Origin of the sequence: Butyricicoccus sp. OF27-2pH9A (assembly GCF_027693185.1) — a bacterium.
GTDB lineage: Bacteria > Bacillota > Clostridia > Oscillospirales > Butyricicoccaceae > Agathobaculum > Agathobaculum butyriciproducens.
This window is the reverse complement of sequence record NZ_JAQEXK010000006.1, coordinates 1-115343: the sequence shown is the minus strand read 5'-3', so window position 1 is coordinate 115343 and position 115343 is coordinate 1. Positions and strand designations below refer to the sequence as shown.

Annotated in this window: 87 protein-coding genes and 3 tRNA genes (1 of these 90 running past the window's edge); 33 read left to right on the top strand and 57 right to left on the bottom strand. The window is 55.4% G+C overall.

The features are described 5' to 3' along the window. Positions 1-9, top strand: the 3' end of a protein-coding gene (locus PG722_RS06755) for a hypothetical protein (protein WP_270384608.1). 765 nt of this gene lie to the left of the window's left edge; 9 of the gene's 774 nt are visible here — the last part of the coding sequence; the start codon falls outside the window, past its left edge; its stop codon occupies positions 7-9. 195 nt (positions 10-204) lie between these two features. Here the strand turns inward: PG722_RS06755 and ybaK are convergent, their stop codons facing one another. The 6 genes from ybaK to PG722_RS06725 all read right to left on the bottom strand — a co-directional run bounded on the left by ybaK (position 205) and on the right by PG722_RS06725 (position 8988). After that, entirely contained in the window at positions 205-684 is a 480-nt protein-coding gene (gene ybaK / locus PG722_RS06750) for a Cys-tRNA(Pro) deacylase (protein WP_188886622.1), read from the bottom strand. Positions 685-1035: 351 nt separating this feature from the next. Then, on the bottom strand, positions 1036-4146 hold the full coding sequence (locus tag PG722_RS06745; protein ID WP_270580044.1) for an efflux RND transporter permease subunit: 3111 nt from the start codon (positions 4144-4146) through the stop codon (positions 1036-1038). 6 nt (positions 4147-4152) lie between these two features. Further along, positions 4153-5331, bottom strand: coding sequence for an efflux RND transporter periplasmic adaptor subunit (locus PG722_RS06740; RefSeq protein WP_270580043.1), 1179 nt, complete (start codon positions 5329-5331; stop codon positions 4153-4155). A 56-nt stretch (positions 5332-5387) separates the two neighbouring features. Next, complete coding sequence (locus PG722_RS06735) at positions 5388-6656, bottom strand: TolC family protein (protein WP_270580042.1); 1269 nt, start codon at positions 6654-6656, stop codon at positions 5388-5390. Between the two features lie 18 nt (positions 6657-6674). Further along, on the bottom strand, positions 6675-7952 hold the full coding sequence (locus PG722_RS06730; RefSeq protein ID WP_270580041.1) for a TolC family protein: 1278 nt from the start codon (positions 7950-7952) through the stop codon (positions 6675-6677). A gap of 13 nt (positions 7953-7965) precedes the next feature. Then, a complete protein-coding gene (locus PG722_RS06725; protein ID WP_270580040.1) occupies positions 7966-8988 on the bottom strand; it encodes a LacI family DNA-binding transcriptional regulator in 1023 nt (340 codons plus the stop codon). Positions 8989-9333: 345 nt separating this feature from the next. Here PG722_RS06725 and iolG point away from each other — a divergent pair, with 345 nt between their 5' ends. Continuing rightward, on the top strand, positions 9334-10353 hold the full coding sequence (gene iolG / locus PG722_RS06720; RefSeq protein ID WP_270555187.1) for an inositol 2-dehydrogenase: 1020 nt from the start codon (positions 9334-9336) through the stop codon (positions 10351-10353). 467 nt (positions 10354-10820) lie between these two features. On the opposite strand, the gene PG722_RS06715 is transcribed toward iolG, so the two are convergent. The 4 genes from PG722_RS06715 to PG722_RS06700 all read right to left on the bottom strand — a co-directional run bounded on the left by PG722_RS06715 (position 10821) and on the right by PG722_RS06700 (position 16940). Further along, complete coding sequence (locus PG722_RS06715; protein WP_270580039.1) at positions 10821-12155, bottom strand: MATE family efflux transporter; 1335 nt, start codon at positions 12153-12155, stop codon at positions 10821-10823. Continuing rightward, positions 12142-12579: a MarR family transcriptional regulator gene (locus PG722_RS06710; protein ID WP_158574682.1), complete on the bottom strand. Its 438-nt coding sequence runs from the start codon at positions 12577-12579 to the stop codon at positions 12142-12144. Before PG722_RS06710 ends, PG722_RS06715 begins: the two co-directional genes overlap by 14 nt. Before the next feature lie 103 nt (positions 12580-12682). Then, positions 12683-13378 (bottom strand): DUF554 domain-containing protein, encoded by a 696-nt coding sequence (locus PG722_RS06705; protein WP_270580038.1) that lies wholly within the window; start codon positions 13376-13378, stop codon positions 12683-12685. A gap of 121 nt (positions 13379-13499) precedes the next feature. Continuing rightward, entirely contained in the window at positions 13500-16940 is a 3441-nt protein-coding gene (locus PG722_RS06700; RefSeq protein WP_270580037.1) for an S-layer homology domain-containing protein, read from the bottom strand. 415 nt (positions 16941-17355) lie between these two features. On the opposite strand from PG722_RS06700, the gene PG722_RS06695 reads away from it, so the two are divergent. Next, positions 17356-17733 (top strand): hypothetical protein, encoded by a 378-nt coding sequence (locus tag PG722_RS06695; protein WP_270384599.1) that lies wholly within the window; start codon positions 17356-17358, stop codon positions 17731-17733. A 74-nt stretch (positions 17734-17807) separates the two neighbouring features. On the opposite strand, the gene PG722_RS06690 is transcribed toward PG722_RS06695, so the two are convergent. Then, positions 17808-18785, bottom strand: coding sequence for a D-2-hydroxyacid dehydrogenase (locus PG722_RS06690; RefSeq protein WP_270580036.1), 978 nt, complete (start codon positions 18783-18785; stop codon positions 17808-17810). Positions 18786-18899: 114 nt separating this feature from the next. Continuing rightward, positions 18900-19202, bottom strand: coding sequence for a helix-turn-helix domain-containing protein (locus PG722_RS06685; protein WP_330426318.1), 303 nt, complete (start codon positions 19200-19202; stop codon positions 18900-18902). Between the two features lie 119 nt (positions 19203-19321). Between PG722_RS06685 and PG722_RS06680 the strand changes: the two genes are divergently transcribed. Next, positions 19322-20188 (top strand): hypothetical protein, encoded by an 867-nt coding sequence (locus PG722_RS06680; protein WP_270580033.1) that lies wholly within the window; start codon positions 19322-19324, stop codon positions 20186-20188. Between the two features lie 49 nt (positions 20189-20237). Here PG722_RS06680 and uraA read toward each other — a convergent pair whose 3' ends face one another. The 7 genes from uraA to rpmG form a co-directional block, all read right to left on the bottom strand. Next, complete coding sequence (uraA, locus tag PG722_RS06675) at positions 20238-21500, bottom strand: uracil permease (RefSeq protein ID WP_270580032.1); 1263 nt, start codon at positions 21498-21500, stop codon at positions 20238-20240. Positions 21501-21545: 45 nt separating this feature from the next. Then, a complete protein-coding gene (locus PG722_RS06670; RefSeq protein ID WP_270580031.1) occupies positions 21546-22388 on the bottom strand; it encodes a patatin-like phospholipase family protein in 843 nt (280 codons plus the stop codon). 179 nt (positions 22389-22567) lie between these two features. Beyond that, positions 22568-23263 (bottom strand): 50S ribosomal protein L1, encoded by a 696-nt coding sequence (gene rplA, locus PG722_RS06665; RefSeq protein WP_118360867.1) that lies wholly within the window; start codon positions 23261-23263, stop codon positions 22568-22570. Positions 23264-23361: 98 nt separating this feature from the next. Next, entirely contained in the window at positions 23362-23787 is a 426-nt protein-coding gene (gene rplK / locus PG722_RS06660; protein WP_270580029.1) for a 50S ribosomal protein L11, read from the bottom strand. A 104-nt stretch (positions 23788-23891) separates the two neighbouring features. Further along, a complete protein-coding gene (gene nusG / locus PG722_RS06655) occupies positions 23892-24428 on the bottom strand; it encodes a transcription termination/antitermination protein NusG (protein ID WP_110435833.1) in 537 nt (178 codons plus the stop codon). A gap of 17 nt (positions 24429-24445) precedes the next feature. Continuing rightward, positions 24446-24676: a preprotein translocase subunit SecE gene (secE, locus tag PG722_RS06650; RefSeq protein ID WP_110435832.1), complete on the bottom strand. Its 231-nt coding sequence runs from the start codon at positions 24674-24676 to the stop codon at positions 24446-24448. Between the two features lie 18 nt (positions 24677-24694). After that, positions 24695-24844, bottom strand: coding sequence for a 50S ribosomal protein L33 (rpmG, locus tag PG722_RS06645; RefSeq protein ID WP_110435831.1), 150 nt, complete (start codon positions 24842-24844; stop codon positions 24695-24697). 294 nt (positions 24845-25138) lie between these two features. Here rpmG and ruvX point away from each other — a divergent pair, with 294 nt between their 5' ends. Together ruvX and PG722_RS06635 are read left to right on the top strand one after the other, a co-directional pair. Next, on the top strand, positions 25139-25555 hold the full coding sequence (ruvX, locus tag PG722_RS06640; RefSeq protein ID WP_188886717.1) for a Holliday junction resolvase RuvX: 417 nt from the start codon (positions 25139-25141) through the stop codon (positions 25553-25555). Between the two features lie 201 nt (positions 25556-25756). Continuing rightward, positions 25757-27097: a Na+/H+ antiporter family protein gene (locus tag PG722_RS06635; RefSeq protein ID WP_270580028.1), complete on the top strand. Its 1341-nt coding sequence runs from the start codon at positions 25757-25759 to the stop codon at positions 27095-27097. Between the two features lie 382 nt (positions 27098-27479). On the opposite strand, the gene PG722_RS06630 is transcribed toward PG722_RS06635, so the two are convergent. Then, the gene (locus PG722_RS06630) at positions 27480-27848 is read right to left on the bottom strand and encodes a hypothetical protein (protein WP_116705445.1); all 369 of its coding nucleotides are present in this window, start codon (positions 27846-27848) and stop codon (positions 27480-27482) included. 175 nt (positions 27849-28023) lie between these two features. Here PG722_RS06630 and PG722_RS06625 point away from each other — a divergent pair, with 175 nt between their 5' ends. After that, positions 28024-29322 carry a sedoheptulokinase gene (locus PG722_RS06625; protein ID WP_270580027.1) on the top strand — a complete coding sequence of 433 codons (1299 nt, stop codon included), beginning with the start codon at positions 28024-28026 and terminating at the stop codon, positions 29320-29322. 136 nt (positions 29323-29458) lie between these two features. Further along, complete coding sequence (locus tag PG722_RS06620; protein ID WP_118360870.1) at positions 29459-30103, top strand: CatA-like O-acetyltransferase; 645 nt, start codon at positions 29459-29461, stop codon at positions 30101-30103. Between the two features lie 45 nt (positions 30104-30148). Here the strand turns inward: PG722_RS06620 and PG722_RS06615 are convergent, their stop codons facing one another. The 3 genes from PG722_RS06615 to PG722_RS06605 form a co-directional block, all read right to left on the bottom strand. After that, entirely contained in the window at positions 30149-30583 is a 435-nt protein-coding gene (locus PG722_RS06615; RefSeq protein ID WP_118360871.1) for a hypothetical protein, read from the bottom strand. A gap of 17 nt (positions 30584-30600) precedes the next feature. Continuing rightward, entirely contained in the window at positions 30601-31683 is a 1083-nt protein-coding gene (locus tag PG722_RS06610; RefSeq protein WP_270580026.1) for a GGDEF domain-containing protein, read from the bottom strand. Between the two features lie 204 nt (positions 31684-31887). After that, positions 31888-33393, bottom strand: coding sequence for a Y-family DNA polymerase (locus PG722_RS06605; RefSeq protein ID WP_270580025.1), 1506 nt, complete (start codon positions 33391-33393; stop codon positions 31888-31890). A 379-nt stretch (positions 33394-33772) separates the two neighbouring features. On the opposite strand from PG722_RS06605, the gene yedF reads away from it, so the two are divergent. The 9 genes from yedF (at position 33773) to PG722_RS06560 (ending at position 42363) form a co-directional block, all read left to right on the top strand. Then, complete coding sequence (gene yedF, locus PG722_RS06600) at positions 33773-34384, top strand: sulfurtransferase-like selenium metabolism protein YedF (RefSeq protein ID WP_270580024.1); 612 nt, start codon at positions 33773-33775, stop codon at positions 34382-34384. Then, positions 34384-34626, top strand: a complete 243-nt coding sequence (locus PG722_RS06595; RefSeq protein WP_118286080.1) for a DUF3343 domain-containing protein — start codon at positions 34384-34386, stop codon at positions 34624-34626. Before yedF ends, PG722_RS06595 begins: the two co-directional genes overlap by 1 nt. A gap of 11 nt (positions 34627-34637) precedes the next feature. After that, on the top strand, positions 34638-35771 hold the full coding sequence (locus PG722_RS06590; protein WP_270580023.1) for an aminotransferase class V-fold PLP-dependent enzyme: 1134 nt from the start codon (positions 34638-34640) through the stop codon (positions 35769-35771). Positions 35772-35801: 30 nt separating this feature from the next. Beyond that, complete coding sequence (locus PG722_RS06585; protein ID WP_270580022.1) at positions 35802-36362, top strand: alpha/beta hydrolase; 561 nt, start codon at positions 35802-35804, stop codon at positions 36360-36362. 69 nt (positions 36363-36431) lie between these two features. After that, positions 36432-37952 carry an amino acid adenylation domain-containing protein gene (locus PG722_RS06580; protein ID WP_270580021.1) on the top strand — a complete coding sequence of 507 codons (1521 nt, stop codon included), beginning with the start codon at positions 36432-36434 and terminating at the stop codon, positions 37950-37952. After that, positions 37939-38715, top strand: coding sequence for a GNAT family N-acetyltransferase (locus tag PG722_RS06575; RefSeq protein WP_270580020.1), 777 nt, complete (start codon positions 37939-37941; stop codon positions 38713-38715). Before PG722_RS06580 ends, PG722_RS06575 begins: the two co-directional genes overlap by 14 nt. Before the next feature lie 14 nt (positions 38716-38729). Then, positions 38730-38957 (top strand): acyl carrier protein, encoded by a 228-nt coding sequence (locus PG722_RS06570; protein WP_110435814.1) that lies wholly within the window; start codon positions 38730-38732, stop codon positions 38955-38957. Further along, positions 38957-40498 (top strand): MBOAT family O-acyltransferase, encoded by a 1542-nt coding sequence (locus PG722_RS06565; RefSeq protein ID WP_270580019.1) that lies wholly within the window; start codon positions 38957-38959, stop codon positions 40496-40498. The genes PG722_RS06570 and PG722_RS06565 overlap by 1 nt, the downstream gene beginning before the upstream one ends. Before the next feature lie 11 nt (positions 40499-40509). Continuing rightward, positions 40510-42363 carry a polysaccharide deacetylase family protein gene (locus PG722_RS06560; RefSeq protein ID WP_270580018.1) on the top strand — a complete coding sequence of 618 codons (1854 nt, stop codon included), beginning with the start codon at positions 40510-40512 and terminating at the stop codon, positions 42361-42363. 299 nt (positions 42364-42662) lie between these two features. Here the strand turns inward: PG722_RS06560 and aguB are convergent, their stop codons facing one another. Continuing rightward, on the bottom strand, positions 42663-43535 hold the full coding sequence (aguB, locus tag PG722_RS06555; protein ID WP_270580017.1) for an N-carbamoylputrescine amidase: 873 nt from the start codon (positions 43533-43535) through the stop codon (positions 42663-42665). Between the two features lie 183 nt (positions 43536-43718). Beyond that, entirely contained in the window at positions 43719-45989 is a 2271-nt protein-coding gene (gene rnr, locus PG722_RS06550; RefSeq protein WP_270580016.1) for a ribonuclease R, read from the bottom strand. A gap of 213 nt (positions 45990-46202) precedes the next feature. Between rnr and PG722_RS06545 the strand changes: the two genes are divergently transcribed. Genes PG722_RS06545 through PG722_RS06535 form a run of 3 tightly spaced genes read left to right on the top strand, consistent with a single transcriptional unit; the run spans position 46203 to position 49263 of the window. Beyond that, a complete protein-coding gene (locus tag PG722_RS06545; protein WP_117751914.1) occupies positions 46203-46958 on the top strand; it encodes an SDR family NAD(P)-dependent oxidoreductase in 756 nt (251 codons plus the stop codon). Beyond that, positions 46955-47755 (top strand): tRNA lysidine(34) synthetase, encoded by an 801-nt coding sequence (locus PG722_RS06540; protein WP_270580015.1) that lies wholly within the window; start codon positions 46955-46957, stop codon positions 47753-47755. Before PG722_RS06545 ends, PG722_RS06540 begins: the two co-directional genes overlap by 4 nt. A gap of 14 nt (positions 47756-47769) precedes the next feature. Continuing rightward, positions 47770-49263, top strand: a complete 1494-nt coding sequence (locus PG722_RS06535) for an AAA family ATPase (protein WP_270580014.1) — start codon at positions 47770-47772, stop codon at positions 49261-49263. 247 nt (positions 49264-49510) lie between these two features. Here the strand turns inward: PG722_RS06535 and PG722_RS06530 are convergent, their stop codons facing one another. The 7 genes from PG722_RS06530 to PG722_RS06500 all read right to left on the bottom strand — a co-directional run bounded on the left by PG722_RS06530 (position 49511) and on the right by PG722_RS06500 (position 58179). Beyond that, a complete protein-coding gene (locus PG722_RS06530) occupies positions 49511-50488 on the bottom strand; it encodes a TraX family protein (RefSeq protein ID WP_270580012.1) in 978 nt (325 codons plus the stop codon). 195 nt (positions 50489-50683) lie between these two features. Further along, a complete protein-coding gene (locus PG722_RS06525; RefSeq protein ID WP_270580011.1) occupies positions 50684-52117 on the bottom strand; it encodes a hypothetical protein in 1434 nt (477 codons plus the stop codon). 1 nt (position 52118) lies between these two features. Beyond that, positions 52119-52937 (bottom strand): sensor histidine kinase, encoded by an 819-nt coding sequence (locus PG722_RS06520; RefSeq protein ID WP_118360885.1) that lies wholly within the window; start codon positions 52935-52937, stop codon positions 52119-52121. Between the two features lie 9 nt (positions 52938-52946). Further along, positions 52947-54530 (bottom strand): response regulator transcription factor, encoded by a 1584-nt coding sequence (locus PG722_RS06515; protein WP_270580010.1) that lies wholly within the window; start codon positions 54528-54530, stop codon positions 52947-52949. 137 nt (positions 54531-54667) lie between these two features. Continuing rightward, complete coding sequence (locus tag PG722_RS06510) at positions 54668-55633, bottom strand: sugar ABC transporter substrate-binding protein (protein ID WP_270418742.1); 966 nt, start codon at positions 55631-55633, stop codon at positions 54668-54670. Positions 55634-55725: 92 nt separating this feature from the next. Continuing rightward, positions 55726-56670, bottom strand: coding sequence for an ABC transporter permease (locus PG722_RS06505; RefSeq protein ID WP_118360888.1), 945 nt, complete (start codon positions 56668-56670; stop codon positions 55726-55728). Positions 56671-56685: 15 nt separating this feature from the next. Beyond that, positions 56686-58179: a sugar ABC transporter ATP-binding protein gene (locus tag PG722_RS06500; protein WP_270384564.1), complete on the bottom strand. Its 1494-nt coding sequence runs from the start codon at positions 58177-58179 to the stop codon at positions 56686-56688. Positions 58180-58611: 432 nt separating this feature from the next. Between PG722_RS06500 and PG722_RS06495 the strand changes: the two genes are divergently transcribed. Further along, on the top strand, positions 58612-59247 hold the full coding sequence (locus tag PG722_RS06495) for a hypothetical protein (RefSeq protein WP_270580008.1): 636 nt from the start codon (positions 58612-58614) through the stop codon (positions 59245-59247). A gap of 124 nt (positions 59248-59371) precedes the next feature. On the opposite strand, the gene PG722_RS06490 is transcribed toward PG722_RS06495, so the two are convergent. The 3 genes from PG722_RS06490 to PG722_RS06480 are packed head-to-tail and all read right to left on the bottom strand — an operon-like array spanning position 59372 to position 63683. Further along, positions 59372-61288, bottom strand: coding sequence for a sensor histidine kinase (locus tag PG722_RS06490; protein WP_270580007.1), 1917 nt, complete (start codon positions 61286-61288; stop codon positions 59372-59374). Continuing rightward, positions 61285-62964 carry a hypothetical protein gene (locus tag PG722_RS06485; protein WP_270580006.1) on the bottom strand — a complete coding sequence of 560 codons (1680 nt, stop codon included), beginning with the start codon at positions 62962-62964 and terminating at the stop codon, positions 61285-61287. Before PG722_RS06485 ends, PG722_RS06490 begins: the two co-directional genes overlap by 4 nt. After that, positions 62961-63683, bottom strand: a complete 723-nt coding sequence (locus tag PG722_RS06480) for a LytR/AlgR family response regulator transcription factor (RefSeq protein WP_270477537.1) — start codon at positions 63681-63683, stop codon at positions 62961-62963. Before PG722_RS06480 ends, PG722_RS06485 begins: the two co-directional genes overlap by 4 nt. 237 nt (positions 63684-63920) lie before the next feature. On the opposite strand from PG722_RS06480, the gene PG722_RS06475 reads away from it, so the two are divergent. From PG722_RS06475 to PG722_RS06430, 10 genes are all read left to right on the top strand, one after another. Continuing rightward, entirely contained in the window at positions 63921-64274 is a 354-nt protein-coding gene (locus PG722_RS06475; RefSeq protein ID WP_118360898.1) for a response regulator transcription factor, read from the top strand. Next, positions 64271-64669: a hypothetical protein gene (locus PG722_RS06470; RefSeq protein ID WP_270580005.1), complete on the top strand. Its 399-nt coding sequence runs from the start codon at positions 64271-64273 to the stop codon at positions 64667-64669. The genes PG722_RS06475 and PG722_RS06470 overlap by 4 nt, the downstream gene beginning before the upstream one ends. Further along, a complete protein-coding gene (locus PG722_RS06465; RefSeq protein WP_270580004.1) occupies positions 64666-74010 on the top strand; it encodes an InlB B-repeat-containing protein in 9345 nt (3114 codons plus the stop codon). The genes PG722_RS06470 and PG722_RS06465 overlap by 4 nt, the downstream gene beginning before the upstream one ends. A gap of 238 nt (positions 74011-74248) precedes the next feature. Then, positions 74249-74950, top strand: a complete 702-nt coding sequence (locus tag PG722_RS06460; protein ID WP_270580003.1) for a LytTR family transcriptional regulator DNA-binding domain-containing protein — start codon at positions 74249-74251, stop codon at positions 74948-74950. A 46-nt stretch (positions 74951-74996) separates the two neighbouring features. Next, positions 74997-78713, top strand: a complete 3717-nt coding sequence (locus tag PG722_RS06455; RefSeq protein WP_270580002.1) for a fibronectin type III domain-containing protein — start codon at positions 74997-74999, stop codon at positions 78711-78713. Positions 78714-78931: 218 nt separating this feature from the next. Then, positions 78932-83836, top strand: a complete 4905-nt coding sequence (locus PG722_RS06450; protein WP_270580001.1) for an Ig-like domain-containing protein — start codon at positions 78932-78934, stop codon at positions 83834-83836. Beyond that, entirely contained in the window at positions 83833-85206 is a 1374-nt protein-coding gene (locus PG722_RS06445; protein ID WP_270580000.1) for an S-layer homology domain-containing protein, read from the top strand. The genes PG722_RS06450 and PG722_RS06445 overlap by 4 nt, the downstream gene beginning before the upstream one ends. A 303-nt stretch (positions 85207-85509) precedes the next feature. After that, positions 85510-87957 (top strand): GH39 family glycosyl hydrolase, encoded by a 2448-nt coding sequence (locus PG722_RS06440; protein ID WP_270579999.1) that lies wholly within the window; start codon positions 85510-85512, stop codon positions 87955-87957. Between the two features lie 215 nt (positions 87958-88172). After that, entirely contained in the window at positions 88173-89543 is a 1371-nt protein-coding gene (locus PG722_RS06435) for an MFS transporter (protein ID WP_118761833.1), read from the top strand. A gap of 17 nt (positions 89544-89560) precedes the next feature. Next, complete coding sequence (locus tag PG722_RS06430; protein WP_270579996.1) at positions 89561-91330, top strand: alpha/beta hydrolase-fold protein; 1770 nt, start codon at positions 89561-89563, stop codon at positions 91328-91330. Between the two features lie 282 nt (positions 91331-91612). On the opposite strand, the gene prmC is transcribed toward PG722_RS06430, so the two are convergent. From prmC to PG722_RS06390, 8 genes are all read right to left on the bottom strand, one after another. Continuing rightward, positions 91613-92500: a peptide chain release factor N(5)-glutamine methyltransferase gene (gene prmC, locus PG722_RS06425; protein WP_270579994.1), complete on the bottom strand. Its 888-nt coding sequence runs from the start codon at positions 92498-92500 to the stop codon at positions 91613-91615. 20 nt (positions 92501-92520) lie between these two features. Continuing rightward, entirely contained in the window at positions 92521-93486 is a 966-nt protein-coding gene (locus PG722_RS06420) for a tRNA dihydrouridine synthase (protein ID WP_270579993.1), read from the bottom strand. Positions 93487-93491: 5 nt separating this feature from the next. Then, entirely contained in the window at positions 93492-94427 is a 936-nt protein-coding gene (locus PG722_RS06415; protein WP_119190345.1) for a DUF1385 domain-containing protein, read from the bottom strand. Beyond that, positions 94424-95974, bottom strand: coding sequence for an ATP-binding protein (locus tag PG722_RS06410; protein ID WP_270576826.1), 1551 nt, complete (start codon positions 95972-95974; stop codon positions 94424-94426). The genes PG722_RS06415 and PG722_RS06410 overlap by 4 nt, the downstream gene beginning before the upstream one ends. 570 nt (positions 95975-96544) lie before the next feature. After that, complete coding sequence (locus PG722_RS06405; RefSeq protein ID WP_110435794.1) at positions 96545-97234, bottom strand: response regulator transcription factor; 690 nt, start codon at positions 97232-97234, stop codon at positions 96545-96547. A gap of 67 nt (positions 97235-97301) precedes the next feature. Next, positions 97302-98636: a hypothetical protein gene (locus PG722_RS06400; RefSeq protein ID WP_270579992.1), complete on the bottom strand. Its 1335-nt coding sequence runs from the start codon at positions 98634-98636 to the stop codon at positions 97302-97304. A gap of 708 nt (positions 98637-99344) precedes the next feature. After that, positions 99345-100079 carry a hypothetical protein gene (locus PG722_RS06395; RefSeq protein WP_270579991.1) on the bottom strand — a complete coding sequence of 245 codons (735 nt, stop codon included), beginning with the start codon at positions 100077-100079 and terminating at the stop codon, positions 99345-99347. Positions 100080-100098: 19 nt separating this feature from the next. Further along, entirely contained in the window at positions 100099-100617 is a 519-nt protein-coding gene (locus PG722_RS06390; RefSeq protein ID WP_110435791.1) for a peptidylprolyl isomerase, read from the bottom strand. A 1332-nt stretch (positions 100618-101949) separates the two neighbouring features. On the opposite strand from PG722_RS06390, the gene PG722_RS06385 reads away from it, so the two are divergent. Next, positions 101950-102648 (top strand): ClpP family protease, encoded by a 699-nt coding sequence (locus PG722_RS06385; RefSeq protein ID WP_270579990.1) that lies wholly within the window; start codon positions 101950-101952, stop codon positions 102646-102648. A gap of 314 nt (positions 102649-102962) precedes the next feature. Here PG722_RS06385 and PG722_RS06380 read toward each other — a convergent pair whose 3' ends face one another. The 10 genes from PG722_RS06380 to PG722_RS06335 all read right to left on the bottom strand — a co-directional run bounded on the left by PG722_RS06380 (position 102963) and on the right by PG722_RS06335 (position 110015). Further along, entirely contained in the window at positions 102963-103865 is a 903-nt protein-coding gene (locus PG722_RS06380; protein WP_270579989.1) for a DMT family transporter, read from the bottom strand. Positions 103866-103932: 67 nt separating this feature from the next. Further along, positions 103933-104008 (bottom strand) — tRNA-Thr (locus PG722_RS06375). A gap of 2 nt (positions 104009-104010) precedes the next feature. After that, positions 104011-104086: transfer RNA gene (locus PG722_RS06370), tRNA-Trp, on the bottom strand. A gap of 6 nt (positions 104087-104092) precedes the next feature. Then, a tRNA-Asn gene (locus tag PG722_RS06365) sits at positions 104093-104168 on the bottom strand. Between the two features lie 166 nt (positions 104169-104334). Further along, positions 104335-105600, bottom strand: a complete 1266-nt coding sequence (locus tag PG722_RS06360; protein ID WP_270579988.1) for a dihydroorotase — start codon at positions 105598-105600, stop codon at positions 104335-104337. A 24-nt stretch (positions 105601-105624) separates the two neighbouring features. Then, positions 105625-107019: an aminopeptidase gene (locus tag PG722_RS06355; RefSeq protein ID WP_270579987.1), complete on the bottom strand. Its 1395-nt coding sequence runs from the start codon at positions 107017-107019 to the stop codon at positions 105625-105627. 25 nt (positions 107020-107044) lie between these two features. Next, positions 107045-107629 carry a dephospho-CoA kinase gene (coaE, locus tag PG722_RS06350; protein ID WP_118761845.1) on the bottom strand — a complete coding sequence of 195 codons (585 nt, stop codon included), beginning with the start codon at positions 107627-107629 and terminating at the stop codon, positions 107045-107047. A gap of 37 nt (positions 107630-107666) precedes the next feature. Next, positions 107667-108524, bottom strand: a complete 858-nt coding sequence (locus PG722_RS06345) for a GIY-YIG nuclease family protein (protein ID WP_270579986.1) — start codon at positions 108522-108524, stop codon at positions 107667-107669. 3 nt (positions 108525-108527) lie between these two features. Beyond that, positions 108528-109553: an L-threonylcarbamoyladenylate synthase gene (locus tag PG722_RS06340; RefSeq protein ID WP_270579985.1), complete on the bottom strand. Its 1026-nt coding sequence runs from the start codon at positions 109551-109553 to the stop codon at positions 108528-108530. Positions 109554-109577: 24 nt separating this feature from the next. Next, a complete protein-coding gene (locus PG722_RS06335) occupies positions 109578-110015 on the bottom strand; it encodes a hypothetical protein (RefSeq protein ID WP_270579984.1) in 438 nt (145 codons plus the stop codon). 111 nt (positions 110016-110126) lie between these two features. On the opposite strand from PG722_RS06335, the gene PG722_RS06330 reads away from it, so the two are divergent. Next, complete coding sequence (locus PG722_RS06330) at positions 110127-110519, top strand: HIRAN domain-containing protein (RefSeq protein WP_270579983.1); 393 nt, start codon at positions 110127-110129, stop codon at positions 110517-110519. A gap of 167 nt (positions 110520-110686) precedes the next feature. Here the strand turns inward: PG722_RS06330 and prfA are convergent, their stop codons facing one another. From prfA to PG722_RS06310, 4 genes are all read right to left on the bottom strand, one after another. Next, positions 110687-111751: a peptide chain release factor 1 gene (gene prfA / locus PG722_RS06325; protein ID WP_118729990.1), complete on the bottom strand. Its 1065-nt coding sequence runs from the start codon at positions 111749-111751 to the stop codon at positions 110687-110689. 49 nt (positions 111752-111800) lie between these two features. After that, complete coding sequence (locus tag PG722_RS06320; RefSeq protein WP_270579982.1) at positions 111801-112556, bottom strand: YdcF family protein; 756 nt, start codon at positions 112554-112556, stop codon at positions 111801-111803. Beyond that, positions 112553-114481, bottom strand: coding sequence for a ribosomal protection-like ABC-F family protein (gene abc-f / locus PG722_RS06315; protein ID WP_270579981.1), 1929 nt, complete (start codon positions 114479-114481; stop codon positions 112553-112555). Before abc-f ends, PG722_RS06320 begins: the two co-directional genes overlap by 4 nt. A gap of 159 nt (positions 114482-114640) precedes the next feature. Continuing rightward, positions 114641-115285: an HAD family hydrolase gene (locus PG722_RS06310; protein WP_188886715.1), complete on the bottom strand. Its 645-nt coding sequence runs from the start codon at positions 115283-115285 to the stop codon at positions 114641-114643. Between the last annotated feature and the right edge of the window lie 58 nt (positions 115286-115343).

Here is a 115343-nt window from a genome sequence, read left to right as displayed (position 1 = left end):
CAGGCGTAAGGCAACACTGCACAATTAAGACTGCGGCGCTTTGCGGAAATTTTGTGCCCTGACTTTATAGCGGTCCCTTGCGCAGGCTCCGGTCGCGCTGCCGCTGATTCTACGGTAATACATCAAGTATTACCGCAAAACCGCGCCTCGTCAGTGCACAAAATCCACTCACAAATCGCTCTTGTTTAATCATGCAGTATTGCCTTAATCCGTCGTAATATGCGCGGTCGTGGCGCGTACCAGCTTGATGAGATCCGCCGGTGCACATTCGATCTGGAAACCGATCTTGCCCGCAGAGACCATCACGGTCGGGACATTGTTCACGCTCTCGTCAAACACGGTCGGGAACGCCTTTTTCATGCCGACCGGTGAGCAGCCGCCGCGTACATAGCCGGTAAGGCCCAACAGTTCCTTGACATGCACCATCTCGACCGACTTTTCGCCTGCCGCCTTGGCTGCTTTTTTCAGGTCAAGCTCCTTTGCGACCGGAATAACGAATACATGAAAGCCGCCCGATTTGCCTCGTGCGACCAGCGTCTTGAATACCTGATCGGGGTTCTGGCCGAGCAGTTCCGCAACCGAAACACCGTCTACTGCGTCCTTGCCGTGCGGGTATTCGTGCGGCTTATAGGTGATCTTGTGCTGCTCGAGCACACGCATTACATTTGTTTTATCCGAAGCCATATTGTTCGCTCCTATCTGCAATTTATACAAATATTATAGACTTCACTTGTGCGATATGCAAGGGAATATCGGAATTGAAAATTGAGAATGAAGAATGGAAAATTATTGCGGCGGTTGAATCAATACGTCGTTTGTAAATTCATTTGCACACGCATACCCGCAGGGGCGAACAGTGTTCGCCCCTGCCATCGTTAAATGGGTGCGGGAGCACACTGTGCTCCCCTACGGGGTAGACTGTACAGACATTGGACAACTGCGGTACCCATTTTGCCCGCCATTCATTCTCCATCCTCCATCCTCCATTATCCATTCTCAATTCAAAAAGGGAACCGAAATCGGTTCCCTTTTTGCTTACTGCTGCGGATTTTTCTTATGGAAGTTAAACTTCGGCAGCTTGATTTTCTTAAACAGGCCGGAAAGGCGGGCAGCGACGCTGTCGGTCAGCGAATAGTAAACCGGAGTGATAAACAGCGTTGCGATGGTGGAGATAACCATACCGGTCATCATAACAACACCCATCGGCTTCATCATCTCGGAGCCTTCGCCGCTCGAGCATACCATCGGCACAAGGCCGAGGATAGTGGTCATAGCGGTCATCAGCACCGGACGGACACGGCGCGGACATGCGTTCAGGATAGCCGTATTCTTATCCTCACCGCGCTGACGGCGCTGCAGGGTATAGTCGATCAGCACGATGGACGAGTTGACGACTGTACCGGCCAGAATGATAACACCGAGCAGTGCGACCATGGAAACATGATTTCCGGTCGGCCACAGCAGGATCATCGAGCCGAGCAGGCCGATCGGCAGGATCAGCATGATTGCAATCGGCAGCGAGAACGAGTTGAACTGTGTTGCCAGAATGAAGTATACCAGCACAATTGCCACCGCAAGGGCCAGCATCAGCGTACCGGTAGTCTCCGCGATCTGCGAAGCAGCGGTATCGCCTTCGCCGACCTCTACGCCGTCCGGCAGCTCGTACTTGGCAACAATGTCGTCAACGGCTGCCTTAATGGCATTGCTGTCACCGGATTCGCTTTCACCGGTGATGGTAACGGTCTCCTTCTGGTTCTTGCGCGCGATGGACTGCGGGCTGAGCTCGGTGTAGACATCCGCCACCATGGACAGCGGTACGGTGCCGCCGGTCATGGTCGGAATCTGCATGGAGCGCAGTGCGTCCAGACTGGTTGCTACATCCTCGTCGCCGGCAACGGTAACGTCGTATTCCTCACCGTTCATGCGGAGCGTGGTCGCGGTCGAGCCGGTCAGCTCACCGCGGACAAGGCCGCCGATGGTGGCCGCGTTCAGGCCGAAGCGCGAGGCGTTCTCGCGGTTGATCTTAACGGCAACACGCGGGGTCTGCTCGCCTGCCGAGGACTCAACATTGATGGCATCCGGCAGAGCGCTGATCTGGTTTGCCAGATCGTCTGCCGTCTCAGCCAGCCGGTCGTAGTCATCGCCGGTCAGCTCAACGCTGATGTCCGAATCCGTGGACATCGACATGGTGCTGCTGGTCGAAACCGTCAGTTCACAGCCTGCAATATCCTGCAGGTCATGGCGCAGCTGCTTGGCGATATCCGCTGACGAGCGGTCACGCTGATCGAGATCTACCAGCGAAATGGTAATGCTTGCGCCCGAGGACGAGGACATGATCGAGGTCGAAGAACCGGTCGAGTAGTAAATCTGCTCCATCTCCGGGATGGTATCAACTGCGATGGCCGCAATGCGGTCCTCGATGGCGGCAGTGTCCTCCATAGTCGAACCGTTCGGCATGGAAACCGTAACACTCACCTGACCCTCATCCATCTCCGGGATGAGCTCCATGCCCGCCTGACTGACGCTGAGCACGCTGACAATACAGATGACAACGGTCAGCGCGACGCCTGCCCAGCGGTGGGTGATCAGAAAATTCAGCGAACTGCGGTATGCACGCGACAGCGGCTTTTCGGTGATCGGCGTTGCGCCCGAGCCCTGCGGCTTGACACTCTTCTGCTTGGTGCTGCCGAGCAGGAAGTAGCACAGCAGCGGCACGAGCGTGACAGAAATGATCAGCGAGCTGAGCAGCAGCGCTACGATGGTGATGCAGAATTCCTTGAACATCATGCCGGCCATGCCGCCGGACAGTGCAATCGGCAGGAATACGGCAACCGTGGTCAGCGTGGAAGCGATAACCGCACCGATGACCTCGCCGGTGCCCTTGGTGCAGGCATCCATACGGTCGTAGCCGTCCGCTCGATAGGTGAATATGTTCTCCAGAACAACGATGGAGTTATCCACGATCATACCTACGCCGAGCGTGATACCGCCGAGCGACATCATGTTCAGCGTAATGCCCAGCACGTTCATAATCAGGAACGTAAACAGGATACAGCACGGCATTGCAATCGTAACGGCCAGCGTTGCACCGAGGTCGCGCAGGAAAAGGAACAGCACGATCGCGGCGAACAGCACGCCCATCCAGATGTTCTGAATAGCGTTATCAACCGTCATGTTGATATAGTCGGACTGATCCATAACGATATTCCACTGCAGGGAATCGTTGCTCTTAAGCAGGGAGTCAAACTCAGCCTTTGCCAGCTCGGCAATCTGCGCCGTATTGGAGCCGGACTGCTTGTTGACCGACAGGATGATACATTCCTCACCGTCAACCTTGGAGATGGCGTCCTGATCCTTCGGCTGCATGGAAACATCCGCAATCTGGCTTAGACGGACCACGCCGCCTGCCGGAAGCGAGATCAGAGCGTTCTTTACATCATCAATGGACGAATACTCGCCGTCCGTGCGGACAGCCAGCGTCTGCGAACCGTTATCCAGATCGCCGCCCGGAATGGCGATGTTGTCCGCGCCGAGCTGCTGACCGATGGACGAAATGGTCAGGTTGTAGCCCTTCAGGCGGGAGGCGTCCGTGTGGACTGCGATCTCCTGCTCGTAGCCGCCCGAAATATCAACAGACGCTACGCCGTCCAGACGCTCGAGCGCCGGCTGAATCTCGTCCTCGGCGATGGACTGCAGAGAGGCCAGGTCGTTGCCGCGCAGCGCGACCTGTACGACCGGCATGGAGTCAATATCAATCGACATAACGGTCGGGTCGGATGCGTCATCCGGCAGCTGGCTCTTTACCTGTGCAACCTTGTCGCGCAGGTCGGTCATTGCCTGATCCATATCGGTATCATTCGTAAACCGGATGACCAGCATAGCCATATTCTCGGACGAGGTGGACTGGAGCGTATCCAGACCGGACAGACCCGCTACCGCACCCTCGAGTTTTTTGGTTACCTGCTGCTCGATATCCTCCGGACCGGCACCCGGGTAAGTAGCGTAAACAACCGCTGCCGGAACCTCCATGGACGGCATGAGCGCCAGCGGCAGGTTCTGGAAGCTGTAAAAACCAAACACAACGACCAGTATGTACAGCAGGATGGTCATTACATGGTGTTTGATAAAGGTTTGTGCGAATTTCATGCGCGCTTAACCCTCCCCGCCGTCTGCGGCGTCCGAGGTGACGACATGCACGGCTGCACCGTCCGACAGATAGGACTGACCCTTGGTAACAACCCGGTCGCCCGCCTTGAGGCCGGAAACGATCTCGGTCGAATCCTTGGTAACCAGTCCGGTAGTGACGGTAACGCGGGTTGCGGCAGTGCCATCCGCATTTACGGTGAACACATACTGCTCGTTGTTGTTGCCGGTCAGGATGGACTCGGTCGGCACGGAAATCGTGCTTGCGCGGCGGTCGGTATAGAAGGTGACGGTAGCAAACGCGCCGATCGGCGGCTTGGTGCCGGACGGCAGAGAAACCGAAACGTCATACAGATTGGTCTGTGCATTGGCAGCCGCCGGCAGCGTGCTGACCGTACCGTTCATCGACTCCTTGGAGACAGCGGAAACCGTAACGCCTGCGGTATCGCCGACCTTGATGCCGGTGAATACGTCCTCAGCGACAGAAACCTGCACCTCAACCGCACCGTTCTCGGCAATAACCACGCTCGGCTGCGCCGAGGATGCCATGCCGCCGCGGTCTACGTTTACAGCCGTAACCGTACCCGAGCACGGAGCGGTTACCGTGCCAAGGCTTGCCTGCTTGTTGATCTGGTCCATAGACGCCTGAATCTGCGCCAGAGACGCGGACTGCTGGGCCTCAGCCTGCGCGACACCTGCTTGCGCCTGCGTCAGTGCCTGCTTAGCCTTGGTCAGATCCTGCTCGGCAGCCGCACCGGCTTCGAGCAGTGCTTCCGTGTTGCTGACCGCCAGTTCCGCCTGCTCCACACCGACCTTTGCCGATTCAATCGCACGGTCGGTCGCGGTCTTTGTGGCGCTGTAGGATTGCTGCAGCGAGCTCATCGTCGAGGTAACCGTCGAGGTATCCACCGTAAACAGGGTCTGACCCTTGGATACGGTGTCGCCTTCGCTGACGTTCAGCGTCTGCACCTGACCTGCCAGCAGCGGGAACACCTGCACCTCATTGACGGCGGCAATCTTGCCATTCAGCGTGTACTCCGAGCTCATCGCACCCGAGGTAACATCGGTTACCTCAACCGCAGTGCTGTTTGAGCTTTCCTCCTCGGTTTCCTCTTCCTTGCCGCAGCCTGCACACAGTACCATCGCACCGGCCAGCAGCGCCGCAAGGATTCGTTTGCTATTGCTCATCGGGGTCCTCCAATTCATTATACATATCTGCTATATTCGCAAAAACGGTCAGCTTATCAAGTTGTTGCCGTAATTACACCGCGTTTTGCCCACTGATAGGTGTTGTAGGCGGTCAGCAGATCAATACGCGCTGCAACCTCGGTCTCCTGTGCGGTGGTGAAGGTATCAAGCGCATCCGTGTACGCCATCTTGGAGATCATGCCGCGCGTGTACTGCACCTGGCTTACCGTAAATGTCTTTTTCGCCTGTGCGAGATCGGCATCCGCCGCAGCAAGTGCGGTCTGCTTCTCCTGCAGGTCGGTATACAGCTTGCGGAAGGAAGCGGTCGTGCTCTCCTTCTGTGCGTCGCGGTCGATCTTGGCTGCCTGATAAGCATACAGCGTGTTGGTCTTGTTGTTCTCGTAATCGTCGGATGCGGTCTGCATTGCGTACTCCTTGGAGTAGATCGCGTAGCTGTTCTTGAGCGCCTCGGCAAGATCCTTGTTATAATCAATGGAGGTGACCTGCTCGGCGGTTACGACCGGAAGATCGCTCGTTTCGATCTGTGTACCGGTGGTATAGCCGCACTGGATAGCGAGCGTGTTGGTCAACGCCTCTACCTGCGTGGTCAGCGATGCCTTGCCGGCAACGGCGCTCTCACGCTGTGCCTGCAGGCTCTTGAGCGTATTTACACCGGTCATACCCAGCTTTACCTGCTTCTGCACAGTCGCAATGTTGCGGTCGAGCTGCTGAATGCTGCGGTTTGTCTGGTTGAGCGTATACTTCATGCCGCGCAGAGAAATGTAGGTGTTTTCCGCACTCAGGCAGATCTCATCGGCTGCATTCTGCATCTGACGGCGGGTGTGATCGACCGTTTTCTCCTGATCTTCCTCTGCGTCGTCCTCGTCGTCGTCGAGGTTCCTGTACGAAGCCTCAGCGGCTGCCAGATTGCGCTGCAGGATGGAAATCTGGCTCTCAAGCGTCTTGCGCAGACCGGCGTTTTCCTTTTTGCTGGCATCCAGACTGTTCAGCGTTTTCTGCAGCTCCTTGATCTGCTTCTGGTAGGACGAAATCTGCTCAGAAAGCTGGAAATAGCTTTCGATGTACTGGTCACTTACATCGGTCTTTTCCGCGCTGAGCACGGTGTTGTTGTTCGCCTTGATGGTGACGTTGTTCTGGCGGACGGTCTCCTCCAGCTTGTCAAACGTCAGCTTGACCGGCGCCGTCGGCTGGGTCTGGGTGGTGCCGGTGGTGTTCGTCGCGGTCTTGGTATCGGCGGCAAACGCCGGTACGACCATGCCGCACAGCAGAGCAGCAGAAAGACCGGCTGCAATAGTTCGTTTCATATTGTTTTCTCCCTTCTGTTATGCGGCTGCGGTGGTGATAAGTACGCCTTCCTTGGCCCATTCGTACTGGTTATATGCGGTATACAGCGACAGATACGCGCTTTCTACATTCAGCTTTGCGGTCGTTACGGCATCCTGCGCCTGCTGATACGCCAGCTTGGAAATGATGCCCTTCCTGTACTTCACGGTCGCGGTTTTCAGGTCAAGCTCCGCCTGTGACTGTGCGGTTCGCTTGGCTGCCAGAGTCGTCCGGCAGTCCTTGACGGTCTTGTAGGTGCTGTCGAATGCAGCCACTACCGACTCCTTGGCCGCCGCCAGTGCGTCCTCAGCGGACTTGACCGCCTCAGCGGTACCGCTGATGTTCTTGTCGTACGAGTTATACGCGCTGCGCACAGCGTCCTGCTTCTGCCAGATGAGGAAGCTGTTCTTCTGCGCCTGCTCCAAATCCTTATTATAAGACATCTTATCCAGATTGCCCTCGTACAGCGTCTCAAAGTCGGCCGGCATCACGATGGTGTTCGCGTCCAGGCCGCACATCAGCGCAACGCTCGAACCGAGGTTTTCGCGGGTGGTCTCCAGGGTGTCGATGGACTGCGCCAGCTTGTCGCGCTGATTCTGCACCGTGTCAAGCTGCAGCTGCCCAATCATGCCGAGTTTTCTCTGCGTTTTCAGCACAGCCAGATTGCGGTCCAGCTGTGTGAGCGTTACCTGCAGGTTTTCCTTGGTGTAGCCCAGATTTTTAATGGTAATCAGCATGGTCTGTGCACCGAGCGCCAGCTGACCGGAGACGTTTTTCGCCTGCTTGCGCAGCGTGTACGCCGCGTCATCCAGCTGGGACAGCATGGCCATTGCCTGCTGCATGCCGCTGACGGCGTTCTGGTTCAGGCTGGTCTGGTAATCCTCTAATACCTTTAACTGTGCCGCATAGGTCTTATAAAGATCACTGGTCTTATCCAGTCCGTCCATGGCCTTTTTCATATCCTCAATCAGTGCAGCGTAGATTGCTATCTCGCTCTCGCCGGTCGCACCGGACGCCGAACCCGACATATACGAGCTGCTGTCCAGCGAAGCTGCCGTTTTGTTCAGCATTTTCACCGTGTTATTGTCGCTCTCTACGGTGCGCTTGACGCCCAGCAGGCCCATTTTCTTGACGGTATAAGCCGCCGGTTTGCTCTGCGTGGTGCTCATCCCGGTCTGCGACGCTGCCGGTTGTCCGGTGCTTACCGCGCCTGCAGGCCATACAAATCCGGCGCACAACACCAGAGACAGCAGTGTGCGCTTCCAGTTTGCTTTCATATAGGCTCCTTTCTCACAACAATTCCCGTGTGATAATGCTGGTGTGAATGTATTCGATGTTCTGCCGCGGCGACTCTCCGGTACGCAGTGTATGCGCCAGCACTTCGATCGCCCGCGTCGTCTGCGCCGAAAAATCCTGATCGACGATGAAATCCAGCCGTCCGTCCTCCAAATACTGGCGCGCATGCGGCGTCAGATCGTGACAGACAACATGAATGCGCCGATTGGGCTTTGCGCGCTCGAGCGCGTCCATACAGCCGCGCACGGACTCATTTGCCATATAAATACCGCGCAGACGCGGGTTCTGCCGCACCTGCTGCAGTACGCCGTCGTAGGTCAGCTCATACTGCTCGACGCTCTCGATGACGTTGACGTTTACATTATCGTCAAAAATCTCATGCAGACGGTCAAGGAAGCCGCGCACACGCAGTCCGTGTGCCGTGAATTCACGGTTGCCGGTGACGACGAGCACATCCTGTCCCTCAACGTACGGTGCAAGCAGTCCGGCGGCAATCCGGCCGGATTTGACCATGTTCTGTCCGATATGATACAGGCGGCGGCTCTGCCGCACATCCGAGTCGCAGGTAACGACCGGAATGCCGATTGCGACCAGCCGGTCGATCTCCTCACTCATCGCTACCGTGTCCGGCGCGGTGACAATGAGACCGTCAATGCCGCGCTCCTCCATGCGTCCGATGGCCTCGAAATACGCACGGTGCGAGCGGTTTTTCAGCTCCTCCACCAGCACATTTACATCATTTAATCCGCGGTTGTGTACAGCCACGCGAATGCCCTCACGCATCCGGCGGATGAAAAACGCATCCCAGCTCGGCAGAATCACGCCGATGTGGAATGCGCCGTGTCCCACACGGGCGGCCTGCCGCTGCGACGGCGTTTTGTAGCCGTATTCGCTGATTATTTTCTGCACGCGCTCCCGCACCTCCGGCGCTACATTCGGTCGGCCGTTTACAACTCGGTCCACTGTTCCACGCGATACGCCGCACTGCTCTGCGATCCACTGTGCAGTTACCTTCATAAGATATTCTCCTTTTCAGGCATCCATGTATCCTCTTTTATCCCTAAAAGACACATTTTTGCCACAATACGTTCATATTTTATCATAGTGCAGTAAAGCGCACAAGCGTTTCACCGCATTTTAGACACCAACGTGCAATGTGTTGCATTTTCCTGTGCATTTTCTATTTTAGCACAATGCACGGATATTTTGCACGATTTTTTTGCGCTCCGCTTTGCTATTTTTCACCAAACAGAAGCCTCAAAATTGGGCGGTGCGCTGAAAAATACGCTGCACCCTTGAAGCACACCCGCAAGTGGTTTATAATAGAATCACCTTATATAAAAGGAGAGAATTCCAATGGGCATTTTGAAAATTGGCGTTGTAGGCTGCGGCCGAATCGGCAAGCTGCACATTAACAACCTGATCAACTCCGTACCGGGCGTTCAGGTAGTAGCTGCTGCTGACCCGATGCTTGATAAGTCCGGCGCACGCGAGTGGCTGGCAGAGCGCAAGATCACGGGCGTATCCACCGACTTTATGGACGTTATCAACAATCCTGAGGTAGACGTAGTATTCGTTTGCTCCTCCACTGATACGCACTGCGATGTTTCCATGGCAGCAGTTCAGGCTGGCAAGCACGTATTCTGCGAGAAGCCGATCGACTATGATATCGACAAGATCAAGAAGCTGCTCGCACTCGTTGAGGAGAAGGGCGTTAAGTTCCAGGTAGGCTTCAACCGCCGCTTCGACCACAACCACAAGGCAGTTGCAGACGCAGTTAAGGACGGCACGATCGGCGATCCGCATATCGTTATCGTTTCCTCCCGTGACCCGGAGCCGCCTCCGGCTTCCTACGTTGCAGTTTCCGGCGGTATCTTCTACGATATGATGATCCACGACTTCGATATGGTTCGCTACGTAACCGGTTCCGAGGCTGTTGAGATCTCCGCTGTTGGTTCCTGCCTCGTTAACCCGAACCTGCAGGAAGAGTCCGGCATTCCGGATGTTGACACCGCTGTTGTTACCATGAAGATGGCTAACGGCTGCATCGCTGTTATCAACAACTCCCGTCAGGCAGTTTACGGCTACGACCAGCGCGTTGAGGCGTTCGGCTCTAAGGGCATGGCTTCCGATGCCAACGACCTGCTGAACACCACCACCGTACTGACCAAGGACGGCGCTCACTCCGAGAAGCCGCTGTGGTTCTTCCTCGAGCGTTACAACCAGGCATTCATCAACCAGGTTATCTCCTTCGTTGATGCAATCAACAACGATACCCAGACTGCTGTCGGCGCTATCGATGGCCTGCGTCCGGTTCTCATGGCTAAGGCTGCTACCGAGTCCTGCCAGGCCGGCGGCGTGTTCGTCAAGGTCGGCGAATAACTCTTCTTAGCATTTCTTTCTTCTTTCTATATTTCAAATTAGAAAAGCAGCTCCAAATGCTTTTCATTCCCTCAAATACAACAGCAAGGCATTTTTTGAAGTGACCTCTAAAAGTCAGACAAAAATTGTTCAAGCGACTGAAAGGGCTTGCTGCCTGTGAATTACAGGCGGCAGGTCCTTTCGCTTTGCCTTGATTCTGCGGTTGCTGCAGTAGTCCTGACACTCCATCCGTTCCTGCTTGAAGTATTCTGATGTCAGACTTTACCGCAGGGTTTGCCAACCTTAGCGCACCGAATCTAACGCAAACCGCCTTGTAAACAACTCCGAATACCATCTAAATATATCTGTAGGGTGTCCCGCCGTTTGCAGGCTTTTTCTTTACTCTACATCTTCATTCTATATACCATTCGTTATATTTTATCTATATATAACAAAAGAGTGCTGTTCCCCAAACAGCACTCTTTTCCTTAATACTGATACTTTTTCCGTCCCTTGACGAGAAAAAACACCGAAACCATCACACCAAGCGCCTCTGCTACCGGAACAGCCAGCCAGATGCCGGTTTCCTGCCAAATCAGCGGCAGGAACAGCAGCATCGCCACGAGGAACACAAGCGTGCGCGAAAACGAGATGATCGCAGACACAAGACCATCCGAGAGCGCGGTAAACAGCGAGGACGCGAAAATACTCGTGCCCATGAGCAGGAAGCTGACCGCATAAATCGGAAAGCCGTGCATGGCAATCTCGTACACACTGCTGCCGCGCGGCGTAAACAGGGTCAGCGCCGGCTCGAGCGTCAGCCACGAGAGCAAATATGTGCCGAGCGAGCACGCCAGCACAAACGTTATGCAGATGCGGAAGATATGCCTCAGCTGCGGGATATTTTTCTCGCCGAATTTGTAACTGATAACCGGCGCGACGCCCATCGAAAAGCCGAAATACACCGCCGTAAACACAAACTGGAAGTACATTGCAATCGTGATGGCGGCTACGCCGTCCTCACCGCGGTAGCGCATGAACAGCGTATTGAACACGAACGTGGTGATGGCGTTCGCAATATTGCTGACCATCTCAGATGAGCCGTTGCCGCACGCGGCGGCCAGTGTTGCGCCGTCAAATTTGAAGGGCACAAAGTACAAACTTCCGGTGCGGTTTTTGGTGAAATACACCAGACCAACGATGGACGGCACGCAGTAGCCGAGGCAGGTGGCGATCGCCGCACCGGCAACGCCCATGTTCATCGGGCCCATGAACAGCCAGTCAAGCACCACGTTTGTAATGCCGCCGCCCACCGAGGTCAGCAGACCCAAGCCCGGCTTGCCTGCGGTGACGAACAATGTCTGGAAGGCAGTCTGCAGAAACAGCATGGGTGCAAACACCAGCTGAATGCGTGTGTAAATACGGCAGTCTGCCCACTGCAGCTCACTCGTGCCAAGCAGACGCAGGACGGGGTTCAGAAACAGATTTCCAAACACGGTGAAAATCAGGCCGATGCCCAACGCAACCGCAATCAGCATGGTGAAGTTGCGGCGCGCCTCGTCTGTGCGTCCCTCTCCCTGCCGGCGGGCGATAATAGCGCTGCCGCCCGTGCCGAGCATAATGCCGGTAGCCATCTGCAGGCAGTTGAGCGGAAACGACATATTGATTGCGGAAAGCGCGGTTGTGCCGGCAAACCGCGAAATAAACATGCCGTCCACGATGGTGTACATCGACAGCAGCATCATCATTGCAATGTTCGGCAGTGCGAATCGGAGCAGCGATGCGGCGTTGAATTTGCGCGCAAGCGCGTTATTCTGCTCCATTGCGAATCTCCTTTTCAAAAGAATCGGTAAATTTTCGGGTCATTTCCACCATCATGGCGAACTGCTCAGTGCCCATGGCAGCGGCGGCGCGTTCCTCTGCGCGATACAGACCGCCCAGCTTATCCGCTGTGTAGCGTTTGCCGGATTCGGTCAGGCGCAGCGGCTTTTCCTTGCGGCCGGATACGCTCACCTTTTCCAGATAACCGGCCTGCTCCAGCTCCTGCACCACTGTATGAATTGTCTGCTTGGGCAGCAGGCACATCTGCGCGATTCCTCCTTGTGTCATCTCCGAAAACTGATCTAACATATACAGCACCGTTACTGTACTGGGTTTCATGCCGCTGTGCTTCGCCCAGATATCGTACAGCTCATCCTGTCGAAAAATATATGCGCACAAGTCGTTCATTTGTCTGCGAAAATCCATAATGCACCTCAATAGTCCTAAATCGTACCACGTCATTATAGTATGATTTAGGACTATTGTCAAGTAAAAGAAAAGCAGACCCGTAAAAGAGTCTGCTTCAAATTTATCCCATCAGCATGGTCCAGAGTGCGCTGAACGGCATAACGAGTATCAGCGCGGGCATGAGATCGACCAGCGGCACGGATTTGATCTTGGAGACACGAAAACCGGCCGACATAGTCAGCACGCCGCCGCACGCGGACAAATCCGCGAACATTTCCGGTGTGAGCACACCGGACAGCAGCCGTCCTGCGATAAACACGCACAGGAGAATCACGCACTGCGGCAGCGGGATAGCGCAGATGGCCTTGCCGAGCGTGGACGCAAAGATCATTGCAGTGAACAAGTCCAGCACGGACTTTGCAAACAGCAGGTTCGGATCGCCCGCGATGCCCTCAGTCAGCGTGCTGTACCACCCGAAGCCCGAGCAGCAGAACAGTGCGACCGCCGTGATGTAGAACTCCATATCAATATTATCCCCGCCGAGGTGCATGGTTTTGACCAGTCGATGAAAAAACCGGCTTGTCCAATCCTCAAGGTGCAGCAGGTGCCCGATGGTAAACCCCACCAGAATCGCCAGCACGACCGCTGTCATGCTGACCGCCTTGATGATGGAATTGATACCGATAGCGATCGAACACATGCCGAACAGCGTCGGCAGGTGCTCTTTCAGGCTGTTCGGCAGGACGTGTCCCAGTGCGGAACCGATCACGCCGCCGGCCAGCACCGAGATACAGTTGACAATTACTCCGATTGGCATAGGATTTCCTTCTTTCTCTTTCCCCTTCTCCTCTATTTCCCATTTTACCGTAGAAAAGCGTCTTTGGCAAGCAAAAGAAAACCGCACAGCCGAAGCTGTGCGGTTTTTGTTGCATTTTCGCTTACTTTTCCACGTTTTCGCAGAAACGCATGAGCATTGCCGCTACTTCCGCGCGGGTCGCGTAGCCCTTCGGGTCCAGCTTGCTGCCGGACTTGCCGTTAACAACGCCAGCCGCATTCGCCCACTGGAGCGCCGGAACAGCATAGCTGCTTACGCTCTGCGCGTCCGTATAGCCGTCGAGGCTCTTCGCGCCGGAAACGTCATACTTCTTGTTCTGTGCGTAACGGTACAGCATAGCTGCCAGCTGCTCGCGGGTGATGTTCACCTGCGGGTTGGTGCCGTCGGATACGCCGTTCGCCTTAGCCCAGTTCATACCCTTTTCGTACCAGACAGAGCCGCCGGTGGTGTCCTCGCCGGCATGGCGTGCCAGAACCGTCATCAGCATGCCGCGGGTGGTATTAGCCTTCGGAGAGAAGGTATTCGCTGCGGTGCCGTTCATCATGCCCTTGCCGGTTACATAATCAACCGCGGAAGCGAACCAGTCGTTCGCGGAAACGTCGTTAAACTTGGTCTCGGACGGGGTTTCGGTGGCCTTAACATAGCTTACGCCAACCTTCACTGCGGAAGCAGGCATGGTGAAGGTGTAAACCGTGTCGCTCTTCTTAACGGTGGAAACGGACTTGCCGGAGCCGTCGGTAACGGTCAGCTTATCCAGCTTGTAGCCCTTGTCCGGGGACAGGGTAATGGTAATGGTAGCGCCCTTTTCCGCGTTGGACGGAGAAGCATTTACGCCGCCGTTGTTGACCGCCGAGGTGGTTACCTTGTAGGTCGTCTTGCCGGAGGAGCTGCCGCCGGAGGAGCTGGAGGACGGCTTGGTGTAGGTAACAACAATCGTGTCGTTCTTAACTTCCTTGGTGCAGTTGCTGCCAACCGTTACATTAGCTTCATCAAAAGTCTTGCCATTGCGATTGATAGTCAGGCTCTTGCCTGCAACCGTAACCTTTTCAGTGCAATCCTTCTGCAGAACGATAGTAGCACCCGTCTGTGCTGCATCGATAGCATTCTGCAGGGTAGTGTACTTATTATTGCCGATTACAGCAACAGACTGCGTGGTCTTGGTAATCGTAAAATCAGAGAAACCGTCAGGATTGTTAAACTTTGCAGTGTAAATATTCTTATCTACGCCATCTACCTTTACGGTATTCACCGAAACATCTGCATTGTACTCGTGACCCTTATGCTGTACATACAAACTATCAGTGTTAGTTACAAAACCATCCGGGAGCTGAACCGATACCGGAGTTTCGTTGGAAACCGGCAGCGTATCACCAGTAAACTTCTGTTCCTGATTGTCAGTACCTACGACAACAATATCATACTTCGGAGTAATATTGAGCTTATAGGAATCCGCACTGTACTCCTTAGGCGTTACTTCCAGATATGCGCGAACTTCAACTCGATCTGCCTTTGTGATATTTGTTGCCTTCTCTGTATACTGCTTAGCATCAACTTTGTCTGCAACAACAGCCGCTGCTTCGCTAATCTTCGGTGCTGCAACTACCTTAGCAGCTGCATCAACCTTTGCAACATCAGCTTCATTAACAACGCCTGCTGCGCTTTTAGCCTCTGCTGCACCAACATTCGGAATTACCTCAACATTTTCGTCGAGAATTTCCTTTACCTCAAAAAGGTACGGAGACGCATGCTTTACAGCTGCATATTTATAACTATCCTTGACGCTATCCGCAAGGTACTTAGACGGATTCTCAGTGTAGAGACCACCAGAAATTTTGAGCGATACTGCTGCATTTGTTGCAATACTGCCTGCAAACTTACCATTAGTAACGGTCAGATTACCCGCATTATAATTGCTGTTGTACTTCCAGTTTTCCAGTGCATGATAACCGTCTGCATCAAAAGTACCGCCATTGATGGTTGCAATATTATTATTCTGTACAACAGCCTGCGTAACATTGCTGAACTCGCCGTTATTAATGGTAAGTGTTGCGTTATCATCATTCTTGATGGTGTTGATACCGCCGGAGAATTTACCGTCATTGATAGTTAGTTCCGGTGCAGCATGTCCTACACCCTCAATATAAGCAGTTCTGTCGCCCTTTTGCGTATCAGAATAATTGTAGTAGCCATTTGCTACCAAGCTGGAGAAATGACCGGAAGAGTATACTTCTACACCCTCATTGATGGTCATAACACCATGGTTCAGAATGTTATAATAGCTGTTGCCGCCCGAGCTGGAAGTAGTATTCGCCGCTTCTGCGCTACGAGTGTACTTGCCGCCATTCAGAGTGGTAATACCATTATTGTAAACAGGAGCTTTCGCATTAGTAACATTATCAACAATGCCCTTGCCCTGCACCGTCAGAGTTGCACCCTTGGTAACAGTAATGGTATCGCTCTGAACATTGGTCAGCTTCTTGCCATTCAGGTCGAGAGTAATGGTCTTGTCAGCCGGAATAACAACATCTTCCGTAGTATCCTGTACGAGTTCAATGGTATTGCCATTCGTTGCCTCTTCAACAGCATTTGTTACCGTAGAATAGTAGGTATTACCATTCTTTGCAGCTGCGTTAATCGTGCCAGAAACACTACCACCCTCAGCCAGAGTTACCTTACTCGGGCCAGAAGTAATATAGCTGGCAGAACCCAAGTTGTAGCTAAAATCGTTAACTACGCGCATCTTACCCTTGATTTCTGCGTTAATCGTAATGTCGCTGCCTGCGCCGGAGTTAATATTACCCGTATAACTACCGCCATTTACAGTGACTATCTGCTTTGCAGTAGACTTATCTGCGCGACCAGAAGAAACAGCGTAAGAACTACCAGAAATTGTACAATCATTCAGAGAAGTGTTAGAATCATAGCTTTGCTTGCTATCTGCCCAGCTTGCAGCCATTACAGCCGTACCAGATTTAATCGAACAATTATTTGCCGTAGCAGTACCCCAGTTCTGCAAACCAGATGGTGCCTGATTATTGCCATATACATCCGGTGCAGTCAAAGTGCAGTCATTCATGATAAGCGTTGCAGTTTCTTCATTCTTAACTACAATGTAATTACCTTGTACCTGTACATTGTTCAATTCCATCTGACCGTAGTTGCGGACAGTCGAATTGGAACCCTTTACATCGTCTGCACGTTTAATCGTACCATTTTTGACAATCAACTTGCCCGTGGTTGCACCATTACCATTTTCATTAGACAGTGCATAATCGCTATCAGAACCAGTCAAAGTATAATTGTTCAAATCCAGCGTTACAGTCATACTCTGACCGCTGAACTTTGCACGACTTGATACAGTAATATTGTCAGTCAACTTAATAACTGTGCCATCCGTGGCCTCCGTCAGCGCAGACTGCAAATCAGTAGCAGTGCTTACTTCCACAGTCGAAGAAACTTCGCTACCATCCGCCGCAAATGCCACCGGTGCCATGGTCAGCACCATCATCACAGCGAGAAAAGCCGATAACAATCTTCTTTTCATGTTTATCCTCCTCGAAATTGTTTTTTCCGGCATAATCGGTGCCGTTTAGCCTTTCCTTTGCAAAATTTGTACTTAGGAAGGTTTTGTGTCTGAGGGCGAGTACCTCAGACACAAGGGTACCCTTGTGCCGCTTTATTGCCTACATCATACCACCGTTTTACATTTTTTGCAATGCCATTTATCACAAAACTTTGTCGATTTTGCGTCGTTTTGGCATAATTATAACTTTTTCATTGCTTTTGCACAATTAAAATTGCCAGCATTTATACATTTTTACCACCGCCGCTTGTATTTTGCGCCCGGTTATGCTATGGTAAACGCAGTAATTTGGAACATTTGTGTTCAACCGCTTCTGAGTCCGTTTTATCGGACACCCGATATGCGATACTCAAAGCATGAAAAGGAGGCATGGCATATGAAAAAAGACGATTACGGCTTCTACGGCAAGGGACTTGACGGCTATGTGCACTACCGGCAGGGCATGCAGGAAGCGGCGCGCAATGCACCGAATGCGTCCGGCGGCCGCCGGCCTGTCTCCGCGGAGCAGAAAACAACCGAGCCTGCACCGAAATCCGACGAATCCGGTCAGATCAGCAAGTGGATCCTGCAGCATCCGCTGCATACGGCGTGCATGATCAGCTGGTTTATTGCGCTGACCTGCGTGATTATTGAAAGCCTGGGCGAACCGTCCATCCAGTTTATGGCGGCAACGGCTGTCATCTGCGTGGTTGCCCTGATTTTCCTCGGCATAGAGGTTATCAACTTTATCATCTGGTTTTTCAAAAACTGCTGAGCACCAAAAAACGAGCCGACAGCATGGCTTTCGGCTCGTTCTCTCTTTGTTGCTATACCTGCGGGAAACGCATATCAGTATCCCTCCGACCGGTTTACGACATTTTTCAGCGGGTTTCCGGTCAAATACCGCTCCAGATTGTCCATGCAGATATGCCATATCGTGTCCTGCACGTCCGCGTTGCCGCCGAAGCTCGGGCCTGCGATATGCGGCGTGAGCAGCACGTTCTCCATGCCCCACAGCGGGCAGTCCGCCGGAAGCGGTTCGGTCTCGAACACATCGAGTGCGGCGCCGCCAAGGTGGCCGTCCTGCAGGGCCGACACCAGATCGTCCGTCCCCGCCAGACTGCCGCGTCCGACATTGACCAGCACCGCGCCTGCTTTCATCGCGTGCAGACGCTCCGCAGTCAGCAGACCCGCGGTCTCGCGCGTGTTCGGAAGGCAGCCGATGACGATGTCCGCCCGCGGGAGCAGAGCGTCTAACGCATCGAGTGTATGCGCTTCCTCGAAGTCTGCCGGTACAGCCGAAACCGCTGTGCGCTTCACGCCGAGCACAGCTGCGCCAAAGACTTTCAATCGGCGGGCCACATTCGCGCCGATGTCGCCCATGCCGAGTACAAGCGCGGTCTTTCCGGAAATCGTCTCCGCATGGTCGTATTTTTGCCAGATATGCGCCTGTTTATTGCTCCAGTATCGTCCAAACGAGCGGTACAGCGCCACCAGACTGCCAATCGCGTACTCCGCGATGATCGTGCCGAACGCGCCGGATGCATTCGCCAGCACCACGCTCCGCGGCAGGTTTTCCATGCGCGTGTACTTGTCCGCGCCCGCCCAGGTCAACTGCAGCAGACGCAGGTTTTCGGTCTGCGCCAGCTGGGCTTCACTCGGTTCGCCGAAAATAACCGCAGCCGCGCGAAGCTGCTCTGCGGTCGGGTGTTCGCCGTTCTCCGCGAACGTGAACGCGCACCGCGTACCGAATCGGGTATTTAACGTCTCACGCATGGTCAAATCGCACTGTGCGAGCACCAAAACGGATGTTTTTTCGTTCTGCATTGTGTTTTCTCCGTTATCTGTCAGAATATTTACAATTATATAGTACGGATTTCCGGTTTTCAACAATGGGATAATAAAAAGCATCTGCATGAGCAGACACTTTTCAAATTATTTTTATAATTTCATTTCGCGGTTCTTTCTGCGCAGATGGGTCGCCAGCGCATACAGAACGGCGATATCCTCCTCGTCCAGACCTGTTAAATCCAGCGTCTGCGTTTTTGCAACACACAGCAGATAGTCTGTCGATACCTTGAAAATCTCGGATAATTCGATAATATACTGCGTACTCGGTACATTCAGGCCCAATTCCCACGCATTTACGCTCGACCGTGTGATGCCCAGCCGCTTTGCCAGCGCGGCCTGTGAGATGTTGTGGCTCTCCCGCAGCATTTTAATTCGTTCCCCTATAATCAGCATGCTATCACCTTATTATAGGGTATGCTAATCACGATGATATTACGATATCATTATGATATTTTTAATTGACATACATATTTCTTCCAGCTATACTAAAGAAGATAATAGGAGGACTGTACATGGTAATCTTACTAACGCTCTTAGTATGTCTGATCATAGCTCTCATACTCCGGGGAATCTATGCTGCCCTTCGTTCCATACTATCCAACAAGTGGCTTCATGACGAGGCACGACAGGATGTTGTACATCTGTTTAATCGAGACTTACCTAAATGGTTAGAAGCAGCTTATACCGCCTTATACCAACATTTGCAGACACAGGGCAGCAAATGTGACTGGAGCATAGAAATTACATGCCCCTCCCATGCTGTTATTGATCGATGCCGTATCAATTTTTCCGGTTCGCAAGGTATTATTCTGGACAGTGCCAATCAGCAATTACTCTATTATAAAACAAAGGATTTGCCGGAATTACATGCCCTTCAATGCACAAATGCCCACCCGTTAGAAGCATTTGAGTGTTTTTCTCTCCCCTACTCCGATATTCTCCAGGCACAGCTTATTACTTCCGCGCACGACTATACGCAGAGGAAAACGAAAGGCGGCATTTCTCAAGGCACCGCCGAACAGCATGCCGCCGGGCAAACGGTCTATGACAAATTAGCAATCGTTATTCAAATCAAGAATCCCAATCATCCATATATAGAATTAGACTTTTCTAATCATACCGCGGTATCTGAACTGTGGAAAAACCTTCAGACCTCCGGCATATTAGGAAATATCTTTGAAACCGAGACTAAATTCAGCATTTCATATGCAGGCTGTGATACCGATATCAAGATTCAAAAGCGTTTCTCTGCTATTCCATCGCTTCCATTTGCTCTGACGTCGATCGGACCGGCACAGTTAAATATGTTAAATCAAACCCTGCTCCATCTGGAAGCGATTGCACAAGCTGATCCGTCCGATTCCGCACCTGTTTCATGATTTTCATAATAAAAAAGCGTCTGCTCACGCAGACGCTTTTTCGATTCATTTACGCATCATTCGACAGATGGAACTTATCGAACGCATAGAACACAAGGCTCATGATCATGCCAACGATAGCGGCGAGTGTCATGCCGGAGAGCGATACATCGCCCAGCGCCAGCGTCACGCCGGACAGGCCGGTAACAAAGATAACCGAGGTCAGGATCATGTTGCGGTTCTTGCTGTAATCCACATGATTATCAACCAGAATACGCAGACCGGAGGTGCCGATCATGCCGTACAGCAGGAACGAGATACCGCCGATGACCGGACCCGGAATGGTCTGGATAAGCGCCGCCAGCGGACCAACGAACGAACAGATGATACTCAGCACAGCCGCGCCGCCGATCACGCGCACGGAGTACACCTTGGTGATTGCCATAACGCCGATGTTCTCGCCGTAGGTGGTGGTCGGCACCGAGCCGATAAAGCCGGAGATCATGGTCGAGAAGTTATCCGCGAACAGCGAACGGTGCAGACCGGGATCTTTCAGCAGATCGCGGCCGATGACCTTGCCGGTGACGAGCTGATGGCCGATATGCTCGTTTGCGATAACCAGAATGACCGGAAGAATGATAAGGATGGCGTTGATGTCAAACTTCGGGGTCTGGAAGTTCGGGATGGAGATAAAGCTGGTGTGCAGCGCATCAATGATGGTCTGGGTTTTGATAACACCGGTGAGCACACCCGCAATATAGCCGCAGATAATGGCGATCAGAATCGGGATAGTCGAGAAGAAGCCGCGGAACAGCACGCTGCCGAATACCGCAACGGCCAGCGTTACGAGGAACGTGATGACCGTGCCTCTCGTTACGCCACTACCGATAATACAGCCGGTTTCAGCCGCTGAGCCTGCCAACTCCAGGCCGATCAGCGCAACGACCGGGCCCATGGCTGCGGGCGGCAGAACGACGTTGATCCAGTCCGTACCGCACTTATAGATAATGAATGCGAGCACACAGCCGCACGCACCCACGACAACAAAGCCGCCAAGCGCGTACTGATAGCCCCAGTTGTTGATAACGATGGTCGCCGGAGCGATAAATGCGAACGACGAGCCGAGATACGCGGGTGCCTTGCCCTTGGTGATGAGGATGAACAGCAGCGTGCCGATACCGTTCATGAACAGCACGATCGCTGGGTTCATCTTGAAGATGAACGGCACGAGCACGGACGCGCCGAACATCGCAAACATATGCTGGATGGACAGCGGCACGAGCAGGCGCGGCGGCACCTTTTCCTCTACCTGAATGATTCTGTTGCTTTGCATCGTTTTTTCATTCCCCCTAAAATATTTCTCTTTTACCAAAACCCGTCAGCGGAACAGATTTTTGATCTGCTCCATCCGGGCACACGTCATATTATACCCCATTTCATAGCCCCATTCCAGCTTTTTCACGTCTTTTTCAAAGCTGTTCAGCGATTTTTCGGGCTGAAGGAGCACGATGTCCTGCGGTTTGTTCTCCGCAAGTCGGTGACAGAAGCAGACTGTCTCGTTGTAGTGCTTGGCACGCTCAAGCAGCACCTTGGGCATTGCCGGATATTTGCGCTCCAGCCACTTTGCGGTCAGCTCCACGCCGCGCGTCAGCGTCTTGCGGTAGCTTTCCGGCTGCGTAAGCACAATCAGATTGCGCTCGTTGCCGTCGTGCAGGCTGCGCAGAATCGGGATCGGGTCGGCCAGACCGCCGTCGTAATACGTCTCGCCGTCCATCTGCACCGGTGGGAAGTAGATCGGGATGGCGCAGGTCGCTCGCAGCATCGTGCACGGACGGTCCATGCGCATGCCGTCGAGGTATTCGGCTTTGCCTGTCTTTGCATTGGTGACACCGACCAGATATTTTCCCTGATAGCTGTGAAATGTGTCCCAGTCAAACGGCACAAGCTGGTTCGGGATGGTATCGAACACGAAATCTGTGCCGAAAATGGAGTGGTCGTGCAGCAGGTTGCGCGCGCCGAAATAGCGCTTGTCGCCACGATACTGCCGCAGTATGTTAATGTTGCGCTCACGCTGCCGCGAGAGATACGACGCCGCATAGGTAATGCCGGCGGACACGCCGATGACGTAATCGAACATGATGCCGTTGTCGAGCAGCGCATCCATCACGCCGCAGGAGAATACCGGGCGGAAGGTTCCGCCTTCTAAGACTAAACCGGGCATAATTAACCTGCCTTTCTTACTATTTTTCTGAAATCAAGAGAGTTTTCGTATTTTTCGGCACACGCTGTCTGGTGCAGTAAAAATCTACGCTATTTTACAAAAAGACAGACCAACAATCGAAATCATCGGTCTGTCTTTCTGACGCTCAGCGGAAAACCGCCGAGTAAAATGCTATTGAATTAGCCGATCATCTTTGCGGTGCTTACCTTGATGCCGGGGCCCATGGTAGAAGCAACAACGCAGGAACGAACGTACTGACCCTTTGCAGCAGCCGGCTTAGCCTTGATGATAGCACCCATCAGAGCGTCGAAGTTGTCCTGCAGCTTCTCAGCGCCGAAGGAAGCCTTGCCGATCGGGCAGTGGATGATGTTGGTCTTGTCGAGACGGTACTCGATCTTACCAGCCTTGGACTCCTGAACAGCCTTGGTAACGTCCATAGATACGGTACCAGCCTTCGGGTTCGGCATCAGGCCCTTAGGACCAAGCACGCGGCCCAGACGGCCTACAACGCCCATCATGTCCGGGGTAGCGATAACTACGTCGAACTCAAAGAAGTTCTCCTTCTGGATGCGCTCCATCAGGTCCTCTGCACCAACGATGTCTGCGCCTGCAGCCAGAGCCTCGTCAGCCTTTGCGCCCTTAGCGAATACAGCAACGCGAACCTGCTTGCCGGTGCCGTGGGGCAGAACGATAGCGCCGCGAACCTGCTGGTCAGCGTGACGGGAGTCAACGCCCAGCTTTACGTGCAGCTCGATGGTCTCATCGAACTTAGCCTTCGCGGTGGAAACAACGGTGGAAAGCGCTTCAGCCGGATCGTACTGCTTGGTGCGGTCGATCGTCTTTGCGCTGTCTACATACTTTTTACCTTTATGCACAATAAATCCTCCTTAAGTGGTTAAGCGGGAACTTGAATAACCCTCCCACTGTATGCGGCAGATAGCCGCAGCTTCGTACAACAAATAAAAACCGGAGATTACTCCTCGACGGTGATACCCATCGAACGGGCGGTGCCCGCGATCATGCTCATAGCAGCTTCCATGGAAGCAGCGTTCAGGTCGGGCATCTTGGTCTCTGCGATCTTCTGGCAGTCAGCCTTGGACAGCTTTGCAACCTTGGTCTTGTTCGGTACAGCAGAACCGGACTCGATGCCGCAAGCCTTCTTGATCAGAACCGGCGCCGGAGGCGTCTTGGTAACGAAGCTGAACGAACGGTCAGCATAAACCGTAATGATAACCGGAATGATCATGCCGGCATCGTTCTTGGTGCGCTCGTTGAATTCCTTGGTGAAAGACATGATGTTTACACCGTGCTGGCCGAGAGCCGGACCTACCGGGGGAGCCGGGGTTGCCTTGCCTGCGGGAATCTGGAGCTTAATATAACCTACTACTTTCTGTGCCATGTTGAAAGGTTCCTCCTTCAAAAAATGTGGTGGCTGGCGAGTTCCTAATTGGCACGGAACTCTCCCACTTGCCGTAAATGCGGAAATCTATCTTCCGCTCATTGTCACTCGTCGAGAGTTTCAACCTGATCGAGCTCAAGCTCGACAGGGGTTTCGCGGCCGAACATGGAAACGGTTACGTTTACCTTGTTCTTATCCGGCTCAACCGACGATACAACGCCGATAAAGCCTGCCAGCGCGCCGTCGATAACGCGAACACTGTCGCCTGCGGCGTAGTTTACCTCGATCTCGCGCTTTTCCACGCCCATTGCGATGATTTCTTCCTCAGTCAGCGGAATCGGCTTGGAGCCGCCGGACTTGTCCTGACCCAGAAAACCGGTGCAGCCGCGCGTATTGCGAACCAGATACCAGGTTTCATCGGTCATGATCATCTTAACGAGCACGTAGCCCGGGTACAGCTTGCGCTCTACCTCGCGGCTTTTGCCGTCCTTTACCTCAACGACCTTCTCGGTCGGGATGTTGACGGCTTGGATCAGGTCATGCAGCTTGCGGTTTTCGACCGCTTTTTCGATCGAAGAGGCTACCTTGTTTTCGTAGCCGGAGTACGTATGAACAACGTACCATTTTGCAGCGTCTGACATTGTTGCCTCCTTTTAAGTTAGGCGGCGAAATGTTTAAGCAGCGTCTGGACACCAAGACCGAATACGATGTCAAGCACCCAGATGAAAATACCGATGATGACTACGCAGGCGATAACGACCAGCGTGTTGTTCGTCGTCTGCTCACGGGTGGGCCAGACGATCTTACGGCATTCGCTCTTCAATTCGCGGAACCACTTGCCGATACGAGCAAAGAGACCGGGCTTTTTCGCTTTGGTTTCTTCAGCCATTAAGCTACTTCCTTTCCCTTACTTCGTTTCGCGGTGAAGCGTGTGCTTCCGGCAGAAACGGCAGTACTTGTTCATTTCCAGACGATCCGGATCATTCTTCTTGTTCTTCATTGTGTCATAGTTTCTCTGCTTGCACTCGGTGCAGGCCAGCGTGATCTTTACGCGCATAGATAACGGCACCTCCTTTTAATATCTCGCTTCGTTTCCGTATCCCTGTGACACGGCTTGAAGCTAATTGCCTCCCTCTGTCAGCGTTCCGACGTCAACTTTTCAGACACACGAAAAATAGGCGCAAAAAAAGAACCTGCATAGGTGTTTTTAGTATAGCATGTGAGGGATTTGCGGTCAAGCATTTTTTCTGAAAAAGTGCTGATTATTTTCGTTTTTTATGGTATACTCAGGGTAATCACACGGGCAGAAAACACCGATTTGAAAAACTGCCCAAGAAACAGGAGTATGACTATGCGTATTTTGGGCATTGATTACGGAGACGCCCGCACCGGCCTTTCGATCTCCGATCCTTCCGGCTTTCTGGCCGGCTCGCCGAGCGTGATCCACGAGTGGAATTACGCCAAGCTGGTGGACAAGCTGGCGGCGTTCATTCAGGAAAACAAGATTGAGGAGATCGTCCTCGGCCACCCGAAGAACATGGACGGCACAGTTGGCCCTCGTGCCGAGAAGTGCGAGACTCTGGCGAAGGAGCTGGAGGAGCGCACCGGACTGCACGTTGTGCTGTGGGACGAGCGCCGCACGACGGTCGCCGCACACGAAATCCTGCACCGCAGCGGCAAAAAGGAAAAAAAGCACCGCCAGAGCGTCGATGCCGTTGCAGCAACGCTTATCCTGCAGGGCTATCTGGATTTTAAGCGCCGCCAGTGATTTCCGGTATATCTATTTATATATAGTATCCTTTTTCGGCACCTGTTTCCCGCAGGTGCCGTTTGCTTTTCCAATAACTTCTTTCGATAAGAAACATTTCTTGACGGTTTGGCTTTTTTCTGCTACAATAAGAAAAACTTCAATACTTTACCGTGTGCAAGTCCCGCTGCATGCGGTTTTTGTTTCTAAGGAGAATGATACATGTCTATTCTTTTCAGCCTGCTCACAAACCCGGTCACGATATCCGTACTGGTGCTCTGTGTTCTGTGCCTGACCGGTTTGAATGTGCTGCTGTCCATGCTCATCGCGTGCATCATCGGCGGCATGGCCGGCGGTATCCCGCTGCTGAACGCGCCCGAGGGCACGCAAACCGTTATGCAGCTGCTGACCGGCGGCTTTGCCAGCAACGCTACGACTGCGCTGGCGTACATCCTGCTCGGCACGTTTGCCACCTGCATCGCCACGACCGGTCTGGCCGATATTCTGTCGAAAAAGCTGTCACGCCTGCTCGGCGGACACAAGCTGGCGCTCATCGGTGTGCTGACGCTCGTTGCCTGCCTGTCGCAGAACCTCATTCCGGTGCATATCGCGTATATCCCGATTCTCGTGCCGCCGCTGCTCGGCATGATGAACCGTATGCGGCTTGACCGGCGTGCTGTTGCGTGTGCACTGGCGTTCGGCCATAAAGCGCCGTATATCACCATTCCGTTTGGTTTCGGATTGATTTTCCAGCGCGTTATCGCGGATAATCTGAGTGAAAACGGTCTTTCTGTAACGGTCAAGGACGTTACCGCCGCCAACTGGAGTATTGGCGTTGCCATGCTGATTGGTCTGTTCATCGCCGTGTTTGTCCTGTACCGCAAGCCGCGTGACTACCACGACATTGAAGCAGACACCTCCGCTGCCGAGGTAATTTCGGAAAAGCTCGAGTATCGCCATTATGTCATGCTTGCCGCCGCGATTGTTGTCGCAGTCGTGCAGGTTATCAGTCAGGATCTGGCGCTTTCCGCGCTGTGCGGCCTGATCATCATCATCGTGTTCCGCGCTATCAAATGGAGTGACATTGACGAGCAGATCGAGGGCGGTATCCGTCTGATGGGTCAGATTGCCATCATTATGCTGGTGGCAGGCGGCTACGCCTCGGTCATCAAGGCCACCGGCGGCATTGACGCGCTCGTAAACGCCGGTATTTCCGCCGTAGGCGGCAGCAAGGTTGTCGCTGCGGTTGTCATTACACTCATCGGTCTGCTGGTGACGATGGGTATCGGCACCTCGTTCGGCACTGTGCCTGTGCTGGCTGTGCTGTTCGTGCCGATGTGCAGCTCGCTTGGGTTCTCCACTCCGGCTACTATTCTGCTCATCTCAGCCGCCGCTGCCCTCGGTGATGCAGGCTCGCCCGCGTCCGATACCACGCTCGGCCCAACCTCCGGTCTCAACGCCGACGGTCAGCACGACCATATCCGCGATACCTGTATCCCAACGTTTATCGCGTTTAATATTCCGATTATGATCTGCGCGATTTTGATGTCGCAGGTGCTGTAAAATACCCCCTCCCATGACGATAAAAACGCTCGAGATTACTCGAGCGTTTCAGTCTGTCGATAAAGTCAATCTATCGTTTTTACTTTTCGTGCGGCAGCACGCATAAAATAGAATTTGCACAGCAAATTCATAATTCCCGGGGGCGTGGTCCAGACCACCCTCTCTTGCCGCTATGCGGCAATTCACCTTGTGTACCTCGGGAATTATACAAGGGACGAAAAATTGGGCCCGTAGGGCGCGGCTTTTCGTCAAGATTCGATTGAAAGCGTGGTTTCAATCGAGAGGCTGCTCGAAAAACGGAGTTTTTCGACAGCCTCAAACGCTCGAGATTACTCGAGCGTTTTTATTTTATCCACAGCAATGTGGATAACTCAGCGGAAAGCTACTCCGTCTTTCCATCCAGAATTTCCGCAATATCGTCAACCAGCTGTTCCCAGTCATCCTCGGTGCCCTCGGTCTGCAGGAAACCGGTACCCATATCGTTGACAAAGGCGTGTCCGATGTCGATATAGCTGTCGTAATCCGGCTCATGATAGCCGTATTCCGTGCCGAGCAGCACGATTTCGTCGCATTCATCGCCCTGCAGATGCGCCATCGCTACATTGAGAAAGCCGTTTTCCGCCATGCTGTCGTCATCGTCCGGCGCCGCCCATGCACGCTCCCAGTATTCATCCTCATCCTCGTTGAACAGACCATCCTTGTAATAGTCCAGCTCACGCCGAATGCTCTGCTTGAGAAAATTTCGGTCCATGTTGTTCGCTCCCCTTTTCTCTGTTTTGCGACTTTATTATAGCATGTGCAACTCGTTTTTCAAGTCGGTAAATTATCCACAAACTTGTGGACAAATTTGTGCGCAATTTCTTTTCATACACGCTCCGCTGTGCTATACTGCTGACAGAACCATCAGTCGAACCGAGGAACCCAGCATGAAAACATTAGGCATTGACATCGGCACCACAACAATCAGCGCGGCTGTGCTCGAGGACGAGCAGTTCCTCGCCAGCGAAACGCGGGCAAACGGTGCCTTTATTCCGTCTGCACTGGCGTGCGCACGCGAGCAGGACGTGGAAAAGATCACGCAAACCGCACTTTCTGTTATCGAAACGCTATTTGAACGCTATCCGGATATTCATTCCATTGGCGTGACCGGGCAAATGCACGGCATTCTGTATGTGGACGCGGACGGCAATGCCGTCAGTCCGCTGTACACCTGGCAGGACGCACGCGGCAGCCTGCCGCACAGCAAAACCGAAAGCTGGGTGCAGTATCTCACGTGCGTGACCGGATACCTTGCCGCGGCAGGCTATGGTCTGGTAACGCACGCGTACAACCTTGCCGCCGGACTTGTGCCGCCCGCCGCCGTCACCTGCTGCACCATCGGTGACTACCTTGCCATGCGGCTGTGCGGATTGGCTGCGCCGCGCATGGATGCCAGCAATGCCGCAAGCATCGGCTTTTTCGACGCGGAACGTTGCGCTTTCGACCAAAACGCTCTGCAAAAAGCCGGTATCGACCCGAACTTTGTCCCGCAGCTTGCCGCTGAACCGGTAATCGGGCACTTCCAAAATGCGGCTGTCTGTGCCGCCATCGGTGACAATCAAGCCAGCTTTCTGCGCTCGGTGCGCGACAAAACCGCCGAAATGCTTGTGAATGTCGGCACCGGCAGTCAGTTTTCCGTGTTTGCGCCGCACTATCTGCAGGCAGACGGCTTAGAGACCCGTCCCATGCCGGGCGGCGGTTATCTTCTGACCGGTGCTTCGCTGTGCGGCGGACGCGCTTACGCGCTGCTCGAGCAGTTTTTCCGCTCCACCGCGTCCATGCTCGGCACGGAAGTGCATAGCTGCTATAACGCAATGACGCGTCTGCTAAATGAAAATCCGCGTCCGGATGATGTGCCTGCCGTCTGCACCCTGTTTGAAGGCACGCGCACGGACAGCAGCCTGACCGGCAGTATTTCCGGTCTTACAACGCATAATTTCACGCCTTTACACCTGATTTACGGCGTGATGGACGGCATGGCCGACGAGCTGCACCGCATGTACACCGCATATCAGCAGGCCGGCGGTACGCTGAAAAGGCTGATCGGCTCGGGCAACGGTCTGCGGCAGAACCGGTATCTGCAGCAGCGCTTTGAGACAGCCTTCGGCTGTCCGCTCACGCTGTCCGATGGCCGTGAGGAAGCTGCCGCAGGCGCGGCACAGTTCGCCGCGGAGCAGCAGATTTGACAGCAGCAAGATTATTGAACAAGTCGTATCATCAATATTTTGAATTTCGTGCGTTAGTGCGCATGAATAGCGTTTGCTTTGCAAATGCCAAAAAGTCAGGGCGTGTACCTGCAGGATTCGGAAAGGATAGAACGCTATGCAAGCCTTCAAAAAAGTCGATATGGAAAGCTGGCCTCGCCGTGAGCACTACCGCTACTATACCGAGGCTCTCAAGGTTGAATTCAATATGACGGCGCCGGTGGATGTGCAAAACCTGCTCCGTTTCTGTCATGCACACGGCTATAAATTCTACGCAGCAGCGATTTACTGCGTCACCAAGGCGCTGGGCCGCATCGAGAACTTCCGCATGTTCAAAAACGCGGACAACGAACTCTGTGTCTGGGATAAAATCGTGCCGAATTTCACGTTCTTTCATCCGGATGACTGCACGTTTTCCGACTGTTGGACGGACTTTTCCGAGGATTTCCCCACGTTTTACAACGCCATTACCGCAGATATGGAGACCTATAAGGATGTCAAGGGCATCAAGACCAAGCCGAATCAGCCTGCGAATTTCTACTGCGTATCCTGTACGCCGTGGACGACGTTTACCGGCTGCGGCAGCCGCGTCGCGGACGGACAGCCTGCATACTTCCCCATCGTTGTCATGGGCAGATACGAAAAATGCGGCGAAAAGGTCAATATGCCGGTCAATATCACCATTGCACATGCGGTGGCAGATGGATACCACGCCGGTTTGTTCTTCCGGTATCTGCAGGAGGAACTGGATGCTCTGCACTGAATGTACAAAAATCCACGCTTTTCTTTGTGAAAAGCGTGGATTTTCTCATTCATCCTGTCCAAATATTGCCCCATCCAACATCAGCACATCCTCCATCGGAATCACCGTGCCGTCTGTCAGGGTCAGCCGCCGCGTAAACTCATCCGCCTTTTTGACCACACCGGAAACTGTGCGGTATGCACCGCCGGATTTGCGTTCATCCGGCACAAAATAGGTGATCTCCACCTCGGGTTCTGCATCGAGCACGGAAAGCAGCAGCCGATACCGCTCGTTAAGTGCGGTCAGCATGGTCTCGTCCAGCTCGATTTTGCGGTCGGTCAGCCGCGCTGTCTCACGGATAACACCGGCATACCCGGTCAGCGCCGCAAACGGCGAAAACTGCGCCGCACGGTCGCTCATGGGCATCTGCGGACGGGTTGGGGAGACATGATGCGGCAGATTCATAATCCCGGCGTATTTTCGATTGTCGATTGCGGACATACTTTACCTGCTTTCTTCTACTGCGTTTCGTCCAGAAAAATCCACAGCAGCTCATGGGCCTCTGCGGAACTCCGGTCGGCCATGGTGATTTTGAGATGTACCCGGCTGCCGTCCCGTATCTGATAGGTCATCTTCAGCGAACCATGCGCTGCAATCTGCTCCTCTATATAGCTGTAATCCAGCAGCTTTGCAAATTCGTCATAATACTCCGGATGAACCAGTTCGCGGCAGTACTCACGCACGGAAGACATAAACGCATGATGATTATTCTCCAGCATGGTCTTAAAATACGGCGGAACATAGATATACCGACAGGTATCCTGCTTGGCATTGACCATGTACACTCCCCTGTAAAGCGGCGCGATGGCCTGCAGAAAACGGGTAACATCCTGCTTTTTGATGAGCAGCTGCTCCAGCTTGTCATCGATGATGCGCATTTGACGGATACCGCCGTTATTGCGGTAAAACTCCATCTTGTCATGCCGCATGGCCGTTTCAGCCTGATTGACCGTCTCGTTCAGCGTCTGTCTGTCCGTGCTCTCAGACACGCCGACCGAGACCTCATACCCCATCTCACGGATTGTATCGCAGAACGCCGCAAGGCTTTCTGCAAGCTCCTCCGGCTGACGCGCCGGACACAGCAGGACAAACTCGTCACCGCCGATACGATACGCGCAGTCATCCGGGAAATACTTTCGAATCCCGTCCGCAATCGAGCACAGCATGTGGTCTCCGGCCTCATGTCCCAAGTGGTTGTTGATCTCATGCAGGCCGACGGCATCCATATAAATGCAGGTCAGCCGCGCATAATTCGCCAACTGAAAGACCTTGAGGTCGTGCTCGTACTTGCAGCGCGTGTACAAATGGGTCAGCACATCATGATTATAGTAGTCCTCGGAATGGTCGGCTGTATGGTGCGACAGCTGCAGTTCCTCTTCACCGAGCACGATGGGCTGACCGTTCTCACCGTTCTTGAGTGAAAGCGTGATTTCCATATTTTCATCCAGAATCATATCATCCGGATATCGTTTTTCCAAATATTCCGCTACCAGACGCAGGACATTTCCGGCGTGATAGCCTTTTTCGCAGATAATTTTCATTTGCCTTCTCCGTATGCAGCTGCCTTGCAGCTTCACAATCCTTCCAGAAAAGATATATTCTCCATATTATTGTGAATATATTATATTTCCTTTGATTGCCATATACAAGGATGACTGCCTGAAATGTCGAATTTTCGACATAGAACGTCAGTGGAGAGGCAGAATCATGCAATTCATTTACATTGCCTTAGCATGTTTTTCCGATTATGCGTTATGCCCGCCGATTTTTCCGTTTCGCTCAATGGCAGTCGCGCCTTTCTCGAGGTTCATGCCCTTGAGCAGCGCGTTTTTACCGTATTTTCCCTTGATGGCGAGCGCCGCCTGCTGCAGCTTTCGCTCCCGCTCGAGTGCAGCCTGCTCTGCCCTCCTGCGTTCCTGCTCAGCGGCATAGTCGGTGAACAGGTCAAGCTGCTCACACCGAGCCGGCTGGGGCGCGTCAGATTCCGGAATGACGTGATTTGCCACCAGATACATGCGCCGGATGAGCAGATTCGGGTCGATAATGCGGTCGAACAGCACGGTCGCTGCGTCCATGAGCTTTCGCGTAGACGAGGTCAGTTCTCCGAGGCTCTGCGTACCGTGTGCAGATTTTGGCAGCGTGCGCCCGTAGCGATCGGTCTCGGTCCTGCCGTGGTAGTTAATCCGCCGTGCCGGATCGTTCAGGTTATCAATATCGTACCCGACGGTCAGCACAAGCCGGTCGGTGACCAGGCCCTTGCTCACCAGATCGAGTACCAGCTGATCCGCCATTTCGCGGACAACCAGGCGTGCCTTGTCCGCTGTATACGGACACGCAAGCACCTGCCCGGTGCTGATGCTGTTGGTGCTCGGCTTGTAGGCTTTGATATCCGCGACCGTGCACGGCTCCCATCCCCACGCATGGTCGATGAGCAGCTCCGCATTTTTACCGAACAGCTTATACAGCAGATCCTCGTTTTTCTCCGAGCACAGCGCGATATCGCCCATGGTGCACATGCCGTACTGCTCGAGTTTTTTCGCGGTGCCTCGTCCCACGCGCCAGAAATCGGTGAGCGGCTGATATGACCACAGCTCGTGCCGGAATCTGCGCTCGTCCAGCTCGGCGATACGCACACCGTCGCGGTCGGCGGGAACGTGCTTGGCGACAATATCCATCGCCACCTTGCAAAGAAACAGGTTGGTGCCGATGCCTGCTGTGGCCGTGATGCCGGTGGTGTTCAGCACATCGAGAATGATTTTCCGCGCCAGCTCACGCGCGGTCAGGCCGTAGGTCTGCAGATAGCCGGTCACGTCCATGAACACCTCGTCAATGGAGTACACAACCATGTCCTCCGGCGCGACATATTTCATGTAAATGGCATAAATCCGGCTGCTGTACGCCATATAATGCGCCATATGCGGCGGTGCGATGATGAAATCCATCGCAAGAGACGGGTTTTCCCGCAGTTCCGCAGCAGAGTAAGACGCGCCGGTGAATGTGTGCCCGGGCGCACGGCGCTGCCGCTCGGCGTTGACCTGCTTGACGCGCTGACGTACCTCAAACAGCCGTCCGCGGCCGGAAATGCCGTAGCTTTTCAGCGACGGCGTGACTGCCAGACAGATGGTCTTGTCCGTGCGGGTCTCGTCCGCGACAACAAGGTGCGTGTCGAGCGGATCCAGCCTGCGCTCCCGGCACTCCACGGAGGCATAAAAGGATTTCAGGTCGATGGCAAGGTAGGTGTGGGATCGCATGCTTATGCCTCCTTTCGGCGTGTCAGTCAATCAGATAACGATTCTGTATCAGATATTGGATATTCGGGTTATCCATAGATAATGTTCCGGTAACACAGTTCAAATAAGCAAGTAATATCTGTAAATGTGTTCTATATAAGGTTACGGATAGATAATTATCATTTAAGGCAATACTGCATAATTGAACAAAAGCGATTTGCGAATAAAGTTTGCGTACTTTTGTAAAATACATTATAATTTTACCCTTTTCAAGAGAACACCGTCAAGAAAAACCGTCCTCTCCTCCCAGTATTCCGCAATCCTATGGATAAATTATGGTTTTCAGCGATTTATTGTGCTATACTATCCACAGAACATCCCCAAAAGGAGGAACTTTATTATGGTACAAGTGAATGCGCTCGGTGACACATGTCCAATTCCGGTCATCAAAACGCTGCACGCGCTGCAGGATTTGAAGGGCGCGGGCACGGTTCAAACGCTGGTAGATAATGAAATTGCAGTGCAGAACCTGACCCGCCTTGCGGAGAGCAAGGGCTGCTCGATCACGACCGAAAAACGCTCGGACAAGGAGTTCTGCGTGACAATCACGACTGAAAATTCCATCGGCAAGGCAGAAGCCGATGAGCAGATTGCCTGCACGGTACCGGCGGCGCAGAAAAAGACAGTCGTTGTCATTTCCGCCGACCACATGGGCGAGGGCGATGAGGAGCTGGGCCGCATTCTCATCAAAGGCTTTATTTTTGCGCTCACCCAGCAGGAGCACCTGCCGAGCACGATTCTGTTCTACAACGGCGGCGCACGCCTGACCTGCGAAGACTCGGCATCGCTCGAGGATCTGAAAAACCTTGCATCGCTCGGTGTGGAGATTCTGACCTGCGGTACCTGTCTCAACCACTATGGCCTGACCGACAAGCTGGCAGTTGGTGACGTGACCAACATGTACGTCATCACAGAGAAGCAGATGCAGGCCGACCTCATTCTGCGCCCGTGATGCGGCGCAAACGACCGTTTGCGGTCATCGCGTTCGTGTCCACCGAGCAGGCGCTCGCGGCAGAAGCCATGTTCACGCAGCGCGGTCTGCCCGGACGCATGATCCCGATTCCCTCTCAGGTGAGCGCAGGCTGCGGACTGGCATGGAAGGCCGAAACAAGCGAGGAACAGGTGCTCCTCGACGCTCTGCGTGAAACCGGCATCGGATTCGAGACACATGCTCTTGTCGAACTGTTCGACTGACGGAGGAAATCATGATTTATCTGGATAACGCAGCGACCACGCTGCACAAGCCGCCTGAAGTCGCAGAGGCGGTCAAAAACGCCATTCTTACCGCAGGAAATGCATCGCGCGGTGCACACGGCGTGTCGCTTTCTGCGTCACGTATGGTGTTCGAAACGCGGAGCAAGCTGGCGAAGCTGTTCGGCTGTCCGCGTGCGGACCATGTTGTGTTCACCGCGAACTCCACCGAGGCGCTGAATATTGCACTCTACGGTCTGTTTTCGTCCGGCGATCACGTCATTTCGACCGATCTGGAGCACAATTCCGTGCTCCGTCCGCTGTATGATTTGCAGATGCGCGGCGTATCGGTAGATTTTGTACCGGCGGACCGTCAGGGCAATATCCGCTATGAGGATATGGAAACGCTCTTTCGACCGGAAACCAAGGCCGTTGTCTGCACGCATGCATCCAATCTGACCGGAAACCTGCTCGATATCGCCAAAATCGGTGCAATGGCGCACGCACACGGTGCCCTTCTGGTTGTCGATGCATCGCAGACGGCAGGCGCGGTACCGATCGACATACAGCGCATGAACATTGACGTGCTCTGCTTCACCGGCCACAAGGGCCTGATGGGTCCGCAGGGAACCGGCGGCCTGTGCATCCGGCCGGGTGTAGAGCTTCGGCCGCTGCTCCGCGGCGGCACCGGCATTCACTCCTACGACCGCGAGCAGCCGCAGGCGTATCCCGCACGGCTCGAGGCGGGCACGCTCAATACGCACGGCATCGCCGGACTGCATGCCGCGCTGAAATTTATCGAAAAACAGACCGTGCAGGCCATCGGAGCACACGAACGCGCACTCATGCGGCGGTTTTACGACGGTGTGAAGGACATTGACGGCGTGACCGTCTACGGCGATTTCTCCCGACCGGAACGCGCGGCTGTCGTGGCACTTAACATCCGCGATTATGACTCCGCCGAGGTCGCGGACGCGCTGTTTGCCGATTATGACATCGCCACACGCGCCGGTGCACACTGTGCGCCGCGCATGCACGAGGCGCTCGGCACCGTGCAGCAGGGCGCGGTTCGCTTCAGCTTTTCGTATTTTAACACGGAAAATGAGGTCGATACCGCAATTGCCGCCGTACGGGAGTTGGCGGAGTAATCCTGCATTTTCCCCAAAGGAGCCTTACCTATGAGCAACCAGCTTGCCGTGCTGTTCCCCGGCATCGGCTACCATATCGACAAACCGCTGCTGTATTACAGCGCAAAACTTGCACGCGCACGCGGCTACGACCTGCTCGCGGTGCAGTATCCTGCTCTGCCGACCGGTTTGAGAGGTCACGCCGAAAAAATCGAACAGGCTGTGCAGGCCGCACTTTCTGCCGCAGAGGAACAGCTTGCCGCCATCGACTGGACCGCTTACGACCGCGTTTTCTTCCTCTCGAAGAGCATCGGCACCGCGATTGCAGCACGCTACGCCGTCCGTCAGGGCATTCATCCACGGCAGGTGTACTACACACCGATTGAACAGGCGCTGCCCTATCTCGACCCGACCGGCATCGCCTTTCACGGCACTGCCGATCCGTGGGCGGACACCGAGATGATCACGAACGGCTGCCGGAAAATCGGCATTCCGCTCTATCTGACCGAAAACGCCAACCACTCAATGGAAACCGGCGATACCTTGCACGATATTTTTATTCTGCACGATATTATGGATGAAACCGCGCACTGGATGGATTCTCCGGCGTGACCGCCGTTTTCCGTTTACTTTTTCCGCCCTCTATGATAAAATAGACTATCATAATGAGGAAGTATGTCTATGAGAAAAAATGTACTCGAATATTTGGAATCCTCTGCCCGAATGCACGCGGACAAGCCTGCGTTCTGCGATGAGAACCGCGTGTTCACCTTCGGCGAGCTGCTAAAGGCCGCACAGGGTCTGGGCACGCACCTTGCCAAGACCGTCGATACGCTGCACAAGCCGGTCGCGGTTTTGATCGGCCGCACGGCCGAAAGCGTTGCCGCAATGCAGGGCGTGCTGTATGCGGGCGGCTGCTACGTTCCGATCGACGACCACATGCCGGAAGCGCGTATCCGCCGTATTTTCGAGCAGGTGCATCCTGTTGCTATCGTCTACGCCGAGGGCAACCGCAAGCAGGCTGAGCCGCTTGCCGACTGTGCCCCGCTCATCTCGATGGACGAGGGCTTTGCAGCACCGGCTGACGCAGACCTGCTGCAGTCCATCCGTGAGAACGTGCTGGATATTGACCCGGTTTACCTGCTGTTCACCTCGGGTTCGACCGGTGCGCCGAAGGGAATCGTCATTCCGCACCGTGCGGTCATCGACTTCACCGACTGGATGAGCGAGTTCTGCGGCTACACTGAAAACGATGTTTTCGGCAATCAGGCACCGTTTTACTTTGATCTTTCATGCAAGGACCTGTACCAGACCCTTTCGCTCGGTGCAACCTGCCATATTTTCTCGAAAAAGCTGTTCACCTTCCCGATGCTGCTGCTCAAGGAGATGGAGCGTGTCGGCGTGACCGCCATCAACTGGGCGACCAGCGCATTTCACTTCGTGGCAAGCTCGGGTGCGCTGAGCAAATGTGCACCGCCCACGCTGTGCAAAGCCGCTCTCGGCGGTGAAGCGCTGCAGGCGCGCTATGTGAACGCGTGGAAGGCCGCGATTCCGGGTCTCGAGGTTGTCAATATGTACGGACCGACCGAGACCACCGTGGACTGCGCCGCATTCCATCTCACCCGCGACTACCGCGACGATGAAGCCATTCCAATCGGCAAAGCCTGCCGCAACATGCAGATTGTGCTGCTCGACAAGGACGGCAAGCCCGTTCCGGACGGCGAGGCCGGCGAGATCTGCGTGCGCGGCAGCGGACTGGCCAGCGGCTACTTCGGCAACTGGGAAAAGACGAACGAATGCTTCATCCAAAACCCGACAAACCCGTATTTCCGCGATATTCTGTACCGCACGGGCGATATTGCCGTCAAGAAGGACGACGGTCTGCTGTATTTCCTGTCGCGGCAGGACGGACAGATCAAGCACATGGGCTACCGCATCGAGCTTGGCGAGATCGAGACCGCGCTGCACAGCGTGGACGGCATCGCCGCTGCAGCCTGCCTGTTTGACCGCAGCCGCGACCGCATCCTCTGCATCTACGAGGGCGAACCGGATGCCGCGGCACTCGCGCGTGCCATGCGCAGACTGGTACCCAAGTATATGCTGCCCAACATCTACGAAAAACTGGACGCACTGCCGATGAATGCCAACGGCAAGATCGACCGCGTCAAGCTGAAGGAGCAATTTATCCATGCGGAAGATTGAGAATTTCGCACAGATTTCCGATCTGCTGAACGCACAGCTCAAGCGCGGTGTCCTCACCAACAACTTTCTGTGCGGTGAGGACTACACACGCGAAATCGCAAACGGACTGTACATCCACGAGGCAGACGGCGCACTTCTGCTGTTCCGCGAACGCGGCGACCACCTTGTGATGACGTTTTATCTGCACCCGAACGCGGTGCTTTCCCTGCCGGAGACGGACAGGCCGGTTGTGACCGAGCTGTCCTGCCGCGCCAAGGACGCGGAGGCGATGGCCAATGCCGCCGAGCAGTTCTGCGCTCTCGGTTTTCGTGAGGTGCTGCGCCGCACACGGCGTACCCGCAAACCGGAAGCATTTCCGTTGGAAACAACCGCAGTTCCTGCAAAGCCGGAGGATTTCAAGGATATTTCCCACTTTTTAAGTGAGCACTTCTCCGCTCTCACCGGCTGTCTGCCGACCGCGGACGATCTACGTGAAAACCTCGCAACCGGCCACACCGTTATCACCCGGGACGAACAGGGCGTTTCCGGCGTGCTGCATTTTGCGGTTTCCCGCGTCTCGACCGAGATTCGGCACCTTGCCGTGCGTGCGGACTGCCGCGGAAAAGGTCTTGCCGGCGAACTGCTCACTGCGTATCTTGCGGCAACGGACGGTGCAAAAAGTCAGGTATGGGCGCGGACCGGCAATGCTCCGGCCGAGCATTTTTACGAACAACACGGCTATCGGCCCGATGGATGGACTTCCGCCGTGCTGCAATATAATTAAAGGAGAAATCGACCATGAGAGAAAAAATTATCGAAATTCTGAATGAGATCTGCCCGGGCAACGACTTTGAGAACGAAACTGCCATCATCGACGACGGCATCATCGATTCCCTCGACATCGTAGCCGTTATTTCCGAGCTGATGGAGGAGTTTGATGTTCAGCTGGGTGTCAACGACCTGACGCCGGAGAACTTCAACTCGGTTGACGCCATCGTTGAACTGATCGAGAACGCGCAGGACTAATGGCTTTTACTTCCGCTTCGTTTATCATACTCACCATTGCGAGCGTGCTGCTCTACTACATCGTGCCGAAAAAGGCACAGTGGTGCATCCTGCTGCTGGCGAGTGCGGCGTTTTACATGGCCGGCTCGGTCAAGGCTTTTGCGTGGGTGGTTCTGATGGCCGGAATGACCTGGGTAACCGGACTCATTCTCGGACGCTATAACGCCATCAAGCCTGCCGACAAGGCGCAAAAGGCCCAAATACAGCACAAAAAGAGGCAGATCGCGGTAATTTGCGCGGTCTGCTGTTTTGGCTTGCTCTACGCGATGAAATACTGGAATTTCACGCTCGAGCTGCTGCCGTCCACGCTCGGCAATCACATTCCCCGATGGGATTTTGTCGTGCCGCTCGGTCTGTCGTTTTTCATTTTCCAGTCCATGAGCTACGTCATTGACGTGTACCGCGGCAAATATGCGCCTGAGCGCAATCCGCTGCGCTACGGTCTGTTCGTATCGTTCTTCCCGCAGATGGTGCAGGGACCGATCAGCCGTTTCGATCAGCTGGCGCCGCAGCTTACCGCAGAGCGCAAGCTGTGCTGGGACGACCTGCAGATCGGCATTCAGCTGGCGCTCTGGGGTTACTTCAAAAAAATCGTCATCGCCGACCGCGCGGCTGTTCTGGTAAACAACGTCATCATGGAGAACTGTCCGTACGGCGGTGCTGTCATTGCGCTCGGTATTCTGTTTTACTGCATTCAGCTGTACTGCGATTTTTCCGGCGGCATCGACATCACACGCGGCGTCGCGCGCATGTTCGGCATCGATATGACGCTCAACTTCCGCCGACCGCTGTTTTCCACCTCGCTCACCGACTACTGGCGCCGCTGGCACATCACACTCGGTGCGTGGATGCGCGACTATGTGTTCTATCCTCTGGCGTTTTCCAAGCCGTTCGGCAAGCTCGGCAAGTGGGCGCGCAAGCATTTCAAGGGCATGATGGGCAAGATCTGTGCCACCTCGACCGCTACGTTTATCGTGTATTTGATCATCGGCATCTGGCACGGCGCCAACTTCCGCTACATTGCGTTCGGCCTGTGGAACGGTATCCTCATTACCGCTTCCCTGCTGATGGAGCGCCGCTTCCTTTCGTGGAAGGAAAAGCTGCACATCAACGACAAATCGACCGGCTGGCGCATTTTTATGACCGTCCGCACGTTCGGACTGGTGTTTATCGGCCGTTATTTCACCCGCGCACCGCGTCTCAAGACTGTATTCACGCTGCTCGGAACGACCGTGCTGCACCCGCATTTCAGTGAGTTTACGTCGATTGTGCCGACGCTTGGACTGGGTATTTCCGACTTTATCATCATTTTTGTCGGCATTCTCATCGTCCACGGCGTGGAGTTCTTTGAAGAACGCGGCACCGATGTACAGGCGTGGCTCAACGAGCGCCCGGCGCTCATGCAGCTGACCGTGCTGACCGTTTCGCTCGTGGTCCTGCTGCTGTTCGGCATTTTCCGTGCCGGATACATCTCGTCCGAGTTCATCTACAAGCAATTTTAAGGAGGCAGAGCATGAACGCAAAAAAATGGGTGCTTTCTCTGCCCGTTATCGTGCTGATCCTGGCCGCACTGCTGGCCGGATTTAACTACGTCACCGACCCGTTCGGCGCGTTCGGCGACCGGTTTATGCAGTGGTTTTCGTATGACGAGACCAACAACCCGCGTGCGGCGAAAATCTCCTATCTCGAGCAGCACCATGACGAGTACGACTCGTATTTCCTCGGCTGCTCGTCCACCAGCTCGCTGCCGACCGAGTCGTTTAACGAGATGCTGAACGCCAGATTCTACAACATGATCATGTACGGCGCGGATATGAAGGACTGCGAAAAGATTGCAAACTACCTGATCGACAACTACACGGTCAAAAATCTGGTGCTGAATGTATATCTGGACAACGGACTGACCTACGATGATGAGTCCAACAAGCTGACCCACAGTCTGCACTACAAGACCGACCCGGATATGTCCGCGCTGTCGTATTACTCGCGGTTTCTGTTTGCGGACCCGCGGTACGGCTGGCAGAAGCTGGTGAACAAGAAGAAAGACACGCTCATGCCGCAGTCGTTCGACGTATTCGACGAGCAGACCGGCGCATATGACAAGCGCGTGCGTGATGTAGAGCCGATCGGCTCTACCGCGGATTATCTGAACGCCTATCCGGTATTCACCAATTATCCCAACCACGAGCCGCTGCACCTGTACAAGACCGAAGCCTGCATGCAGTCGGTAGCCGCAATCCGCAAGGTTTGCGAGGAAAACGGCGTCAATCTGATTGTGCTGACCGCTCCGGTGTACACCGACTATTACAAGAACTTTTACGAAGAGGATATCACGAATTTCTACGAATCTCTTGCCAAAGTGACCGATTACTGGGATTTTTCGTCCTCGTCTGTCAGCAGCGAGCCGCGCTTCTTCTACGACAGCACGCACTTCCGCAACAACATTGGCGAGATGATGGCAACCCGCATTGCCGAGAAGGAGTATCCTGACTTTACGCCTGCTATCACCGCAATTCCGTCGGATTTCGGCACTTATGTGACCTCTGACACGCCGCATGACTATTTCACGCAGCGTCCTGCACCGCGCACGGACAACGATACCGCCGTTAAGGTTCCGGTTCTGACGTGGCACCAGTTGACCGAGGAGGTCAGCGGCTCGGCTACCATTTCGCCGGAGGCGTTCCGCAAACAGATTCAGGCGCTTTCTGATGCCGGCTGGAACACGATTTCGCTCGAGCAGCTGCGCGATTACGTCTACAATGGTACACCGCTGCCCGCGAAACCCATCGTTCTCACGTTTGACGACGGCTATCTGAGCAACTACGCGGACGCATTCCCTGTTCTCAAGGAATACAACATGAAGGCGACCATTTTCGCCATCGGCGTTTCCATCGGCAAGGACACCTACAAGGATACCGACCACGCCATGACACCGCACTTCGGCGCGGCTGAGATGCAGGAAATGGTGGATTCCGGCCTGATTTCCATCCAGAGCCACACCTATGACATGCACCAGTGGCCGCCGTTCGAGGACGGAAACGACCGTGTTCGGGAAACACTCGCGCAGCTGCCCGGCGAAAGCGATGCGGACTATGAAGCCGCTGTCAGGGCTGATATCCAGCAGAGCCAGCAGGCCATCGAGCCGATCACCGGCGAAAAGGTCAACGCGCTGTCCTATCCGGAAGGCGCATACGGCACGCTGACGATGGATGCGCTGCGCAGCCAGGGCATCGAGCTGACGTTCACCACCCAGCCGGGCGTGAATGCGGTCGTGCAGGGTATGCCGCAGACGCTGTACAGCATGCACCGCATCACCATGACCGAGGATACGGATATGGAGAACTTTCTGGCAAAATTGGAGCAATAATCCTTTATACAGCAAAAACCCGATTGCGTACACGCAATCGGGTTTTCCAGTCTGTCAAAAAAGTATTATTTTAATTTTTACGCTTCGTGCGGCAGCACGCATTTAATAGAATTTGCGGAGCAAATTCATAAAAACCGGGGGCGTGTACCTCGGTTTTTATACTTTAAGAGGGAGAAAGTTTCCGAATGGGAACTTTCGGACGTCCGTGTTTTGCGAAGTCAAAACACAGATTGTCGGAAAAACGATAGTTTTTCGACAGTCTCACCCGATTGCGTACACGCAATCGGGTTTTCTTTTGCTTATTCTGCGCCGTAACCGCGCATTGCGCCATACATTTCCGGTCTCCGGTCGCGGTAGACACCCCACGAACGGCGCATCTCACGGATTTCATCCAGATCGAACGTATGCGTCAGCACGCCTGCGTTTTCGCGGTCAGCCTGCTCGACAAGCGCGCCGGTCTCATCCGCGATGAAGGACGAGCCGTAGAACGTCAGCGAGGACGACTGGTGCTGGTTATCCTCGGTCGGCTTGACGGTCTCGGTGCCGATGCGGTTTGCCGCGATCAGCGGCATAATGTTCGCCGCCGCGTGACCCTGCATACAGCGCCGCCAGTGCGGCATGGAATCGCAGTCGAGAATCGGCTCGGAACCGATGGCAGTCGGGTAGAACAGCAGTTCCGCGCCTTGCAGCGCCATGCAGCGCGCGGATTCCGGGAACCACTGATCCCAGCAGATACCGACGCCGATTTTCGCATAAGCCGTATCCCAGACCTTGAAGCCGGTATTTCCGGGCGTAAAATAGAACTTTTCCTGATAAAAATGGTCATCCGGAATGTGGGTCTTGCGGTACTGACCCATGATCGTGCCGTCCGCGTCAATGACAGCCACCGTGTTGAACGTGGTCTCACCGACCCGCTCGTAGTAGCTGACCGGAATGACGACCTTGAAATCACGGGCAATGGTCTGCATCTCGCGGACCGCCGGATTTTCCTCGAGCGTTGTCGCTAAATGGTAATTTTCATAGCTTTTTTCCTGGCAGAAATACCAGTTTTCAAACAGTTCGGGCAGCAAAATGATCTGCGCACCCTGAGATGCCGCTTCACGAACCTTCTCGCAGGCTTCATCCAGACCATAGGTCATCTGAATCGCAGCAACGGTTACTTTATTGGACATAAAAGATTCTCTCCTTTATAGCGGCAACACCACACAATTAAAGCTGCGGTGCTTTGCGGAAATTTTGTGCTCTGCTGTCGTTGCGATTTCATGGTAATACACAAAGTATTACCGCAAAACCACGCCTAAGCAGAACGCAAAATTTGCTCGCAAATCACTCTTGTTCAATTATGCGGTATTGCCTTATCTTCTCTTGCGCGTGGGCGGTTTTTTGCCCTTGCCAGGCTTGCCGCCGCGCCCCTTGCCGCTGTGGCGGCGGCGCTCTGCGCGATTGCCTCTCGGAGCACGGTCGGTGTCCTCACGGCGCAGACGATCCAGCTTTTCCGAAACCGGAAGCGAGCCGTCTGCCGGTGCAAAGTCGATCTGACCGGTGGTGTCGCTTGCAGCAAGCAGCTTAACACGCATCGGCGTGCCGATCGTAAACCGCTTGCCGGTGTGGCGGCCGACCATCGCCATGTGCTCCTCGTCATACTGGTAGAAGTCGCCGGTCATCAGCTCGGCTCGAATCAGACCCTCACAGCCGTTTTCCAGCGCAACGAACACGCCGAACGACTGCACGCCGGAAACCTCCGCGTCAAATTCCTCACCGATAAACTGCTGCATGTAGGACGCGATATACAGCTTGTCGATGTCGCGTTCGCAGTTGTCGGCAGCCTGCTCACGATTGGTGGACTGGTCCGCGGCTTCCTCGCACATAGTTTCGTCTGCCGCGGTAAATTCTTCACCGAGCAGCGCCTTCTGCAGCATGCGGTGTGCCACCAGATCGGGATAACGGCGGATTGGCGAGGTAAAGTGCAGGTAGAACTTTGCCTTCAGGCCGTAATGGCCGATGCACTCATCCGCGTAGCGGGCACGCGCCAGCGAGCGCAGCAGAAGCGTCGGCAGCACGCGCTGCTTCGGGTCGTTCTTTGCGCCGCGCAGCACGGTCTGGAACTGCGCCGTATCCTCCGGCTTGGACGGGTCGATGCGGTAGCCGAACGGACGCGCAAACGACGCAAACACGCGCAGCTTGTCCGGATCGGGATTCTCGTGCACACGGTAGACGGTCGGCAGCTCGCGCTTGCACATATACTCGGCAACCGCTTCGTTGGCCTGCAGCATGAATTCCTCAATCAGCTTTTCACTCTCGCCGCGTTCACGGAACCGGATTTCAACCGGCTTGCCGTTCTCGTCCACGCGGATTTCCGCCTCCGGAATGTCCAGCTCGAGTGCGCCGCGCTCAATGCGGCGCTTGTACAGCGCGTGCGCCAGATTGTTCATCGTCTCGGCAGTCTCGACCAGAAAAGCGTATTCCTCGCGCAGCCCCTTGTCCCCCGCGAGGATTTTGTTGACCTTGTTGTAGGTCATGCGGGCCTTGGAGCAGATGACCGACTTGGCAAATTTCGCACCATACCGGCGGCCGTCCTTATCGACCTCCATCAGCGCGGAGAACGCCAGACGGTCCACCTTCGGGTTGAGCGAGCAGATGCCGTTGGACAGCGCGAACGGCAGCATCGGCACAACGTGTCCCGGGAAATAAACCGACGTGCCGCGGCGGAACGCCTCGGCGTCAAGCGGCGAATCCGGCGTGACGTAATGGCTCACGTCCGCGATGTGTACGCCGAGCAGATAGTGTCCGTTTTCCAGCTTTTCGAGCGATACCGCGTCGTCAAAGTCCTTCGCGTCATCGCCGTCGATGGTAAAGATCAGCTTGTCGCGCAGATCGAGCCGCTTGCCGGCGGTGCCCATATCGACCTCCTGCGGAATGGCGAGCGCCTGCTCGAGCACCTCGTTCGGGAATACATCGTACACACCGTTTTCGTGCAGAACAGCCGCGATAGCGGCCTCCATTGTACCGCTTTCGCCCAAATCCACGCGAACAACGCCCTGCGGCATAAACTGCTCATCGCCGTAGTGCGAGATCGAAACAGCCACGCAGTCACCGACGGCGGCTTCGCCGAGGTCATGCTTGTCCACCGCGATCTCCGGATACTTTTTCGAGGTCGGCTGCACGAAAAATGCCTTGCCGCGCTGCACGAGTTCGCCGGTCAGCTCTTTGCCGGCGCGTCCCAGCACGCGGATAACGGTTGCTTCCTTGCGGCCGCGGTTGTTCTTGCGCTCACTCACCTTGACGAGCACGCGGTCGCCGTGCCACGCACCGCCGGACGCATTCGGCGGGATGAACAGATCATCCGGCTTGGCTTCGCCCTCCGGATAATCCGGCGCGACAAACGCGAATGCCCGCTCGGTAGCCAGATAGGTTCCGGCCGCACAGCCGTAGTGCGCGGAGACCGCAAAGCGGTTTTTCTTATTTTTCATCACCCTGCCGTCCGCAATGAGCGCGTCCAGCGCGTTTTTGAGATTGTTTTTGCCTGCATTCGGCAGCTCGCGCCGGATGTCCTCAATACGGCACGGGTGCACCAGGATTTCCAACAGTCTGGATTCCAATTCGGTGTCTGCTTCTTTATTTTTCATGTTCGCCCCTCCAATCTTCGGCTTCTGGCGAAAAATCAATGCACTATTTCATTGTTATTATACCATTCTCAAATCTTATTGAAAAGCCAAAACCAAGTAAACCCATCACCATCCGCAAATTTGTACAGAATGTGACGAACAACATGAATTGACGCGGACAAGTCCGCATGGTACTATATAATAAGTTATCACAGTGATTTGGAGGGAATTTGCATGAAAGCACTCATCACGGGTGCGTCCTCTGGACTGGGACGCGAAATGGCGCGCCTGCTGGCGGCACGCGGCTACGAGCTGATCCTGTGCGCCCGCAGAGAGGAACGCCTGCGCGAACTGGCGGCAGAGCTGCCGGTACCGTGCCGCGTCATCGCGGCGGACGTGTCGGACGAGCAGGAATGCCGCCTGCTGTACGAGGCGGTACAAAGCGAGGAGCTGGAGGTCGTGATCAACAACGCGGGTTTCGGCCTGTTCGGCGAGTTTGTCACCGCCGATCTGGATGAGGAGCTGCGCATGATCGACACCAACGTGCGTGCCGTGCACATTCTCACCAAGCTGGCTGTGCGGGATTTTGTGCAGCGCGGACGCGGCTACATTCTCAACGTATCGTCCTCGGCAGGATTTTTGCCGGGACCGCTGATGGCAACCTATTACGCCACCAAAAACTATGTTCTGCGCCTGACAGAAGCCTTGCGCGAGGAGCTGCGCCGCGCCGGCTCTCCGGTGCGTGTGTGCGCCCTCTGTCCGGGACCGGTGGACACCGAGTTCAACAAGGTCGCAGGCGTGCGGTTTTCGCTCTCCGGTCTGTCGGCAGAGCGTGTGGCGCGCGAAGCTGTTGACGGCCTGTTTGCGGGCAAGGCGGTTGTCGTTCCGGGTGCAGCCATGAAGGCCATGACACTGGCGCGGCATTTCGCGCCGGACAGCATTCTTGCCCGTATCACCTATCATTTTCAGCATAAGAAGGGCGCAAAATGACTGCAAAAGAGATAAAAAGAACGCTGCAAAGCGAATTTGTGCGTACACTGCGCAAGCCGTTCGTGGACGCGGTCAAGGCATATAAGCTGGTAAAACCAGGCGATAAAGTCGCGGTCTGCATCTCGGGCGGCAAGGATTCCATGCTGCTGGCACTGCTGCTGCAGGATTTACAGCACACGGTGGATTTTGACCTCGTGTTCCTTGCAATGGACCCGGGCTATGCGCCGGAGGGCCGCAAGCACCTCGAGGAAAACGCGAAACGGCTGGACATTCCGCTCGAAATTTTCGATACCGATGTACTGCGCGTGGCAGGGGGGCATTCTGCCGAGCATCCGTGCTTCCTGTGTGCAAAGATGCGCCGCGGCTATCTGTACACCGAAGCACGCAAGCGCGGCTGCAATAAAATCGCGCTCGGTCATCACTATGATGATGCCATCGGCACCGTGCTGATGGGACTGATCTACGGCGGTCAGGTGCAGGCCATGCTGCCGCGCGTCAAGGCCAAGAATTACGAGGGCATGGAGCTGATCCGTCCGCTGTATTTCACGCGCGAGCAGAGTGTCCTCGACTGGACGGAATATTGCGGTCTGACCTTTCTGCCGTGCGACTGTCCGGCAAAAAAGCTGGAAAGCGACACCAAACGCGCCGAAATCAAGCAGCTGATCGCGTCTCTCGCGGCAAACAACCCGCAGATCGAAGCGAATATCTTCAACGCGGTCAAGAACGTCGATACCGTCAAGCTGCTCGGCTGGCGCGATGCGAACGGTAAACATAATTTTCTGGATCAATTTGAGTGATTCGAGGAACTATCATGAACATAAAGAGAGCAAAAAACGAAATCAAAAACGCACTCAAGGCGTATCTTGCGACCGATGAATTCGGCGCGTACCGCATTCCGCCGATTCGGCAGCGGCCAATCCTGCTGATGGGACCTCCGGGCATCGGCAAAACGCAGATCATGCAGCAGATTGCCGAGGAGACCGGCGTCGGTCTTGTCTCCTACACGCTGACGCACCACACGCGCCAGTCCGCGCTCGGTCTGCCGTTCATCGACAAGGTGGTGCTCGGCGGCGAGGAACGCACGGTCACCGCCTACACGATGAGCGAGATTATCGCTTCGGTGTACCGCGAAATGGAACGTACAGGCGTAAAAGAAGGCATTCTGTTTCTCGATGAGATCAACTGCATTTCCGAGACGCTCACGCCGATGATGCTGCAGTTTCTGCAGTGCAAGACCTTCGGCAACCAACAGTTGCCCGCCGGATGGGTAGTCGTAGCGGCCGGAAATCCGCCGGAATACAACAAATCCGTGCGGGAATTTGACGTGGTAACACTCGATCGCGTCAAAAAAATCGACATCGAAGAGGATTTCGGCGTGTGGAAGGAGTACGCGTACCGACGAGGCATCCACGGTGCCATCCTGTCCTATCTCGAGATCCGGCGCGAGCATTTTTACCGCGTAGAGGCCACCGCCGACGGACTGCAGTTTGTCACCGCACGCGGCTGGGAGGATTTGTCCGAGCTGATGCAGGTGTACGAGTCGCTGGGTATTCCGATTGATCGTCAGGTTGTGGAGCAGTATCTGCAGCTGCCGCAGGTGGCAAGCGATTTTGCGAATTATCTGCAGCTTTATGACAAATACAAGCAGGTTTACCGCGTAGATGAGCTGCTTTCCGGCACCTGGGAGCCGGTTCGCGCTTCCGAACTGCGGGACGCGCCGTTTGACGAAAAGCTGGGCGTACTCGGTCTGCTGCTGAGCCGGCTGGCGGACGGTGCCCGTGACGCGTACCGTCTGGATGCGCTGACCGACGCACTTCATGCCGACCTGCTCGCCATCCGAGAAGGCGAAAAAGCCATCACTTCCCTGCCGGATGAAAAACGTGCCGCGCTTGCAGACAAGCGAAACGGCGGCTCGTCCGACAAGGACGCGCTCTATGTCGCCTCCCGTGAGGTGGAGCGTCTGGACGCCTACCGACAGACGCTCACACTCGAAAAAGTACCCGATGAGCAGCAGTTTGACCACCTGAAGGCGCTTTTCTCCGCCGATGTGGACGCACGCGCGGCCGCCGCAGACAAGACCGACACCGAACTTGCGAACGCCTTTGCCTTCCTCGATGCCGCCATTCCGGACTCGCAGGAGCTGGTGCTGTTCGCTACCGAGCTGACCGCGAACTGGTTTACCTCGTGGTTTATCCAGAACTTCGGGTGCGATGCATATTTCGCGCATAACAAGCGCCTGCTGTTCGATGATACGCAGAAACAGCTTCTGCAGAATATTGAATCCGCAAGAAACGAAGAATCCTAAACATTCTGCCCAGAAACCCGGTTGCGCATTAGGCCGCAGCCGGGTTTCCGGCGTATGTAGAAAAGGTAAATTGTAAAGGCAATACCGTATAATTGAACAAGAGCGATTTGCGAATAAATTTTGCATACTGATAAGACGCGGACGGAACTCGCGCAAGGAACCGAAGCCAAAATCAGAATACAAAATTTCCGCTTAAAGCCTGCAAAAAACAGACCGACATTCACTCTGTCGGTCTGTTTTTTGCGATTTACAAATAATACTTCAACAGCTTGAGCTGCGTCAGCGGACCTTCCGCTGCAATCACCATCGCCCAGATCACCGCGAGGTGCAGCGGATACGCCGCATAAAAGGCTTTGTTCAGCTTCGGGTGCGGTTTCCGGCTGCGCTCGCCGTTGTACAGCAGCAGAAGGAGCGCTGCCGCCGCCGTGCCGCGGATCGAACCCCAATCCGGCATACCGAGCGAGGAATAAAACAGCGCACCCCAGAGTAAAACAACAAGCGCGCGGCTCCATCGGCTCTCGGCATACGACAGGCACAAAATCAGCAAAATTCCCCATACACCGTAGTCGATGTTGCACCGGAGATGCGCAAGCGGATACCGCTCAAACAGCAGCACAACAAACACGAGCACCGCAAACCGCGCGAGCCAATCCCGCAGGGCAAGGTGCTTTCGCCAAACGTGCAGCAGCGCGACCGCGATTGCCGAGGCAAGGAGCAGCACGGTGCACAGCCGGCGGAAGCGCGAGTCAAACTCCGGCTCCGCCGTATAGACCGCGAAGCCGCCGCAGGCGAGCAGGAGCACCGCAAGCCCTTTGGACTGAATCACCCGCGCCAGCGGCTTTTTACGAAAGAAAACCAGCAGAACCAGCCCGATAAACAGCGTAAACAGAATATTTAAGTTTCGGAACGCCCGACTCGGATCGGCGGGAAACACCGCTCCGAACGCGGGCTCGAGATACCAGCGGTTGAGCGTAAACGCATACGGAAGCTGCGAGATGACCCCGAGCAGCAGCAGACGCCCGCCGTATCGGCGGAGATCATGGCTGTGGCGGAATCCTTCGACCAGACAGAAGGCATAAATCGGAAACGCCATGCGTCCGATTGCTCTGGAAATCATATACACCTTGCTAAACGCCGGAAAAAACACCCTGTCCAGACGGCACGCCGCCGCATGGTCAATCACCATCGCAAGGAACGCGGCAAGCTTCAGCATCAGTTCGGTCATAACAGTCCCTCCTTTCCGACTGTTGCGGAAAGCGGCATCCGGAGGAGTATTGACGCTGATCGAATACCGCTTTGTTTCCTATGCTTTTACAGTTCTATTATATCGGTTTCCGCAGATTGTCACAATGTGGGATTCCCACAAAGTCGGAGGTCGGTTGTCGTGCAGATTGGATAAGAAAAACGCCGCCTGCACACATCATTCCTTGATGTAGCGCAGACGGCGCAGAAACTCTTCGTTGTCGGTTTTTTCGCAGATGGCGTCAATGCCGGAGGAGATGATCCAGACCGCCATGCCGCGCCGCGCGCACAGCACCAGCATATCAATGATCATCTTGTGATGCGCCGATTCCTGTCCCGCGAACGGGAAAAAGCAGATCAGCAGCTTGGGATTGAGCAGATACCACCGATAATACGAAAACCGCAGACGATCGGGCAGTGACCATGCGCTGATCGGACGCAGCAGCATTTCGCGCGGGAACCAGCGAGTCGCCTCCTCCAGAATACTGGAGACGAGCTTTTTGCGGATCAGCCGCTTGTCTGCCTTAGGAATCAGACAGGTGCACAGATTGTCGAGCGCGGTCATGTTGTCAAACAGCACGCCGCCCGGCCGGTCGGGCCGCTCAATCTGGATGCCGATCTCGGTGCCGATGATACGGTTCAGCTCGCTGTGGTCGTAAATTCTGCCGTCCAGCCGGAAAATGCCGTTCTGCCAGCCCTGATTCCCCAGAAAGCAGTCGTGCAGACGGCGTCCGGTGCTGTAATTCTCATCGTGCAGAAAGGCGATCTCGCCGGCGCATATCTCGAAGGACAGCGGCGGCAGTGGCGGCAGGAACAGTTCAAATACGGAAAGCACCGTCTTGCCCTTTGCGGGCGCTGTGCGCTCCATCCATGCCGGACGGCTGGCACGCTCCCAACCGAGCAGCTCAAACAGGCGCGGGCCGTATTCCTCGGGATACAGCCGGAAAAAGGTGCGGCGCTCCTTAATCACATCAATGCGGCCGGCATAGCGGAACATGAACATCTCATCCATATCGAAAAGGAGCACCGCCATGCCATGCCCGAGCAGAAGCTGTACGCACTGCATCAGCCGGTCCTGATCCTGCCGGCGCAGTGCCTCTGTCAGCCGATCGAGGACGAGCAGCCGGCAGCCGGTGAACCATGCGCGGAACACCGAAAGCCGGTAATAATCCAGCACCGAAAGGTCGGCAAGGCGCGTCTCCCACGAATGCTCCAGCCCAAGCTGCCGCAGCATATCGGTCGCGGCAAGCGATTTCAGCCGTGCCGCACTGCGGTTCTTCTGCCGGTATGAGGTCGTTCTGCCAAGCGCCAGCACAAAATCGCGCATGGTCAGCTCCCTGCCCGCAAAGCGGGATTTGTCCACCAGCATGGTGTTCTGCCGGATCCAGTGCTCAATCACTGCGGCGCCTGTCTTGCTGCCGCAGCAGAAGGCGCGTCCGTCCGTCAGTGCAAGGCGTCCCTTGAAAAGATCCAGATATGCAGTACCGGAGGTCAAATACTCATCCACATATACGCCGATGCACTCGCCACAGGAAACCGAGATATCAAACCGGTATTCGCCGGTATCGCTGCGGAATACACCATGCTCAATGCGTATCAGTTCTTCCTTCATGTCACTCCTCCTGCAGCAGCAGCGGCAGTGTAACGCAGCATTCGGTACCGATTCCCTTCGCGCTGAATATCCGCAGACCGTAATTTTCTCCGAACATCAGCCGTATACGGCTGTTGACATTGCGCAGCGCAATGCCGCCGCGTTTGCGGCTGACGGCGTTCGCGCTGCCATGGGCAAACTCCTCGTTCAGCTGCTCCACCTGCTCCTCGGAAATACCGATTCCGTCGTCCTTGACGCGCAGGAACAGCGTGTTTTCGCTGTTTTCCACCGAAATATGTACGGTTCCCTGCCCTATCTTGCTCTCCAGGCCATGCACGACGGCGTTTTCCACCAGCGGCTGCAGGATCAGCTTGGGCATACGCGCCTCGAGCAGGTCCTCGTTTTCCATTTCCAGTTCCATATCCAGCTTGTCACCGAAGCGGCAGCGCTGGATGGTGAAATAGTTCTCGGCGTTGTCCAACTCGTCCGAAAAGGTGACATATTCCTGCACATTGGAGATGGTGTAGCGAAAAAAAGTCGCCAGTGCCTCGGTCGTCTCCGCGATGTCCTCGCAATCCGCCAAGAGCGCATCCGAACGGATCGCCTCAAGCGCATTGTACAGAAAATGCGGATTGATCTGGTTTTGCAGCGCCAGATACTCCGCCTGCTTCTGCCGCAGGCGGGTGATCTCCTCGCCGTGCAGACGATCCTCGATCTCGTGGAAAAAGGCAAAAATATCGCGGCAGCGGCTCCAATCCTCGTGCAGCACCGCATCCAAATTGCCGTCCCGCCGATAACGGCGCAGCGCCCGGCGCAGCTTCCATTGTGTTTTCAGCCACATGCCCTTCACCTACCTGTACAGCTTTTTATAGTCCGACGGACTGATTCCGGTGGTTTTCTTGAACAGGCGGGAGAAATATTTCAGGTCACGGTAGCCAACCTGTTCGGCAACGTCCTGCACCGAGCATTCATCGCCGCACAGCAATTCCTTCGCCTTATTCATGCGCAGCTCGGTCAGATAATCCATGAAATTCTGTCCGGTCTCCTTTTTGAACATGGCGGAAAAGTAGGTCGCGTTGAAGCCGACCGCATTGCTGACGTCCTCGAGCCGCAGAGACTCCTGATAATGCTGCTGGATAAAGTGCTTTGCGTCCGTAATGGGACGCGCTTCGCGCTGAGAGCGCTCCCGGCGCAGGCGGTTCAGCTCACCGCTGACGCCGTCCTGCAGCAGTCGAAGCAGCTCCTGTGCGTTGGTACACTGCCACAGTCCGTCCTCCATGCGCTGATAGAACTGCTCATCGGCGCTGCCGTCCTGCTGCAAGCCGTAGCGCACCGCAGTTAGTATCTGCCGGAACCAGTCCTCCAGCATTTGTCCCCAGAGCGGCTGCATAGACATAACTGCGCGGTAGCTGTCCTCCAGCTCCTCGGCGTACTGCTCGGTGTTCAGACATGCGGCAGCCTCCTGAAAGCGACGCTTCTGCGCGCCGTCCAGCGTATAATGCAGGGAAAAATCCGGTGTTTCGGCTTCGGCGTCCCGCCAGTTTGGTGTGTGGCACAAACCGTCGATGCACAGCCAAAGCGCCTCCTTCAGCGAAACGGACAGCTTTTCTGCGGTGCTCTGCCGACTGCCAAGGCAGACGGCGGCGCGAATGCCCCAGAACAGGTCGCGCTGCTTTTCGATTTCCTTGCGTATCTTGGTGAAGCACCGCTTGACCTCGACCGGCTGATACTCCGGCGTATACACGGCCGCCACGATACCCTCGCGGCGTGCCGATGCCACAAAGCCGCAGTCCATCTGTCCCAGCTCCTGCCGGACGATCTCGAGCGCGTGCTTCTGCATGGCACGGAAGCCGTCCTGATTTTCTGCCGCGGACGGAATATTCGGCTTGATAACAGCCGCAAAGTAGCTGCCGCCTTCGGGCAGACCGCGCTCCAGATCAAACGAGCGCACGGTGCTCGAGGTGCGTACACCGCCGCGCACCTCAGTCATCAGGGTGTCGATGATGCGCTCCTGCTCGCGCTCGCTGCTCTTTTTCAAGCGGTACTCTATCGCTGCTTCCTCGCCCATCTTCTCCTTGAGGCTGATCAGCAGATCGACCATTTCCTCCTGCTTGAGCGGCTTAAGCAGATAGCCTTCTACGCCGTATTTGAGCGCATTCTGCGCATATTCAAACTGGCGGTAGCCGCTGACGATGATAAAATGCAGTCCCGGCTGAATCTGCTTTGCCTGCCGAATGAGGTCAATGCCGTCATAGCCGGGCATGCGGATATCGGTCACCAGCAAGTGCGGCTTCTTTTCGCGCACTTGATCGAGTGCGCTTATACCGTCGCTCGCCATGCCGACAATCTCAAAGCCAAGACCTTCCCAGTCAATCAGCTTGCGCATCAGCAGCAGGACCTTTTTTTCATCATCTGCCAGTACGACCCTTAACATACATATTCCCCTTTGAAGGTAATTTTAGGAAAATGAATTTCGCTTGTTGATAAGAAAAAGGGAAAACGTATCCGTTTTCCCTTTTTCTTATTCATAATAACACTGTTTGCAAGGATTTGCAAAGCATTTTCAAGAAATTACTCGTAATCCTTAACGTTGCTGGAGTCGATCCAGGTGTTGTCGGTTACGATCTCGGTGGTGTCGAGGGTTTCACCCTTGAGCAGCTTAACAGCAGCCTCGATGCCGTTTGCAGCCATAGCGCCGCCGTTCTGAGAAACGGTACCGGTGATGCGGCCGTCCTGAATAGCCTCAAAGCCGTCCGGCGTGCCGTCAACGCCTGTGATAACGATGCCGGAGTTTGCACCTGCTGCGTTGCCGGCGCCTACTGCCATGCCGTCGTTCTCACAAACGATAGCATCCAGATCGTAAGCGGACAGCCAGCTCTCAACAGTGGACTGTGCGCTTGCGGTATCCCACTGGCAGTCAGCCGGAGCAACGACCTGCTTGATCTCGGGGTAGTTCTTCAGAATGTTCTCGTAGCCTTCCATGCGCTGCAGACCGCCTGCGTCGCCGGACGGGCCGGTCAGGATAGCGATGTTGCCCTTGCCGCCGAGGAGCTTTGCAACCTGCTCCATCTCGGTTTCGCCGGCCTTTACGTTGTTGCCGTAGGAAACAGCGGAGATGCCGTTGTTCTGCCAGTCGGTGCAGGCAGAGATGATGTTGATCATAACAACGCCGGCATCAGCTGCAGACTTTGCAGCATCCGCGAGGCCGTCCGGATCAACAGGCTCGAACAGGATGGCGTCATAGCCCTCGGATACGCACTGCTCAATCTGGCTGATCTGGGTAGCGGCGTCCTGATCGGCACTCAGAATGGTCAGGTCAACGCCCAACTCGTCAGCCTTGGCCTCAGCAGCCTCGGATACGGCAATCTGGAATGCGTTGGTCTGGTGCTGCTGGATGAGGGCGATCTTGTAGGAATCGCTGCCGGAATCAGCACCGGAATCGGTGCCTGCATCAGAACCGGTGGAAGTACCACCGCAGGCAGCCAGACTCAGAGTCATGGCACCGGTAAGCAGCATAGCGAGAAGTCTCTTTTTCATTTTCTTTTTCCTCCTTAGAGAAGTTGTGGTTATGATAGGAGGAGAGAGGAGCGTTCGCACGCTCCTGCGGTCCTCACAGTCAACAATGGAAATCAGTTTTTCTTGGTCTTGCCCTTTACGTCGATCAGAACGGCTACCACGATGATAACGCCCTTGACGATCTTCTGCCAGTGGGACGATACGCCCATGATATCCAGACCGTTTGCGATAACGGTGATCAGCAGACAGCCGATGACAACGCCCCACGGCTTGCCTACGCCGCCGGTCATGGATACACCGCCGACTACGCACGCGGTGATGGCGTCCATCTCGTAGCTCTCGGCTGCGGTCGGCTGGCCGATGGTAACGCGGGAGGTCATCAGGAAGCCGCACAGACCAGCCAGCAGGCCGGCAATGGCGAACGTGGAGATGCGGATCGCGGTGGTGTTGATGCCGGAAACGCGGGCTGCCTGCAGATTGCCGCCGCAAGCGTAAACACGTCGTCCGTAAACCGTTTTAGATAAAACAAATGCACAGATGATGATAACGATTACAAGAAAGATGGACAGCATCGGAATGCCTGCGATAGAAGATGCAGCGACAGCCTTGTAGCCCTTGCTGATGCCGGTGATCGGCTTGCCGTTGGAGGTCAGCAGCGCCAGACCACGCACAGCCGTCATCGAGCCGAGTGTCATAATAAACGGGGGCAAATCGCCGATGGCAACGCCGATACCGTTTACCATGCCGACTGCCAGACCGGCCAGCATCGCAACGACCAGCGGCACGATGAGCGGCAGATCACCCTTGCCGAGCAGCGCTGCCAAAATGCCGGTGAATGCTACGGTAGAGCCGACCGACATATCAAATCCGCCCGCAATAATGACGAACATCATGCCGAACGCCAGAATGCCGTTGATGGAAGCCTGCTTGAGGATGTTGACGAGGTTGTTCGGGCTGATGAAGCTGGGCTTCAGAATGGTCAGCGCAACGACCAGTACGATAAAGATCAGGAAGATGAAGTATTCACTGATCAGTCCTTTAAGATTTTTCTGTTTCATGTTGTTCCCCTTCCTTTATACTTCAAGCGCGGATGCCAGCGTCATGATGCGTTCCTGCGAGAACTCGTTGCGCTTCACCTCGCCGGAGAGATTGCCTTCGCACATTACCATGATGCGGTCGCAGACGCCCATCAGTTCGGGGATCTCGGACGAAATCATGATAACCGCCTTGCCCTGCTGCACCAGCTTGCCGAGCAGCAGATAAATATCGCGCTTAGCGCCGACGTCGATACCGCGGGTCGGCTCATCGAGAATGATGACGTCCGGATCGTTCAGCAGCCACTTGGCGATAACGATCTTCTGCTGGTTGCCGCCGGACAGGTTGCCCGCGATCTGGTCGCCGGAAGGAGTTTTGATATTCAGCTTTTTGATGTACTCCATGGAAGCGGCGCGTGCCTTGCCCTTGTTATAAAGACCATGGCTGAGCAGCTTCTTGATCGCTACCATGGCGATATTGTCGTTTACCGAACCGCTGAGGTTCAAACCGGTGACCTTACGGTCCTCGGTGATGAGGGCCACGCCCTCCTTGATGATATCCTTCGGAGAGTGGACCTTGATCTTTTTGCCCTTGACAAAAATCTCACCCTGCGACAGCTCGTGTATACCGAAGATGCCTTCCACCAGTTCGCTTCGACCTGCGCCTACCAGACCGCCGATGCCGAGAATCTCGCCGCGGCGAACCGAAAGGCTGACGCCCTTTACCTTGTTGTCGGCGCGAACGATGTTCTTTGCCTCAAAGATCACATCGCCGATCTCCGCATCCAGCTTGGGGAATACATCGGTGATTTCGCGGCCGACCATCATCTTGATGAGCTGCGACTCGTCCAGATCCTTAGTATCGCCCGAGCCGATGTACTGACCATCGCGGTAAACGCTGACGCGGTCACAGATGGAGAAGATCTCGTCCATGCGGTGCGAAATGTAGATAATCGCAACACCCTTTGCCGTCAGGCTGCGGATATGCTCGAACAGCAGCTCAACCTCACGGTCGGTGATAGCGGCGGTCGGCTCGTCCATGACAATGACCTTGGCGTTGATGGAAATTGCCTTGATGATCTCGATCAGTTGGCACTGTGCAACGGTGAGGTTGCGCAGCTTTTCCTTCGGGGAAACGTGCAGACCGCACTCCTTGATGAGCTTTTCCGCTTCTGCGATCTCTGCCTTTGCATCGACCAGACCGTTTTTGCGGAGCTCGCGTCCGACGAAGATATTTTCATACACGGACATATCCAGAATCGGGTTCAGCTCCTGATGGATCATGGCAACACCATGGTCCATGGCTTCCTTCGGGTTAGAAACGTGATACGGCTGACCGTTGAAGATGATCTCGCCGCCCTCGTCCTTGGTGTAAATGCCCATCAGAATTTTCATCAGGGTGGATTTACCGGCACCGTTCTCGCCCATCAGCGCGTGAACCTCGCCCGGCTTCACTTGAAGCTGCACATGATCAAGCGCCTTTACGCCCGGGAAAGACTTGCTGATATCTTTCATTTCCAGTACATACTCCATGCTGCTCTTCCCTCCTCATGTGTCATTTCTTTGTGATGATTTTATCAAAGTCGCCGAAATTAGAAAACACACAATCTTCACATTAGGGGTGATAATTTTTAGTTTTTTTACAAATACGGCACTTTGCTTAAAACACTGTATTTCAAATTGTGCAGATTGACAATATCTTTTGTGTACACCGATTCAAATGTACGCAGAGCAGCAGGTCCCTGCACAGTGCATTTCCTGTGCAGAGACCTTGGGAAACACCGCACAATTAAAGCGCTCTTGTTCAATTATAGTGAAGATTTCCATCGGAGTGAGAAACCGCTCATCTGAGCAGAGCTTATACATCACGGCAGTGTGGAGAGCCATATGCGGATAACCTGTTTTCACCGTTTCGATGCAGAAACAGTGAACCCAACGGCAAAATGAAAAGATGAGGTGCCGCTTATGCGCAGCAGAGATACAGAAAAGACGATAAGAGAGCTTCAGCAGTTCCTGCGCGAGCATGAGGACGAAATCACTGATGAGGACAGCATGCATCGTCTGGCGATAACCTTTATGTCGCAGCACAACAGCCGGTTGCAGCCGAAACAGACCGAGCCGGAAGACGCATCCGATTATCTGGAGCTGGCGGAGGCGGCGAGCTCTAAGAAGAAACGGCTGGAATACCTGCACAAAGCGGTCGAAGTCGAGCCGGAAAATATTGACGTGCAGTTGGAGCTGCTGCTTGCGGAGCACAAAAAGTACGGCGGATATGAGGAAACGCAGATGCTGCTTCCGCTGGCCATTCTGTACTACAAGCAGAACCAGTTCGACAAGGCGAAAGACTATTTGAACCGCCTTGCTAAAGTAAACCGAGACACAAAGAAGTTCATGCGTCTGGAGGCGAAGCACGATGGGTACAGCCTGCGTATGGAACAGGGAATGTACGGCTATCGGCCGGGCACCATTGAAGAACTGGTAGACGCGTATTTGAACCCGACCTATCTGTTCAATGCAACGCCGTATTTCAGCCAGTGGGCATATCAATATCTGCGCACGCAGACTGCCTCGAAGAAGAAAAAGCCGAAAAACGAGGAGTAAGTCCGAGAGCCGCAGCGAATAACGAAGATGACAAGAACCCGATACGGTGTAAAGCACGGTATCGGGTTCTTGTTCTGTTTCATAAATAGGACATGGGGCTACGTCCAAGCAGGTGTTTTCCTCGCTATTCTTCTTCATCCGCACGTTCCGGCAGGATGAGCACCACGCGGAATATGCTTTCCTGCGGCTCGAACTCCACCGTTCCGCCAAGACGGCGAGTCAGCTCGCGCACCGAGGCGGTTCCGATTCCGCTGCCCGTATGCTTGCGCGAAAGGAACGCACTGCCGCGCCGGTTCACCTCGCCGTCATAGCTGTTTTCGAGCACCACATACAGCCGCCGAAACTGCTGCTTCATGTGCAGGCAGATGGACTTTTCCGTGCTTTCGGGCAGTCTCCAGCACGCCTCCAGCGCATTTTCCAGCAGATTCCCCAGTATGGTGCAGAACTGCACGCTGAACGCAGCGGTATCCTCGGACAGCTCGGCGCGAACCGACACCCGAATTCCTGTGCGCCGCGCAGAGCTGACATAATAGTACAGCATCGCATCCACCGCCGGATCGTGGCAGTAGCTTTCCGGTCGGGTCGCTTCGGACAGCGCAGTAATGCGGCTGATATACGTAAGCTGCGCCTCCGGATCGCCCGCCATACCCGCAATCGTGCGCAGATGCTGTCGGAAATCGTGCCGCTGGCGGCGGCTTTCCTCAATCTTCTCCGAAATCTGCGCAAAATGCGCCTTCTGCATGGCAAGCTGCCGCGCCATCTGCCGCTGCTCCTCCGTAAAGGTCAGGCTGCGTCGATAGCCCTGTGCGATATCCTGCCAGAACACCGCGCCCAGCACGCACACCAACAGCAGGCAGCCCCATTCATAAAACCATTTGCCGAGAATCGGCTCGTAGGCAGGCAGCAGGCAGTCCCACAAAAACAGCGTGCCGTAGAAAATATCCGCGCAGAACAGCGCTCCGGCGTGCCATTCCCGTCGGCGCGCCGCATAGAGGGCCGAGCCGAGCAGATAGACTGTCACCGCCAGCCGAAACAGCACCGTCAGATCGGAAAATGCGCGGATACTCCATTCGGACAGGTGCGCGGCACACGCACCGCACAGCAGCGCCGCACCACATATGCCGGCGCAGACCAGAACCGCCGCCTTGCGCACGGCATTCGGCAGCGCACAAATACGTCCATGCAGCAGAACGATCAGCAGCGTAGTCAGGTAGCCGCTGACCAGCTCGATGGTGTACCAAGGCTGCACCGGCAGCGCCTTCAGCGCATGAACGACCGGACCGGACAGCAGCACTGCCGCGCTCAGACTCAGCAGCAGAAACAGCCGTGAATTAGGCGGGCACCGCATGGAGCCGAGACACAGCCACAGCGCAAAGGACGCAAACAGCAGCATAAGTGTCAGCATAGCGGCGGAGATGCACACGCGCACCGCACGCTGGGTATTCACGCCCAGCGCTGTACCGAACGCCGGCGGATAGGTCATACCGCTGTATATCCAGCTTTCATCTCGCACCGCCAGCAGCAGGCGCACCGTGCCGCTGCCCTCAAAGCTGACCGCACGGTTTTGCAGCCATGAGCGGTACTGCTCGGCGTTCGTCTCGCCCGCGGAGAGCACCAGTTCGTCATCAATATAAAACCGATAAGCGGAAAAGATCTCGGGCAGCTCGATCAAATACCGCCGCGGCGTTTCGGGCAGCAGCAGCGTCAGCATATAGGTGCCGCAGCCATGCGGCGTCCGTTCCGTTCTGCCGAAAGCAAAATTGCTGTATGCGCCAATCTGCACTGAACGAACGGTGCTTTTATCGCGGTTTTCGCAGGTTTTCGGGGAAAGCAGCACATCGGGATAGAAATTCCAGCCGTTCCACAGGCTGCGCACCGGATACGCCGCCAAATCGTCCTCAGAAACGAACAGCGTTCCGGCGATTGCCTGCGGCGCAGACTGCGTATATTTGTTGTCATAGTGGTACAACAGCAGGCAGAACGCAGATGCCGCCGCAAATACCAGCAAAGCCGTCAGCAAACGGCGAAAGAACCGGCTCACAGGTGTTTCCTCCACCACATCAGACCGAAAACTGCCGCCAGCACGGCCGCGCCTGCAGCCGCAAACGGCAGCTTCTGTTCCGGTTCGGCAGGTGCTTCTGCCTCATCGGTCGTCAGCGTCATACCGTCCGGCAGGTCGATCTTCTCTCCGTTCAGCCGCAGTTCCGCCTGTGCTCTTCCCTCTGCCGATCGAGTGAGCGTAACCGCAAGAGTATCCGCATCGGTCAGCTCCAGCGCCCGCAGCGTATCGACCGGAAGCGAAAAGGCAATACCGTTTTTATTCAGCGTCAACGGCTCGTCCAGCTCGATCAGCGCCAGCAGGCGCGTACCGGAAAGCACCGCACCGTCTGCGGTGTCCTGCTCAAGGACAGTCGCGGCCGGCTCCGCCGCAACCGACTGCTTGACTTCGCCGGACGGCGCGCCAGCGGGTTGCCGCTGCACCGGCTGTCGGCTCTCGGTCTGACCGCGCAGCACCGGCGGCGTCGGTATCGTTGCCTCATCCTCTAGCCTTGACGGCGCAGTAATGAAAGGAACGGTGGGGACTGCCGTTTCCGGCTTCTCCGGTGCTGCGGGCGTCTCCGATTCATCGTCTGCGGGCAGGTCAGGCTCGGGTGCTTGAGCGGCATCTTCGGACGGCGTTTCCGGCTCGTCCGCTGCCGGTTCGGAGGTACTCGGTCGATGGTGCGAGCCGCCCGAATGTGAGCCGCCGGGCGATGGCTGAATAATATCCGGCAGATAGGTATCCTCACCGCCGCCGTCGCGGCTGCCCGCACTGTAGCCGTGCTTGAGCGGAGCGACGTCGTATGTAAAGGTCAGAATGCCGGTCTGCCCTCCGGGATATTCCACCTGCAATGCACAGGTCGTTCCCGATGTCAGTCCGCAGGTCTGCGGATAGAGTTTCAGCGCATCCGTCCCGACCGAAATCCCGCGCGTCAGCGCCTCCCATGCACCGTTTTCCTGCTTAAGCCATACCGTGAACCGGTCGCGCTGCGCCTTTTGCTCCTCGGTCAGCACCCACGGAAAAATCATCTGACCGCGTGCCGTGATGAACTCACCGATCTCCGGCTTTCCGGTCTGCTGTACGCTCACGCGACAGCGAATCATCGGCGCTTCCACGCCCTCGGCAAGCGAAAAGCACGCTCTGTCCTCCCCATCGACCAAAAGCAGCGGCGCCACAGCATCATACACGCCGGGCGTATTCCAATCGACCGCCGACAGCTCCCACGCTCCGGTGAAAAAGTCATAGGGTGTGCCATCCGCATCATAGCCGCACAAGCCGTCTCTCGCATCACGGAAAAAGGCGTGCAGCGCGTCCGCATCTCCGCAGGCAATCGCGGCTACGTCAACATTTACCTGTGTGTCGAAGCGCGTCAGCACGATGGTTTCCGGTTCCGGTTCGGGCGTGGATTCGGGCGGTTCGGATTCCGGTTCGGGCTCGATCCAAAAGCCGCTGTCCATATCGGGTTCTGCCGGCTGAATCGCGCCGTTTTCCTCATTTTCGTCCGATACTTCCGGCGTTTCCTCGATGGTTTCCGTATCGGCAGGCTGATTTTCCGCAATGGCAGGCGGCTGCTCCGCGCCGTGCTCCGGCAGATCCGGCAGTTCGTCCGCCAATGCCGCGCCGGTACACGCTGCCGCGCACAGCAGCGGCAAAATCAGCTTCGCATATGCTCTCATAATCCCCTCTCCATTTCCCGCAGGGCAAACGCCTGAAAGCTGCGCAGCACCTCGCTGCGGCAGCGCCGCGCAATCGGCAGACGAAGTCCGTTATCCATAATAAAATCACTGCCCTCCTGCGCGGCTACATGCCCGAGTTGGATTAAAATACCGCGCCCGATGCCGAGAAAACGGTTGTCCGTCTCCAGCGGCGCGGTCAGTTCGGCAAAGGTCGCTGCACTCTCAATACTGTACTCACACAGGCGCACCACGCCACGCCGTGCGATCGACTCGATGCACACAATCTCCCGCCGGGAAAGCATCTGCACGCCGCTTTTGGTGGGTACAGTCAAAAGATCGGACGGATCGGGCGCAGGAAAGCAGAAATCCAACGCCTGCCGCAGGCGCTCCTCGGCAAAGGGCTTAACCAAATAGTAGGTGGCGCGCACCGCATAGCTTTCCAACATAAACTCCTGGCTGGTGGTAAGGAAAATGATCCGGCAAGCCGGGTCGCGGTGATACAGCAGCCGCGCGACCTCCATGCCGCTGACCTCGCCCATGTAAATATCAATAAATGCGGCGTCATACCGTCTGGGCACGAACGCGGCGGTAAATTCCTCGCCGGAGGCAAACTCCTCGATGGTGAACGCAGCGCCGCGCGGTGCAAGCTCCCGCTCGAGCGCCTCCCGCAGAACCGCGCGGTCGGCGGACAGATCATCTATAATCGCGATACGCAGCATACAACGCCTCCTGAATAAACTATTCCATTTTCATTATAGCACAAAAACAACGCGGTCGAGCAACCGTTTGGTCGCTAAAAGCAGCCGTTCGGTAAAACCGCTTGCCGCGGGCTTGACAGCGTAGTTTACTATAATCAGCCAGACTCGATACGGAGTCCGGCTTTTTATGGCAATCCCGCATAATTGAACAAGAGCGATTTGTGAGTAAATTTTGCGTACTGATGAGGAGGAGAACACATGCATCTGGCACTGCTGGCACGATATCTGGACGGTGACTTGTGGGAGGCGCGGCTGTGCGCTGCTGTTCCCGAAGAGCCTTTGCCGGTTGATGAATTCAACGCGCTTTCCGCGCTCTCCGGCTGCACCGCCGCCTACGATGCGGCAGTTGTGGCACTGGATGGTCCGGACGGTCTGACAGCGGTACGCGAGCTGCGGCAGCGGGCGCCGCTGCTGCCTATCCTCTGGATTGCAGATGAGATGGAATACGCGGTGTTCGCATTCCGATATCGCGTGACGGCATTCCTGCTGCGCGATGCTTCAACCGCGGCACTGCGCAGCGCGATCAACACCATGAGGAGGGAATCTGCATGAATATTGCCTGCTGCGGCATCGACCGCGAGCAATTCCACGCAGCAGAACAGGCGTGTGGCTGTCCGGTGCTGTATTTTGCCGATGCACCCGACCGGCGCGGCGACGTTCGGCTTGCCTATGCCCTGCGGGACGGCGTACCGATCCGGCTGGCGGTAGTCGGTTATCAAGGCGCGGCGGGACTGACCGCGTGCGATTTTCTGTGCAGCCATCTGCCCAGAGAGCGCATACTGTGGCTGTGCTGCCGACCCGAGTTTTCCACAGAGGCACGACGACTCGGCGTACACTTCTATCCCGTGGGACCGCCCGATACCGTCCCACCCAATCAAATTACACAGGAGCTCATCCGCCTGCTGCGGCAGCAGCCGGAATACAATAAAGGAGGCATAACAGAATGAAATACAAAAGAGGGATCAGCTTGACATTGACAGCGGCGCTGCTGCTGTCAATGCTGCCGCAGATCGTACTGCCAAAGGCAGCGGCAGCCAATATACCGGAGCGCGAGATCGACAGCAGCACCTATGCGGCGCTCGGTCTGTCGCTCAATGCCGAGGACAAAGGCGCGTCTCTGACAGCGCCGTACAGCAAGAAGCACGTTTCGCAGGCGTTCACCGCCAGCGAGGTCTATGTTGCGGCGAGCGGTTCGCAGGCGAACCGCTACCTCATCCGGGACGGCTTCGACCGCATGGAGACCAACAACCGCGATTCCGCTGTCTATGACGGTAACAACAAGAGCAATGTGCAGGGCAATCTGGACGGCGCGTATATCCGCTACGGCGTCAGCAGCTACGGTCTGCCCTCTGACAAGGGCAGCACCTATGCCAGCAAGCTCAGCTCGAACAGCAGAAACCTGACCGATTACAACAATAACGACTTTTCCGGCATTTATGCCACCAGCACCGCGTTCAACAAGGGCGACGGCAAGGATAATTACGTTGCCGAGCTTCGTGCTTACGGTCGCGGCGAAAAAACCACCATCGGCAGCAAAAAGTACGACGGTAAATTCGAACTCGCACTGTTTAAGGTAAACGATAACGGCAAGCGCTCCTCTGCCGGTACGCTCTCCCCGACCGTCACCAAGAACATGACCTACGGCGACGGCATGGCGTACTTCACCCGCCGTTATGTGCAGGAAATGGACGCCATCATGGACGTTGCCGCGGCAGATGTGAACGGCGACGGCAAGGACGAGCTGTTCGTCTACGCCGGGCGCTGGAAAGACGAAAACGGCACGCGCTACGCCTATGTGGACGTATTCGACACCGCTTCCATGGAACGCACCGGTCAGCTGAAGATCAACGCCGGAACAGCCTCCGCGTACCAGCAGGCAACGCAGTGGCAGTGGCAGATCGAGAAAATCCCGGTCGTGACGCTTGCCGGCGGCGACCTCGACCGCGACGGCAAGGAGGAAATTGCCGTTACCGCGTCCGCACCGACCGACAACAGCAATGTGGCCTCGGCGGCGCACCTGACCGTATTCACCGAGGAATCCGGCACGCTCACGCCGGTCAGCGGTCTGGATACCGTATCGCTTGCCGATGGCGAGCAGGCGATGGTATCCGCAAACTGCGCGTTCGGCACGTTCTCCCTGCCGGATACCGGCATCACCGGTACGGTGCTCATCGCAGCGGGTTATCAGAGCAATAACGCCTCTTCCGCGCACGACTCCGGCGCGTATACGACCGCTGCGTACCGCTTTGCCTACTACGATCCGCAGTCGAAAAAGTTTAAGCTGTCCGAGTACCGCACACAGGCACTCGGTGACAGCGGCAAGAAAATCGCGCAAAGCTACATTGATGACCCGGATGAGGACTATTACCGTCCGGTCCATGCGCCTATCGCGCTCGGCTGCGCGGATATGGAGGGCATCGGTGCAAACAACAGCAACGATGAGGTACTGCTCGGCGGAGAAATCTACGATTTTGACACTACCGGCGGTATCACGACCCAGCTTTCGTCCGTCAGCGTATGCACCTCGCAGGTCAACATCAACGGCAAGAACAAGGCCAAGGAACAGGTCTGGATCAGCGATGTGCAGGCGGGCGTAGTGGATAGTAACCCATCCGGCCAAAGTGAGGTAAAGCAGGACAACAAATGGCGCGAATCCTTCGTTTATGTTGCCGGCGTACACCGCAAGGAGCCGGTCAACGGCAGCGATGATTACTACTGGATGGACCTCGGGGCGGCGTATCTGACCGGCGCAAAGAGCGGCGCATCAGACAGCACCAAAAACCACATATTCTACAGCACGCAGGAGGGCGTTATCGCGGAATCCAGCCGCCGCAACGACAATACGGGCACGTTCGTCAGTCTGGCACTGCCGGATTTCGGCAACGACTCGATCACCATGCGCTACGTTGCCGACTATACGGTATACACCAACCCGGAGGTATACGCCGTGCTTCAGGCCTCCCCGTACTTTGCCGACCTCAACGAAACGTATGACTACATCGGCAACGGCGGCACCGCCTACGGCACAAGCAAATCCACCGGCGACACCAAAACCGCAAGCGTTTCGCAGGCACTCGGCGTATATCACTCGCTCGAGATACAGGCGCTCGCCGGCGGCGAATACGAGGTTGAGCTGTCCGCCAGCTACAGCTATGACTACGCAGAATCGACCGAAATCGAGCACTCCGTCACCTACAACGCACAGGCAGGCGGCGGCGATATGGCCGTTGTGTACACCATACCGTATCAGTACTATATTTATGAGATGTACGACCCGGACAGTAAGCAGTGGAGCACTACCATCCTGCCCGCAGCGCTCGATCCGACCGTTGCGGTGCTCGATGTGGAAAGCTATGACGAGATCGCCGCGGAAACCAAGGGGCTGGAGCCGATTTCCGGCAACCTGCTTTACTCCACGCCCGGCGAACCGGAAACCTACGCCAATCAACCCGCCGGTACGCGCGAGTTTATCTTTGGCGGTGCCTATGCGCACACGGGCGCAAGCAGCACCACTGCCGATACCACGCAGGAGATCACCAAGACGACCGGCAAAGAACACAGCCACGCTTTTAATCTGGAGCTGAACTACAAGGTTGGCGGCGGCAGCGCACTGCTCGGCAATAAGGGCTATGTCGGCGTGACCGGCAGCACCGGCGCAGGCGGCGGCTGGAGCAAGTCCAGCGCGGACGGCACGGCGTTCTCCGGCACGGTCGATTCCCTGCCTGCTGAGGCAACGCAGTACGGCTTCGAATGGAAGCTGATCGTCAACAACGCACAGCTTGACGGAACGCCGGTCTGGATCGTTGGTTATGAGGTCAAAAACGTCACGCAGCCACCCAGAATGCCCCAGAATCTGACCGTTACCGAGGTCAGCACCAGCACGGTGGATTTGGAATGGGAATCCAGCGGCGGCGCGGCATATTACGAGATCAGCATGATCGACCAGCATGGCGAATACAACAAAATCGCAACAGTCCCCTATACGGTAACACAGTATCAGGTGACCGACCTCGATGCCAACACCGATTACCGGTTCAGCGTACGCGCGGTCAGTCCAACCAAGGGCAGCAGTATCGACAGCCCAATCGCCTACGCTACTACGCTGAACGGTACGGCGAATTTTGAGATCACCACCCACCCGGAGGACGCCTCGACCGCCGCAGGTAAAACTGCGACCTTCACCGCCGCCGCGACCTTCACCGATGACAGCGGCGCCAAGCCGGTCAGCTATCAGTGGCAGGTGAAAACGACCGACAGCAAGGCGCAGTGGCGCGAACTGAAAAACAGCACCGGTGTTTCCGGCGCGAACGGTCCGGCGCTCACCATCACCGCTGCAGAGGAGATGAACGGCTATGCATACCGCTGCCGCGTGTATGTGAAAAACCGTTCGCTGTACACCAAATCCGCAGCACTGGACGTTTCTCGCGTGCCGACCCGCATTCAAATCACACCGAAGGACGACACCGTTTGGCTGTCCGGCGGCACGCTGACGACCAGTGCGGGAACCACTGTCACCGGTCAGAAGGCGGTAACGCTGACGAGCGGTGATAAGACCTATTCCCTGCTCTCTGGCGGCAACCAATTTTTCTGGTTTGACGGTGCGGCGTATTACGCCTATAAAGGTCCCGCGCCGACGCTGACCGGCGGTCTGGTCGGCACGACGCAGACGTTTGACACAAGCAATATCGACAGCACCGCTCTGGACGTTGCGCAGACCTCGCCGCAGGCGGTCATCACCGTAACCGATAACGACGGCAAGACCGATACCCGAACGATTGCGCTCAGCGATTCGACAGATGATGATACGACGCAGATTACCTACAACGGCGAGTCGTACACTGTTCAGCACAAATGGAGCGGCACCATAGGCAGTGATTCCTATTCGTTCTACGAAGCGAAAAACACCGAGGATACCGTTTATCTGTGCACAAAGAGCGGCGAAGCGACCTATTCCGCGTTTGCATTACAGTATGCAGCAACCCTTGTCAACGGAATCAACACCAACAACCTGACGCCGGTTTATCAGGCCACCCAAACCGCCGGCACGAACACGAAAACCGAAAATATCACCGGTAAGCAATATCCGCTGACCGCCTCGGTATGGGAAAACGGCAGCAAGCCGACCGGCATGACCGGCACCGTCACCTTTATCATTTCCGGTGCGGGCATTGAAGGACAAACCATTACGGTAGACCTTGATACCAACCAAGCCAACGCTTCCAAGCCCGATTTCCAGCCGCGCGGTGAGGGCGCGGCAACCATCACCGCCATGTACTCCGGCGATGACGTCTACGCACCGAGCACCGCGTCCGTGAATGTCTATTTCGTGCTGAACAAGCAAAACCGCTCGGTGCTGTCGCTGACCGCATCCGCGAACGTCACCTACGGCGAGAGAGCAAATCTCGCCGCAACGCTGACCAGTCAAAATGGCACTTCGCAGAATGTCACAGCGACCTATAAGGTGGAAAAGCTGGTAAGCGGCAAGTACGTTTCGGCAGTATCCGACACAGACTATACCCTCGAAAACGGCGTATTTACGCCCAAACTGGTGACGAACTACCGCATTACCGCAACCTATCAGAATCTTACCGATTCCAAGGTTATTATCGTAAGCAAGGGCACGCTCACGCTGTCCGCTGCCGACACGAGCAAGGCGCTGAACGACACCCGCACGCCTGCCGCCGCAAAGGTTTCCGGTCTGGCGGCATGGGATACGGTATCGCTTGCGGCAGGCACGGACTACACGCTGACCTCCGAAGGCACCACCGCAGCCCTTCCGGGTAAATACCCCATCTATATCGCGCTAAAGGATTCGCAGAAGATTCAATCCTTGCAGGAGAAGTACAATATCCTGCTGAAAAACGCGGTTTACACGCTTTCCGGCAAAAGCTATGTGGTTTCCGCAACAGGTGATACCAACGGCACGGTTTCCATCTCCTATCAGGCGGATGCCGCGAGCGCAGTGCTTCCGGTTTCCAGCGGCAGCCGACTGCCCGCAGGCAGTAAGGTGACCTTCACCGCCGCACCCAAGGCAGGCTACACCGTCAGCCGATGGAAGGTTGGCACGGATTACGTTGCAGACAGCGGCAGCACATATTACAACAATATCAGCTATACTATTAACAATTTGAGCGAAAACGTAGATGTTTCCGTGAATTTCACCGCCGGTACGAGCACGCTGACGTACAAAGCCGACAGCACCGCCATCGGCAGCGTGACCGCGAATTACCTGACGGACGGTGCACTCGGCAGTGCGTTCGTCTCGGGCGGAAACGTCAATTACAGTCAGACCATCCGCGTGTCGGCGCAGCCCAAGGACGGCTATGCGGTCGATCGCTGGGAGGTCAACGGCGAAACGCTCAAAACTGCAGACGGCACGCACAATTACACCGGCAGCACTTATACATTCGATAAATTCACCGAGAATGTGACAGTAACCGTATATTTTGTCGAAAACAGCCATCCGGTTGTGACCATTAAGCCGGTGGACAATGACGGCAAGCCGCTGACCGGCGCAAAAGTCTCGGTCGGCGGCACCGAGCTGACCGGCACAGACGGCGTATTCACCTATACGGCACACACCGGTGAAAATCCGGTCATCACCGTAACGCCGCCGGACGGTCTGCTGGTGGATTCGTGGACGGCAACACCCGCCACGGAGGGCACGCTCAGCACCGATAACCGCGTCATGGCGCTGCATGATCTGCGCCAAAACACCACCTTCGTTGTAAAATGCACCGCACTCAACCGCTATACCGTAGCCTTTCAGGGCAAGATGGCGGACGGCTCCGCAATCACCGATGTGGCAGGTACGGTATCGGCGGTCAAGCTGGGCGCAGGTGCGCTGACGAGCGGCGAAAGCCAGCTTCAAGGCTCGACCATTCAGTTCACCGCCCAGGCGAACACCGGCTATGAGATTGCCGGCTGGAAGCTGAACGGCAACGCCGTTACGCCGACTGCAAGCGGTACCTATCAAATCCCCTCGCTGAACGGCAACGCTGCTCTGGTCGTAACCTTCCGTCAGCAGCCGAAAATCACGCTTTCGGCAGGTAAAAACGGCACGCTGACCTGCGACTCGCATACCGGCAGCAGCTTCTATCTGCCCTGCGGCAGCAAGAACGCGCTGACCTTCACCGCGCAGCCGGAGAGCGGCTATCGCGTTGCAGGCTGGACGGTAAACGACAATGATGTTTCCGGTTCGGCGGTTATAAACTCGGATAACCAGACGTACACCTATACACCGAACGCCGACGGAATCACCGAGGATGTGACTGTTTCCGTTGCGTTTGAGAAAATCCCGACCGCGAAAATTGCCTTCTCGGTTGTGGATACCACACCGGAGGACGACAATTCCGGCGAAAACGGCACACTTTCCGCTGTAGCGACCCGCCACGGCACGAATACCGCGCTCCGGAGCGGCGATGAAGTTCTCAGCGGCTCGGAGGTTACGTTCACCGCACAGCCCAATCAGGGCTACAAGGTGCAGCGATGGTATCTGGACGGCACCGAGCAGGCAGGCGCGCCGACGCTCAACATCACGGATAGCGATACCGCGCACGAGGTCAAGGTACAGTTCACCGAGATCAGCAGTGCTGTTACCTTCGGCATTGCCGAAGACAGCGACACCGGTCATGGTGCAAGCCTGTCCGCCGCCTTCCTGCGTGCCGGCATGAGTCAACCCGATGCCATTGCCAGCGGCAACAACGTCACCGCCGAGGGCAAGCTGACCGTAACGGTCGAAAATCTGCATGACGGCTACAAAATCGCAGGCTGGACGCTGAACGGCGCCGTTTACGCGCAAAACGGCAAGCCGTATACCGGCAGCAGCCTCGCTTGTGACGTTTCGGCAACACAAGGCGCGGATATCCGCGTAAAGCTTGAGCGCAAATCCTACGAAGTGACCTTCTCGGCGCAGACCGGCGGCGGCATTACGAATGATAAATCGCTGACGAGCGGCAGCACCGTCAAGGGTGATACGGAAATCAAGTTCACCGCATCCGCACCGGCAAGCGGCTACACTTTCATCGGCTGGAAGGTAAACAGCACGATGCACAAAACCGATGCAACGACCTACACCCTGACCGTCACCGAGGACACCGAAATCATTGCGTACTACGAAATCGCGGACGCGGAATACACCGTAACCTACGGCGTGATCCCGACCAGCGGCGCGGATAACGGCACGCTGACGGTTTCCGGTCCGGACGCAGACGGCAAGGCAAAATCCGGCACGCGCGTTGCGTTTACGGCAGTACCCGATACGGGATATATAGTCGAAAACTGGTACGCAGACGCAGCAGGCATCACTGCCATCGGTACGGCGGAAAGCACAACCTATGTCATCGACCCGCTGACCGGCAACACCTCGGTTTACGTCCGCTTTGTGCCGATTCCGACACACACCGTCACCGTCAATATCAGCGGCAGTGGCACGGTTTCCGCCAAGGTAAACGGTGCAGACGTTGCTATTACCTGCGGCATGCTGACCGTTCCGCACCATGCGGCGGTTGTTCTCACCGCACAGCCGAGCAGCGGCGCATATCTGACCGGCTGGACGCTGGACGGCACAGCAGAAGGCAACGCGCTGACACTCAATCTGAACAACGTGACGAAGGACCACACCATTGACGCAGCATTCGGCGTCAGCCAGATGGTGACGCTTACGACCGTCTGCGGTGACGGCGGCAAGCTGACCGTTAAACGCGCGGATGGCACGACCATTGACGCCTCCGGCGGCATTCAGGTACCCAAGGGCGCTCCGCTGACGCTGACCGCCGCACCGGATTCCGGTAAGATGGTTCAGGCGTGGACGGTAAACGGCACGGCAGCAGATGAGCTCTCCAACACTTTCACGCTCACTCCGATCGAAAACAGCAAGGTGCAGGTGGATTTTGAAAATGTAACGCTGTTTGATCTGCCTGCCGACAACGCAAAGTATACCTTCCTCACAAGTTCCAGAACACCCAATGATTACGGCACGGAACGTCAGATTCGCAAAGGCGGCACGATCGAATTTGCAATGCTCCCCGCAGAGGGATATCTGATCCGCAATCTGGATTTCCAGGGCGGTACGGTAACGCGCTGCGCATTGCAGACAGACGGCAGTTGGAGCATCCGCATGGAAAAGGTTGTCAGCACTATCACATTTAAGGCCGACATCTATTCGATGGTTCCTCTGACCATTACCGCACCGCAAAACGGCACACTGACGGTCAAGCTGGGCGACACCGTTCTGACAGACGGCGCAAAGCTGGCGACAGGCGATATACTCACCATTGCCGCAGATCCGGCAACCGGCTACACGCTCGATAAGCTGACCGTTTCCGGCGCGACCAAGCAGCCGGGCGGCACTTACAAGGTCGATGCGGCAGCGGTTTCCGTCAGCGCAAGCTTTAAGAGCACCGGCGGTACCTCCGGCGGCGGCGGTGCAGGTGGCGGCGGCGGTACCGCTCCGGCGGAGGACAAACGCATTATCGTGGAAAACAGCAAAAACGGCGCTGTATCTCCGTCCGACTCGAACGCCAAGCCCGATACCAAGGTAACGCTTACGATCAAGCCGAACAGCGGCAAGCGGCTTTCCGGTCTGACCGTGACCGATGAGAAGGGCAACACCCTTCCCCTCACCCGCAAGGACGCCGCGCACTACGAATTTACCATGCCGGCTGGCAAGGTGACCGTCAAACCGGTATTTACCGACAGCAGCACCTCCTGTCCTGGCGGTATCATCTGCCCGACCCACGAGATGAGCGACGTTCCGCTGGACGCATGGTACCACGACGTCGTAGATACCGCAGTGGACTGCGGCTGGATGAACGGTACCGGAAACAGTCAGTTCACGCCGCAGGGCACGACCACCCGCGGCATGCTGGCAACCGTACTGTACCGCATGGCAGGCAGTCCCAAGGCGCCGAAGAGCACCTTCGCCGATGTGGAATCCTCCATGTACTACGCGGATGCGGTTGCATGGGCCGCCGAAAACGGCATTGTGACCGGTCTGGATGCAACGACCTATGCGCCCGCGCACAGCATTACCCGCGAGCAGCTTGCCGCAATGCTGTACCGCATGGCGCAGCACAACGGACAGGCTTCCGCCGGCAGTGCAGACGTGCTGAACGACTTTGCCGACCGAAACGCCGTACACGACTGGGCAAAGGATGCAATGTGCTGGGCAATCGAAAACGGCCTTATAACCGGCAAGGGAAATGCCGTCCTTGACCCGACCGGCACCGCTACCCGCGCAGAAGTTGCTGCTATGCTGACGAGGTTTCACAATCTGGCAGGCAAGTAACGCTTTTCTGCGGCATCACTATAACAAAAGCGGAGCGCACAGCCATATTTTCGGCTGTGCGCTCTGTTTTTTTCTGTTTATCCCTGCCACCCGCGGATTTTCCCCTTCCCTCTCATGCTTTGGGATGATTTACAAGTTCCACAAGAACGGTGTACTAAGAATGGTGTTGTCGGACAGCAGTTCTCTGCCGGCTCTTATATGTCGAATAAGCATTAATATTATGCGAAAAGCAATATTTATGCTTGAAACCTCCGACGGTAAGGTCTACAAGAGTTTGATCACGCTGGAACGACTGGAAAGCACACTGGGCGACTCGTTCCTCAAGGTGCACCGCAGCCGGCTGGTATCGGTGATGGCGATACACGACATTACGGACAAAGTAAACCTCAACAACGGCGAACGGCTCGGCTATGTTGCCCGCCGCAAAAAGGAGCTGACCGCCGCACTGGCCGAAAAGCGTGCTCGGCTGATCGGCACGTTGGACAGCGAAACGCCGCCTATGCCCGATGATGAGCTGCACGCACAGTATCGCTGCTTCGATGCGCTGCCGATTGCATTCACCGATATCGAAATGGTACTCTATGAGGACAAAAACGCTGTTGACTGGATTTTTCGATATGCCAATCCCGCGCTTGCGCGGCTGGAAAAGGTGCCGCTGCATGAGCTGCTCGGACGCTCGTTCCGCAGCGTGTTTCCCAACATGGACAGCAAGTGGCTAAAAAGCTACGAGCGTGCTGCGCTCTACGGTGAAACGCTCGAGCTGATCGACCACAGTCCGGAGATCGACACCTATCTGAAAATCATCTGCTTTCCGACACAGCCGGGACACTGCGGCTGTTTGCTGTTCTACATTGCAGAGATGAAATTCGCGGAGGACAGCGGTGACGCGCACAACGCCAAGCTGCGGTATTTCGCCAGAATGCTGGCAAAACTGCTCTGATTGCTGCATTCGCAGTCGGAAATAGACCCCGAGAAGGAGGAAAAACATGAGAAAACGAAAATCGGCATGGGGAGCTCCCCATGCCCCAACAGAGACCCGTTGGGGCAAAAGAGGCATTGCTCTGTTTTTGAGTGCAGCAATGTGCCTCAGTATGCTGCCGACGATGGCACTGGCGGACAACAATACCGCCGCGACAACGGATGAATACGGATTTGATCTGTCTACGCCGAGCAGCTTTCATGCAAACGACGGCAATCAGCCGTTTGGCAACGGCGCGGGCATCAAGGGAAACCTGAACCCCACCAAGGAGATCAGTATCATGGAGTCGCGCGGCGACAGCTACAGCAGCCGCGTTTACGATTTTGATGAATCGAGCATTCTGAAAGGCTCGAGCGGCGGCGTGTTCAGCGCGAGCGACCATTACGCCGGTCTGGACGGCACGAAGTTTTCCACCGCGTCGGCCATGAGCAACACGATCAATAAAGGCGAGGGATCGCCTTATCGCTATGTCAGCGCTGCGGCATTTGACCGAACCGGCAGCGGTCGAGACGATATAGTTGCGTATTGGGGTTCGTCACGCGAAGCCGGAACTCTTGATTATCATATGAAGCTGTATCAGTTCTCGAAGAATAAAGGCGGATTTAGTTCCGGCAATATGGTATATAACAAGAGTAATCTGCAAGCAACGGATTACAGCTGGATGAGCAAGCTCAACGGCTATACCGCAGAGGGTTATACCGCTATCACCGCAGGTGACTTTGACGGCACCGGTAAGGAAACGCTGGTATTTTATGATCCGGCAAAGGGCAATTTGCAGCTCCGCGAAAACAGCAATGACACCGTTCTTAACATCGGCAATGACTCGACCCTGAAGAACTATTTCGGCAAAACGCTGAATGACATTCAGACGCAGGGCGGAACCGATCTGGATAAAATCGCAGACAACACCGCTATGGTGCAGCTTGAAGCGGCAGATTTGGACGGCAAGGCAGACAACAAGGACGAGCTGATCGTCACGGTTTCGCTGGGCAATCTGTATAATGAATCAGGCATTACCGAGCGCGGCTCGGTCGTGATGGTGCTGTCCAAGAATGGCAGCGGAAGCTGGAATACCGTCTGGTCCTATCAGTTCAGCCATGTGATCGCCGGCAACCAGCCGGAAAACAAATGCGATGCAGGCTGGCATCTGCGCGCCGCGGCAAGCCGCGCGGAAGATATCGACCATGACGGCGCGATGGAGATCGTCACCGCCGGTGTCGGCGCGGATGACAACGGCAATGACGATAACTTCCATGACGAAGGCTATTTCGCAGTCATCACCCGGTACACCGGCAACAGCTATAAGGTGGACACGTCGGAGCAGACCCACGATAAGAAAACCGTTTCCTGCCAGAGCGGCTTCTATGTGAAGCAGGACGGTGACAACAACACGAACTGGGTCGGCGAGGACTCCTCGTACCTGCAATGCATGAACCCATGTTCGCTAGGTATCGTGCGGTTTGACGGACGCGGCACCGTGCCGTATATCGTCATCCGCGGTCAGATCTTCAAGTACAATTCCGCAGACAGAACGCTGGACGGTACAAATACAACACATTCCGGTCTGGATTTGGTTCTGAAGGACCGCAAGATCATCAACCAGCCGATCGTCGGCAATTTTGACGGCAACGCGGCAGGTCGTGAGCAGATTCTGTTTACGCTATCGTCCGGAGACGGCAAAGCCGTGAACATCGGCGGCTATTACTACAAGCCGTCGGACTATAAAAGCGACAAGGCTACCGGCGATTATCAGAGCACAGGTAAAGGCCCAAATGTGATGAACGACACCGAAAACGGTCTGCGAAGCTGCCGCTGGGGTATGAACGCATGGAGTATCGCCGAAATCGCGCTGGCGGCGCCGGATATCGACAGCGACGGCATTATTGCAGACTATCAGGGCAAGGAATACGCCTTTAACGATCCGCAGGTGCTTGCCGTTATGGAGGCGCCTCCGTATTTCGAGGATATCGAGTACAACAACGCCGGCGAGACCGCGATCTCGTTCTCCAAGGGCAGCGGCTCCTCCACCGGCACCAGCACCGCGAACCGTATCGGCACCTATGTTTCCTTCTCGCAGGATTTCTCCGTAGGCGGCATCGTCGATCTTGGCGGATTTGAATTTGAAACCGCGTTTGAAGCCGAGTGGAACAACTCCATTGAAATAGAGCAGAGTTTCACTATGACCAACAGCTTCTCCACCGAGCAGGCGGAAAGCGCGGTGGTGCTGATCTGTATTCCGGTCACGATCTATCACTATAACACCACGTCGGCGGACGGCTCCAGGAGCACGATGGATATCACGGTAGCGGACGCGCCGACCTACAAAACAATTCCGCTGTCGGAGTATAACGCGGCGGCGGCGCAGCGCGGCGACCCCGAAATCGGAAGCGATATCATCGCCTCCACGGCGGGTCAGCCTTCTACCTACCGCAGCACGACGACCGGACTCAAGAACGCCGTTACCACCAGCAAGGGCACGAATGGCGGCTGGTTTGCAACCGAGTCTGGCGAAAGCTCCAAGTCCCAGTCGGTAGAGTTTGAAACCTCGCAGACCACCACAAAGGAGCTTACCTTTAATATTGATGCCAAGGGCGGCGGCGGTCTCGGCGGATTTAAGTTCGGTCTGAGCGGCGGCTCGTCCTCCGGCAGCAGCGCGAACAGCATTTCCACCGAGGGCATCGAGCGCAGCGGCACCGTGCACGATCTGCCGTCCGGCACAACGGGCTACAGCTTCCAATGGCAGTTTGTCGGCTGGGAGACCACGCTGACGACCGGTGGACTTTCGTACAATGTTCCGGTGCTGAGCTATCTGGTGGCAAACGTAAAGCAGCCGCCCAGCAAGCCGCAGAATCTGGAAGCCACGGAAGTCACCACCAACAGCGTGACCCTGGAGTGGGAGAGCGGCTTTACCACGGCAGCGCAGTATCAGGTTTACCGCTATATGCCGAACAACACCAGCGGCACGAAGTATGCCCTGCTGGGCACGGTGAGCGGTCTGGCTGCCGACAAGGACGGCAAATACATGCTGACCGATACCAAAGTACAGCCAAGCACGCAGTATCAGTATGTGCTAAAGTCGGTCGGCACGGACGGAACATCCACGGATTATACCGAGCCTCTGGCGGTCACTACACTGGCGACCGGAGACAAGCCAAATATCACGAAACAGCCGGTGAATACAAGTGTTCGCCCCGGTACCGATGCTGTATTTACCATTTCTGCAACCCCGACCGGAGGAGCAGGGAGCGTTACCTATCGCTGGCAGAGCAGAACGGACGGCGGCCGCTGGACCGATTTGAATCGGGACACGCCGACGCTGACCATCGAAAAGCCCGCGAAGAGCATGAGCGGCACGGAATACCGCTGCATCGTCTCTCAGACCGATCTTAGCACGGAAAAATCGTCGGTGGTTTACTCGAATACGGTCAAACTGACGGTCGGCAAGGCGGACAGTGAAACGGAGCTGAAAACCAGCGGCACTGGCGGCAGCGCGACCCACGAAACAGCAGCGGGAGAAACGACGAAAACCGTTACCGCACAGTATAATATCAGTGGTAAGACGTACCAGAAGTATGATAATGCATACACAGGTGATAAGCATATCGAAAGCGGCGTGTACGGCGCTTCTGACAGCACCGGCTATCACTATTACGAGATGACCTGCAAGGACCGAACGCCAACGGCGTATATACCGGTACGTTTTCCGGTACACTTACGGCGCTGACCGCCGCATCGGATCGCGTAACGCTGAATGGAACGGCGTATGAAATCGGCGACAACGGTTTCCGGAGAACACAAAAGGCTGAAACGATCAACGGGACAGAATATAAGGTTTACACCGCAACCGGTGTTGCCGGAACGACAGGAACACCGGAAACGCTGACGCTGTATTGTAAGGATAATACCTATTATCGCAAGAATAGCGATGGTACGACCATTGAAATGCAAGCAGCAGATACCATCAGCGATACGGCCACTAACACCTATCGCGCGGACAGCCTGATGCCGTCCTACAAGACGGAGAACGGCTATACGGTTCTGACCTATACGCCGACAGCTGAAGGTGAAACCGAACTGAAAATCTACGAGCTGAACGGCGCCTACTACTCGAAGAATGAAAGCACCTACACCAGCCTGTCTCTGGTAACTGGTCTGTATCAGAATACGGACGGCAAGCTGTTCAAGCCCGGCGCTGCCGCAACAACGCAGATTACGGTTTCCGGCAGCAAGAAGCAGGTAACGGGCGATACCGTTACGCTGACCGCAGCGGTATCTGTGGAGGATAGCGGCGCCGCAAACAATGGCACGGTCACGTTCGAGATCACGAACACGACCACCGGCAGCGTGGTACGCTATCCGGTAAGCAAGTCCTCCGGAAATTCCAAGGTTGAGTGCAAGTGGACACCGAGCGAAGCCGGCGTTTACAACATTGTGGCGATTTTCGGCGGCAACAGCGAAACGAACGGTTCGCGCAGCGGCGCAGTTACCTACTATGCCAAGGCGGCAGACGATCTCTATGAGATTTCGGTAAGCGACTGCACTTATGGCGACACGATTTCTCCAAGCCTCAAGAGCGTGACGATCAACGGTACTACCAGTCCAGAAAAGACCGGCGTCACCTACACCGCCTACAAGGACGGTTCGTCTGCGGTGACAAATTGGGAATCCGGTAAAACGCTTGTTCCGGGTACTTATCGCATTACCGCTGCGGCGGAGGGCAAGGTGCTGGCAAGCAAGTACATCACGGTAAGCAAAAAGCCGATCACGGTTACGGCTCCCGATACGAGAGACGGCACTATCAAGTTTGAGAACTTTGTAAACGACGATAATTACGCAAATCTGTTCAAGACAGAGGGTATGCCGACCGACAATACCGCAGGTGTATACAATGTCAGCGTGGTTTATAACGAGCCGGAGAACGGAAATAAGACCGACTTCGTGAAGAAACAGGAGGAATTCCTCTCCAAGTATACGCCGACGCTGAAAAACTCCATGGTGGTTGTGCAGGCGGATACCTACAAGGTAACCTACTCCAATGGCAACAACGGCACATTGCAGGGTTATCAAGGTGATTATTCGACCTCCTTTAACTCCGGTGCCAACATCGCAAGCGGCAGCAATGTGATTTTCGCCGCTACGCCGGCAGAAAACTATCAGGTCTGGAAGTGGACGGTAAAATCCGATGGTCAGGAACTGACCAAGGGTAGCGATTACACCCTTTCGGATGATAACAAAACACTGACGGTTTCGAGTTTGCAGAAGAATCTGGATGTACACGTTGAGTTCTCCAACCAGTTCTACACGGTATCGGCGCAGAGCGGTGAAAACGGCTCTGTAGCTGCCGCAGTAAACGGCAATCCGCTTGCAGCGACTTCCGTACTCAGCGGAACCGAGGTTACCTTTACGGCAGCGCCGAAGAAAGACTATGTGGTAAAGCAGTGGACGGTTACGCGCGATAACGGCACACCCGAAATCCAGAAGAACACGGACGGCACTGTTTTCAGCGGCAAGGAACTCAAGCTGACGATCACCGCGAATACCGAGGTCAATGTAACCTTTGAGCAGACGGCGCAGTTCACCGTATACTATTCCGCTGTAGAACAGGAAAATACGAACAAGTCTGTTGCTCTGAACTTTGAGACCACCGGACTGACCGACGGTAAGGGCGAAAAGGGTTCGGCGGTTACGCTGACCGCAAAGCCGTCCTCCGCGATGGGCATTGCCGGCTGGCAGTACAAGACCTCCGAGAGCGGTACATGGATTAACTCAAGCGTTACCGGACTGCGCTACACGATTCGCAATCTGCAAAGCAATATCTGGGTACGCGCACTGGTGAACGACAATGCAACACCTACAGTAGTAAACTTCGGTGTTGTTGATGAAAGCGGAAATACCGTTGCAGACGGCGGCACGCTGACCGCAAAGTATACCGCAAACGGCACAGAAATTACGGACGGCGCCGAGTGCACGACGTACAGCAAGATTACCTTTACCTACACGGAGCCGACCACGTATGAGGTCGTGAAGTGGCAGGTAAACAAGGCGGATGTGACCGCAGTACGCAATGGCAAGACCTTCACCTACACCATCGACAGCCTGACCACACCGACTACGGTCAACATGGTGGTTCGCGCGAAGCCGATTGTAACGGTTACACCGCCGAAAAACGGCACGATCAGCGTTGCCTACACGCTGAACGGTAAAACGGTAGAGCCGGAAGAGGGCAAGTATGTCTACTCCGGCACGAAGGCAATCGTAACCGCAGCACCGAACGATAATTACGTTGCAACGGACGTAAAGGCGGATTCGGGTAGCAGTATCATTACTACCCCGAATACAGATAAAGTGAACGGCGTGCAAACGCTAACGGTTGCTGAAATCAAGGCAAACACTACCTTCTCCGCAACCTTCGTGGAAAAGCCGGTAGTAACGATTAAAGCGGGTGAGAATAGCTCGGTTGAAGTCAAGGGCACTGTGAACGGCAAGGCAGATACCGCGCTGACAAGCGGCACTCATGTGGACTTTGGCACCGACCTTATCGTTACGGCAACGCCGGAGAGCGGCTATGTTGTAGGTACGATCAACGGCAGCGCTGTCAATGAGGACAAGGCAAACGGTGCAAAGGACAAGACGCTTGAAAAGGTTGGCGAAAATACTGAAATTACCGCGACATTCCTCGCAAAACCGAGAGTAACGATTAGCACCGTTGCGGGCGGCACGGTTGAAGTCAAGGGCACGGTGGACGGCACGCCAGAAACCGTACTGGCAACCAATAATTATGTGGACTTTGGCACCAGCTTGACCGTTACACTGACGCCGGATAAGGGTTACGAGGTCGGCACGATGAATGGTGTTACTCCGGCATACACTGACGGCACCGGAAACACGACCGATAACAAGTCCTACGCCATCAGCAATGTGCAGAACGATCAGACCATCACGCCTGTATGGTCTGCAATCCCGACCACTACGGTCAACTGGTCTGTCATCGACAAGACTCCGGACACGAACGGCGGCACGGACGGCACGCTCAAGGCGACTGTCACCCGCAAGGGCATGGGCGCTTACGCTGTGACCGATTCTAAGGACGGTACGCTTACGGTTTACCGCGACTCGGTCGTTACCTTCACCGCAGAGCCGAATACCGGCTATAAGACCGGCGTATGGCAGCTCAACGGCAAACAGCAGGACAGCCAGCCGGAGCTTACTATTACAAACGACATTGTAAATACTACGCAGAAGGTTGAGGTCCAGTTTGAACCGCTGGGTAATCAGGTGACCTACGGCTTCAAGGAAGGCAGCGCGGCGGCTGACAAGCACAATGCAACGCTTTCCGCAGCCTTCACGCCGAACAGCGGTACGGCAACCAACTTTGCAAGCGGCACCACGCCGACCACCGATGGTTCCATCACCTTTACCGTTTCCGGTCTGGATAACGGCTACGAGGTAGAAGGCTGGTATGTGGACGGCAGCAAGCAGTCCGGTGAAACCGATACGACCTTTACGCACAAAGTGACCCATAATGTCGGCATGGATGTGCAGGTGAAAATTGTCCGCAAGTCGTATACGGTGAACTTCTCCGCAATGAACGGCACTGTAACGGCTACGGCAGGCGGCACGACGCTTGCAAACGGTGATTCGGTTGTCGGTGACACGAGCGTTACCTTTACGGCAATGCCGCAGAGCGCCACCGGCTATACCTTCGACGGTTGGACGGTAAACGGTGAAAAGAGCGTGGAAACGAGTGAAACGCTCACGCTTCCCATCACGAAGGACACCACGGTTTCTGCAGCATATACGCTGAATACGGTTTCCTATGCAGTAAACTACGGCGTTATTTCGGATAGTGATGACACTGCAAACGGCACGCTGACCGCAAAGAACGGCACGAAAACGTTCGACTCCGGCGCAGAACAGCCTGCCGGTTCGACCATCGTCTTTACGGCACAGCCGGAGGACGGCTATCAGGTCAAGGGCTGGTATACAGCGGCTGACGGCACGACCGAAATTGCAGACACGGCATCCGAGCAGAACCGCTACACCATTACCAATCTGACCGATGAAGCAACGGTATATGTAGCATTTGAACCGATTCCGACCTATGATATTACGATCAGCACGACCGGTTTCGGTCACGTCACCGCGGCAGTAAACGGCACGGAAACAGAGATTACGGACGGCAAGCTGACGGTAAGCCGTCACGCCAATGTAGTCCTCACGGCTGTACCGGATGAAAAACAGTATCTGACCGGCTGGACACTGGACACCGAAACCAAGGGCAACAGCAGTCTGTCGCTGACGCTGGACGATGTAACCGATGGTCACACAGTCAAGGCGGACTTTGCGGCAAGCCAGCTCGTTACGCTGAAAACGATCTGCCGCGCAAACGGCACGCTGACCGCTCAGGCAGGCCACGGCGATACGATCGAGACTGTCGACGCCTCCTCCGAATCCGGCATTCAGGTGGAGAAGGACAAGAAGGTCGTTCTGCGCGTAACACCGAAGACTGACTACATGGTAAAGATGTGGACGGTGAACGGCACGGTTCAGAATAACCTGTCCAACACGCTCACCATCGAAAATCTGAGCGAGAATACCGAGGTGGAGGTTGCGTTTGAGCCGCTGGTTCTGCACAGTGTTCCGCAGAGCGGCATGGGCTACACCGTAACAGTAGTAGAGAAAATCCCGAATGATTACGGCAATGAGAACCAGATTCGCGAAAGAGGTACGGTCACCTTTACCGTATCGCCCGAGAGCGGAAAGTACCTCATGGCGCTCAAGGTAAACAACAAGGATTGCCTCGCTGCAATCAGCAACAATGGCAACGAGAACAAGCTGCGGTCGTGAACAATCAGAACGGCAGCTACACCATCACCGTTGCGAATGTCACCAATAACATTGCGCTGGAAGCGACCTCCATGCAGTTCCGCACAGAGAAAACCGAGCTGACCGTTCCGGAAGTGCTGAAGGAGAAATACGCCGATACCGATGCACTGCAAATCGCACTGCGGACGCAGGTCGACAAGGTGAACGCTTCCGTACCGGCGGCAAACATTCAGTATTATGACATTAAGCTGCAGTACACCACGAACGGCGGTGAAACTTGGATTGACGCAACCAAGGAGCACTTCCCGGCAAGCGGTATCACCGTAACGATTCCGTACAGCGAGCTCAAGAGCGGTCTGGACAGCAGCTACACCTATACGGTGATCCATATGTTCACGACAGATATGAATGGTCACAAAATCGGCGACACCGAGTCCATCAGGCCCACAAGGGGAGAGGACGGCATTTCCTTTACGGTAGACAGCCTGTCTCCATTTGCAATCGGCTGGTACAAGAACACCGCACCGACGCCGGGCGGCAGCGGTGGCGGCGGCGGAGCCGTTGCACCGACCACTTACGATATCGTTATCCCGTCTGCGCTGGCGAACATCGTCAAGGCAGATAAGACTAAGGCGGCGGCAGATGACACCGTAACGCTTACGGTGTCCGGCGAGGGTACGCTGACCGTTACGGACGCAAACGGCAAGTCCGTTGCGCTGACCGACCTCGGCAGCGGCAAATACACCTTCAAGATGCCGTCCTCCAAGGTCAATGTGGCGTTTGCCGCGTCCGGCGAAACCAAGCCGTGTGACGGTGGCAAGGATTGTCCGTCGGCTCCGTTTAAGGACGTTGACACCGGTAAGTGGTATCATGTATCCATCGACTATGTGCTGACGCACAGCATAATGAACGGCGTTTCCGGCACTTCCTTTGCACCGAACCGCAATCTGACACGCGGTATGCTTGTGCAGATTCTGTTCAATCTGGAGGGCAAGCCGCAGAGCGCTTCGGCAAGCTTCTCCGACGTTAAGGCGGACGCATGGTACGCCAAGGCGGTCGGCTGGGCAGCGGCAAACAAGGTCGTAACCGGCTACGCAGACGGCACGTTCCGATCGAATGCAGCCGTCACCCGTGAACAAGCGGCAGCAATCCTGTACCGCTACGCACAGAGCAAGGGCATTGACGTAAGCGTAGGCGAGGACACCAACATTCTCAGCTACGCGGATGCCCTGCAGGCAAGCGAGTACGCAATTCCCGCATTGCAGTGGGCTGTCGGCGCAGGCGTGCTGAATGGCAAGAGCGGCAACCGTCTTGCCCCGACCGGCACCGCAACTCGTGCCGAGATCGCCGCAATCATGCAGCGCTGGTGCGAGAAAATCGTTCAAAAGTAAAACCAAATACGCCGGATGGCATGAAAAAGGAGCAGTTATATACTGCTCCTTTTCGCATATAAAATCACCCCATCTGTTAGATAGTATATCATACGGTACATATCCCTTTTGTCAGCAACCCTTGTCCGGCAATTGCCATAGTATTTGTTTCTCAAAACCTGCTTTATAGACAGCTACCTCATGGGCAGCTTTTTTATAATAGACTTGTGCCGTCTTTATGCTCCGCGCGAGGCCGCACTTGTACTTTTCCGAAGCCGTATGCTACAATAAAACCACTACATTCGACAGAAAGCAGGAACAGCCATGCGCACCAAACGGGAACAGATTATCTTTCAGGCATTTCATGACCAGATCTGCCGATCAGAGTTCAGCAGCGGTTTGACGCTGTTTTTCGGGCTGCACGGAAACAGCTCAATCCGATATCAGTCCGCCGAGTACTCCATGCCCGCAGGCGCGCTGCTGGTTGTCAACCCGTTTGAATTATATCAGGTGAACTGCTCGGAAAATGCCGAGATGATCGCCATGCAGATCCCCGAAAATCTGCTGCAGCTTGCCAGCTGGAGCAGACAGAATGTCTGCTTCTGCTACGCCTCCAGCCAGAATGAAAAGCAGGAGTACCAGACCATCCGCGTATTATTTGCAACTATTTTTCAGGATTTCTTTCAGAATCCGGAGCAGAACGCCTCCGGTATTGTCACCAATGTACTCAAGCTCGTTGATCTGCTGACAGAGCATTTCCTCATTTCCGATGTGCCAAAAAGCAATACCAAGCGAGAGGAAACCATGCGCCGTATGAAGCGCATCATGGATCATATTCATTCCAACTGGAATGAGGATATTTCCCTGCGCGAGCTTGCTGCACGCGAATTTCTGTCCGAAGGCTATCTGTCCCGATTCCTCAAGCAGAATCTGGATATGACCTACTCCCAGTATGTCATGGGGCTGCGTCTGGAACACGCCGAAAAGCAGCTGCGCAGCACGGATCACTCCATTACTCAGATCGCCTATGACTGCGGATTTCACAACGCCAGTGCTTTCATCGAACATTTTCGTCAGAAACACGGCCAGACACCGCGGCAATACCGCCAGCATGCCACCCAGAAAGCCGCTGCTGACCCATCCGGCGAGGAAACTTTACTGCAGGACGGCGTTGCCTATCTGCTGCAGTTTGCCGTTCCGCCCGATCCGCAGCGCGAGCTGCCGCACGAAACGCGGTACATCACGGTTGATGAGAATGTACAGCCGCGCAGGCTTCGTCATACGTGGAAAACCCTGCTCAACGCCGGATACGCCAAGCATCTGCTGACCGCCGCTGTTCAACAGCAGATTATCAAAATCCAGCAGGAGATCGGCTTCCGCTATCTGCGGTTCCACGGCATGCTCGATCAGGAGCTTCACATCTATCAGGGTATGGAAAACGGCCAAGTGAAGTGCTGCTTCACCTACTTCGATATGGTCATCGACTTCCTGCTCGAGCAGGGGCTGCGCCCGTTCCTGGAATTCAGCTTTATTCCCCGGGAACTGGCGAAAGCACAGACCAGCATCTTCGAGACCGGCTCGATCACCGCTGCATGTGCGAACTGCACAGCATTCGGCGCACTGGTTGAAGCTATTCTGCGGCATGCAATCTGCCGATACGGCTGGGACGAGGTATCCCAGTGGAGGTTCTCTACCTTTCAGATTAACTATGTGTTCTTCGACTGCATGACCATGGATGAATATCTCGAACTGTATGACTGCGTGTACCATGCGGTCAAAGCTGTCGATACACGGCTGCAATTCGGCGGACCGGGCGCCATGTCCAGTGTGGTATGGGACCCGCGCGGTATGCGTGTCTTTCTGCAGTATGCCACAGCCCACGACTGTTTGCCGGATTTCCTGACCGTGCAAAGCTATCCGCATGAATCTTCGTCCGCCGATGCAAATTTTATGAGCTATACGCTCAGTCAGCAGTCTATCCCATCCGTATTATCCAAGGATACAAATTTCGTTAAAACCTTCCTCTATGACCTTAACGGTATATGCCGCGAATTTGAATTGCCCGACATGGACATTTTCATCGAGGAATGGAACTCCACGCTATGGCAGCGCGACCTTTCGAGCGACACCTGCTACAAATCCGTCTGGCTGACCAAAAACATCTGCGAAAATATGGATGCCGTATCCGCCTTCGGCTACTGGACAATCTCCGATCTGATGGACGAGCGTGCGAACTTCGATTCCATGTACCACGGCGGCTACGGTCTGTTCACCTATAACGGCGTGCCGAAGAGTGGCTATGAGGCACTGCGCCTGCTCGGACAGCTCGGCAACTGCTGCATTGCTTCCGGTGACGGCTGGTATTTCACCCAAAGCGAACGGGAATGGCAGCTGATTCTATATAATTACACCCATTACGACAACATTTACCGCTATCGCTACCGCCGTCTGGAGCATCCGGAAGACGCCTATTCGGTATTCGAGAGCGGCAAGGTCGTGCGGTTTCAGGTCACATTTCCCGCTCTCAGACGCGGTCTGTACCAGATTGAGCAGCAGGAAATCACCCGCACCTCGGGTTCCTCGTTCGACCTGTGGCTTGCCGCCGGCGCACCGCCGTCTCCTGACCGAGTCTTCCTGCAATATCTGGCCGAGCACGCTTCCGCACACCGCACAATGACCACCGAACAGGTGGATATCGCTCTGCGGCTCGATGCAACACTGCAGCCGCTTGAGGTACGTCTCTTCCGCATCAGAAAGATGAATTTTACATAAACCTTTTCTAAAATATCTGTTTTTTGACCTTTTTCTATCTGTCATTTCATATTATGCGACAAAAACACGGTTTCTCCTCCGAGTGAATACAAAATATATTGCTATGTCTAAAATGAATATTCCGTATTTTCTTTGTTCTTTTCGTACTATACTATAGTCAAATCCCAAACAGAAACGCTGCGCAGCCGATTCTGAACGAAAAGGTGGTAAGGAAAATGACGAAAAAACAGCTTTCAATGAATGACACCTCATTCAAAACCAGTCTGATGGAAAAAATCGCATACGGCATGGGCGACACCGCCTGCAACGTCGTATTTGCAATCACCTCCAGTCTGATCGTATACTTCTACACGAACGTAATCGGCATGTCTGCGGCACTTGTCGGAACGATTCTGTTAGCATCTCGTGTATTTGACGGTATCAGCGACCTGCTGATCGCCCAGATTGTAGACAAGGTAAACTCCCCGAAGGGCAAGGCTCGTGCGTGGATACTCTGGATGGCCGCACCTTACGGTATTGCCTCCGTGCTGATGTTCTGCGTGCCGCCACATTCAAGCACGATGGTGCAGGCGATCTATGTATTCATCACCTATAACCTGTGCACCACCGGCGTATATACCGCACTCAACCTGCCGTATTCCAATCTGGCACCGATGATGACTCGCAATGACGATGACCTTGCCAAACTCAATCTGTTCCGCATGGCCATGTCCCCGATCGGTAACCTGATCGTTACCGCACTCACCCTGCCGTTCATCAACATGCTCGGCGGCGGTCAGCAGGCATGGATCACGGTCTGCGCGATTTACTCCATCGTTGCTTTCTTCATGCTGCTGTTCTGCTACAAGGGCTGTCAGGAGCGTTTCCACACTGATGCAGCCAAGGAAGCCGAGGCTATGCCGTTCGCACAGCGCCTGAAGGCTACCCTGAAGAACAAGTATTTCATCGTTCTTACACTCACGATGATCGCCGTTGCTCTGTACCAGAACGTAAACGGCACCGTTGCTACTTACTACGCACAGTATATGCTGGGTAATGTCGAAGTTATGGGCGTTATGCAGAGTTTCGAGAACATTCCGAAGATTATTGCTATCATCTGTCTTGCCCCGTTCATCAAGAAGTTCGGCAAGCGCAATCTGGTTCTGTTCGGCGCAGTGCTCTGCGTGCTCGGTCAGGTCGTTGTCCTGTTTGCACCGCAGAATATGACCATGGTTATGGCCGCTGCTGTTATGCGCGGTATCGGCGAAGCCCCGTTCTACGGCTGCATCTTCACCATGCTGGCTGATGTTATCGAGTACGGTCACTGGAAGACCGGTATCCGTGTACAGGCCCTCATCTTCTCCGCATTCACTGTCGGCCAGAAGTTCGGCGGCGGCGTTGCAGGCTGGCTTGTTGGTCAGCTGATGGAGGTTTCCGGCTTTACCGGTCTGGAAGTGGAGATTCCCTCCGCAATAAGCATGGTCAAGAACCTTTACATTTACGGCAACATGATCGCATGGGCCTTGGTTATCATCCTTATGCTGGTTTACCATCTGGATAAGGAATACGACGGCATTATGAAGGATCTCACCGGCCGTACGGCGTAACAGAAAGCGTGAACAACATGTATACCCATAAGATTTTAGACATATGCGACCCGAAAAATCCCTACGCCCCCAAGTTCTCCGGCACGTTTGAGCTGCCGGTGGAATACGCGGGCAAAAAGCGCCGCATGCTGGCCTATGTACCGCATGATATCCGCGAATCCACCGCCGGTATTCTTGTGCTGGGAGAAAACGGCCAGACCGCCGATGATCTGCTCGAGCACAGCGGCTGGTGTGAGATCGCGGACACCGAGGAGTGCAAGGAACGTCTGATCGTGTTCTTCCTTGAGCCGGAAAACGGCGCATGGGACACGAACGAAGCCTACGGCACACCGGATGGCGATGTTGCGTATATCAACGCAGCAGCCCTTGCCGCCGCAGACCGCAAGCTGTTCTGTGTCCACGAATCCAAGTTCTATCTGGTTGGCTGTAAGGAAGGCGGCGTGCTCGCCAATATGGCGGCGGCTTACGATCCGGCGTTCTTCGCAGGTGTGGCTTCGGTCGGCGGCTCGGCAGTTTCCGAGCAGTATCTGACCGACTGCGGACAGGCGTATGCCCTCAATCTGGATGGCTTTGAGGATCCGGAACATCGCAAGGACATTCACAAGCAGGATATCCCGATGCCCGCGTGGATTATCGACGATCCGACCGTATCTACCGGTACCGGCGACGCTATCCTCACCTACTGGCGCAATGCATGTGAAGCCGAAGAAGGCCGTCAGCTGTCTCCCGATCAGTACGAGTATTACCGCGTGAAGGAAACACCTTACGCGCCTAATCAGGAGAAGGAAGCGTACCGTGTCTGCCACAGCAGTATTCCCGGTGCATCCGAGCAGTATGCCAAACGCTTGCAGCGCCGTATCTGGAAGGACTTTCTCTATCGTCAGCGCCGCTGGATGAGCAGTCCCGGCGGTGAACTGCGCGTGACAAAGGATCCGGTCCGCGACCTCGGCATGGAGTACCACTACGAGGAATTTGACGGCTGGATGCGCGAATGGTATGTTTACATTCCGCAGTCGGTACGGCAAAATCCCGAAAAGAAGGTGCCGCTCGTGCTTGCGATGCATGGCTACACCTGTACCGGTGAAATCTACGCCGGCAACAGCGGTTGGTACGATGTCGCAGAAAAATACGGATTCATTGTTGTGTTTCCGTCCGCACTGCATGCCAAGGTTGACATGCCTGAGCAGGGGCTTATGCCCGACTGGGCGCCGCTCAACGCATGGAACGTGTTTCTTGAGGACGACCGCCCGGATGAACTGAAATTCTTCTCGTTCCTGCTGGACAAGATGATTGCCGAGTATCCGGTGGACGAGCACCGCGTGTTCGCAACCGGTCACTCGTGGGGCTCGCTGATGACCGAAATGCTGGCGTTGGGACTGACCGAGCGCTTTGCCGCTGTCGCCCCCTGCTCGGGTGCATTCTTCGGCGGTGCGTATGAGAAAATGACTTCCCTGCCGTATGCCGCCGAAAACGGCGTACAGCTTCCAATCTGGATGTTCTGGGGCATGAATGAGGAATGGCTCATTCCGAGTGAACCCACCCACGAGAACGAAACCGGTCTGACCGTCGAGCTGTGGCTGAAACGCAATGGTAAGGCAGATATGATTCCCGCTGATTGGGCACAGTGCGCCAACACGGTCAATGGTCGCTTCAAAGATCATTACTTCGACCGTGAGGGCACGGCTCCCGTGCAGTTCACGCAGGTGGACTACATGCCGCATGCTACTATGCCGGAAATGTCGTTCCGCATTTGGGAAGAATTCTTCAGTAAATTCTCCCGCAGCTGATAGCTAATCTACTACTTTCCTTTGCATATGATTGGATAGTCCATAGCGAGGGCCTCTGTGTTGAATTTGATTCTAACACAGAGGCCCTCGCTGTGGACCTTTTATTTGACTAAATTCGCAACTTCATTTTACAACGCGCGATTCAAAATTACTTTTCCAATATTGCGCAGGGATGAAGGAATGTGCCTTTATATTGGTGTCCAACCATATATCTGCAACCTTATTTATATCTTCTTTCCGCAATTCTCTAACCATAACGGCGACACTCCCGCAAATCCCGATTTACGCATTCCTCGTCAAATCCACATCCGGACGGTTATTCGTGCCGTACACGATGCGCGGGACACCGCTGTAATCCTCGGTGATAGTGACATCCTTGTAGCCGTGCCGCTGCATGATGCCGGCCACGTCATCGGCCTGCTGCCAGCCGCACTCGAACAGCAGCCTGCCGTTCGGCACCAGCAGTTCACCCCAGCTGTCGCAGATGGCGTGATAGAAATCCAGACCGTCCTCGCCGCCGTAAAGCGCCTCATGCGGCTCAAAATCGGCTACACTGCGGTCGAGCATCTGCATTTCGTCCTCGGTGACGTACGGCGGATTGGAAACGATGATATCAAACTGCCCAAGTCCGCGCGGAGGCACGTGCATAACATCGGCTTTCATGGTCAGCAGACGGCTGCTCACGCCCAGATCACGGGCATTCTCGCGGGTAATGTGCAGCGCACCGTCCGACAGGTCGATCGCGGTCACGCGGGCATCCTCGACCGTGTGCGCCGCCGCAATGCCGATGCAGCCCGAGCCGCAGCACAAATCGAGAATACGCGGTGAAACCCGCTCTTTGGCCTGCTCAATAACCAGCTCGCACAGGCGCTCGGTATCCGAGCGCGGAATGAGCACCGAACGATCCACCTTGAAGGTCAGGCCGTAAAAATCCCATTCGCCGATAATGTACGCCAGCGGTTCGCCGTCCAGACAGCGGTCGCACAGCAGACCGGCGTAATCCACGGTCGCATCCTCAACGTAGAAATGGGACCAGCCGGCCGTCTGCTTTTTGTCTGCTTTGCAGGCGTAGGCGGTAATCTCCCGCGCGGTCAGCTGCGGCATCGGGTCGCCGCCCTCTTTCAAACGGCGGAAAAGCTGCATGTAAACATCGTTGATAGTCTTGGTCACACAGGGTCAACTCCTAAAATTTACGCGGGTTTGAACCACAGCGGCACGGCGTTCGCCCGCACCCTGCAATTACGGAACACGGCTGCGGCCGCCGACTGAAATTCTGCGGCATTTTTGGCTTTTTTAATCGCTTTGCCCGGTTTTTCGCTGTTTTCAAACAGATTCAGATGGTAAAACCAGATTTCCTTCATGCGCAGCATGGCAATCCGGCTGTCACCGAAGGCTTCGCAGTAACGTACGAACAATGTATCGTGGAAAGTCTCGAGCATTTTTGCGTCTGCGGCCTTGCCGCCGGTCAGGCGCATCACGAGAGACGGATCGGCGATCAGCGCACGACCGATCATCACCGCCGGCAAATCGGGATAGCGTTCGCTGACGGCGCTTACGTCCCGCTCGGTGATGAGATCGCCGTTGTAGCACACGGGCATGCTGCAGCGCGGAAGCGCCGCCGCGAAATCGCTCTCGCGCACCTTGCCCTTGTAAAAATCCTGCCGTACGCGCGGATGGATGGTCAGCTCGGTGATGGGATAGCGGTTGTAAATCTCGAGCAGCTTGTCAAACTCGCTTGCCTCATGCACGCCGAGACGGGTTTTTACCGAAATCCCCTCGCATTTTGCGAAAACTTCGTCAAAAAACCGGTCCAGCTCGTCCGGATGTGCGAGAAATCCGGCTCCCTTTCCCTTGGCCGTTACCGTGCCGGACGGACAGCCAAGGTTGAGATTGACCTCAGGATACCCGAGGTCATGCAGTGCATTCACCGCCCAGATGCAGTCCGCGGCAGACTTGGTGAGCAGCTGCGGAACCGCAGGCACGCCCTCGTTGTACTCCGGCAGGACATCGCGCTTTTGCCGCGGCGTCAGCTTTTCATTCGTGGTCGGTGTGATAAACGGCATGAAATACTTGTCCACACCTGAGAAAAATTCGTGGTGCGTCCGGCGATAGACCGCACCGGTCACGCCTTCCATCGGCGCAAAATAATAGTGCATGGCGCTTACCACTCGTCCGAACCGTCGTCCGGAATGACCGCCTTCATCGCGGTGATCGCAACCTCGATCATGGAATCATCCGGCTCAAATACGGTCAGGTGCTGCACCATCAATCCCGGCCAGCGCAGTGCACGCGAGAGCAGGCTCTCCGAGCGGCCGGCGTAGCGGTTAAACTCGTAGCTTATGCCGACAACAAGCGGCAGCAGGATCAAATGCGCGAGCATACGCAGGAACGGATTGGTAATGTCGATGATGGAAAAGACGATCGACGAAACGATAGTCGCAATGATAATCAGCACAAACATGAAGCTGGTGCCGCATCTCGGGTGGTATTTGCCCTGTTTGCGAACATTTTCAACGGTCAGTTCTTCGCCTGCTTCGTAGCAGAAAATGGTCTTGTGCTCTGCGCCGTGGTACTCGAACGTGCGGCGAATATCCTTCATATGCGACACCGACCACATGAACAGCAGGAACAGCACAACGCGCACGCAGCCCTCGAGCACATTGCGCGCGAGCACACCCCAGGTTTTCGGCACAAAACCGCCGAGAAAGCTCGGCAGCAGGATGAACAGGCCGATCGGCAGGGCAATGCCGATGACAGTTGAAATGCTCAGGATGATCTTGTTCAGACCCTCCGAGCCGAATTTCTTTTCCAGCCAGAGTTCAAACTTGGACGGCGGCACATCGGCTTCCTCGTCCTCAAAGAAGGACGCGGAGTAGTTGATGGCCTGCATGCCCTCCTTCATAGCGGTGAACAGCGTATACGCGCCGCGGAAAATCGGCTTTTCCCAAATCGGGGCACGGCTCGGCGTCGGTTCGGTCTTGCTGACAAGCTCGCCGTTCGCCTTACGCACGACCGTGCAGGACTTCTTAGGTCCCTTCATTACAATACCCTCGATGATCGCCTGACCACCGATGGTGGTTTTCTTTTGCGTTGTCATGAATGCTCTCCTTCGGTAAACGGGGTTTCAGATGCCTTCGGAATGGCACCGGTAATGCCGAGCGCCTCCTCGGACTTGGCAGACGGCATGGTGACGGTAACCGTCGTTCCCTTGCCGACCTCGGACGCGATATCCAGCGTACCGCCGTGCATGGAAACAATTTCCTCTGTCACGGCAAGGCCGATGCCGCTGCCGCGCTGCTTGGATGACCCCTTGTAGAATTTCTCCTTGACGAACGGCAGCTCCGCTTCGGGAATACCCTGACCGTAGTCGCGCACAGACACGACGATGTTGCCGCCGTCACGTTTAAGGTCAATATCAATCTGCTTGCCGTCGCCGCCGTATTTCGCGGCGTTGTCCAGAATATTCAGAAACACCTGCTTCATGCGGTGGCGATCGCCGTTGATGTAGTAGTTTGCATCCACATCTTCGTCGTACAGCAGGCGGATTCCGCTCTTTTTGAGCAAGTTTTCATACATATAAACCGCTTCATACAGCTCGATGGACATATCAAACGTCTCGATCTCCAGCTTCATGCGGCCGGATTCGATGCGCGCAAAGTCCAGCAGCTCCTCGACCATGCGGGTCAGGCGGCCCGCCTCCTTCTGGATGATCGTCAGGCCCTGCATGACCTCCTCCGGGTCCTCACCGCCGCCGGCCAGCAACGTCTCACTCCAGCCGCCAATGGCGGTCAGCGGTGTACGCAGCTCGTGTGAAACCGAAGAAATGAAATCGTTTTTCATGCGTTCGGCGCGGCTGATCTCGTCCGACATGTAATTGATGGTATCGCACAGCTCACCGATCTCGTCATCGTAGGTCTTCTGCAGGCGCACGCCGTAGCGTCCGGCCGCGATCTCCTTGGCGATGGTGTTGATTTTGAGCACCGGATCGACGATCGACCGGATAAAATAACTGTTCGATGCCACAACCAGCATGAGGAACAGCAGGCATGCCAGCAGAGAGCAGCCGACGATTATCCAAATCTGCCGTTCGACGATACGCAGTGAGGTGATATACCGCACGCCGCCGACCAGATCGCCGCGCGCACTCAGCAGCGGCGCTGTGACACTCATCACGCGCTCGCCGGAAAGCGGGTCTCTGCCGGTGAAAACCGCGGTTTTCTGACCGGAAAGCGCCTGCGACGCATCCTCGGTCGAAGCAACGCCGCCGCCGGATAATCCGGAGGTGGACAGCAGAATGCGGCCGTTTGCGTCCAGAAACTGCTGTTCAAACTTGTCCTGATCCTGAAATGTGGTGACGGTTGCCTCCGCCTGCGTGTAAAACTGATCGTAGGTATCGGTGAAGTATTTGCGGAATGTGTCCGACGTGGTCGCCGCGCGTGACGCGAGGTTGTCGCGCACGGTGGCATAGTAATACCCTGAAACGCCGACAGAGATCAAAATAACCACAACGGCCAGAATAACGAGCACGAAGGACAAAGAGTTCACCAGCCAGCGGCCCTTGATGCCGCCCGGCGAGTGCTGTACCTTTGGTGCCTCCGGCTTCGGAGGCGGTTCCGGTTTGCGTTTTTGCTTGCGATTTGTCATAGAAAATGACCTTTCTGATGCCGCTTACCAAGCGGCAGAATGTGCGCTGATGCCGCGCGGGAATTCGCCTACCCGGCGGGGGCACAAGAAGGAAGCAACCTGCGGTTTCCTCCTTCTTGTGAATCTTCCTCTTTCCCTTAGAGGGCACGGCGATAATTCATAACTGAGACTATAGGGGAACGGGCGTACTATTCATCTTCCGTAGGTGCTATCTATAATAACGTGCTAACGAATTGCGCGACACTGTTATCCCCCAGGGGACCTTCTCTTGCCCTTCGGGCAATTCCCCTTGTGTCGCGCCTGCGAAGATAAAACCGCCTGTGTAGCAGTACGCTGTCTGACACTGCGCATTGGTTAGGACATGGGAGCACTCCGTGCTCCCCTACGGTAGAAAAAATCCTCTGCCGTTCCCCTATTTCGGAGCGGTCGCCGGTCTCTGGGCTGCGCCAGACCATGAAACAAAGGGAAACGGGAGTCCCAAGAGGGTAGAAACCGCAGGTGTCTACCCTTTTGATTTCCGCGGCGAAACCGCCGCCGTTCCCCCCGCCGCGAGTGCGGCGATTGGCTATATCAGCCCTCCCACATATAACCGTAGCCGCGAACCGTTACAATATGGGTCGGGTCCGCCGGCGAATCCTCAATTTTAATCCGCAGACGGCGAATATTCACATCCACAATCTTCAGCTCGCCCACATAGTGGTGTCCCCAGACCATTTCGAGCAGCTCATCGCGCGAAAGCGCCTTGCCGATGTTCTGCATGAACGCCTTGAGCAGACCGTATTCGATCTGCGTCAGCTCGATCTTCACACCGTTCTTGAGCACCTCGCGGGCACGCAGATTGAGCTTGAACGGACCGGACTTGATCACGTCATCCTCGGAGAACGGCGAACCGGATACACGGCGGTACAGCGCGTCCACACGAGCCGCCAGTTCAATAACCGAAAACGGCTTGGTGACATAATCGTCCGCACCGTTCATCAGACCGGTTACCTTGTCCGCTTCCTGCGTGCGGGCGGTCAGCATGATAACGCCCGCCTGATAGCCCGCGCCGCGCATGGCGCGGCAGACCTCGTAGCCGTCGATGCCGGGCAGCATAACATCCAGCACCGCAACCGCGATATCCTGATTTTCATGGTACTTTTCCAGTGCTATTTCGCCGGTTTCGGCCTCTATTACCTCGTAACCGCTGCGTTTCAGGTTGAGAACCAGAAAGGAGCGGATATTCTCTTCATCTTCCAGAACCAGAATTTTGCGCTTCATTGTAATATCCTCCTGTACTTTTAGCGCTTATTGGTAACTGCCGCGTTTCTGCGGCGTTTGATGATTCTTAATTGTTCCACGCCTGGTTGACCAGCGAGAATCGGGCTTTGATCTCGTCTCCGGTCAGCGCCAGCTCGCTCTGCTCGCCTTCATTTGTCAGCTTGGCGAAGTAGATGGCCTGCGTGGTCTGTCCCAGCTGGATCAGATCGGTGCGCTCGGCGTAGTATTCACGGTTGGAGCCGGTCGCGCAGTAAATGTTAAACAGCGGGATGGACATTTTGTTCTTGCGGTACTCAAAAAATTCCACATAGCTGAGTCCGCCGTCGTTTGCCTTGATTGCGGTAATGCGGTCATGCCATTTCTGGTCGATCAGCAGGCTCCACGCATCCGAAATGTTCTGATAAGTGGCTGCAACCTTGGTCGGAACTTTGCCGATGCCGTAGGCATACCAGTCGAGCATATACACCGCATCGGACGAGGATGTGTCCTTATAGCCCGCCATCAGCACTGCACGCGGCAGCTCGGTAATGCCGTCACCGTTGACGTCGCTCGCGTAGACCGCCACCGGACGATAGGTGCTGTGGCTGGCGGTATCCTCGCCGTCCAGTGCCAGATTGCGCAGCGTGCCGTTCGAGTAGACAAAAATATCCGTCGTCAGACCGGCGCCATTCGCCACCTTTTCCTCAGCAAACACAGCGGTCTTGCTGTCCTGCACACGGCCGGACTGCATGTGCTCAACCGCAGCCGCCCCCTGACTGGTCGCCGTCTCACCGGCCGGCAGCATGGAGCCGCTGTCATATTGGTACAGGCGTGCCACGCGCTTTCCGGAGGTGTCACTCGTGATCAGCAGCAGATCCTTTGCACCGTTGTCGGTCAGATCGGTCAGCTCCATAGCGGTATATTCGGTTTCGAGAATGATACCCGGCGTGCAGTTTTCGTCAAAATCGCACATGGTAAGCGCACCTGTTCCGTCGCCCGGCAGACGCCAGGTGAGAACCATGCCGCGCTTGCCGCTCGGCTCAAGTACCGGAAATTCGACCGAACGCAATGCCGTTCCGCGGCCGTCGATCGTGCCGGTGCAGACGTAGCTGTCACCCTGCTTGCGGTAAACAGCTACCGTAAATTTGTTGCTCGTCGCCGAGGTGGCGCCGCGGAAAAACGTGATGGCCTCCTCCACGCCGTCGTTGTCCAGATCGGCAAGCTGAATAGACGAACGGTTTTCACCCTCGCTTGGCGAGGCGTAGGATACGCCCTGTGCAAGCTGCTTTTCCAGCTCAGTCTGCAGACTTTGGTAATTGCTGGATGGTTTGGGCGCGGCCAGCAGCTCATCGCCCGATGGAAACACACAGCCGCCCAGCAGCAAAAGGAACAGCAGCGCCGGTAAAATTCGCAGTGATCTCATGGAGCTCTCCTACCTAAAATGATACAAATATTGGTTGACAGGTGCAGGCACCTATACATATTAAGTATAGCACATTCAGGCAGCGTGTGGTACTGAAATTTACGCAAATTTTGCAGGATTTCAAGCGGAAAGGGATAGAAAAAGGGCGGACCGTTGGTCCGCCCTCAGGCTGTCGCAAAACTGCAGTTTCGCCGACAAGAGGAACGGACCGTAGACCGTTCCTCTTGTCGGCCGAAATTTTCTCGCTCTATAAGTCAAAAATCCGAACGCTATCCTTGCTCGGCTTCTCGGTCGCGCTGCGTGGCACATATCCCCGGATTTTTAGAATTTGCACAGCAAATCCTATTTGATGTGCGCTATCGCGCGAATTAACTTTAAAAGGACGCACTATGTGCGTCCTTTGAGGCTGTCGAAAAACTATCGTTTTTCGAGCAGCCTCTCGATCGAAACCACGCTTTCGATCGAATGCTGAAGAAAAACCGCGTCCTCCGGACACATTTTTTCTTCCCTTGTATAAAAACCGAGGTACACAAGGTGAATTGCCGCATAGCGGCAAGAGAGGGTGGTCTGGACCACGCCCCCGGTTTTTATGAATTTGCTGCGCAAATTCTATTTTATGCGTGCTGTCGCACGCAGCACAAAATAGAAATCTGACTTTTTCGACAAGCTGAAAAGGACGCACATTGTGCGTCCTTTTACGGGATTTCATCAGTATCTCAGCGGAATACCATGCGGTTCAGCCTCACCGGCAGGCAGCAGCGCCGCCGTAATGTCCGGCCGGCATGTTTCGATAAAGTTTACGCCTTTGCGTATGAGTTCCGCAAGCGTATTGGGATCGTCCGTGCATCGGCTCATGGTGAACAGCCCCGCCTGTCGGCACGCCGAAACCAGCCGCTCGGATAAATCCTTCGGCTCGGCCCGCAGACCGAACAAACCGGTTGTCTGCGCGGCATTGACCAGCGCGTCAATCTCGCTCGGCAGATTGGGCAGCTCACCCATGATATGTAAATCCGGATTGGCAGACGCAACACGAGCCGCTTCTACCAGTCCCAGACCGATAATGATCGTGTCATCCAGACAATCCGCATACCGCAGCGTCATACGCAGCTGCCGCAGCATGGTCTGATCGTGCACGGTGATGGCAATCTTGCCCTGACAGGTGCGTGCCAGCTCGATTGCCTGACTAACCGGCGTCAGCTGCGGCGCCGCCTGATGCAGCTCCGCGTAGCTGTAATCGCTGACAGGCAGCCTCGTGCCGTCAGGCGCGGCAGCACAGCCGTCCGACGAAAGCACGGCAATACCGTCTGCCGACATGGCAACCGAAAAACAGCAGCCTTTTGCGCCCTCGTCGTTGCCGGCCAGAATGGATTCCAGTCCGCCGCGTTCGGTATCCATGCAGCCGTCCGCAGACAGGACAAAAGTCTCCTTATTGGTATAGTACAATACCGATCCTCTCCCTCTGTTACAGGGTCTCCGGAGCCTCGTACTCTACGCCCTGCGTATCCACAGTAACGGACTTCATCTTCTGCTCCTCGCGCGGACGGTCGTGCCAGTCGCGCTTGGTGTTGACGATGGCGTCAACAATGTCCATGCCGTCGATAACCATGCCGAAGGAAGCGTACTGACCGTCCAGATGCGGTGCGTCCTCGGTCATGATGAAGAACTGGCTGCCTGCGGAGTCCGGTGCAGCGGTACGCGCCATGGACAGAACACCACGGGTGTGGTTCAGGTCGTTCTGGAAGCCGTTTGCGGTAAACTCGCCGCGGATCTCATAACCCGGGCCGCCCATGCCGGTGCCTTCCGGGTCGCCGCCCTGGATCATAAAGCCCGGGATAACACGATGGAAGATCGTGCCGTCATAAAAGCCCTTCTGCACCAGAGAAACAAAGTTGCGAACCGTGTTCGGTGCAACTTCCGGGTACAGCTCTGCACGGATTACGCCGCCGTTTTCCATTTCAATCGTAACGATAGGATTGCTCATTGGTATCAACTCCATAATTTTTATCATTTTGCAGCATATGCACAGCCGAGCTGTACATATATGTACTTCTATTGTAGCAAATTTAGAGTGGAACGGCAAGTAGTGTTTGTCGAACAGAGGCAGCTGTCCATTATTTTGCGCTGATTGACTGGTGCGCTTGAACCGCGTAAGCGGTTCATCCTGTCCGGGCGGCACCTTTTCTGCATCGGGTGACCGGAGCACACGAGTCGCGTGAGCGATACGCTCTGTCTGGGCGGCAGTCTTTTCTGCACCGATTTTGCGGAGTACACGAACTGCGCAAGCGTGTTCGCCCCTAACGGGCGGGGAGTTGCGCTCTGCGGAGCGCGGGAGACTGCCGCGTCCGCGGCGGGGACAAAGAGGAAGGGACACCTACGGTTTGCCCGTAGGCTGCTAAACCTTGTTTCCGCGCCGTGCGCGGATTAAATAAGTGCCCTTCCTCTTTGAACTCCTGCCTTTCCCTTGTTAGATAGTCTGGCGCAAACCAGAGACCGGCGACCGCTCCGAAAAAGGGGAACGGCAGTCGGGTTGCCATTGCGTGACTTTCGTGAAATATTCGCAGTTCACAGATAGCGTACTGCTACACAGACCGGAGGGTCTCCGCAGGCGCAACACAAGGTGAATTGCCCGAAGGGCAAGAGAAGGTCCCCTGGGGGATAACAGTGTTGCGCAACTCTTTGGCACGTTATAACGGACGGCACCTGCGAGTCTATCGTTTGGTATAATTTATCTTGCGCAGGCCCTGTCTATCACAACTCGCTAACGAATCGTGCGGCACTGTTATGCCGCACCCTGCTGAGAGTAACCCGCCTATGTAGCAGAAATGTATCTGACCCTGCGAATATGCGGATACATGGCGCGCAACGCGCGTCCATGCGGAAGAAAAAATCCTCTGCCGTTCTCCTTTTCGAAGCGGTCGCCGCTCTCTGATTTTCGCCAGATTAGGAATAAAGGAAACGGGATTCACAAGGGTGGAAACCTTGGTGTCCACCCTTGTGCCCACCGCCGTGGGTACGGCGAACCACTGAGCCAAGTTTTGGCTCTCATTCCTGCTCCGCAGGATACCGCTGTAAAAACCTGTCGCAAAAACTGGCTATCCACTTTATCCACAGGACTTTCCACAGGGTATCTGGGGATAACCTTGTGCATAAAGTGGATAACTTTTTGTATACACCCTCGCAGGCCACCGTATATCTCGGTTTTTCGACTACGCATTGTAATATCGGCTGTGGAAAAACCACCGCTGCATAATCCACCGCACCTTGTGGAAAACTTGTGATTAGGGCAAATTCACCACTTCAGGAGGGATCATCTATGTCCGAAGAAACCCCGTCCATTGCCGCACCGGAACAGAATGCCATCGCGGAAACCGGCTCGATTACGGCAAAAACAGCGCGCGGAACGATACACTGCATCACCATTGTCGGCCAGATCGAGGGCCACATGGAACTGCCCGCACAGAACAAAACCACCAAGTACGAGCACCTCATCCCGCAGATTGCGGCAGTTGAGCAGACCGACGAAATCGACGGTCTGCTGGTTCTGCTCAACACGGTCGGCGGCGATGTGGAAGCCGGACTTGCCATCGCTGAGCTGATCGCGGGCATGAAAAAGCCGACCGTGTCGCTCGTGCTCGGCGGCGGGCATTCGATCGGTGTACCGCTGGCCGTTGCCGCCAAAAAGAGCTTTATCGCCGTTTCCGCCGCCATGACCATTCATCCGGTGCGGATGAACGGCACGATCATTGCTGTGCCGCAGGCATTCGAGTATCTGGCGAAAATTCAGGAGCGCATCGTGGATTTCATCACCTCGCACTCACATATCACCGCCGAGCGTCTGCAGCAGCTTATGCGCGAAACCGGTCAGCTGACCGCCGATGTCGGCACCGTGATCTCCGGCAATCAGGCCGCCGCACTCGGATTGATTGATGAGGTCGGCACGCTTTCGGATGCGCTGGAAGCGCTCTATACGATGATTGGCGAGCACAAAACGCAAAAAAGAGACGGTAAATAACCGTCTCTCAGTCTGTCAAAAAGTCAGATTGGCGTTTTGCGTTTCGTGCGGCAGCACGCATAAAATAGAATTTGCGAAGCAAATTCATAAATTCCGGGAGCATGGCCCAGGCCACCCTCTCTTGCCGCTATGCGGCAATTCACCTTGTGTATCTCGGAATTTATACAAGGGAAGAAAAAATGTGCCCGTCAGGGCGCGGTTTTTCTTCGGTTTCGCTCGAAAGCGTGGTTTCGAGCGAGAGGCTGCTCGGAAAACGTTAGTTTTTCGACAGCCTCAGAGACGGTAAATAACCGTCTCTCCGTCTGTCTTTTGCATTATACGCTCTGTTTTTTCCGTTCCGGCAGCTGTGCCAGCACGATAGCGCCAAACATCAGCACACAGCCGAAAATCTCTCGGCCGGACAGCGCCTGACCGAGAATAAGCCAGCCTGCGATAACCGAGATAACCGACTCCAGACTCATGATAAGCGATGCTACCGCCGGGTTCATGCCCTTTTGACCGACAATCTGCAGGGTATACCCCACGCCGGACGACATCGCGCCTGCGTACAGAATCGGCTTCCACACGGCAAGGATGTTCGCGAAGCTCGGCTGCTCGAAGATCAGCATACCGATGCCCGATAAGATCGCACAGAAGAAAAACTGGATGCAGGACATCTTCACGCCATCCACCAGCGGCGAAAAATGGTCGATGACTGTGATATGGATGGAGAACAGCAGCGCACACGACAGGCCGATGAGGTCGCCCATCGCGAAGCCGAAGCTGCCGCCCGTCATGCACAGGAAGTACAGCCCGGCCATCGCCAGCGCAACGCCGCACCAGTGCTTCACACCGCATCTGCGGCCGAACAGCAGGCCGAGCAGCGGCACGATCAGGATGTAGCACGCGGTGAGGAATCCGGCCTTGCCGACCGGCGTATACAGCAGCGCGAACTGCTGGGTGATGCTGCCCGCGCACAGCGCAGTGCCACAGCACATACCGCCGATAACGAGCGTTTTGCGGGCTTTGCGGCGCTCCTCGGGCGCTTGCTTCGGATGCGGGCCGCCGCTTTTGCCCAGCACCGCGATGACCGGCAGCAGGACCAGTCCGCCGATGATGTTGCGCGCGAACACAAAGGTGAACGGGCCGACATAATCCATGCCGACGCTCTGCGCCACAAAGGCCACACCCCAAATCGTGGCCGTCAACAGCAAGAGTAAAGAGTTTCGCAGCTTCATATCTGTTTTTTCTCCCTCATTTGCGGATTTTTTCATAAAAAAAGAACCGCTTACAAGCGGTTCTTCATGGAGCTGCTAACCAGATTTGAACTGGTGACCTCATCCTTACCAAGGATGCACTCTACCGACTGAGCTATAGCAGCATTGGCAGGGGCAGTAGGGATCGAACCCACGGCACTCGGTTTTGGAGACCGATGCTCTACCAGCTGAGCTATACCCCTATAAAGTGGCTCCTCAAGTTGGACTCGAACCAACGACCCTGCGGTTAACAGCCGCATGCTCTACCAACTGAGCTATTGAGGAATATAAAATGCTGGTACACGCTGTTTGGATGGTTTATCGCAATCAGCTTATATATTATAGCGCGGATACAGCTTATTTGTCAATAGGTTTTGCAAATTTTTTTCGCAAGTTTTTTACTTCCGCGCAGAATGTCAAAAAGGGACCCTTTCGGGTCCCTTTTCAGGCTTTATTCGGTAACTTTTGCTCCGGTAACGATCGCCTTCGGCGAACCGGTGAGTTTTTTACCGGTATACGGCGTGTTGATTCCCTTGGATTTATACGTTTCGTATACCTTCTCAGTATCCCAGTCCAGCAGCACCAGACGGGCGAAATTGCCTGCCTGCACAGCACGGTCGGTCAGGCCGTAAATCTCGGCAGGAGCCTTGCTCATGCGGTCAACAAGCTGCATCGGCGTGAGCTTTCCGGTCTGGACGAGGTAAGTATTGCACACCGAGAATGCGGTTTCCAGACCGGTGATGCCGGACGGCGCCTTTGCGAACTCGCGGGCCTTCTCCTCGGCGGTGTGCGGTGCATGGTCGGTTGCCACCATGTCGATGGTACCGTCCGCCAGAGCCGCAATCAGCGCCTGACGGTCAGCCTCCTTGCGGAGCGGCGGATTCATGCGCGCATAAGTGCCGTGTGCCGGCACATCATCCTCGGTCAGCGACAGATGATGCGGCGTGACCTCGGCGTAAATCTTCGCGCCCATCGCCTTGCCCGCTCGAATGAGCGCGACAGACTGCGCGGACGAAACGTGCTGGAACAGCACGCGTGCGCCGGTATCGAGCGCCAGCGCAATGTCACGGCCGATCATTGCAGATTCCGCGCTCGCCATTGCGCCCGGTACGCCGAAATGCTTGGCGGCCGCCGAGCCGTAGTTCACACCTGGGGACGGCACGAGCGACGGCTCCTCCTCGTGGAAGGAGAGCAGCGTGCCGCGCTTGGCGGCTTCCGCCATGGCGGTGCGGCACAGCGCCGCACTCGTCAGATTGATGCCGTCATCGGTCAGGCACGGCGCACCCGCTTCAAGCAGTGCGTCAAAGTCGGTCAGCTCCTGCCCTTTCAGGCCCTTGGTGACCGAACCTGCCTGCAAAACCTGCACCGGACAGTCCTTCGCCTTGTCGGTAACATAGCGGATAATCTCGGGTGTGTCACAGGTCGGCACGGTGTTCGCCATGCAGATTACCGTGGCGTAGCCGCCTGCGGCTGCCGCCGCTGCACCGGTCAGCACGTCCTCCTTCTGGGTCTGACCGGGATCGCGGAAGTGAACGTGTCCGTCCACAAAGCCGGGAGATACCGTCAGCCCGCTCGCGTCATACACCGTGCAGCCCGCGGGCGCGTCGATGTGCTCTGCCACCTGCGCGATAACGCCGTCGTCACCGATCAGCACATCACACAGCGCATCCATCTGCGTATACGGGTCGAGAACCCGTCCGTTTTGAATCAACAGCATAGTAAAACCTCCGTTTTATCTCGTTTAATCGCGGTAGAACCCACCAAAGCCCTTGTATGCCATATACAGATCCAGCTTGGCAATGCACTCGAACGGTGCGTGCATGGAGAGCACCGGAACGCCTGCGTCTACGGTGTCAATGTTGCGGTTTGCGAGGTACATGGCAACCGTGCCGCCGCCACCCTGATCGACCTTGCCAAGCTGACCGGTCTGCCAGATAACACCCGCCTTGTCAAAGATGCAGCGGATGCGCGCCATCAGCTCAGCGGTTGCATCCGAGGTGCCGGACTTTCCGCGTGCGCCCGTGTACTTGACGAGCGCGAAGCCGCAGTTTGCGCGCGCATCATTGCGCTTCTCGGAGACATCCGGATAGTTGGGGTCAAAGGCGTTGCAGACATCGGCAGATAGGCAGACCGAGTTCTCGAAGCACTCGTCGAGCAGCACATCCTGTGCGCGGCAGAGGTCGGCCATAAAGGTGTCGAACGCGCGGGACTGCATGCCGGTCACGCCGTCCGAGCCGATCTCCTCCTTGTCCACCAGCAGGCATACACCGGTATGCGCCGGAGTCTCGGTCAGGTCGAACAGAGAGGTTGCCGCCGGGTAGGAGCAGACGCGGTCGTCGTGGCCGTACGCGCCGACAAACGAGCGGTCAAAGCCGATGTCGCAGGCATTGAACGCCGGAACGCAGCACAACTCTGCAGACAGGAAATCCGCTTCGGTCATGCCGTACTCGCGGTTAAGGTGCTCCATAATGGCGAGTTTGATCTTTTCGCTGCACTTTTCGTCCACGGTTTCGCTCGGAACCGAGCCGATGAGGATGTTCAGACCCTCGCCCTTAATGACCTCAGTCGCCTTGCGGGTCATCTGCTCGGTAGCAAGGTGCGGCAGCAGGTCGGTGATAACGAACTTCGGGTCGGTCGGCTTGTCGCCTACGCGCACCTGTACACGCTTGACCTCGCCGTTCTCGCACACGCAGACAACGCCGCGCAGCTCGAGCGGAATTGCGGTCCACTGATACTTCTTGATGCCGCCGTAGTAGTGGGTCTTGAAGAACGCCATGCCATTGTCCTCGTACAGCGGCACGGTGCGGATGTCAACACGCGGCGCATCGAGGTGAGCAGCAGTCAGACGTACGCCCTCGGCCAGACTCTGATTGCCGATAACAGCCAGCATAATGCCCTTGTGGCGGTTGATGCGGTAAATCTTGTCACCCGGACGAAGCGTGTCATCGCGCGTCCAGGCACGGAAGCCCTTGCTCTCAGCCATGCGGGCGATTTCCAGCACGGCATCACGCTCGGTTTTGCTCTCGTCGAGGAATTTTTTGTAACCCTCGGCGTAGGTCTGAATGCCCTGCTTATCCTCGTCGGTCAAACGGTCAAAGCCGGTCTTTTTGTCGTAAAAAAGCTGTTCGGAAGTCATGTTGCATTCTCCTTTTTAATCCGAATCACTTAATGAGTTGACTGTATAAAGCATCGGTGTCCCGATAGAGTGCATCGAGATCGCCGTTGTTTTCGATGATAAAATCGCATTTTTCGCGGTAAAACGCGTCATTCGGCTGCGCGTCAATGCGGGCGCGTGCGGCTTCATCGGACAGACCGTCCCGCTCGATGATACGGGCAACGCGCGTGTCGTGCGGCGCGAGCACAGCGACGATTTTGTCGCAGAAGTCGTCCGCACCGGCTTCAAACAGGGTCGGCGCATCGTACAGCACGACCGGGCACTCGCTCTGTGCGTGAATCGCGTCGAGAGACGCCCTGCGGATATACGGAGTGGTGATTTCGTTGAGCGTTTGCAGCTTTGCGGGGTCGGAAAACACGATTTTCGCAAGTTTCGGGCGATCAAGCGCACCGTTTGCGTCAGTCACGATGCCAAAGGCGGCGTCGAGTGCGGACAGCATTTCGCGGTTCTCCGCGCAGAGCGTGCGGTAGACGGCATCCGCATCCACCCAGCCTGCACCGAGAGCGCGCATACGCGCGGCAACCGTGCCTTTTCCGGTGCCGCTGCCGCCGGTCAAGCCGATGATTTTCATTAGTTTCACTTCCCTCAATGTAAGATGTTCATGCTAATTAATTGTCATTCAGTCCAAATGGAATCGTATTCAACTTACTTTTCCACAAACTCTCTATTTCTATTACGCTTGTGTTATCTACTGCCAGAGATTTCGGTAAAATTTGCAGAATGCTGAACTGAAACTTGTGATAGCGCTCTGAATCTTCTTTCAGCAGTTCCTTGATTTTCTTATTTCCGCCATGTCTGGTATTGACATACTCGCTCCATCTGCCATACAATCCATTTTTTCCGTATGCTGAACCAACATATTGTTTTCCGCTTACGGTATCAGTAATCAAATAAATTGCATACGTTGTGGATAATGCACCCACCCAATCACTGTAAAAATCAGGTGCCGCAATAATGCTCTCCAGTTCATCAAACGACAGCCGCATATTTTCAAAATCGGTCAGCTTGGAAACGAGCTGTGCATTTCGATGTGGCATGAGCGCAACAATTTCTTTCTCCGTTGTGCCGTTATGACACCAATTTCGCGCACCTTGTCCCCAGTCGATTATCAGCCGATCCTCATATTCCTGCATAATATCCTGTTTTTCCAGATCATAATAAAATTCAGGCGGGTTTTTGGGCTTTATAGGAAATCCTTTCGGAAACTTCATGCCTTTAGCGGAATATACCCCTTTCACAAGGTAACAGCCCTCATAACGTCCCAGTGTTCCCTGTGTGCCGACAAAATTCAGAATATACCGACAGTTTTCAAATCTTTTCTTTCCCTGTGTTTTCAGGTAGAGTTCAAAAAATCCGTTTTCATAACAGAATTTTGCATCTTTATCGGACATCGGATGTCTTGCCAGCTTGACTTCTTTGGGATTCAATCCCGCATTACGCATCACATCGGACAACTTCAAAAGCATTCTTTACACCTCAATTACCGAGAATCCCGCCGCTTTCTTGATGCGGTTCGCCACTGCAAGACCGAGTCCTTCATCCGACGGACACTGCGCCCAAATCTGCGTTACCTCGGTATCATCGAACGCTCGCAGGCGGTCGAATACCTCGCGCGCCTGTGCACCGAGATCGTCCCTCGAGCCGAAGCACTCCACAATGCAGTTCGGGAACATATCCTTGTACTCATCAAAGCACAGTACACCGGTTGCGTCACCGATACGCTCCGCGATGTACTTCGCCGTGTCCTGCGGATCGCCGCGCACGACCGTTACGGGCGCTTTCGGCGCGTAATGCCGGTATTTCATGCCGGGCGCCGACACCTTCACGTCATCCCCGATCTTCTCGTACAGCGCGCGGTCAACATCCACCTCGCCGAGCACCGAACGCAGCTGTTCAAGCGTGATGCCGCCCGGACGCAGCAGACGCGGACGCTCGAGCGCGAGTGTGATTACCGTGCTCTCCACGCCGACGCCGCACGCGCCGCCATCCAGTACGGCCGCGATCTTGCTGTCCATATCGTGCATAACGTGCGCCGCCGTGGTCGTGGACGGTCTGCCCGAAGTATTCGCAGACGGAGCCGCCAGTGGTACGCCGCTCTCCCGAATCAGCGCACGCGCCATCGGGTGCGACGGCAGGCGGATGCCCACTGTGTCCAGTCCGCACGAAACCTCGTCCGGAATGCAGTCGCCCTTGGGCACGATCATGGTCAGCGGACCCGGCCAGAACGCCTCGGCAAGCTGCTTTGCCTGCGGCGGAACCGCCGGACACAGGTCGTAAATCCGGTCAAAGTCCGCGATGTGGACGATCAGCGGGTTATCCTGCGGACGGCCTTTCGCCAGAAAAATTTTCTTTACCGCCTCGCCGTTCAGCGCATTCGCCGCAAGGCCGTACACGGTTTCGGTCGGCATACCGACGACCTCGCCCGCTCGAATGAGTTCTGCGGCGGTTTTTACCGCGTTTTCGTCGGTTTCCGGTGTCAAAAGAGTTGTTTTCATCAGTTTACACTTCCATTTATGATATCAATGGTCTTTTTCTTCCACTTTGGTGACGATGCCGTTTTCCAGTGTCAGGTCGAGCGTTACCTCATCAAACGGCTGTGCAATGAGGTACGAAAGGCAGGTATCGGTGTCTGTATAGTCCGGCGTGCCGAGCAGCTCACGCACCTCGTCCGCGCTCATGCCGACAAGTTCAGTGCTGTTTTGCAGGTCGCTGACCATGAAATGCCGCTGGCTCGGTGCGGTTTTCGCCCAGTTTTCCGCAGAAAACGTCTTTGGCACGCCGATACCGAGGTCAAAATAACGGTTTGCGTTCCAGATGCCGTTTCCCACAAGCAGCATCGCCAGCACGCACGATATGCACCAGTGGGCTTTCTTCGTCCTGCCCCGAAACAGCTGCACGCTCGCCGCAAGAAATACGGCGATGCCCAGAACAAGTAAAATTACACCACTTCTTAACATGAAAATCCTCCTTTTATTATAAGGGTCTGTGACCCTTGTTTCCCACCAAAGAGAGGTTTATCGGACATTCACCATGCTATACTCCAATTATAAAAGAAAGGAGTGCTTCGCATGGCAAAGAACAAGAACGTTTTCGTCACGATCACCGGTTTTCAGCACTATTACGGACGTGAGCCGTTCCAGATCGGCAATCTCATCCGCTGTGCCAAGGAGCCGAGCAATCCGTACGACAGCGATGCCATCCGCGCGTTTCTGCCGTACATCGGCAAGGTCGGCTACATCGCCAACAGCCCGCAGACCAAGGCCGGCGGCACGGAAAGCGCATCGCGCATTTACGAGCGCGTGCCCAAGCGGTTTTACGTCCGCGTGCTGTTCACCACCTGCACGAAAATTATATGCCGCGTAGAGTTCGGCGATATGTCCGATCTGAATGCTGAGTTGGAGAGCCAGACCGAGGACAAGTGGGACGATTGGGACGATGAGGATGACAAAATCCAGTTCTAAGGCAATACCGCATAATTGAACAAGAGTGATTTGCGAGTAAATTTTGCGTACTGACGAGGCACAGTTTTGCGGTAATACTCGATGTATTACCGTGAAACTGCAACAAAGTCAGGACACAAAATTTCCGCAAAGCACCGCAGCTTTAATTGTGCGGTGTTGCCCCAAGGTTACATTTCGCTCTGCTCCTTCAGCTTTTCCGCTGTGTCAGCCGCAATAAGCGCGTCTAAAATCTCGTCCATATCGCCGTTCAGGAACTGATCCAGCTTGTAGATGGTCAGCTTGATGCGATGATCGGACACGCGATTCTCCGGGAAATTGTAGGTGCGGATGCGCTCCGAGCGGTCGCCGGTTCCGACCTGGCTTTTTCGGTCGGCGGCGATGGCCGCACGCTGCTTTTCCACCTCGGCCTCGTACAGCCGCGAACGCAGAACAGACAGCGCCTTGTCCTTGTTTTTGTGCTGGCTGCGCTCATCCTGGCACTCTACTACCGTGTTTGTCGGGATATGGGTGACACGGATGGCCGAGGAGGTCTTGTTGATGTGCTGACCGCCCGCACCGGATGCGCGGAACGTGTCAATGCGTAAATCCTTCGGGTCGATGTAGAAGTCGAGTTCTTCCGCTTCGGGAAGGACAGCCACGGTGGTTGTCGAGGTGTGCACACGGCCCTGACTTTCGGTCTCGGGCACACGCTGCACGCGGTGTACGCCGCTCTCGAACTTGAGCCGCGAGTACACCTTATCGCCTGCCACGCGGAACACGATTTCCTTGTAGCCGCCGAGCTCGGTCTCGGATTTGTTCATGACCTCGGTCTGCCAGCCGCGCTTGTCGGCGTACATCGTATACATGCGGTAGAGGTCAGCGGCAAACAGCGCGCTTTCCTCGCCGCCTGCACCGCCGCGAATCTCAACGTAGATATTCTTCTCGTCGTTCGGGTCCTTGGGCAGCAGCAGGATTTTCAGTTCGTCCTCCATACGGGCAATGTCGCTTTTCGCCTGCTGCAGCTCCTCCTGCGCCAGCTCCTTCATGTCCGGGTCGGACAGCATTTCGGTCGCGTCCGCGAGCGTGCGCTGTGCCTGCTCGTATTCGCGGAACGCCGTGACGATCGGCTCGAGTTCGTTGCGCTCGCGCAGCAGCTTGGCCGCCCGGTCGGGGTCGTCGTATAAATCCGGCGCGGAAAGCCGCATTTCCAGCTCGTCCAGCCGCGCCGCTAAGACTTTCAGTTTTTCAAACATATTCTATCTCCAAATCGTGTGAAGCACGGAAAATTCATCAAAATTGCGTTTACCAGCGTCCGGTGAATATCAAGCCCATGATGGAGCAGTATTCGCGGCACCTTACCGCCATCCACTGCCCCGGATACGGCGTTTTCGCGGGAACGCCTGCGTCGCCCAGACCGGCATGCGCCAGCAGGCGGCGTGCACGGGCAAGATGATAATCATTTGTAATTACGGCAACCGCTGCGCCCTCGGGCAGCAGCTTTTTTGCGTTGGCGATATTCTGGATGGTCGTGCTCGACTTGTCCTCCAGGATCAGCCGTTCTGCGTCTGCACCGTGCGCGATCATGTAATCCTGCATGGCTGCAGCTTCGGTGCGCGGCTCATCGCCGCCCTGACCGCCGCACAGGATGGCCTGACTGCCCGGATTGACGTTCAGCACCGCGATTGCTGTATCGCATCGTGCCGCCAGAGCCGCCGACGGCTGTCCGTTCGGATTGACGAGCGCACCCAGCACCAGATAGTAATCCGCCTGCGGCGCAGCTGACGGGTCATCCTCGTCGAATGCTATGCCGATCACAAACACCTGCACCGCCGCAAACGACAGCACGAACAATGCAAACAGTACGCGTCCCACGCGCGACAAAATGCGGCACGCCTTATGCTTTTCGCGTCCGCAAAGCATCAGCCATTCCCCCATACAGCCGATGGCAAGCGCCAGCAGGAAAATACCGCCGAACCGCGACGGCTTCCAGAACAGCTGCGGCACGCCAATGACAGCAAACAGCACCGCAAGCCCTATCCATACCCTTTTTTCTTTCATTGCAGTTCCTCCAGCTCGGCCGCAACGGCTTCCCATTCATCCATTTTTGCGGCGAGTTTTTCGTCACAGGCTTCTTTTTCGGTCATCAGCTCGAGCAGCTTGCCGGAATCCGATGCCGCGTCCACCATCTGCTGTTCGAGGTCGGACGACTGGGTTTCCAGCTGCGAAATTTCGCGCTCGAGCGTGTTCAGCAGCTTCTGCAGATTCTTGGTGCCGCCGGTACGCTTGGGCTTTTCGGGCGGCTTGGGTACGTCGTCCAGTGTCGGGACGGCGGCCTTTTTCTTTTTGGGTGCCGGTGCGGGCGCCGCTTCCGGCAGTGCGCCGCCGCCCTTGGCGCGCCAGTCAAGGAACGCGCTGTACGAGCCGATAAAATCGGTCAGGTGACCGTTTTCGAGGTAGAGCACGCGGGTTGCAAAGCGCTCGACGAAGTAGCGGTCATGCGAAACAAACAGCAGCGTGCCGTCGAACGCCTCAACCGCCTCCTCAATCCACTCACGGGATGCAAGATCAAGGTGGTTGGTCGGCTCGTCGAGGATGAGCAGATTGAGCGGATCGTACATCAGTTCACACAGGCGCAAACGGCTTTTCTCACCGCCGGACAGCATATCCACGGTTTTCAGCTGGGTTTCACCGGTAAACTGGAACGAACCGAGCCGGTTTCGCGCCACCTGCATGGACACGTTCTTGTCGTAGATGAGCGTGTCGATGAGGTTGCGGTGCGGATTGGCAAAATACACCTGTTGCGGCAGGTACGCCGGCTTGAGTCCAACGCCCTTGCGGATTACACCGCCATCCGGCACTTCCTCGCCAAGCAGGATTTTCAGCATGGTGGTCTTTCCGGCGCCGTTTGCACCAAGCAGCGCGACGCGCTCGCGGTTGCGGATGTTGAACGATACGTTATGCAATATTTCTCGCTCATCATAACTCTTTGTAATATCACGAACCTTGAGCACTTCCTCGGTCTCGTAGTTCGGGTCACCAAACGTGACGGTCATCTTTTTGTCGGTCTTGGGCCGGTCAGTGACCTTCATACGCGCAATGCGCTTCTCGATGGACGCGGCACGCTTTGCCAGATGCTCGGTACCGTGCTCGTGCATGGAACGCGCAGTCGCCTCCAGACGCTTTTTCTCCGCCAGCTCGTGCTCGTGGTGCTTGAGCTGCTCCTCACGGCGACGCTCACGCTCGACCGCATAGTACGAGTAATTGCCGTTGTAGAAATCGCAGGTGCAATCGTGGATTTCAATCACGCGGTCGCAGCACTGGTCGATAAACCAGCGGTCATGCGAGATAATGAGCACGGTGCCGCGGTAATTCTCCAAATAATTGCCCAACCAGTCCACAGCGTCCATGTCGAGGTGGTTGGTCGGCTCGTCAAGCAGCAGCACGTCGGTCTGCTCGAGAATAATGCGGGCGAGGTTGATACGCGTTTTTTCGCCGCCGGAGAGCAGGTCAAACTTCTGCGAGCGCATTTCCTGCGCGATTTCAAGACCGTTGCACACGCGGTTGATCTCATAATCTCGGTTGTAGCCGCCGAGGATTTCCAGCCGCGTTTCCAGCTGTGCGTAACGCTTGAGCAACGATGCGTCATCCGGCTTGCGCGTCATTTCATCGGTCAGCGCGTCCATTGCTGCCGCAACTTCGTCGGACTCCTTGAACGCCAGACGGAGAATATCCTCCACGGTCGATTCCGGCGGAAAATCCGGCATCTGATCAATGACACCTGCGGTTCGTCCCTGTCCGAACGCAACGTGTCCGCCGTCATACGACAGTCTGCCGGTCAAAATATTGAGTAAAGTGGTCTTTCCAGCGCCGTTTGCGCCTAAAATAGCAACCTTTTCGCCCGGCTGAATGTCGAAGGAAATGTCCTTCAGGATCAGGCGATCGCCATAATATTTGGTCAGGTTTTGTACGGTAATATCTGCCACGGAGAGAACTCCTTTCAATGCACTTTTATTCAGTTTATATTATAGCACAATGTGCCCCATAATAGGAGAGAAAACCTGCATAATTTGCAGATTTTTGCGCGGTTTTCTCTGCCCGAAAACGCAAAAAAGCTGTCTCAAAAGACAGCTTTTTATGGAAATTCAGAGCAGCAGCGGCAGCAGTTCCTCCGTGCGGTCGACTACATGCTTCGCGCCTGCGTCCTCCAGCTCCTCTCGGCCGCCAAAGCCGAACGTCACGCCGATGCAGTCAATACCGCATTGCTTCGCACCTTCCACATCGTGCAGGCGGTCACCGACCAGTACAGCCTGTGACAGATCCTGCACCTGCAAACGGTCGAGCGCCTGCTGTGTGACCTGTGCCTTTGTGCCGATCGTGCCATCCAGCGTTGCACCGGAAACCACGGTGAAATACTGCGCAATATCAAAGTATTTGACGATTTTATCAATGAAAAACGCCGGTTTGGACGATGCGGTAGACAGAGTCTTTCCGGCGTCCGTCAGGGTCTTCAGCAACTCCGGAATTCCATTGTAGAGCATGTTCTCCTTCCAGCCGATCACACCGAATCGCTCACGGTAGAACTCAATTGCCTGCTTTGCCTCGGCGTCATCGAAGCCGTAGCTGCGGCGGAATTCGTCGTACAGTGGCGGACCGATAAAGCGCTCCAGCGGCTTGAGCTCCGGCTCGTGGATGCCCATTTTATCCAGCGCATACTGCACCGATTTGGTGATGCCCTCGCGGGAATCGGTGAGCGTACCGTCTAAATCAAATAAAATATACTGATACATCGGCGTTTTCCTCTCAGTAGTATAGAAAAAGCAGCAACTTTCGTTGCTGCTTAGATGT

What these genes read in the sequence shown, in the direction of transcription:
- rplK (WP_270580029.1), bottom strand. Translation starts at nt 23,787, where the DNA reads ATGGCACAGAAAGTAGTAGGTTATATTAAGCTCCAGATTCCCGCAGGC.
- PG722_RS06330 (WP_270579983.1), top strand. Translation starts at nt 110,127, where the DNA reads ATGGCAAAGAACAAGAACGTTTTCGTCACGATCACCGGTTTTCAGCAC.
- prfA (WP_118729990.1), bottom strand. Translation starts at nt 111,751, where the DNA reads ATGTTTGAAAAACTGAAAGTCTTAGCGGCGCGGCTGGACGAGCTGGAA.
- PG722_RS06620 (WP_118360870.1), top strand. Translation starts at nt 29,459, where the DNA reads ATGCAAGCCTTCAAAAAAGTCGATATGGAAAGCTGGCCTCGCCGTGAG.
- coaE (WP_118761845.1), bottom strand. Translation starts at nt 107,629, where the DNA reads ATGAAAATCATCGGCTTGACCGGCGGCAGCGGCACCGGAAAAGGCACG.
- PG722_RS06590 (WP_270580023.1), top strand. Translation starts at nt 34,638, where the DNA reads ATGATTTATCTGGATAACGCAGCGACCACGCTGCACAAGCCGCCTGAA.
- PG722_RS06390 (WP_110435791.1), bottom strand. Translation starts at nt 100,617, where the DNA reads ATGAGCAATCCTATCGTTACGATTGAAATGGAAAACGGCGGCGTAATC.
- PG722_RS06705 (WP_270580038.1), bottom strand. Translation starts at nt 13,378, where the DNA reads ATGCCAATCGGAGTAATTGTCAACTGTATCTCGGTGCTGGCCGGCGGC.
- PG722_RS06340 (WP_270579985.1), bottom strand. Translation starts at nt 109,553, where the DNA reads ATGAAAACAACTCTTTTGACACCGGAAACCGACGAAAACGCGGTAAAA.
- PG722_RS06535 (WP_270580014.1), top strand. Translation starts at nt 47,770, where the DNA reads ATGAACATAAAGAGAGCAAAAAACGAAATCAAAAACGCACTCAAGGCG.
- PG722_RS06745 (WP_270580044.1), bottom strand. Translation starts at nt 4,146, where the DNA reads ATGAAATTCGCACAAACCTTTATCAAACACCATGTAATGACCATCCTG.
- rnr (WP_270580016.1), bottom strand. Translation starts at nt 45,989, where the DNA reads ATGAAAAATAAAGAAGCAGACACCGAATTGGAATCCAGACTGTTGGAA.
- PG722_RS06670 (WP_270580031.1), bottom strand. Translation starts at nt 22,388, where the DNA reads ATGCCCGGTTTAGTCTTAGAAGGCGGAACCTTCCGCCCGGTATTCTCC.
- PG722_RS06345 (WP_270579986.1), bottom strand. Translation starts at nt 108,524, where the DNA reads ATGCTTTTGAAGTTGTCCGATGTGATGCGTAATGCGGGATTGAATCCC.
- secE (WP_110435832.1), bottom strand. Translation starts at nt 24,676, where the DNA reads ATGGCTGAAGAAACCAAAGCGAAAAAGCCCGGTCTCTTTGCTCGTATC.
- rpmG (WP_110435831.1), bottom strand. Translation starts at nt 24,844, where the DNA reads ATGCGCGTAAAGATCACGCTGGCCTGCACCGAGTGCAAGCAGAGAAAC.
- PG722_RS06735 (WP_270580042.1), bottom strand. Translation starts at nt 6,656, where the DNA reads ATGAAACGAACTATTGCAGCCGGTCTTTCTGCTGCTCTGCTGTGCGGC.
- PG722_RS06630 (WP_116705445.1), bottom strand. Translation starts at nt 27,848, where the DNA reads ATGGACCGAAATTTTCTCAAGCAGAGCATTCGGCGTGAGCTGGACTAT.
- PG722_RS06355 (WP_270579987.1), bottom strand. Translation starts at nt 107,019, where the DNA reads ATGACTTCCGAACAGCTTTTTTACGACAAAAAGACCGGCTTTGACCGT.
- PG722_RS06560 (WP_270580018.1), top strand. Translation starts at nt 40,510, where the DNA reads ATGAACGCAAAAAAATGGGTGCTTTCTCTGCCCGTTATCGTGCTGATC.
- PG722_RS06595 (WP_118286080.1), top strand. Translation starts at nt 34,384, where the DNA reads ATGCGGCGCAAACGACCGTTTGCGGTCATCGCGTTCGTGTCCACCGAG.
- PG722_RS06460 (WP_270580003.1), top strand. Translation starts at nt 74,249, where the DNA reads ATGCTTGAAACCTCCGACGGTAAGGTCTACAAGAGTTTGATCACGCTG.
- PG722_RS06725 (WP_270580040.1), bottom strand. Translation starts at nt 8,988, where the DNA reads ATGAAGGTAACTGCACAGTGGATCGCAGAGCAGTGCGGCGTATCGCGT.
- PG722_RS06410 (WP_270576826.1), bottom strand. Translation starts at nt 95,974, where the DNA reads ATGACAAATCGCAAGCAAAAACGCAAACCGGAACCGCCTCCGAAGCCG.
- ruvX (WP_188886717.1), top strand. Translation starts at nt 25,139, where the DNA reads ATGCGTATTTTGGGCATTGATTACGGAGACGCCCGCACCGGCCTTTCG.
- PG722_RS06625 (WP_270580027.1), top strand. Translation starts at nt 28,024, where the DNA reads ATGAAAACATTAGGCATTGACATCGGCACCACAACAATCAGCGCGGCT.
- PG722_RS06700 (WP_270580037.1), bottom strand. Translation starts at nt 16,940, where the DNA reads ATGAAAAGAAGATTGTTATCGGCTTTTCTCGCTGTGATGATGGTGCTG.
- PG722_RS06470 (WP_270580005.1), top strand. Translation starts at nt 64,271, where the DNA reads ATGAATATTGCCTGCTGCGGCATCGACCGCGAGCAATTCCACGCAGCA.
- PG722_RS06405 (WP_110435794.1), bottom strand. Translation starts at nt 97,234, where the DNA reads ATGAAGCGCAAAATTCTGGTTCTGGAAGATGAAGAGAATATCCGCTCC.
- PG722_RS06480 (WP_270477537.1), bottom strand. Translation starts at nt 63,683, where the DNA reads ATGCTGCGTATCGCGATTATAGATGATCTGTCCGCCGACCGCGCGGTT.
- PG722_RS06615 (WP_118360871.1), bottom strand. Translation starts at nt 30,583, where the DNA reads ATGTCCGCAATCGACAATCGAAAATACGCCGGGATTATGAATCTGCCG.
- PG722_RS06495 (WP_270580008.1), top strand. Translation starts at nt 58,612, where the DNA reads ATGCGCAGCAGAGATACAGAAAAGACGATAAGAGAGCTTCAGCAGTTC.
- ybaK (WP_188886622.1), bottom strand. Translation starts at nt 684, where the DNA reads ATGGCTTCGGATAAAACAAATGTAATGCGTGTGCTCGAGCAGCACAAG.
- PG722_RS06310 (WP_188886715.1), bottom strand. Translation starts at nt 115,285, where the DNA reads ATGTATCAGTATATTTTATTTGATTTAGACGGTACGCTCACCGATTCC.
- PG722_RS06510 (WP_270418742.1), bottom strand. Translation starts at nt 55,633, where the DNA reads ATGAAAAAGAGACTTCTCGCTATGCTGCTTACCGGTGCCATGACTCTG.
- PG722_RS06485 (WP_270580006.1), bottom strand. Translation starts at nt 62,964, where the DNA reads ATGAGAGCATATGCGAAGCTGATTTTGCCGCTGCTGTGCGCGGCAGCG.
- PG722_RS06605 (WP_270580025.1), bottom strand. Translation starts at nt 33,393, where the DNA reads ATGCGATCCCACACCTACCTTGCCATCGACCTGAAATCCTTTTATGCC.
- PG722_RS06505 (WP_118360888.1), bottom strand. Translation starts at nt 56,670, where the DNA reads ATGAAACAGAAAAATCTTAAAGGACTGATCAGTGAATACTTCATCTTC.
- PG722_RS06515 (WP_270580010.1), bottom strand. Translation starts at nt 54,530, where the DNA reads ATGTTAAGGGTCGTACTGGCAGATGATGAAAAAAAGGTCCTGCTGCTG.
- PG722_RS06465 (WP_270580004.1), top strand. Translation starts at nt 64,666, where the DNA reads ATGAAATACAAAAGAGGGATCAGCTTGACATTGACAGCGGCGCTGCTG.
- PG722_RS06540 (WP_270580015.1), top strand. Translation starts at nt 46,955, where the DNA reads ATGACTGCAAAAGAGATAAAAAGAACGCTGCAAAGCGAATTTGTGCGT.
- PG722_RS06400 (WP_270579992.1), bottom strand. Translation starts at nt 98,636, where the DNA reads ATGAGATCACTGCGAATTTTACCGGCGCTGCTGTTCCTTTTGCTGCTG.
- PG722_RS06385 (WP_270579990.1), top strand. Translation starts at nt 101,950, where the DNA reads ATGTCCGAAGAAACCCCGTCCATTGCCGCACCGGAACAGAATGCCATC.
- PG722_RS06420 (WP_270579993.1), bottom strand. Translation starts at nt 93,486, where the DNA reads ATGCACTATTATTTTGCGCCGATGGAAGGCGTGACCGGTGCGGTCTAT.
- PG722_RS06565 (WP_270580019.1), top strand. Translation starts at nt 38,957, where the DNA reads ATGGCTTTTACTTCCGCTTCGTTTATCATACTCACCATTGCGAGCGTG.
- PG722_RS06525 (WP_270580011.1), bottom strand. Translation starts at nt 52,117, where the DNA reads ATGAAGGAAGAACTGATACGCATTGAGCATGGTGTATTCCGCAGCGAT.
- PG722_RS06585 (WP_270580022.1), top strand. Translation starts at nt 35,802, where the DNA reads ATGAGCAACCAGCTTGCCGTGCTGTTCCCCGGCATCGGCTACCATATC.
- uraA (WP_270580032.1), bottom strand. Translation starts at nt 21,500, where the DNA reads ATGCAAAGCAACAGAATCATTCAGGTAGAGGAAAAGGTGCCGCCGCGC.
- PG722_RS06440 (WP_270579999.1), top strand. Translation starts at nt 85,510, where the DNA reads ATGCGCACCAAACGGGAACAGATTATCTTTCAGGCATTTCATGACCAG.
- PG722_RS06740 (WP_270580043.1), bottom strand. Translation starts at nt 5,331, where the DNA reads ATGAGCAATAGCAAACGAATCCTTGCGGCGCTGCTGGCCGGTGCGATG.
- PG722_RS06575 (WP_270580020.1), top strand. Translation starts at nt 37,939, where the DNA reads ATGCGGAAGATTGAGAATTTCGCACAGATTTCCGATCTGCTGAACGCA.
- PG722_RS06545 (WP_117751914.1), top strand. Translation starts at nt 46,203, where the DNA reads ATGAAAGCACTCATCACGGGTGCGTCCTCTGGACTGGGACGCGAAATG.
- PG722_RS06685 (WP_330426318.1), bottom strand. Translation starts at nt 19,202, where the DNA reads ATGCTGATTATAGGGGAACGAATTAAAATGCTGCGGGAGAGCCACAAC.
- PG722_RS06415 (WP_119190345.1), bottom strand. Translation starts at nt 94,427, where the DNA reads ATGACAACGCAAAAGAAAACCACCATCGGTGGTCAGGCGATCATCGAG.
- PG722_RS06690 (WP_270580036.1), bottom strand. Translation starts at nt 18,785, where the DNA reads ATGCAGAACGAAAAAACATCCGTTTTGGTGCTCGCACAGTGCGATTTG.
- yedF (WP_270580024.1), top strand. Translation starts at nt 33,773, where the DNA reads ATGGTACAAGTGAATGCGCTCGGTGACACATGTCCAATTCCGGTCATC.
- PG722_RS06500 (WP_270384564.1), bottom strand. Translation starts at nt 58,179, where the DNA reads ATGGAGTATGTACTGGAAATGAAAGATATCAGCAAGTCTTTCCCGGGC.
- PG722_RS06320 (WP_270579982.1), bottom strand. Translation starts at nt 112,556, where the DNA reads ATGAAAGAAAAAAGGGTATGGATAGGGCTTGCGGTGCTGTTTGCTGTC.
- PG722_RS06520 (WP_118360885.1), bottom strand. Translation starts at nt 52,937, where the DNA reads ATGTGGCTGAAAACACAATGGAAGCTGCGCCGGGCGCTGCGCCGTTAT.
- PG722_RS06430 (WP_270579996.1), top strand. Translation starts at nt 89,561, where the DNA reads ATGTATACCCATAAGATTTTAGACATATGCGACCCGAAAAATCCCTAC.
- PG722_RS06380 (WP_270579989.1), bottom strand. Translation starts at nt 103,865, where the DNA reads ATGAAGCTGCGAAACTCTTTACTCTTGCTGTTGACGGCCACGATTTGG.
- PG722_RS06435 (WP_118761833.1), top strand. Translation starts at nt 88,173, where the DNA reads ATGACGAAAAAACAGCTTTCAATGAATGACACCTCATTCAAAACCAGT.
- PG722_RS06570 (WP_110435814.1), top strand. Translation starts at nt 38,730, where the DNA reads ATGAGAGAAAAAATTATCGAAATTCTGAATGAGATCTGCCCGGGCAAC.
- PG722_RS06580 (WP_270580021.1), top strand. Translation starts at nt 36,432, where the DNA reads ATGAGAAAAAATGTACTCGAATATTTGGAATCCTCTGCCCGAATGCAC.
- PG722_RS06695 (WP_270384599.1), top strand. Translation starts at nt 17,356, where the DNA reads ATGAAAAAAGACGATTACGGCTTCTACGGCAAGGGACTTGACGGCTAT.
- PG722_RS06635 (WP_270580028.1), top strand. Translation starts at nt 25,757, where the DNA reads ATGTCTATTCTTTTCAGCCTGCTCACAAACCCGGTCACGATATCCGTA.
- PG722_RS06475 (WP_118360898.1), top strand. Translation starts at nt 63,921, where the DNA reads ATGCATCTGGCACTGCTGGCACGATATCTGGACGGTGACTTGTGGGAG.
- PG722_RS06710 (WP_158574682.1), bottom strand. Translation starts at nt 12,579, where the DNA reads ATGGATTTTCGCAGACAAATGAACGACTTGTGCGCATATATTTTTCGA.
- PG722_RS06610 (WP_270580026.1), bottom strand. Translation starts at nt 31,683, where the DNA reads ATGAAAATTATCTGCGAAAAAGGCTATCACGCCGGAAATGTCCTGCGT.
- nusG (WP_110435833.1), bottom strand. Translation starts at nt 24,428, where the DNA reads ATGTCAGACGCTGCAAAATGGTACGTTGTTCATACGTACTCCGGCTAC.
- PG722_RS06530 (WP_270580012.1), bottom strand. Translation starts at nt 50,488, where the DNA reads ATGACCGAACTGATGCTGAAGCTTGCCGCGTTCCTTGCGATGGTGATT.
- PG722_RS06360 (WP_270579988.1), bottom strand. Translation starts at nt 105,600, where the DNA reads ATGCTGTTGATTCAAAACGGACGGGTTCTCGACCCGTATACGCAGATG.
- PG722_RS06450 (WP_270580001.1), top strand. Translation starts at nt 78,932, where the DNA reads ATGCAAGCAGCAGATACCATCAGCGATACGGCCACTAACACCTATCGC.
- aguB (WP_270580017.1), bottom strand. Translation starts at nt 43,535, where the DNA reads ATGTCCAATAAAGTAACCGTTGCTGCGATTCAGATGACCTATGGTCTG.
- PG722_RS06455 (WP_270580002.1), top strand. Translation starts at nt 74,997, where the DNA reads ATGAGAAAACGAAAATCGGCATGGGGAGCTCCCCATGCCCCAACAGAG.
- PG722_RS06715 (WP_270580039.1), bottom strand. Translation starts at nt 12,155, where the DNA reads ATGGAGCAGAATAACGCGCTTGCGCGCAAATTCAACGCCGCATCGCTG.
- PG722_RS06730 (WP_270580041.1), bottom strand. Translation starts at nt 7,952, where the DNA reads ATGAAAGCAAACTGGAAGCGCACACTGCTGTCTCTGGTGTTGTGCGCC.
- PG722_RS06680 (WP_270580033.1), top strand. Translation starts at nt 19,322, where the DNA reads ATGGTAATCTTACTAACGCTCTTAGTATGTCTGATCATAGCTCTCATA.
- PG722_RS06335 (WP_270579984.1), bottom strand. Translation starts at nt 110,015, where the DNA reads ATGTTAAGAAGTGGTGTAATTTTACTTGTTCTGGGCATCGCCGTATTT.